Annotated in this window: 102 protein-coding genes and 4 pseudogenes (2 of these 106 only partly in view); 56 read left to right on the forward strand and 50 right to left on the reverse strand. The window is 70.4% G+C overall.

The genetic code is table 11. The features are described from left to right. Positions 1 to 2,557 carry the 3' portion of an N-6 DNA methylase gene (locus tag ACIQBL_RS14120; protein ID WP_401940857.1) on the forward strand. 56 nt of this gene lie to the left of the window's left edge, so only the last 2,557 of its 2,613 coding nucleotides appear in the window; the start codon falls outside the window, past its left edge; it ends in the stop codon at positions 2,555 to 2,557. Then, positions 2,547 to 3,710: a hypothetical protein gene (locus tag ACIQBL_RS14125; protein WP_401940860.1), complete on the forward strand. Its 1,164-nt coding sequence runs from the start codon at positions 2,547 to 2,549 to the stop codon at positions 3,708 to 3,710. The genes ACIQBL_RS14120 and ACIQBL_RS14125 overlap by 11 nt, the downstream gene beginning before the upstream one ends. A gap of 62 nt (positions 3,711 to 3,772) precedes the next feature. On the opposite strand, the gene ACIQBL_RS14130 is transcribed toward ACIQBL_RS14125, so the two are convergent. Both ACIQBL_RS14130 and ACIQBL_RS14135 read right to left on the reverse strand, forming a co-directional pair. Further along, on the reverse strand, positions 3,773 to 3,997 hold the full coding sequence (locus ACIQBL_RS14130; RefSeq protein WP_401940861.1) for a DUF397 domain-containing protein: 225 nt from the start codon (positions 3,995 to 3,997) through the stop codon (positions 3,773 to 3,775). Continuing rightward, positions 3,990 to 4,784, reverse strand: coding sequence for a Scr1 family TA system antitoxin-like transcriptional regulator (locus tag ACIQBL_RS14135; RefSeq protein WP_401940863.1), 795 nt, complete (start codon positions 4,782 to 4,784; stop codon positions 3,990 to 3,992). The genes ACIQBL_RS14130 and ACIQBL_RS14135 overlap by 8 nt, the downstream gene beginning before the upstream one ends. A gap of 163 nt (positions 4,785 to 4,947) precedes the next feature. Here ACIQBL_RS14135 and ACIQBL_RS14140 point away from each other — a divergent pair, with 163 nt between their 5' ends. Further along, positions 4,948 to 5,265 carry a hypothetical protein gene (locus ACIQBL_RS14140; RefSeq protein WP_401940866.1) on the forward strand — a complete coding sequence of 106 codons (318 nt, stop codon included), beginning with the start codon at positions 4,948 to 4,950 and terminating at the stop codon, positions 5,263 to 5,265. Beyond that, positions 5,262 to 5,615 (forward strand): hypothetical protein, encoded by a 354-nt coding sequence (locus tag ACIQBL_RS14145; protein ID WP_401940869.1) that lies wholly within the window; start codon positions 5,262 to 5,264, stop codon positions 5,613 to 5,615. Before ACIQBL_RS14140 ends, ACIQBL_RS14145 begins: the two co-directional genes overlap by 4 nt. Positions 5,616 to 5,907: 292 nt before the next feature. Here the strand turns inward: ACIQBL_RS14145 and ACIQBL_RS14150 are convergent, their stop codons facing one another. Beyond that, positions 5,908 to 6,075 (reverse strand): hypothetical protein, encoded by a 168-nt coding sequence (locus tag ACIQBL_RS14150; protein ID WP_401940872.1) that lies wholly within the window; start codon positions 6,073 to 6,075, stop codon positions 5,908 to 5,910. Positions 6,076 to 6,085: 10 nt separating this feature from the next. Next, positions 6,086 to 6,340, reverse strand: coding sequence for a hypothetical protein (locus ACIQBL_RS14155; RefSeq protein ID WP_401940874.1), 255 nt, complete (start codon positions 6,338 to 6,340; stop codon positions 6,086 to 6,088). Positions 6,341 to 6,518: 178 nt separating this feature from the next. Between ACIQBL_RS14155 and ACIQBL_RS14160 the strand changes: the two genes are divergently transcribed. The 6 genes from ACIQBL_RS14160 to ACIQBL_RS14185 all read left to right on the forward strand — a co-directional run bounded on the left by ACIQBL_RS14160 (position 6,519) and on the right by ACIQBL_RS14185 (position 17,310). Further along, a complete protein-coding gene (locus ACIQBL_RS14160; RefSeq protein ID WP_401940876.1) occupies positions 6,519 to 10,079 on the forward strand; it encodes a type I restriction endonuclease subunit R in 3,561 nt (1,186 codons plus the stop codon). A 5-nt stretch (positions 10,080 to 10,084) separates the two neighbouring features. Beyond that, entirely contained in the window at positions 10,085 to 10,867 is a 783-nt protein-coding gene (locus ACIQBL_RS14165; protein WP_401940878.1) for a M48 family metallopeptidase, read from the forward strand. A 122-nt stretch (positions 10,868 to 10,989) separates the two neighbouring features. Continuing rightward, on the forward strand, positions 10,990 to 11,835 hold the full coding sequence (locus tag ACIQBL_RS14170; protein ID WP_401940881.1) for a serine hydrolase: 846 nt from the start codon (positions 10,990 to 10,992) through the stop codon (positions 11,833 to 11,835). Positions 11,836 to 11,881: 46 nt separating this feature from the next. Then, positions 11,882 to 12,958: an esterase-like activity of phytase family protein gene (locus ACIQBL_RS14175; protein ID WP_401940884.1), complete on the forward strand. Its 1,077-nt coding sequence runs from the start codon at positions 11,882 to 11,884 to the stop codon at positions 12,956 to 12,958. Between the two features lie 152 nt (positions 12,959 to 13,110). Next, positions 13,111 to 16,845 (forward strand): ABC transporter ATP-binding protein, encoded by a 3,735-nt coding sequence (locus tag ACIQBL_RS14180; RefSeq protein WP_401940887.1) that lies wholly within the window; start codon positions 13,111 to 13,113, stop codon positions 16,843 to 16,845. 72 nt (positions 16,846 to 16,917) lie between these two features. After that, positions 16,918 to 17,310 (forward strand): hypothetical protein, encoded by a 393-nt coding sequence (locus tag ACIQBL_RS14185; RefSeq protein ID WP_401940888.1) that lies wholly within the window; start codon positions 16,918 to 16,920, stop codon positions 17,308 to 17,310. A 112-nt stretch (positions 17,311 to 17,422) separates the two neighbouring features. Here ACIQBL_RS14185 and ACIQBL_RS14190 read toward each other — a convergent pair whose 3' ends face one another. Then, positions 17,423 to 18,052 carry a hypothetical protein gene (locus ACIQBL_RS14190; RefSeq protein ID WP_401940889.1) on the reverse strand — a complete coding sequence of 210 codons (630 nt, stop codon included), beginning with the start codon at positions 18,050 to 18,052 and terminating at the stop codon, positions 17,423 to 17,425. Positions 18,053 to 18,164: 112 nt separating this feature from the next. Further along, positions 18,165 to 19,949, reverse strand: coding sequence for a glycoside hydrolase family 3 protein (locus tag ACIQBL_RS14195; protein ID WP_401940891.1), 1,785 nt, complete (start codon positions 19,947 to 19,949; stop codon positions 18,165 to 18,167). A gap of 437 nt (positions 19,950 to 20,386) precedes the next feature. Here ACIQBL_RS14195 and aroA point away from each other — a divergent pair, with 437 nt between their 5' ends. After that, positions 20,387 to 21,628: a 3-phosphoshikimate 1-carboxyvinyltransferase gene (gene aroA / locus ACIQBL_RS14200; protein WP_401940893.1), complete on the forward strand. Its 1,242-nt coding sequence runs from the start codon at positions 20,387 to 20,389 to the stop codon at positions 21,626 to 21,628. Positions 21,629 to 21,639: 11 nt separating this feature from the next. After that, complete coding sequence (locus tag ACIQBL_RS14205; RefSeq protein ID WP_401940896.1) at positions 21,640 to 22,281, forward strand: GNAT family N-acetyltransferase; 642 nt, start codon at positions 21,640 to 21,642, stop codon at positions 22,279 to 22,281. Here the strand turns inward: ACIQBL_RS14205 and ACIQBL_RS14210 are convergent. Beyond that, a complete protein-coding gene (locus tag ACIQBL_RS14210; RefSeq protein ID WP_401940898.1) occupies positions 22,188 to 23,180 on the reverse strand; it encodes a LysR family transcriptional regulator in 993 nt (330 codons plus the stop codon). The two genes, ACIQBL_RS14205 and ACIQBL_RS14210, sit on opposite strands and share 94 nt — an antisense overlap. Before the next feature lie 51 nt (positions 23,181 to 23,231). Here ACIQBL_RS14210 and ACIQBL_RS14215 point away from each other — a divergent pair, with 51 nt between their 5' ends. Continuing rightward, the gene (locus tag ACIQBL_RS14215) at positions 23,232 to 23,804 is read left to right on the forward strand and encodes an RBBP9/YdeN family alpha/beta hydrolase (protein ID WP_401940900.1); all 573 of its coding nucleotides are present in this window, start codon (positions 23,232 to 23,234) and stop codon (positions 23,802 to 23,804) included. A 66-nt stretch (positions 23,805 to 23,870) separates the two neighbouring features. Here the strand turns inward: ACIQBL_RS14215 and ACIQBL_RS14220 are convergent. From ACIQBL_RS14220 to ACIQBL_RS14250, 7 genes and pseudogenes are all read right to left on the reverse strand, one after another. After that, positions 23,871 to 24,503, reverse strand: a pseudogene (locus tag ACIQBL_RS14220) (MFS transporter); the annotation flags it as partial. Continuing rightward, positions 24,397 to 24,783, reverse strand: a complete 387-nt coding sequence (locus ACIQBL_RS14225) for a hypothetical protein (RefSeq protein WP_401940902.1) — start codon at positions 24,781 to 24,783, stop codon at positions 24,397 to 24,399. The gene ACIQBL_RS14225 and the pseudogene ACIQBL_RS14220, both read right to left, overlap by 107 nt. Further along, positions 24,780 to 25,043, reverse strand: coding sequence for a hypothetical protein (locus ACIQBL_RS14230; protein WP_401940904.1), 264 nt, complete (start codon positions 25,041 to 25,043; stop codon positions 24,780 to 24,782). The genes ACIQBL_RS14225 and ACIQBL_RS14230 overlap by 4 nt, the downstream gene beginning before the upstream one ends. A 70-nt stretch (positions 25,044 to 25,113) precedes the next feature. Continuing rightward, positions 25,114 to 25,914, reverse strand: coding sequence for a sugar phosphate isomerase/epimerase family protein (locus ACIQBL_RS14235; RefSeq protein WP_401940906.1), 801 nt, complete (start codon positions 25,912 to 25,914; stop codon positions 25,114 to 25,116). A 17-nt stretch (positions 25,915 to 25,931) separates the two neighbouring features. Beyond that, positions 25,932 to 26,867 carry a GNAT family N-acetyltransferase gene (locus tag ACIQBL_RS14240; protein WP_401940908.1) on the reverse strand — a complete coding sequence of 312 codons (936 nt, stop codon included), beginning with the start codon at positions 26,865 to 26,867 and terminating at the stop codon, positions 25,932 to 25,934. A 99-nt stretch (positions 26,868 to 26,966) separates the two neighbouring features. Beyond that, entirely contained in the window at positions 26,967 to 27,458 is a 492-nt protein-coding gene (locus tag ACIQBL_RS14245) for a hypothetical protein (RefSeq protein WP_401940911.1), read from the reverse strand. 58 nt (positions 27,459 to 27,516) lie between these two features. Beyond that, a complete protein-coding gene (locus ACIQBL_RS14250) occupies positions 27,517 to 28,563 on the reverse strand; it encodes a LacI family DNA-binding transcriptional regulator (RefSeq protein ID WP_401940912.1) in 1,047 nt (348 codons plus the stop codon). A 248-nt stretch (positions 28,564 to 28,811) separates the two neighbouring features. On the opposite strand from ACIQBL_RS14250, the gene ACIQBL_RS14255 reads away from it, so the two are divergent. From ACIQBL_RS14255 to ACIQBL_RS14275, 5 genes are all read left to right on the forward strand, one after another. Continuing rightward, on the forward strand, positions 28,812 to 29,969 hold the full coding sequence (locus ACIQBL_RS14255; protein ID WP_401940915.1) for a Gfo/Idh/MocA family protein: 1,158 nt from the start codon (positions 28,812 to 28,814) through the stop codon (positions 29,967 to 29,969). Beyond that, positions 29,966 to 31,117, forward strand: coding sequence for a dihydrodipicolinate synthase family protein (locus tag ACIQBL_RS14260; protein ID WP_401940918.1), 1,152 nt, complete (start codon positions 29,966 to 29,968; stop codon positions 31,115 to 31,117). The genes ACIQBL_RS14255 and ACIQBL_RS14260 overlap by 4 nt, the downstream gene beginning before the upstream one ends. 35 nt (positions 31,118 to 31,152) lie before the next feature. Further along, complete coding sequence (locus ACIQBL_RS14265) at positions 31,153 to 31,953, forward strand: sugar phosphate isomerase/epimerase family protein (protein WP_401942493.1); 801 nt, start codon at positions 31,153 to 31,155, stop codon at positions 31,951 to 31,953. Between the two features lie 91 nt (positions 31,954 to 32,044). Further along, positions 32,045 to 33,457 (forward strand): AAA family ATPase, encoded by a 1,413-nt coding sequence (locus ACIQBL_RS14270; protein ID WP_401940921.1) that lies wholly within the window; start codon positions 32,045 to 32,047, stop codon positions 33,455 to 33,457. Then, entirely contained in the window at positions 33,454 to 34,215 is a 762-nt protein-coding gene (locus ACIQBL_RS14275; protein WP_401940923.1) for an HNH endonuclease, read from the forward strand. The genes ACIQBL_RS14270 and ACIQBL_RS14275 overlap by 4 nt, the downstream gene beginning before the upstream one ends. Here ACIQBL_RS14275 and ACIQBL_RS14280 read toward each other — a convergent pair. Beyond that, a complete protein-coding gene (locus tag ACIQBL_RS14280; protein WP_401940925.1) occupies positions 34,205 to 34,447 on the reverse strand; it encodes a DUF397 domain-containing protein in 243 nt (80 codons plus the stop codon). The genes ACIQBL_RS14275 and ACIQBL_RS14280 overlap by 11 nt on opposite strands. Before the next feature lie 253 nt (positions 34,448 to 34,700). Between ACIQBL_RS14280 and ACIQBL_RS14285 the strand changes: the two genes are divergently transcribed. Further along, positions 34,701 to 35,057, forward strand: coding sequence for a hypothetical protein (locus ACIQBL_RS14285; RefSeq protein WP_401940927.1), 357 nt, complete (start codon positions 34,701 to 34,703; stop codon positions 35,055 to 35,057). Positions 35,058 to 35,155: 98 nt separating this feature from the next. Here ACIQBL_RS14285 and ACIQBL_RS14290 read toward each other — a convergent pair whose 3' ends face one another. From ACIQBL_RS14290 to ACIQBL_RS14315, 6 genes are all read right to left on the reverse strand, one after another. Then, the gene (locus tag ACIQBL_RS14290) at positions 35,156 to 35,533 is read right to left on the reverse strand and encodes a DUF937 domain-containing protein (RefSeq protein WP_401940929.1); all 378 of its coding nucleotides are present in this window, start codon (positions 35,531 to 35,533) and stop codon (positions 35,156 to 35,158) included. 267 nt (positions 35,534 to 35,800) lie between these two features. Then, a complete protein-coding gene (gene rbsD / locus ACIQBL_RS14295) occupies positions 35,801 to 36,190 on the reverse strand; it encodes a D-ribose pyranase (protein WP_401940932.1) in 390 nt (129 codons plus the stop codon). Then, positions 36,187 to 37,089 (reverse strand): ribokinase, encoded by a 903-nt coding sequence (locus tag ACIQBL_RS14300; RefSeq protein ID WP_401940934.1) that lies wholly within the window; start codon positions 37,087 to 37,089, stop codon positions 36,187 to 36,189. Before ACIQBL_RS14300 ends, rbsD begins: the two co-directional genes overlap by 4 nt. Positions 37,090 to 37,139: 50 nt before the next feature. Further along, positions 37,140 to 39,098, reverse strand: coding sequence for a substrate-binding domain-containing protein (locus ACIQBL_RS14305; protein ID WP_401940936.1), 1,959 nt, complete (start codon positions 39,096 to 39,098; stop codon positions 37,140 to 37,142). Beyond that, a complete protein-coding gene (locus ACIQBL_RS14310) occupies positions 39,088 to 40,641 on the reverse strand; it encodes a sugar ABC transporter ATP-binding protein (RefSeq protein WP_401940939.1) in 1,554 nt (517 codons plus the stop codon). The genes ACIQBL_RS14305 and ACIQBL_RS14310 overlap by 11 nt, the downstream gene beginning before the upstream one ends. Beyond that, on the reverse strand, positions 40,638 to 41,744 hold the full coding sequence (locus tag ACIQBL_RS14315; protein ID WP_401940941.1) for a LacI family DNA-binding transcriptional regulator: 1,107 nt from the start codon (positions 41,742 to 41,744) through the stop codon (positions 40,638 to 40,640). The genes ACIQBL_RS14310 and ACIQBL_RS14315 overlap by 4 nt, the downstream gene beginning before the upstream one ends. Positions 41,745 to 41,950: 206 nt before the next feature. On the opposite strand from ACIQBL_RS14315, the gene ACIQBL_RS14320 reads away from it, so the two are divergent. Beyond that, a complete protein-coding gene (locus tag ACIQBL_RS14320) occupies positions 41,951 to 42,094 on the forward strand; it encodes a hypothetical protein (protein WP_401940943.1) in 144 nt (47 codons plus the stop codon). Between the two features lie 420 nt (positions 42,095 to 42,514). Here ACIQBL_RS14320 and ACIQBL_RS14325 read toward each other — a convergent pair whose 3' ends face one another. After that, positions 42,515 to 42,928 carry an ATP-binding protein gene (locus ACIQBL_RS14325; RefSeq protein WP_401940946.1) on the reverse strand — a complete coding sequence of 138 codons (414 nt, stop codon included), beginning with the start codon at positions 42,926 to 42,928 and terminating at the stop codon, positions 42,515 to 42,517. A 232-nt stretch (positions 42,929 to 43,160) separates the two neighbouring features. On the opposite strand from ACIQBL_RS14325, the gene ACIQBL_RS14330 reads away from it, so the two are divergent. The 4 genes from ACIQBL_RS14330 to ACIQBL_RS14345 all read left to right on the forward strand — a co-directional run bounded on the left by ACIQBL_RS14330 (position 43,161) and on the right by ACIQBL_RS14345 (position 47,981). Further along, positions 43,161 to 43,991: a helix-turn-helix domain-containing protein gene (locus tag ACIQBL_RS14330; protein ID WP_401940949.1), complete on the forward strand. Its 831-nt coding sequence runs from the start codon at positions 43,161 to 43,163 to the stop codon at positions 43,989 to 43,991. A gap of 8 nt (positions 43,992 to 43,999) precedes the next feature. Next, positions 44,000 to 44,185, forward strand: coding sequence for a DUF397 domain-containing protein (locus ACIQBL_RS14335; RefSeq protein ID WP_401940952.1), 186 nt, complete (start codon positions 44,000 to 44,002; stop codon positions 44,183 to 44,185). A 40-nt stretch (positions 44,186 to 44,225) separates the two neighbouring features. Then, positions 44,226 to 46,511 (forward strand): ATP-dependent RecD-like DNA helicase, encoded by a 2,286-nt coding sequence (locus tag ACIQBL_RS14340; RefSeq protein WP_401940955.1) that lies wholly within the window; start codon positions 44,226 to 44,228, stop codon positions 46,509 to 46,511. A 180-nt stretch (positions 46,512 to 46,691) separates the two neighbouring features. After that, positions 46,692 to 47,981, forward strand: coding sequence for a citrate synthase (locus ACIQBL_RS14345; RefSeq protein ID WP_401940958.1), 1,290 nt, complete (start codon positions 46,692 to 46,694; stop codon positions 47,979 to 47,981). Positions 47,982 to 48,681: 700 nt separating this feature from the next. Here the strand turns inward: ACIQBL_RS14345 and ACIQBL_RS14350 are convergent. The 3 genes from ACIQBL_RS14350 to ACIQBL_RS14360 form a co-directional block, all read right to left on the reverse strand. After that, positions 48,682 to 50,943: a heavy metal translocating P-type ATPase gene (locus ACIQBL_RS14350; protein WP_401940961.1), complete on the reverse strand. Its 2,262-nt coding sequence runs from the start codon at positions 50,941 to 50,943 to the stop codon at positions 48,682 to 48,684. Between the two features lie 95 nt (positions 50,944 to 51,038). After that, positions 51,039 to 51,278 carry a heavy-metal-associated domain-containing protein gene (locus tag ACIQBL_RS14355; protein WP_019056516.1) on the reverse strand — a complete coding sequence of 80 codons (240 nt, stop codon included), beginning with the start codon at positions 51,276 to 51,278 and terminating at the stop codon, positions 51,039 to 51,041. A gap of 83 nt (positions 51,279 to 51,361) precedes the next feature. Continuing rightward, positions 51,362 to 52,312: a PrsW family intramembrane metalloprotease gene (locus ACIQBL_RS14360; protein WP_401940963.1), complete on the reverse strand. Its 951-nt coding sequence runs from the start codon at positions 52,310 to 52,312 to the stop codon at positions 51,362 to 51,364. A 61-nt stretch (positions 52,313 to 52,373) separates the two neighbouring features. Between ACIQBL_RS14360 and ACIQBL_RS14365 the strand changes: the two are divergent. Together ACIQBL_RS14365 and ACIQBL_RS14370 are read left to right on the forward strand one after the other, a co-directional pair. Then, positions 52,374 to 52,732, forward strand: a pseudogene (locus ACIQBL_RS14365) (cation:proton antiporter); the annotation flags it as partial. A 126-nt stretch (positions 52,733 to 52,858) separates the two neighbouring features. Beyond that, entirely contained in the window at positions 52,859 to 53,902 is a 1,044-nt protein-coding gene (locus tag ACIQBL_RS14370) for a zinc-dependent alcohol dehydrogenase family protein (RefSeq protein ID WP_401940965.1), read from the forward strand. 26 nt (positions 53,903 to 53,928) lie between these two features. On the opposite strand, the gene ACIQBL_RS14375 is transcribed toward ACIQBL_RS14370, so the two are convergent. Then, positions 53,929 to 55,239, reverse strand: a complete 1,311-nt coding sequence (locus ACIQBL_RS14375) for a salicylate synthase (RefSeq protein ID WP_401940967.1) — start codon at positions 55,237 to 55,239, stop codon at positions 53,929 to 53,931. After that, positions 55,236 to 56,042 (reverse strand): class I SAM-dependent methyltransferase, encoded by an 807-nt coding sequence (locus tag ACIQBL_RS14380; RefSeq protein ID WP_401940970.1) that lies wholly within the window; start codon positions 56,040 to 56,042, stop codon positions 55,236 to 55,238. The genes ACIQBL_RS14375 and ACIQBL_RS14380 overlap by 4 nt, the downstream gene beginning before the upstream one ends. Positions 56,043 to 56,290: 248 nt before the next feature. Between ACIQBL_RS14380 and ACIQBL_RS14385 the strand changes: the two genes are divergently transcribed. From ACIQBL_RS14385 to ACIQBL_RS14405, 5 genes are read left to right on the forward strand one after another with little or no spacing between them, the layout of a single operon-like run. Next, a complete protein-coding gene (locus ACIQBL_RS14385; protein ID WP_401940972.1) occupies positions 56,291 to 57,820 on the forward strand; it encodes an aminotransferase class V-fold PLP-dependent enzyme in 1,530 nt (509 codons plus the stop codon). Next, entirely contained in the window at positions 57,817 to 58,944 is a 1,128-nt protein-coding gene (locus tag ACIQBL_RS14390) for an NAD(P)-dependent alcohol dehydrogenase (protein WP_401940975.1), read from the forward strand. Before ACIQBL_RS14385 ends, ACIQBL_RS14390 begins: the two co-directional genes overlap by 4 nt. After that, on the forward strand, positions 58,941 to 60,911 hold the full coding sequence (locus ACIQBL_RS14395; RefSeq protein WP_401940977.1) for a benzoate-CoA ligase family protein: 1,971 nt from the start codon (positions 58,941 to 58,943) through the stop codon (positions 60,909 to 60,911). The genes ACIQBL_RS14390 and ACIQBL_RS14395 overlap by 4 nt, the downstream gene beginning before the upstream one ends. Next, complete coding sequence (locus tag ACIQBL_RS14400; protein WP_401940979.1) at positions 60,908 to 62,194, forward strand: wax ester/triacylglycerol synthase domain-containing protein; 1,287 nt, start codon at positions 60,908 to 60,910, stop codon at positions 62,192 to 62,194. The genes ACIQBL_RS14395 and ACIQBL_RS14400 overlap by 4 nt, the downstream gene beginning before the upstream one ends. After that, complete coding sequence (locus tag ACIQBL_RS14405; RefSeq protein ID WP_401940981.1) at positions 62,191 to 62,994, forward strand: SDR family oxidoreductase; 804 nt, start codon at positions 62,191 to 62,193, stop codon at positions 62,992 to 62,994. The genes ACIQBL_RS14400 and ACIQBL_RS14405 overlap by 4 nt, the downstream gene beginning before the upstream one ends. Before the next feature lie 91 nt (positions 62,995 to 63,085). Here the strand turns inward: ACIQBL_RS14405 and ACIQBL_RS14410 are convergent, their stop codons facing one another. Both ACIQBL_RS14410 and ACIQBL_RS14415 read right to left on the reverse strand, forming a co-directional pair. Continuing rightward, a complete protein-coding gene (locus tag ACIQBL_RS14410; RefSeq protein WP_200691293.1) occupies positions 63,086 to 63,286 on the reverse strand; it encodes an AlpA family transcriptional regulator in 201 nt (66 codons plus the stop codon). Between the two features lie 441 nt (positions 63,287 to 63,727). Continuing rightward, the gene (locus ACIQBL_RS14415) at positions 63,728 to 64,561 is read right to left on the reverse strand and encodes a helix-turn-helix domain-containing protein (RefSeq protein ID WP_401942494.1); all 834 of its coding nucleotides are present in this window, start codon (positions 64,559 to 64,561) and stop codon (positions 63,728 to 63,730) included. A gap of 349 nt (positions 64,562 to 64,910) precedes the next feature. On the opposite strand from ACIQBL_RS14415, the gene iolC reads away from it, so the two are divergent. The 10 genes and pseudogenes from iolC (at position 64,911) to ACIQBL_RS14465 (ending at position 79,948) form a co-directional block, all read left to right on the forward strand. Beyond that, positions 64,911 to 65,861 carry a 5-dehydro-2-deoxygluconokinase gene (gene iolC, locus ACIQBL_RS14420; protein ID WP_401942497.1) on the forward strand — a complete coding sequence of 317 codons (951 nt, stop codon included), beginning with the start codon at positions 64,911 to 64,913 and terminating at the stop codon, positions 65,859 to 65,861. A 260-nt stretch (positions 65,862 to 66,121) separates the two neighbouring features. After that, positions 66,122 to 66,991 (forward strand): deoxyribose-phosphate aldolase, encoded by an 870-nt coding sequence (locus ACIQBL_RS14425; protein WP_401942500.1) that lies wholly within the window; start codon positions 66,122 to 66,124, stop codon positions 66,989 to 66,991. Positions 66,992 to 67,019: 28 nt separating this feature from the next. After that, positions 67,020 to 67,211: pseudogene (locus ACIQBL_RS14430) on the forward strand (5-deoxy-glucuronate isomerase); the annotation flags it as partial. A 146-nt stretch (positions 67,212 to 67,357) separates the two neighbouring features. Further along, complete coding sequence (iolD, locus tag ACIQBL_RS14435; RefSeq protein WP_401940984.1) at positions 67,358 to 69,244, forward strand: 3D-(3,5/4)-trihydroxycyclohexane-1,2-dione acylhydrolase (decyclizing); 1,887 nt, start codon at positions 67,358 to 67,360, stop codon at positions 69,242 to 69,244. Between the two features lie 14 nt (positions 69,245 to 69,258). Further along, positions 69,259 to 70,761: a CoA-acylating methylmalonate-semialdehyde dehydrogenase gene (gene mmsA / locus ACIQBL_RS14440; protein ID WP_401940987.1), complete on the forward strand. Its 1,503-nt coding sequence runs from the start codon at positions 69,259 to 69,261 to the stop codon at positions 70,759 to 70,761. 197 nt (positions 70,762 to 70,958) lie between these two features. Beyond that, the gene (locus tag ACIQBL_RS14445) at positions 70,959 to 72,422 is read left to right on the forward strand and encodes an APC family permease (RefSeq protein ID WP_401940990.1); all 1,464 of its coding nucleotides are present in this window, start codon (positions 70,959 to 70,961) and stop codon (positions 72,420 to 72,422) included. A 107-nt stretch (positions 72,423 to 72,529) separates the two neighbouring features. Next, on the forward strand, positions 72,530 to 75,334 hold the full coding sequence (locus ACIQBL_RS14450) for an alpha/beta fold hydrolase (RefSeq protein WP_401940993.1): 2,805 nt from the start codon (positions 72,530 to 72,532) through the stop codon (positions 75,332 to 75,334). Continuing rightward, positions 75,331 to 76,194, forward strand: a complete 864-nt coding sequence (locus ACIQBL_RS14455) for an ABC transporter permease (protein WP_401940996.1) — start codon at positions 75,331 to 75,333, stop codon at positions 76,192 to 76,194. Before ACIQBL_RS14450 ends, ACIQBL_RS14455 begins: the two co-directional genes overlap by 4 nt. Before the next feature lie 148 nt (positions 76,195 to 76,342). After that, the gene (locus ACIQBL_RS14460) at positions 76,343 to 77,923 is read left to right on the forward strand and encodes a von Willebrand factor type A domain-containing protein (protein ID WP_401940998.1); all 1,581 of its coding nucleotides are present in this window, start codon (positions 76,343 to 76,345) and stop codon (positions 77,921 to 77,923) included. A 96-nt stretch (positions 77,924 to 78,019) separates the two neighbouring features. Beyond that, positions 78,020 to 79,948, forward strand: coding sequence for an AMP-dependent synthetase/ligase (locus ACIQBL_RS14465; protein ID WP_401941001.1), 1,929 nt, complete (start codon positions 78,020 to 78,022; stop codon positions 79,946 to 79,948). Between the two features lie 100 nt (positions 79,949 to 80,048). Here ACIQBL_RS14465 and ACIQBL_RS14470 read toward each other — a convergent pair whose 3' ends face one another. The 3 genes from ACIQBL_RS14470 to ACIQBL_RS14480 form a co-directional block, all read right to left on the reverse strand. Then, a complete protein-coding gene (locus tag ACIQBL_RS14470) occupies positions 80,049 to 80,459 on the reverse strand; it encodes a rodlin (protein ID WP_401941004.1) in 411 nt (136 codons plus the stop codon). Positions 80,460 to 80,589: 130 nt separating this feature from the next. Next, the gene (locus tag ACIQBL_RS14475) at positions 80,590 to 80,778 is read right to left on the reverse strand and encodes a hypothetical protein (RefSeq protein ID WP_401941005.1); all 189 of its coding nucleotides are present in this window, start codon (positions 80,776 to 80,778) and stop codon (positions 80,590 to 80,592) included. A gap of 209 nt (positions 80,779 to 80,987) precedes the next feature. After that, positions 80,988 to 81,401: a rodlin gene (locus ACIQBL_RS14480; protein ID WP_401941008.1), complete on the reverse strand. Its 414-nt coding sequence runs from the start codon at positions 81,399 to 81,401 to the stop codon at positions 80,988 to 80,990. 190 nt (positions 81,402 to 81,591) lie between these two features. On the opposite strand from ACIQBL_RS14480, the gene ACIQBL_RS14485 reads away from it, so the two are divergent. The 3 genes from ACIQBL_RS14485 (at position 81,592) to ACIQBL_RS14495 (ending at position 83,725) form a co-directional block, all read left to right on the forward strand. Beyond that, positions 81,592 to 82,008 carry a rodlin gene (locus tag ACIQBL_RS14485; protein ID WP_401941010.1) on the forward strand — a complete coding sequence of 139 codons (417 nt, stop codon included), beginning with the start codon at positions 81,592 to 81,594 and terminating at the stop codon, positions 82,006 to 82,008. Between the two features lie 316 nt (positions 82,009 to 82,324). Further along, positions 82,325 to 82,552, forward strand: a complete 228-nt coding sequence (gene chpD / locus ACIQBL_RS14490; RefSeq protein WP_026178071.1) for a chaplin ChpD — start codon at positions 82,325 to 82,327, stop codon at positions 82,550 to 82,552. 108 nt (positions 82,553 to 82,660) lie between these two features. Further along, entirely contained in the window at positions 82,661 to 83,725 is a 1,065-nt protein-coding gene (locus ACIQBL_RS14495) for a chaplin family protein (protein WP_401941013.1), read from the forward strand. A gap of 50 nt (positions 83,726 to 83,775) precedes the next feature. On the opposite strand, the gene ACIQBL_RS14500 is transcribed toward ACIQBL_RS14495, so the two are convergent. Then, positions 83,776 to 85,032: an NAD(P)-binding domain-containing protein gene (locus ACIQBL_RS14500; protein WP_401941016.1), complete on the reverse strand. Its 1,257-nt coding sequence runs from the start codon at positions 85,030 to 85,032 to the stop codon at positions 83,776 to 83,778. After that, on the reverse strand, positions 85,032 to 86,330 hold the full coding sequence (locus ACIQBL_RS14505) for an ATP-grasp domain-containing protein (RefSeq protein WP_401941018.1): 1,299 nt from the start codon (positions 86,328 to 86,330) through the stop codon (positions 85,032 to 85,034). The genes ACIQBL_RS14500 and ACIQBL_RS14505 overlap by 1 nt, the downstream gene beginning before the upstream one ends. Positions 86,331 to 86,483: 153 nt before the next feature. On the opposite strand from ACIQBL_RS14505, the gene ACIQBL_RS14510 reads away from it, so the two are divergent. Then, entirely contained in the window at positions 86,484 to 87,806 is a 1,323-nt protein-coding gene (locus ACIQBL_RS14510; protein ID WP_401941020.1) for a glycoside hydrolase family 26 protein, read from the forward strand. 22 nt (positions 87,807 to 87,828) lie between these two features. On the opposite strand, the gene ACIQBL_RS14515 is transcribed toward ACIQBL_RS14510, so the two are convergent. From ACIQBL_RS14515 to ACIQBL_RS14555, 9 genes are read right to left on the reverse strand one after another with little or no spacing between them, the layout of a single operon-like run. Further along, positions 87,829 to 88,932, reverse strand: coding sequence for a GNAT family N-acetyltransferase (locus ACIQBL_RS14515; RefSeq protein WP_401941023.1), 1,104 nt, complete (start codon positions 88,930 to 88,932; stop codon positions 87,829 to 87,831). Continuing rightward, positions 88,929 to 89,561 carry a lipopolysaccharide biosynthesis protein gene (locus ACIQBL_RS14520; protein ID WP_401941025.1) on the reverse strand — a complete coding sequence of 211 codons (633 nt, stop codon included), beginning with the start codon at positions 89,559 to 89,561 and terminating at the stop codon, positions 88,929 to 88,931. Before ACIQBL_RS14520 ends, ACIQBL_RS14515 begins: the two co-directional genes overlap by 4 nt. Further along, entirely contained in the window at positions 89,558 to 90,712 is a 1,155-nt protein-coding gene (locus tag ACIQBL_RS14525; RefSeq protein WP_401941028.1) for a glycosyltransferase, read from the reverse strand. Before ACIQBL_RS14525 ends, ACIQBL_RS14520 begins: the two co-directional genes overlap by 4 nt. Then, positions 90,709 to 91,467 (reverse strand): polysaccharide deacetylase family protein, encoded by a 759-nt coding sequence (locus ACIQBL_RS14530; RefSeq protein ID WP_401941030.1) that lies wholly within the window; start codon positions 91,465 to 91,467, stop codon positions 90,709 to 90,711. The genes ACIQBL_RS14525 and ACIQBL_RS14530 overlap by 4 nt, the downstream gene beginning before the upstream one ends. Then, positions 91,451 to 93,163, reverse strand: a complete 1,713-nt coding sequence (gene murJ / locus ACIQBL_RS14535) for a murein biosynthesis integral membrane protein MurJ (protein ID WP_401941033.1) — start codon at positions 93,161 to 93,163, stop codon at positions 91,451 to 91,453. Before murJ ends, ACIQBL_RS14530 begins: the two co-directional genes overlap by 17 nt. Next, on the reverse strand, positions 93,160 to 94,497 hold the full coding sequence (locus ACIQBL_RS14540) for an O-antigen ligase family protein (RefSeq protein ID WP_401941036.1): 1,338 nt from the start codon (positions 94,495 to 94,497) through the stop codon (positions 93,160 to 93,162). Before ACIQBL_RS14540 ends, murJ begins: the two co-directional genes overlap by 4 nt. Positions 94,498 to 94,500: 3 nt before the next feature. Continuing rightward, positions 94,501 to 95,922 (reverse strand): exopolysaccharide biosynthesis polyprenyl glycosylphosphotransferase, encoded by a 1,422-nt coding sequence (locus ACIQBL_RS14545; RefSeq protein ID WP_401941038.1) that lies wholly within the window; start codon positions 95,920 to 95,922, stop codon positions 94,501 to 94,503. Next, positions 95,919 to 97,094: a glycosyltransferase gene (locus ACIQBL_RS14550; protein WP_401941041.1), complete on the reverse strand. Its 1,176-nt coding sequence runs from the start codon at positions 97,092 to 97,094 to the stop codon at positions 95,919 to 95,921. The genes ACIQBL_RS14545 and ACIQBL_RS14550 overlap by 4 nt, the downstream gene beginning before the upstream one ends. 54 nt (positions 97,095 to 97,148) lie before the next feature. After that, the gene (locus tag ACIQBL_RS14555) at positions 97,149 to 98,237 is read right to left on the reverse strand and encodes a DUF3344 domain-containing protein (RefSeq protein ID WP_401941045.1); all 1,089 of its coding nucleotides are present in this window, start codon (positions 98,235 to 98,237) and stop codon (positions 97,149 to 97,151) included. Between the two features lie 255 nt (positions 98,238 to 98,492). Here ACIQBL_RS14555 and chpG point away from each other — a divergent pair, with 255 nt between their 5' ends. The 7 genes from chpG to ACIQBL_RS14590 all read left to right on the forward strand — a co-directional run bounded on the left by chpG (position 98,493) and on the right by ACIQBL_RS14590 (position 103,049). Beyond that, entirely contained in the window at positions 98,493 to 98,732 is a 240-nt protein-coding gene (gene chpG, locus ACIQBL_RS14560; protein WP_401941047.1) for a chaplin ChpG, read from the forward strand. Positions 98,733 to 99,003: 271 nt separating this feature from the next. After that, positions 99,004 to 99,783 (forward strand): hypothetical protein, encoded by a 780-nt coding sequence (locus tag ACIQBL_RS14565; RefSeq protein WP_401941049.1) that lies wholly within the window; start codon positions 99,004 to 99,006, stop codon positions 99,781 to 99,783. 215 nt (positions 99,784 to 99,998) lie between these two features. Then, positions 99,999 to 100,289 (forward strand): hypothetical protein, encoded by a 291-nt coding sequence (locus ACIQBL_RS14570; RefSeq protein WP_401941051.1) that lies wholly within the window; start codon positions 99,999 to 100,001, stop codon positions 100,287 to 100,289. Between the two features lie 127 nt (positions 100,290 to 100,416). Then, a complete protein-coding gene (locus tag ACIQBL_RS14575; RefSeq protein ID WP_401941053.1) occupies positions 100,417 to 100,914 on the forward strand; it encodes a DUF5949 family protein in 498 nt (165 codons plus the stop codon). Between the two features lie 178 nt (positions 100,915 to 101,092). Next, on the forward strand, positions 101,093 to 101,605 hold the full coding sequence (locus ACIQBL_RS14580; RefSeq protein ID WP_401941056.1) for a hypothetical protein: 513 nt from the start codon (positions 101,093 to 101,095) through the stop codon (positions 101,603 to 101,605). A gap of 141 nt (positions 101,606 to 101,746) precedes the next feature. After that, positions 101,747 to 102,199: a tyrosinase family oxidase copper chaperone gene (locus ACIQBL_RS14585; RefSeq protein ID WP_401941059.1), complete on the forward strand. Its 453-nt coding sequence runs from the start codon at positions 101,747 to 101,749 to the stop codon at positions 102,197 to 102,199. Continuing rightward, on the forward strand, positions 102,183 to 103,049 hold the full coding sequence (locus ACIQBL_RS14590) for a tyrosinase family protein (protein WP_401941062.1): 867 nt from the start codon (positions 102,183 to 102,185) through the stop codon (positions 103,047 to 103,049). Before ACIQBL_RS14585 ends, ACIQBL_RS14590 begins: the two co-directional genes overlap by 17 nt. Positions 103,050 to 103,151: 102 nt before the next feature. On the opposite strand, the gene ACIQBL_RS14595 is transcribed toward ACIQBL_RS14590, so the two are convergent. Beyond that, a complete protein-coding gene (locus ACIQBL_RS14595) occupies positions 103,152 to 103,454 on the reverse strand; it encodes a chaplin (protein ID WP_401941065.1) in 303 nt (100 codons plus the stop codon). A gap of 195 nt (positions 103,455 to 103,649) precedes the next feature. Here ACIQBL_RS14595 and ACIQBL_RS14600 point away from each other — a divergent pair, with 195 nt between their 5' ends. Then, a complete protein-coding gene (locus tag ACIQBL_RS14600; RefSeq protein WP_401941068.1) occupies positions 103,650 to 104,189 on the forward strand; it encodes a DUF2087 domain-containing protein in 540 nt (179 codons plus the stop codon). Position 104,190: 1 nt separating this feature from the next. Here the strand turns inward: ACIQBL_RS14600 and ACIQBL_RS14605 are convergent, their stop codons facing one another. The 4 genes and pseudogenes from ACIQBL_RS14605 to ACIQBL_RS14620 form a co-directional block, all read right to left on the reverse strand. Further along, positions 104,191 to 105,150 carry a D-2-hydroxyacid dehydrogenase family protein gene (locus ACIQBL_RS14605; RefSeq protein WP_401941071.1) on the reverse strand — a complete coding sequence of 320 codons (960 nt, stop codon included), beginning with the start codon at positions 105,148 to 105,150 and terminating at the stop codon, positions 104,191 to 104,193. Positions 105,151 to 105,210: 60 nt separating this feature from the next. Continuing rightward, positions 105,211 to 106,743 (reverse strand): APC family permease, encoded by a 1,533-nt coding sequence (locus ACIQBL_RS14610; protein WP_401941073.1) that lies wholly within the window; start codon positions 106,741 to 106,743, stop codon positions 105,211 to 105,213. A gap of 117 nt (positions 106,744 to 106,860) precedes the next feature. Then, a pseudogene (locus ACIQBL_RS14615) lies at positions 106,861 to 107,169 on the reverse strand (dTDP-glucose 4,6-dehydratase); the annotation flags it as partial. Positions 107,170 to 107,754: 585 nt separating this feature from the next. After that, complete coding sequence (locus ACIQBL_RS14620) at positions 107,755 to 109,467, reverse strand: hypothetical protein (protein ID WP_401941076.1); 1,713 nt, start codon at positions 109,465 to 109,467, stop codon at positions 107,755 to 107,757. A 669-nt stretch (positions 109,468 to 110,136) separates the two neighbouring features. Between ACIQBL_RS14620 and ACIQBL_RS14625 the strand changes: the two genes are divergently transcribed. Beyond that, complete coding sequence (locus ACIQBL_RS14625) at positions 110,137 to 111,534, forward strand: tyrosine-type recombinase/integrase (RefSeq protein ID WP_401941078.1); 1,398 nt, start codon at positions 110,137 to 110,139, stop codon at positions 111,532 to 111,534. 42 nt (positions 111,535 to 111,576) lie between these two features. On the opposite strand, the gene ACIQBL_RS14630 is transcribed toward ACIQBL_RS14625, so the two are convergent. Then, a complete protein-coding gene (locus ACIQBL_RS14630; protein ID WP_401941080.1) occupies positions 111,577 to 112,719 on the reverse strand; it encodes a Fic family protein in 1,143 nt (380 codons plus the stop codon). A gap of 204 nt (positions 112,720 to 112,923) precedes the next feature. Between ACIQBL_RS14630 and ACIQBL_RS14635 the strand changes: the two genes are divergently transcribed. Both ACIQBL_RS14635 and ACIQBL_RS14640 read left to right on the forward strand, forming a co-directional pair. Beyond that, the gene (locus ACIQBL_RS14635; RefSeq protein WP_401941083.1) at positions 112,924 to 113,307 is read left to right on the forward strand and encodes a hypothetical protein; all 384 of its coding nucleotides are present in this window, start codon (positions 112,924 to 112,926) and stop codon (positions 113,305 to 113,307) included. A gap of 58 nt (positions 113,308 to 113,365) precedes the next feature. Then, positions 113,366 to 114,073: a hypothetical protein gene (locus ACIQBL_RS14640; protein ID WP_401941084.1), complete on the forward strand. Its 708-nt coding sequence runs from the start codon at positions 113,366 to 113,368 to the stop codon at positions 114,071 to 114,073. 31 nt (positions 114,074 to 114,104) lie between these two features. Here ACIQBL_RS14640 and ACIQBL_RS14645 read toward each other — a convergent pair whose 3' ends face one another. Then, positions 114,105 to 114,175, reverse strand: partial view of a DUF397 domain-containing protein gene (locus ACIQBL_RS14645; RefSeq protein ID WP_401941086.1) — the end only. 154 nt of this gene lie beyond the right edge of the window; 71 of the gene's 225 nt are visible here — the last part of the coding sequence; its start codon lies off the right edge, out of view; its stop codon occupies positions 114,105 to 114,107.

Consider the following 114,175-nt stretch of genomic DNA (forward strand, 5'->3'; position numbering starts at 1 on the left):
CCTCCGCGGGACGATGGACGCCTCCGAGTACAAGGATTACATCTTCGGTCTGCTCTTCCTGAAGCGGGCCAACGACGAGTTCGAGGCAGCGCGTGAGGAGATCAGGGACTACGCGGTCAGGGAACTGGGTCTGACCGACGAGATGCTGCCCGGGTTCCTTGAGCAGGAGTCCGAGTACAGCGAGCGAGATGTGCTCTTCGTACCGAAGAACGCCCGCTGGAAGTGGATCTCGTCGGCCACGCACAACATCACCGAGGACCGGCTGCGTCCGGCGCTCCAGGCGTTGGAGGGCCAGAACACCAAGCTCAAGGGTCTCTTCGACCACCTCGACTTCAACCGCATCGGCGGGTCCGGTGCAGCTGCGGGCGCGGCCAAACTCGCCGACCAGCGGCTAAAGTTGCTCATCGCGCACTTCGGCCGCATCCGGCTGCGTACGGACGACTTCGAGTTCCCCGACCTGATCGGTGCCGCCTACGAGTACCTGATCAAGGAGTTCGCGGACTCGGCAGGCCGTAAGGGCGGCGAGTTCTACACCCCGCGTGCGGTGGTCCGCATGATGGTCGAACTCCTCGGCCCCAGGCAGGGGATGAGGATCTACGACCCGTGCGTCGGCTCGGGCGGCATGCTCATCCATGCCAAGGAGTACGTCGAGGAACACGGCGGCGACACGTCGGACATGTTTTTCGCGGGCCAGGACGCCAACAGCGGCTCCTGGATCATGTCGACGATGAACATGGTCCTGCACGGGGTGCGCCGCTTCGACCTGCACACCGGCGACACGCTCGCCGAGCCGGCGCATGTGCCGAAGTCGGACGCGGACCGCTTCGACGGGGTGCTCAGCAACCCACCGTTCTCCATGGACTACGTGCTCAGCGACCTGGCGTACGGGGCGCAGCGCACGACGTACGGGGCGACGAGCGAGCGAGGCAAGGCCGACCTGATGTTCCTCCAGCACATGCTGTGGGAGACCAAGCGGGAGGGCCGCGGCGGCATGGTCATCACCGTCATGCCGCACGGGGTGCTGTTCCGCGGGGGCGGAGAGCAGGCGATCCGTACGAAGCTGCTCGACGAGGACGCGGTCGAGGCGGTCATCGGCCTCGCGCCGAACATCTTCTACGGCACCGGTATCCCGGCCTGCATCCTGGTGCTGCGCCCGCCGGGGAAGAAGGATCCGGCGCGGGCGGGCAAGGTGCTGTTCGTCAACGCGGACCGCGAGTTCCATTCGGAGCGGGCGCAGAACGTGCTGCTGCCCGAGCACGCCGAGAAGATCACGTCCGCGTTCCACGAGTACGCGGAGGTGCCCGGCTTCTCGCGTGTCGTCAGCCGTGAGGAACTGCGGGACAACGACGACAACCTCAACATCCGTCGTTACGTGGACAACACGCCGCCGCCCGAACCGCAGGATGTGCGGGCGCACTTGGTGGGTGGAGTATCGCGTGCGGAGATCGAGGCGAAGAAGGAACTGCTCGACTCGTACGGGATCGTGCTGACGGACCTGTTCGCGGAGCGGGATCCGGTCGACGAGAAGTACGTGGACTTCCTGCCGGAGGGGAGGCGGCCGGATGCTGCCCGGCTGGCGGAGCTGGCGCGTCCCCGTGAGGACGCTCTCCGGGCGGCCTTCGACACGTGGTGGGCGGCGGAGGCACGGCAGTTGGAGGCGGTCGCGGCGACGCCGGAACGTCTTGCGGACCTGGAGCCTTCGGAGCGCAAGGCCGCGCTGATGGCGGTGCGTGGTTCGTTGATGGAGTCGTTCGTGGAGCAGTTGCGCGGGGTCGGGCTGCTGGACCGGTATGCGCTGGCGGGTGCGGTGGCCGGCTGGTGGTACGAGGCCAAGTACGACTTGCTGGCGCTGTCGGAGAACGGGTTCGGGGGTGTCGTCGACGGTTGGGTCGAGAACGTCGAGACGATGCTCGCGCCTGAACAGGACCCGAAGACACGGAAGTTGAGGAAACGGTCGGCTGCGGAGCGGCGGCAGGCGTACGACCACAAGGTCGTTGCCGCGATCGCGCCCGACTTCTTGGAAGAGTTGGCGGCGGCGGATGCGCGGAAGGCGGAGCTGGATGCGCGCTGGAAGGAGCTGAACGCTGAGCCGGAGTCGTCGGAAGACGGTGAGGGTGAGGGTGACGAAGGTGACGAGGACGCTGTCACACCCGAGGCCGTGGCGCTGAGTGTCGAGCAGTTGGCGGAGCTTGCCCAGGTGAAGAGGGATCGGGCGAAGGTGGGGGCGCGGATCAAGCGGCTTGAAGGGGACTTCTGGTTCGAGCGGGCCGCTGCTTCTGCGGGGCAGTCCCAACTGGGCGAGGAGGAGCCGCGGTTGTTCCGGGCGCGGGCTGCGTTGGATGTGCAGGGTGAGCGGCGGGTTGTGCTGGATCTGCTGCGGGGTGACCTTGTGGGGAAGCTGGATGGGCATGTGGTGCGGCGGCGGCGGGAGCTGCTCGATGCGTATGGGGCATGGGTGGGCCAATATGCGGTTTCGTTGGGGGAGATCCGGGCCGAGCGGGAGCGGGCAGTGGCGACGATGGACGGGGTCCTGAAGGAGCTTGGCTATGCGCTCTGAAATTAAGGATTGGGTGTCTGCCCCGTTGGGTGATTACCTTTCACGTATCGAGGCAGGTCGAAGCCCAGATTTGCCTGATATTCCCACCTCGCCTGGAGGCTGGGGCGTTCTAAAAGTTAGCGCAGTACATGCGACCGGCTATCGGCCAAGTGAGAACAAAGTTGTAGTCGACCTTGGTTCTGTTGATCCCCGCTACGAGGTTTTCCCCGGAGACCTACTGTTCTCCCGCGCGAACACGCCAGATCTGGTTGGTTCGGCATGTATGGCCACAGCATCTAAAGAACGCCTTCTTCTGTCAGATAAGACGCTACGTTTGACTGTCAATCCGACCCTTGCTGATTCTCGGTATGTCTGCATCTGTTTGTCTAGTCATCGCGTTCGCCAACAGATCGTGAATGCGGCTTCGGGTAGCAGTATGAGCATGCAGAACATTAGCCAAGGTGCCATTGAGAGGCTTATCCTGTGGTGGCCGCCTTTGGGTGAGCAGCGGTCGATCGTTGAGGCTTTCGATTCGGTTGATAGCGTGATCTCACTATCGGATCGATTCTTGGAAAAAGAGCTGCTCATCGAGGAAGGTCTACTGAGGTACTTCCTGGAGCCGTCGCCAGAAGATGCGGTAGAGGATTGGGTTGATGGTCGTTTCGTCGAATTCGCCCACCTGCAGCGAGGGTTCGATATTACGGTCGCAGAGCAGCGTCAAGGATTGGTCCCTGTAGTATCTTCTTCGGGAATTTCGAGCTTTCATGACGTGGCTAAGGTTGGTGGTCCAGGAGTCGTCACGGGGCGAAAGGGTAAGCTTGGGAGTGTCTACTATTTGGAATCGGATTACTGGCCTCATGACACCAGTCTTTGGGTCAACGATTTTAAGGGAAACGATCCGCTCTTTGTGGCGCTCTATATGAGGGCCATGCGTCTTGAGCGATTCGACGCAGCTACTTCCGTTCCTACACTTAACAGGAACGTTGTGCATCGAGTTCCAGTGACTTTCCCCCGAATTTCGCGGCAGCGTGAAATTGTTGCTCGCGTCGAGTGTCAAGCTGCCAAGGTGTCGGCATTGAAAGACGAAATTGCCAAGCTGAGAAATCTAAAAATCGGCCTCGTAGATGATTTGTTGACCGGTAAGGTTCGAACGATGGTCGGGCGTTCAGATTGATGAAATAGCAGCCGCTGGCGTGAGGGGACGGTCCTACCTTATTCGGAATGTTGCAGGACGAGTCAGTTAGGGACTACTCCGCCCTTTACTGCGCTGATGAACGATGCCCAGTGTGTCGTCGAAAATACCAATGCGGGACCGTACGGCACCTTGGAGTCGCGGACGGGGACGCCTGACGGGTAGCCGCCGTCCAGGACTTCGACGCAGCTGCCACCCTCGTTGCCGCTGTAGGAGGACTTGCGCCAGCCAGTCAGCGCGGCGGTGTTGGGGATGGTGTGTTCAGTCACGGTGTCCGTAGTCCTTTGCTGTCGCCCTCATGAGGGCAAGTGACTCCCTCAGCGGCATCGCGTCGCCTAGCGCGAAATCGTAGATGCCTTCGAGTCGATCGACCATGGCGGGTGTGTCGTGGATCTTGCCCATGTGCAGCCCCTCGCTGTACGCCACCGGCGGCTGGTCGTCGAACTTCATCAACGTCAGCATGCTCTGCATGAGCGGGTGGACGCCGAGTTCGAAGGGCAGTACATAGACCCGTACCCGACCCCGCTCGGCAAGACGAACCAGGTGCATGATCTGTTCCGCCATGATCTCCCGGCTGCCCACGGCCCGCCGTAGCACCGCCTCGTCGAGCAGCGCCCAGACTACTGGCGTCATCGGATCGTCCAGGATCTTCGCGCGGCCGAGGCGTGTGACGAGGAGCTTGTCACGTTCCGCTTCACTCACGGGAGGGAACGGCGTGCTCAGGACCGCACGTGCGTACCTCTCCGTCTGGAGGATGCCGGGGACGAATGACAGGGCGAACTCCCGGATCATCACGGCCTGTTGTTCGAGTAGGAGAGCCGCCTCGAAGTAGTCGGCGACCGCTGCGTCGTCCTGCGGCAGGAAGCTGCTCAGCACATTCCCCGTGTTCAGGGCCTTGTCCAGCCGCCGGGCGTCCTCCTTCGAAGGCATCCGCCGCCCCGCCTCGATGTGGGCGATGTGTGAGCGGGTCATGAACGCCAGGTCGGCCAGCTGCTGTTGTGTCAGGCCTGCCGCCTCGCGTTGCTGCCTGAGCCAGTCACCGTATGTGTTGGTCATGGCCAACTCCCTTGCGACAAAAGCCTGGTCACACTCCACCCTCTGGCGAGCCTAGCCCGGCCCGTCTCACTCTGTGTGTGGATCGTTACAGAACGCGATACCCCCGCGACCGAGCGACCGGTCCGGGGGCGTGGCCATCAACAAACCCAACGGAGTTGACGACGTGAGTCACCGTATCGCCCGCCTCTTCGAACCGCTGCTGCGGTTCCTGCTTCCCGGGCCGGGGAGCCGCCGCCGCGTAGTGGCCGCACCGGCGCGCCAACGTCCCACCCCTGCGTACGCAGATGGGCACACCGCCCGACGCGCCGGCTCCCGCCCCCTGCGTGGAGAGGACCACGCGATGGTCCGCCCCTATCTCGTCGCTCATGAGCAGCGTGCGGAAGCGAAGCGGCGACGGGCCCGGCGGCGCGCCCTGTGGGTCGCCGTGCACGGTGTCGACATCGGGTCGCGGGCCGTCCACGGTGTCGAGGTGACCGCGTGATCGGCGGCCGGGCACAAGTAGCCAGGCTGCTCCCGTGGGCCGGTGCGGGAGGCAAGCCCTGTTATCTCATCGGTGACGGGACCGGGTATCTGTCCCGGGTCGCCGATGACGTCGAGTCCGTGCAGCTCGGCATGGCGGGCGAACTCCTCGACCATGCCGCCGACATACTGGCCGACCGTAAGGCGACGTCCGCCCAACTCCACTTCCTGGCGGCCCGGTTGGTCGAGGCACTGCGCGACGTTCACCGCATCGCGGTGAGCCGGGGTGTCCGTCTTGGCGTACCCGCGTGTGACGACCCTGACGAGATCGACGTTCCCGACGGTGACGACAGCCCCGTACCGGGAGACTGACCCGTCCCGCCCCCCGACCCGGCACCCACCCCGCGAAAGTGTGACACTCTGCGCGAAAGTGTCACACTTTTTGCAGACAGGTACCCTCCGGACGGGTCCTGCCGGAGAGCCGCACACGGTTAGACGTCGAAGACCCTGAGTGCCCCGCCCCGCCCCGCCCCGTCCTGCCCGAGCCGACCGGGGGCGTACCTCGCGTAGCCCCATACGCCCCCGGCCAGTCGCATTCCGTGAGGAGAGACGGACACCTGACACCTCCGGGAACCCGGGCGGTGCCCGCTGCTCGCCTCGGCTGTCAGCGGGTGAGGTCGAGAACGGGCACCCCGCGCCCCTCGTAGGCCTTGGGTGTGACCGTGGCGACCAGTGCGTCCGCACCCCACTCCGGGAGATGCCGTACGGCGTGGACTGTGGCTGCGATCCCGGGCGGAACCCCGTATCTGCGCAACTGGGCGACGGTGGGCATCGCCGGATAGTCAAGGTCGCTGGCCTGAGGAGGCGGCACGCAGCCGGTGGCCCATCGCCGCGCTCTCCTCGTCCGTGACCTCGACTCCGAAGTGCTCGGTCAGGTAGGCGCGCGTCCTCTCCGCCCGCTCACGCCGCTCCTCATCGGTGAGTGTGCTGTCGGCGAACTCCTGGACCAGGGAGCGAATCGACATACCACGGGACTCGGCGATGACCGCGAGGCGGTCCCGCACCTCGGCAGACACACGGATCATGGCGTCAGACACGAAACGGAGAATACGTCCGCGTATGCGCGGACGCGGCGCATTCGCCGGAATCCTCCAGGAGCCCTCGCCCCGCCTTATCGCCTCATCCGGCCGGATCCCTCCCCCCAGCCCCGCCCAAGGCGCAGAATGGATCACCTGAGCGGGCAGGCAGGCGACGGTGGGCGGAAGGCGCGGGCGCATGGCGGTACAGGTCGAGCGGGACGAGGTGGAAAAGCCGTTCGTCGAGCAGCTCACCGCCATGGGCTGGACGCACGTCGCCGGTACGGAGGTCGGCACGCTCGACGTCGGCGCGCCGCTGCTCGTCGACGAGCTGAAAGCCGCCCTGCGGCGTATCAACCTCCGCGCGACGGACCGTAAGCCCTGGATGGACGACACCGATGTCGCCCGATCCGTCGTGGAGTTGGCCTCCGTCCCGCTCGGCAGGGGCATCGCCCAGGCCAACTTCGACGCCACCGACCTGCTGCTCAGCGGATTCGTCCTCACCGGACCCTCCGCCGCCCACGGCGGCGCCTCCGCCACCGTCCAGTACGTCGAGTGGCACCCGGACCGCGTCGCGCTCAACACGTTCACCGTCGTCGACCAGCTCCGCGTCAAGAACCGTTCCGGGGACGTGTCGATACTCGACATCGTCCTCTTCGTGAACGGCATCCCCCTCGTCGCCGTCGAGTGCAAGAGCCCCGACCTCGCCGAGCCCGTCCGCAGCGCCGTACTCGACCTGCGGCACTACGCCGGCGACCCGATCGACGACGACGAACGCGCCGGGACCGACCTGCCACTTCCCGGTGGCGTACCGGAACTGTTCCGGACCGTGCAGCTGCTGGTCGCGGCGACCGGCGAGACCGCTCACCTCGGCACCGTCACCTCCACACCCGACCACTACCAGCCGTGGCGCAGCGTGGCCCCGGAGAGTGAAAGCACTCTCAAGGCTGAACTGCCCCGCGACATCGGCAAGTTGACCGAGCAGCACAAACTCGTCGGCGTCGTCCTGCGGCCCGCGGCCCTCCTCAACTTCGTGCGCCACTACGTCATCCCGCTGCCCGTCGAGACCGACTCCGGTGCGGTACGGACCGTGAAGGTGGTGGCCCGGCACCAGCAGTACCGGGCCGCGGAGAAGGCCGTACGGAAACTGCTCAACGGCCGCCCGCGCGGCGGCCCGGTCCTCGACGACGAGCGCGGCGGCGTCATCTGGCACACGCAGGGCTCCGGCAAGAGCCTGACCATGACCTTCCTGGTGCGCCGGGTGCATCTGCATCCGAAACTCAGCGAGTTCACGGTCGTCATCGTCACCGACCGTACGCAGTTGCAGGACCAGCTCTCCGAGACTCTGAAGTTGAGCGAGTCCGACGTCGAGACGGCCGAGACCCGTACGCAGATGGAAGGGCTGCTGCGGGACGGCGGACGCCGGGTCGTCTTCGCGATGATCCAGAAGTACGGGGGCGGGTTCACCTTCGCCGCGGAAGCCGAAGGCGACGGTGACGACCGGGACCTCGCGGGCGAGTACCAGGCCGCCGAGCAGGCCAGGAAAAGCAAGCGGCGCAAGAGTCCGCCTCCCGTTCCGAACTTCCCCGAGTGCAACACCTCGCCTGACATCCTTGTTCTCGTCGACGAGGCGCACCGCTCGCACACCGGCGTCATGCACGCCGCCCTGCGCAAGGCGATCCCGAACGCCGCGAAGATCGGGTTCACCGGCACGCCGATCATGACAGGCGAGGAGGTCGAGACCCGCCGGATCTTCAGCGGCGGCCCGGACCGGGGCTTCCTCGACACCTACCGGATGGAGGACGCGGAGCGTGACGGCGTCGTCGTGCGTATCCGCTACGAAGGGCGCACCGGCGAAGGCAGGGTCCAGGACAAGGACGGCCTGGACCGCGACTTCGAGGACCTGATCCGCGACCGCAGCGACGACGAGCGGGCCACCCTCCTCAAACGCTGGCCCACCGAACGCGATGTCGCCGAGTCCTGGCCGATGATCTGCAAGAAGGCCGAGGACATGCTGGAGCACTGGGTGTGCTGGGTGCTGCCCGGTGGCGGGTTCAAGGCTCAGGTCGCCGCCGTCAGCCGGAAGGCCGCGGTCGAGTACCACCACGCGCTGCGCCGGGCCCGTGACCAACTCCTGGCGGAACTGGTCGAGTTCAAGCCGGAATCGGTTCACGGGATCCCGGTCAAGGAGCTTCCGCGACACCTTCGCTATCTGTACCAGGCTTACGAGTACCGGGCACTGCTCCGACGCGTCGACTTCGTCCCGATCATCTCCCCGGGCGCGGAGCGCAAGCGCCGCAAGTGGCTGCACTGGACCGACCCGAACCGGCAGAGGGCGTACATCGAACGCTTCCACGAGGCGTTCCCGCAGCTGCCGCCCGAGCCCGACTGGGTCGCCGCGACACCCTTCAACGTTCCGGAGCCGGACATTCCCGCGAACGGCCTCGGGGCCGACACCCCTTGGTCCGACATACCGACGGGGGAGCCGGAACCGGCCGTAGAGCCCTCGAAGATCGCCGTCCCCGACCCCGTGCACCCGGAAAGCCCCATCGCTTTCCTGATCGTGAAGTCGATGCTGCTCACCGGATTCGACGCCCCGCGTGAACAGGTGCTGTATCTCGACCGGCCCATCCGTGATGCCGAGCTGCTTCAGGCCGTCGCCCGGGTCAACCGGCCCGCGCCGGGCAAGCAGGTCGGCTATGTCGTGGACTACTACGGCGTGTTCGAGCATCTCTCCAACGCACTCGCCGACTACCGGAAGGCCGACGTCGACGACACCATGCGCAGCCTGTCCGAAGAGGTCCGGGACCTGGCGCCGGCCGCCGAGCGGGTGCGGACCTTCCTGAGCGGCCTCGGAGTCGCGGACGCGGACCTCGCCGACCTTGCGCGGCTGCGCGGCGCCGTGCTGGCCTTCGAGGACGAGACGGTGCGTCTCGGTTTCGACGAGGTGCTCCACGATTTCCTCGCCGTACTGGAACGGGTGCTGCCGCACGAGGACGCGCTGGACCACCTTCCCGACGCGCGCCGTTGGGGGATGCTGCAGAAACGCGTCCGGCGTCTGTACCGGGACGACACAGGTGGGACGTTCACTCTGCGCCGGTACGGACGCAAGGTACGGGCCATGATCGCCGACCACTTGGAAGGACCGGAGATCGAGCAGGTCATCCCGCCCGTCTCGCTCACCTCGCCCGCCTTCGACGACATGGTGCGCGAGCTGCCTCCGCGCGAGGCCGCGGCGGAGATGGGCCATGCCCTTCGGTTCCATCTGGAGGAGCGGGTCAAGCGGGAGGACCCGGAGAAGTACGACAGGCTCTCCAAGCGGCTGGAGGAGATCCTGAAGCAGATGCCCGGTCGCTTCGAGGAGCAGGTCGAGGAGTTCGAGACGCTCATCGAGCAGGCCAGGCACGAGGACGAGGAGGATCCCGCGCTTGCCGGGCTCAGCCCCCTGGAGCAGCGCGTCCACCGGCTCCTGGAGCAGCTCCTGGAGGACACTCCGGGCATCGAGGGCGGTGGACAGGACACGCGGCCGTTGGTCGTCGCCGTCTGCGACACCGCGGCGAGCATCATGTCCAAGGCGTCCTACCAGGGACAGCACCAGGACATCAACCGGCTCGCGAACGGCATCCAGAAACAGCTGACCCGTGGTGGGCTCAGGCCGGCGAGCGTCGACTGGGGCCCGCTCTCCGGCGTCTCCCAGCGACTCGCGGCGTACGCGGAGAACAACCGGCAGCAGTTTCTGAGTCGCGCCAGGGGAGACTAGGGCGTGTGACCGCGCTCGCAGAGAACCGCCAGGCCGAGACACCCCTCGACGGTGGCTCGGTCACTGTCGACGGCCTCTCCCTCCGCGTGCGTACGAGTGCCCGCAGGAAACGGTTCGCGCTCACCGTGGAACCCGACGCGACCCTGACCCTGCACGTTCCCGAAGGGCGCCCCACGGCGGAGGCGGAGGACTTCGTACGGGCGCACCGGGAGTGGGTGTCCGCGAAACTCGGCCAGCGGGAGCGGACCCGCCCGCTCAATCCCGCCAAGCGGCTGGCCGATGGCGAGGTCTTCCGCTACCTGGGGCGGACGTACCGTCTCGCTGTGTCGGACAGCACACCGGGCGACGGCAGGGTCCGGCTGGTCGCCGGGCGGCTGGTCATCGCCCGGAAACAGGCCGAGGACGTGACTGAGGGGCGTACGGCACTGGTCGACTGGTACTGCCGGGCAGGCCGTACCTGGGTGGCCGACCGGCTCCAGCCCTGGGCGGCACGTATGGCGGTGGGCGAGCCCGACCTGGACGTGCGGGACCTGGGGCAGAAGTGGGGCGCGTACCAGCCCGGGGACGGGACGAGTGGGCGGGGCCGGATGAGCCTGGGGTGGCCGCTCTTCCAACTGCCCATGCACCTTGTCGACTACGTCGTCGCGCATGAACTGGCCCACGTGAAGGTGGCGGGGCACGGTGCGGACTTCTGGCGGCTGGTGCGGTTGGCGCTGCCGGAGTACGAGGAACGCCGCGCGGAACTCGACGAGTTGGGGCGTCGTATGTGGATGGGGGAGATCCGCTGAGACGGCGCGGATAGATGTTCGTCCCCAGAACGTGTGTACAACTTTCGGTCATGTCGACGAGTCATGAGGGGTGAGTGCGCCAGGGTGCGCTCACCGACACGTAAGGGGACGGAAAAACCTCTATGACTCACCACATATCCCGGCGTGGCCGTGTGCTCGGAGTGGGCCTGGCCGCCGGGATCCTCATACCCTGCGTGGCCGCCGCGACCCCCGCTGCCGCCGCCACCCCGACGGTCAGCTGTACGTCCGCCAAGGCCGGCCTCGCCGACAAGCTGAAGAAGGACATCACCGCGGCCCTCGCGTCCCGCAAGGGAACCGTCGCCGTCGGCCTCTACGACCGCACGACCAGCACCACCTGCACCCTGCGGGCGACGACCGCCTACGACTCGGCCAGCACCGTCAAGGTGACCGTGCTCGCCACGCTGCTGTGGGACGCGAAGAAGCACAACCGCACGCTGACGACGCGGGAGTCGACGCTCGCCAAGGCCATGATCACCAAGTCGGACAACAGCGCGACCTCCACGCTGTGGAAGCAGCTGGGCCTGACGAAGATCAAGGGCTTCCTCACGGCGGCCGGCATGACCCAGACCAAGCCCGGCGCGAACAACTACTGGGGCCTGACCCAGGAGACGGTGACCGACGAGCAGAAGCTCCTCAAGCTGGTCACCGCCAAGAACACGGTGCTGAGCGACAACTCCCGTGCGTACATCCTGAAGTTGATGAACCAGGTCATCGCCGGCCAGCGTTGGGGCACGCCGTACGGCGCCCCGTCGACCGTCACCGTGCACGTCAAGAACGGCTGGCTGCAACGGTCCACGCACGGCTGGCGCGTGCACAGCCTGGGCACCTTCAACGGCGGCGGTCACGACTACATGATGAGCGTGCTCACCCAGGACAACAGCACGATGAGCTACGGCATCACGACGATCCAGGGTGTCGCGAAGGCGATCCACAAGGACCTGGCTTAACCGACGGGTCTCCCGCGCGTTACCCACCCGTCCTACGGTGGCGCCCATGCGCCTGAGAACCGTACTCGCGACCGCGACCGCCGGCCTGGCGGCGGCCACCTGCCTCACCGCCGCCGGGCCCGCGACCGCCAACGTCAACTCCGTTACAAATAACGCCTGTTCGCCCTCCGTCTCGATCGACCGCTTCTCCGACGCGCTCGACAAGACGACGTACGACGGCACCTTCGTCGGCAACTTCTCCGCGCTCGCGCTGGACAAGGACGGTTCGCTGGCCGCCCTGGAGGACCGGTCCTCGCTGTTCGGCCTGGACGCGAAGACCCTCCAGCCGAAGAGTGTCGTCCCGCTCGCCGACGAGAACGGCGCCGCCCTCGACTCCGAGGGCCTGGTCATCGACCTCCCCCACGCTCGAACAGACTCGCGCGGGGGGACCCCCATCGGCACCCTCCTCATCACCTCCGAGACCGAGCCGTCGATCCGCCGCTACTCCCGCGACGGCAAGATCCTGGACCGCCTCCCGGTCCCGTCCTCGCTGCTGGTCGCCCCGGCCGGGCGGGCCGTCTCCAACCAGACCTTCGAGGGCCTGACCCTGCTGCCCGGCGGCCACACCCTCCTCGCGTCGATGGAGTACCCGATCGCCGGCGACACCTCGGGCGCCGTCCGCTTCCAGACCTGGACCCGGACCAAGGGCGACCACTTCAGGCTCGCCGCGCAGTACGCGTACAAGACCGACGCCGCCTTCCTCGGCGTCCCCGAGGTGCAGGCCCTCCCCGACGGCCGCCTCCTCGTCCTGGAACGCGGCTACACCAGCGGCGTCGGCAACACCGTCCGCCTCTACCTGGCCGACCCCCGCCACGCGACGGACACCAGCAAGATCGACACCCTTACGGGCCAGCCCGGAGTCCGCCTCATCAAGAAGACCCTGCTCGCGGACATCGCCGACTGCCCGACCCTCGGCGCCACAGCGAAGCAGCCCCAGCCGAACCCCCTCCTCGACAACATCGAGGGCATGGTGATCACGGGGAGGGAGAAGGGCGCCTACAAAGTGCTGCTGGTGAGCGACGACAATCAGAACGCGGTTCAGACGACCCGCTTCTACTATCTCCGGGTACGCACAACCCCCTAGGGGCGCGGGGAACTGCGCGACCAGCCACGACGGACCCGCAGTCGAATGGCGACCTCCGCAGAGCCTTTTGTTGCGGAGGGATGAAATCCGTTCCTTTCCGCGTTGGTGCCTTCCGTAAGACCAGCTGATCAGGGGCGAACGGAAGGCACCGCGTGGCAGCGAAACAGGGGGAAACGCAGAGCTGGGCGAGGAGGCTGGCCGGATACGCCTGGCGCTACCCCAAGGACGTAGTCCTGGCCCTCGGCGCCTCCCTCGCCGGCATGGCGGTCATGGCACTGGTCCCCCTGGTCACCAAGGTGATCATCGACGACGTGATCACCGGCCACACCCGCTCCATGGCCCCCTGGGCCGTCGCCCTGATCGTCGCCGCGCTCCTCGTCTACGTCTCCACCTACATCCGGCGCTACTACGGCGGCCGGCTCGCCCTCGACGTCCAGCACGACCTCCGCACCGAGATGTACGGAACGATCACCCGGCTCGACGGCCGCCGGCAGGACGAGCTGTCCACCGGCCAGGTCGTCGGCCGCGCGACCAGTGACCTCCAGCTGATCCAGGGCCTGCTCTTCATGCTCCCGATGACCATCGGGAACGTCCTGCTCTTCGTGATCTCCCTCGCGATCATGGCCTCGCTGTCCCTGCCCCTGACCCTGATAGCCCTGGCCGTCGCCCCCGCCCTCGGCTTCATCGCCAAGCGCAGCCGCAGCAAACTGCACCCTTCCACCTGGTACGCGCAGGCCCAGGCCGCCGCCGTCGCGGGAGTCGTCGACGGCGCCGTCAGCGGCGTACGCGTGGTGAAGGGCTTCGGCCAGGAGGACCAGGAGACCGGAAAGCTGCGCGAGGTCGGCCGCCGGCTGTACGCGGGCCGCCTGCGCACGATCCGGCAGAACGCCCGCTACACCCCCGCCCTCCAGGCCGTCCCCACCCTCGGCCAGGTCGCGATGCTCGCCCTCGGCGGCTGGCTCGCGGTGCGCGGTCACATCACGCTCGGCACGTTCGTCGCCTTCTCCACCTATCTCGCCCAACTCGTCGGCCCGGTCCGCATGTTGGCCGTGGTCCTCACGGTCGGCCAGCAGGCCCGCGCGGGCACCGAACGCGTCCTGGAACTGATCGACACCCAGCCCTCGATGACGGACGGCACCAAGGAACTCCCCGCCGACGCCCCGGCGACCGTCGAGTTCGACGACGTGTCCTTCGGCTACGACCACGAGCGCCCCGTCCTCAACGGCCTCAGCTTCGAGATCCGCCCCGGCGAGACCCTCGCCGTCGTCGGCTCCTCCGGCTCCGGCAAGTCCACGGTCTCGCTCCTCCTCCCGCGCTTCTACGACGTCACCCACGGTGCCGTCCTCATCGGCGGCCACGACGTCCGCGAACTCACCCTCGACTCCCTCCGGGCCGCGATCGGCCTGGTCCCCGAGGACTCCTTCCTCTTCTCCGACACGGTCCGCAACAACATCGCCTACGGCCGCCCCGACGCGACCGACGAGGAGATCCTCACCGCGTCCCGGGCCGCGCAGGCCGACCGGTTCATCGCGGAACTCCCCGAGGGCTACGACACGAAGGTCGGCGAGCACGGCCTCACCCTCTCCGGCGGCCAGCGCCAGCGCGTCGCCCTCGCCCGCGCGATCCTCACCGACCCGCGCCTGCTGGTCCTGGACGACGCGACCTCGGCGGTGGACGCGCGCGTCGAGCACGAGATCCACGAGGCCCTCAAACAGGTCATGGAGGGCCGGACCACCCTGCTGATCGCCCACCGGCGCTCCACCCTCAACCTCGCCGACCGCATCGCCGTCCTCGACGCCGGACGCCTCGCCGACATCGGCACCCACGACGAACTCCAGGAGCGCTCACCGCTCTACCGCCGCCTGCTCACCGACCCCGACGAACTCGGCGGCGTCTCGCCGGGCCACGTCCTGCCCGCCGTCGAACCGGCCGAAGACACCTCCGTACGCGCGGAGTTGGACGCGGAGTTCGACGCCGAGCGCGGGGTCACGCCCCGGCTGTGGACCGGTGACCGCGAGCCCAAGGACACCGCGCTGTCCGGGATGCCCGCGACACCCGAACTCCTCGCCCAGGTCGACGCGTTGCCCCCGGCGACCGACACCCCCGACATCGACGAGGCGCGGGCGGTCCGTGCCGAGGACTCGTACGGTCTGCGCCGGCTGCTGCGCGGTTTCGGCACCCCGCTGCTGATCAGCCTCGGCCTGGTCGCCGTGGACGCGGGCATGAGCCTGCTCCTGCCGATCATGATCCGGCACGGCATCGACCAGGGCGTCACCAAGATGGCGATCGGCGCGATCTGGTCGGCCTCGGCCCTGGCCCTGATCGCCGTGGTCGTGCAGTGGGCGGCACAGCGCGGCGAGACCCGCATGACGGGCCGTACCGGCGAACGCGTCCTCTACACCCTCCGCCTCAAGATCTTCGCCCAGCTCCAGCGCCTCGGACTCGACTACTACGAGCGGGAGTTGACCGGCCGGATCATGACGAGGATGACGACGGACGTGGACGCGCTGTCCTCGTTCCTGCAGACCGGGCTGGTCACGGCCTTCGTCTCGGTCGTCACCTTCTTCGGCATCATGGTCGCCCTGCTGGTGATCGACGTACAGCTCGCGCTGGTCGTGTTCGCGACGCTGCCCCCGCTCGTCATCGCCACGTTCTTCTTCCGCCGGGCGAGCGTGAAGGCGTACGAACTCGCCCGTGAGCGCGTGTCGTTGGTCAACGCCGACCTCCAGGAGTCGGTGTCGGGGCTGCGGATCGTGCAGGCGTTCCGGCGCGAGCGCGATGGCGGCCGACGGTTCGCCGAGCGCAGCGGCAGCTACCGCGAGGCGCGCACCCGGGGCCAGTGGCTGATCTCGGTCTACTTCCCCTTCGTGCAGTTCCTGTCGTCGGTGGCGGCGGCGTCGGTGCTGATCGCTGGCGCGGGAAGGGTGGACGACGCGACGCTGACGACAGGCGCGCTGGTCGCATACCTGCTCTACATCGACCTGTTCTTCGCCCCGGTCCAGCAGCTCTCCCAGGTCTTCGACGGCTACCAGCAGGCCACGGTCTCCCTGGGCCGCATCCAGGAGCTGCTCCAGGAACCGACGTCCACGCGAGCGGCCGACGAACCACTCGAAGTCCTCTCCCTGCGCGGCGACATAGCCTTCGAGGACGTGCACTTCGCGTACGGCGATGACGAAGAGGCCATCGGGGGCGTCGAGTTGAGCATCCCGGCCGGCCAGACGGTCGCCTTCGTCGGCGAGACGGGCGCGGGCAAGTCGACGCTCGTGAAACTGGTGGCCCGCTTCTACGACCCGACGGCCGGCCGGGTCACGGTGGACGGCACGGACCTCCGCTCGCTCGACATCACGTCGTACCGCCACCACCTGGGCGTCGTCCCCCAGGAGGCGTACCTCTTCCAGGGCACCGTCCGCGACGCCATCGCCTACGGCCGCCCCGACGCCACGGACGCCGAGGTGGAGGCGGCGGCCCGCGCGGTCGGCGCGCACGAGATGATCGCCACGCTGGACGGCGGCTACCTCCACGAGGTCGCCGAGCGGGGCCGCAACCTCTCGGCGGGCCAGCGCCAGCTGATCGCCCTGGCCCGAGCGGAACTGGTTGACCCCGACATCCTCTTGCTGGACGAGGCGACAGCAGCCCTCGACCTCGCCACAGAAGCCCAGGTCAACCAGGCCACCGACCGCCTCGCCGGCCGCCGCACCACCCTCGTGGTCGCCCACCGCCTCACGACGGCGGCCCGCGCGGACCGCGTCGTGGTGATGGATCACGGGCAGGTCGTGGAGGACGGCACGCACGACGAACTCCTCCAACTGGGCGGAACGTACGCCGAGTTGTGGCGCACATTCGTCGGTGCGCCCGAGTCCGAGGAGCCCGTCGTCGCCCCTCGATGACATTCAGGCAACCGTCCGACATACGTCGTGCGTCCGTACATCAGTACGCTGTCCGACTGCTGTGCGGGAGGGATGACTGTGGACATGGGTGCGCTACGACGACGGGTGGCACTCGGTATGGCCGTGCTCACCGCGTCCGGACTGCTCGCGCTCGCGGCCCCCGGCACGGCCGAGGCGGAGGCGGTCTGTCCGGGGCGGGAGGTGGCGACGCTGCCCTTTTCGACCGGCACCGTCCACGTCTTCCGGCGGGGTGACTACGTCTGCGCGTACACCGTCCCCGAGAGCCCCGGCACCAAGCGCCCGATGTCGGTCAGCGTCCAGGCCCGCGGCAACCGCCCGGTCGTCGACAAGGGCCGGTACACCCGCAGAGCCGGACCGGTCACCGTGCACGCCGGGCACCGGTGCGTACGGATCAAGGGCTCGGTCGACGGCGGCTCGGTCAGCTCGGGCTGGATTCTCTGCTGAACCACCGCACAGTGCCCTGAGTGAACAACCTCCTCCGGTGTGAAGGGAGTTGTTCCGGATAGCTTCCGGTTCACAACTGCCTTACTGCGCCCGGCTTTTGATAGTCACCCGACTACACCGGCCGGGCGCAGCCCACCGGTTGGGCGCCGCCGAGCTGGACGTACAGGGCGGTCGACGCGGGGCAACTCGCGCGCTTCAGCACCGCCTTGACCACCTTGTACTGCGGCTTCCTCTGCCCCGAGCCGTCGCACGCGGTCTCGCGGACCTGGCCGGTGCCCGAGCCGTAGACGCAGTCGCCGACGATCGTGCGGGGGCCGCCTCCGCCGCCCGGGTCGCCGGGGTGCGGCGGTTCGAGGTTGCGCATACAGGCGTAGCCCTTCGGTACGGCGTCGTCGCCGCCCGCTTCCGACGGTCCCTGTGCGCTGATGTGCAGCACGAAGTCGGTGGTCGCCGGGCAGGCGGGACCGTCGCTCACCTCGCCGTCGTAGCGGGCGACGACCCGCGCGGCGGCCCGCTCGCTGGTGCAGGGCACCTCGGTGAAACTGGTCGTGCCGAAGGAGCTGCACTCGTCGATACCGAGGAACACCGCGCCGTATCCGGTGGGTTGGGTGATCGTCGGGGACACCGAGGCCTTGCCGCCGAGCGGGCCGTCGCCCGTGTCGGAGCCGCTCGCGGAAGAACAGCCGGTCGTCAGGGCGGCGAGCAGTGCGCACACCGCCCCCGCGCTCCATCTCCCACGCATCGATCCCCCCGACTGCCCCCGCCCAGCGTGACCCGCGGTGGCGGGCGCACGCCAGCCGTGCGGGGTGCTTTGGGCCAGTTGGCGGGGGTGGGACGGGTGGGGAACGTACCCTCTAGTACGACAGTCCGTGCCCGATCGGATACAGCACCTGCGCCGGATCGTCCGCACGCCGGACGGCCACCGGAAGCTTCCCGCGCGGTGACACCCGGCCCGCGATCACCTGTGCCGCCGCCCGGAGTTCGACGTCGGTCCAGGAGTAGGACGCCAAGTAGGCGGGGACCGAGGGAAGTTGAGCGACATCGTACGGGTTGCGGACGGCGACGGCGACGACCGGCTTCCCGGTGGCGACCAGTTGCTCGACGAGGCCCTTCTGCGAACCGCCCGCCGTGACGTTGTAGGTCGCCACGACCACCGCATCCGCCTCCCGCGCCGCTGCCACCGCCCCGGCGACGGTCGCGGCGGAGGGATCCGTACCGGTGGACCGCGCGGTCGCCGTGAAGCCCAGCTTGCCGAGCGCCGCCGCGAGGACGCCGGTGGGCGGCCCCGTAGTACCTGTGGGGGATGCCGGATCGGCCCCTACCACCAGGACCCGCCCGTGTGTGCGGCGGGACAGCGGCAGCAGCCCCGCCTTGTTGACCAGCAAGGTGGTCGTCCGCTCGGCGATGCGGTCGGCGGCGGCGCGGTGTGCCGCGGTGCCGACCGTGCGATCGACGCCCGCCCGGCTGACGTACGGCTCGTCGAGCAGCCCGAGCCGGGTCTTCAGCCGGAGCACCCGCAGGATCGACTCGTCGAGCCGTGCCTCCGTCAACTCCCCGCCCCGCACGGCCTTGAGGACGGCGTTCCAGGCGATGTCCAGGGACGGCGGGTCGAGCAGCTGGTCCACGCCGGCCTTCAGCGCGAGCACCGGCACCCGGTCGTCCCCGTACTTCTGGCGTACGCCCTCCATGCCCAGCGAGTCGGTGATCACGACCCCGTCGTAGCCGAGTTCGCCGCGCAGGATGCCGGTGACGATCGGGTGGGAGAGGGTGGCCGGGTCGCCGGAGTCGTCGAGGGCCGGGACCATGATGTGCGCGGTCATGATCGAGTCGATACCCGCGCCGATGGCCGCCCGGAAGGGGACGGCGTCCAGCTTCCCCCACAGCTCGCGGCTGTGCGTGATGACGGGGAACCCGAAGTGGCTGTCCACGGCCGTGTCGCCGTGCCCCGGGAAGTGCTTGGCGGTCGCCGCCACCCGGCTGCCCTGATACCCCTTGACCTCGGCGGCGACCAGACCGGCCACCGCGTCCGGGTCGGCGCCGAAGGACCGTACGCCGATGACAGGGTTGGCCGGGTTGACGTTCACGTCGGCGTCGGGGGAGTAGTCCTGGTTGACGCCCATCGCGCGCAGTTCGGCACCGGAGATCCGGCCGAGGGTGCGGGCGTCGGCACGGGAACCGCCGGCGCCGATCGCCATCGCGCCCGGGAAGAGGGTGGCGGGCGCGCCGATACGGCACACGGCGCCGTGCTCCTGGTCGGTGGCGATCAGCACGGGCAGCCCGCGCGGCTGGGCGAGGGACGCCTTCTGGATGCCGTTGGAGAGGCCGGCGATCTGGTGCGGGTCGCGGGTGTTGTGCGCCCAGGTGAAGTAGATGATCCCGCCGACCCGGTACTTGGCGATCAGCTCGGCGGCGGTTCGCACACCGATCTCGCTCAGGTTGGCATCGATGTCGGCCTGGTCGGGCGCGGTGGCGGAGTGGCCGTAGACCCGCATCACGAACAGCTGGCCGACCTTCTCCGGCAACGTCATACGGGAGATCAGCGAGCGGAGTCCCTTGTCGTCGGCGTGTGCGGTGCCGCCGACCGCGAGGGACGCGGTGACGCCCATGGTCGCGGCGAGAACGGTACGTCTGGAGGGCACGTGCGCTCCTTCCGGAGGTGTTCCACTTCGGATCCTCGGATCCGCTGAAGGAAACTTCCAAGAGTTCACGAATATCCGGGAAGTTTCTGCCAGTCAAGGGAACGCACAGTACCCAGCCGAGGGGCCGTCATCGGCGCAGTTGGAGGGGGGCGCGCCGATGACGGCTTGCCGCCGGCCGCGGTACGGAGGAGAGGGTTTGTCAGCGTTCGCAGCCAGCGGCGAGGCCGACGCCGTACCGCGGAGACTCATCCGGCAGCATGGGGATTGGACGGGGCGCAAGGGGTCCGGGTTCCCGCTTCGGCCCGATTCCCGGAAGTTGGTGAACCGGTGCACAACGGGACGGATGCGACCACTCACAGGGTCGTAGGAGCGAACGGCGGTGGTCCATCCCGTGGACGTCCCGGCGAGCCGGACGACCGCCGCCCGATCATGAGGGCATGCCCGTAGTCGACATCCCCGGTTCCAAGTCCATCACCGCCCGCGCGCTCTTCCTGGCGGCGGCGGCCGACGGTGTCACCACCCTCCGGCGCCCCCTCCGCTCGGACGACACCGAGGGTTTCGCCGAGGGACTGGCCCGGCTCGGCTACCGCGTGGGACGGACCCCGGACGCCTGGCAGATCGACGGCCGCCCGCAGGGTCCGGCGGTCGCGGAGGCGGACGTGTACTGCCGGGACGGCGCGACGACGGCCCGCTTCCTCCCCACCCTCGCGGCGGCCGGCCGCGGCAGCTTCCGCTTCGACGCGTCCCCGCAGATGCGCCGCCGCCCGCTGCTCCCCCTGACCCGTGCCCTGCGCGACCTGGGCGTGGACCTGCGCCACGAGGAGGCCGACGGCCACCACCCGCTGCGCATCGAGGCGTCCGGCGTCGAGGGCGGCGAGGTGGTGCTCGACGCCGGCCAGTCCTCCCAGTACCTGACCGCCCTGCTCCTCCTCGGCCCCCTGACCAGGAAGGGCCTGACCATCAGGGTCACCGACCTGGTCTCCGCGCCGTACGTCGAGATCACGCTCGCGATGATGCGGGCGTTCGGGGCGGAGGTACACAGGGAGGGCACGGTCTACGTGGTCCCGCCGGGCGGCTACCGGGCCACCGCCTACGGGATCGAACCCGACGCGTCCACCGCCAGCTACTTCTTCGCGGCGGCGGCCGTCACCGGCGGCGAGGTCACCGTCCCGGGGCTCGGCACCGGCGCGCTCCAGGGCGACCTGGGCTTCGTCGACGTACTGCGCCGCATGGGCGCGGAGGTGGAGACCGGCGCGCACGGCACCCGGGTGCGCGGTACGGGCGAGCTGCGCGGCCTCACGGTCACCATGCGGGACATCTCCGACACCATGCCGACCCTGGCCGCACTCGCCCCCTTCGCCTCCGGCCCGGTCCGCATCGAGGACGTCGGCAACACCCGCGTGAAGGAGTGCGACCGCCTGGAGGCCTGCGCGGAGAACCTCCGGCGGCTGGGCGTGGAGGTCGCGACCGGCCCGGACTGGATCGAGATCCGCCCGGGAGCGATCCCCGTCACAGGTGCGGAGATCAAGTCCTACGGCGACCACCGCATCGTCATGTCCTTCGCGGTGACCGGGCTCAGGGTGCCGGGTATCTCGTTCGACGACCCGGGGTGCGTACGGAAGACTTTCCCGGGTTTCCACGAGGCGTTCGGGGCGCTGCGGGAGCAGTTGCCGGGGTGAGGAGTCAACGGATGGGTTTCGAATTGCGGGCTCCGGTCCTGAGCGGCGCGTTGGTGCGCCTGGAGCCGCTCGGTCACCGGCACGCGGCCGATCTGGCGGTGGCGGCGGAGGAGAACCGGGGTTCGTACGCGTTCACCTGGGTGCCGAGGGCGGACGAGGTGGAGGCCTATATCGACGCCCAGTTGGCCCGCGCGGCTACCGGCATGCTCGCACCGTACGCCCAGGTGTCGACGGCGACCGGGAGGGCGGTCGGCGCCACGGCCTACTGGGAGCCGCGTTCCTGGCTGACGGACGACCAACTCGACGCCGTCGAGGTCGGGTTCACCTGGCTGGCCGGTTCGGCGCAGGGTACGGGTATCAATGCCGAGGCCAAACTCCTGCTGTTCCGGCACGCGTTCGAGGAGTGGCACGTGTCCCGCGTCGACCTCAAGACGGACGCCCGCAACGACCGCTCCCGCGCCGCGATCCAGAGCGTCGGCGCCCGCTTCGAGGGCGTCCTGCGCAACTGGTCCCGGTCCTGGGCACCGGGCGAGGACGGCCGGTTGCGGGACTCCGCGATCTACTCGGTCACGGCGGCGGAGTGGGCGGCGTGCAGGGCGGGGCTGGAGGCGCGGGTGGGTCGGTACAACTCGCGCGCGGACAGCTTGAGTTGATCGCATACCGCACCCAGCACCGGATCGCCCTCCGCACCCGCCCGCACGGCCGCGAAGACGTTGCGTGCGGGCGCCGTACCCTCGGTCGCCAGGAGCGCCAACTGCCGGTGCGCGTACAGCGGTTGGACCAGCCGGGGGATCAACGCGACGCCCTGGCCCGCCTCGACCAGCGCCGCCAGCGCACCCCAGTCGTTCACCGCGTGCCGGATGTCCGGGGTGAAACCGGCCGCCGCGCACACCGACCGGGCCACCGCGCCGCAGCAGCTCCGGGCGTCCCCGATGATCCAGGCGTCGGTGGCCAGTTCGCGCAGGGACACCCGGGAGCGGCCGGCGAGCGGGTGGTCGGGCGGTACGGCCAGGTCCAGGACGTCCGTCAGCAGGTCGGTCCGGCGGTAGCGGGTGTCCGTGTGGGGCGGCGCCGCCGCGAAGTCCACCGCCACCGCGAGATCCAGCTGCCCGCCGTCCAACGCCGTGAACAGATCCGGCGGTTCCGCCTCGACGACGTCCACGCGGACGTGCGGGAGACGCTCGGCCAGCGCCCGCAGCGCACCCGGGAGCAGACCCAGGATGCCGCTGGAGAAACAGCCGATCCGCACCGCACCCCGGCCGCCCTCCCCGTACGCCGCCAAGTCGGCGCGGGCCCGCTCCAGTTGGGCGGCGATGACATCGGCGTGGGCGAGCAGCACCCGCGCCTGACCGGTCAGCCGTACGCCCCGCCCCTCGCGCTCGGTCAGCGGGACCCCCGCCTCCCGGGCCAGCGCCGCGATCTGCTGCGACACCGCCGAGGGCGTCAGATGCAGGGCCTCCGCCGTCCGCGCCAGGCTGCCCCGGCGCTGGAGTTCGCGCAGGACGGCGAGGCGACGCAGGTCGACTGTGAAGGTCTCGCTTACCTGTTCCACAGGGAAAGATTAACTGGACCGACAGATCCAGGAGCGGCGAGTATCACCCTCATGACCGCCTACCTCATCCTCCACGGCTGGCAGAACCACCGCCCGCGAGGCCACTGGCAGCACTGGCTCGCCGACCGGCTCCGCGCCCTGGGCCACGAGGTCGCCTACCCCCAGCTGCCGGACCCCGACGACCCCGACCTGGAGGTGTGGCTCACGGAACTGCGCCACTACCTGGATCCTGATGTGTCGCGGGTCGTCGTCGCGCACAGCGCCTCCGTGCTGCTGTGGCTGCACGCCGTCGCCCGCGGGGTGGTCCGGGACGGTGACGCGGACCGGGTGCTGCTGGTCGCACCGCCGTCCGCCTCCGTCGTCGTACGCCATCCGGAGATCGCCGAATTCGCGCCGCCCGCCCCGGAGTTGACGCTCCCCGGGAGCACCCGGCTGGTCGCCGGCGACGACGACCCGTACTGCCCGGAAGGCGCCAGGACCGTCTTCGGCGAACCGTTCGGCATCCCCACCGAGATCATCCCGGGGGCGGGCCACCTCGACCTGGACGCGGGTTACGGTTCCTGGCCGGCGGTGCTGGAGTGGTGCCTGGACGGGACGGCGGGGCTCACGGCTCGTCCGGTGTGACGGCCGTTCCCGTGCGCCGTTCGGGAACACCCGTTCCGGCGCGCAGTTCGGGCGTGCTCGCGCCCACGCCCGCCACCGCGAGCACGCACAGCAGACCCCGGTGAACAGGGCCGTCGCGCCGGAGGTCCAGCCGGCGGCCAGGCCGCCGCGGAGGTTGCCGAGGTTGGGGCCGGCCCGGCCGACGATCTGTTCGGCGGCCGAGACGCGGCCCAGGAGGGCGTCCGGGGTGTGGGTCTGGATGATCGTGCTGCGGGATACCACCGAGCAGGCGTCGGCCGCACCGGCCAGGGCGAGGCACCCGAATCCCGCCCACGGGCTCGTCATCAGGCCGAAGGCCGCCGGCGCGGCACCCCACGTACCCGCGCCGAGCGGCATCACCGGACCGGGGCGGCCCAGCCGGGTGACGGCGCCGGGGAAGACGGACGCGGTGATCCCGCCGACCGAGACCGCCGAGAGGAACAGGCCCAGGGTGCGCGGATCGCCGCCGAAGCGCTCGGCGTTGATCAGCGGGAAGAGGCTGACCGGCATCGCCAGGACCATGGCGGCCAGGTCGGTGAGCAGTGCGCCGCGTACACAGGCCGATCTGCCGCGCCTAACGGTTGAGGTCGAGCACGGGCAGACCTCGGCCTTCGTACGCCTTCGGGGCGACGGTGGCGAGCAGTGCGTCCGCGCCCCACGCGGGAAGATGCCGGACAGCATGGATGGCGGCGGCGATCCCCGGCGGAACACCATCGCGGCGCAGCTGGGTGACGGCCAGCATCGCCGGGTAGTCGAGGTCGAGGGTGTGGATGACGTCGAGCCGGCCGATGTGCTCGGCGATCCCCAGGTGCTCGGCGTCTGCTTCGAGAATCGACAGGACGGGGGCCCAGAGGCGGGTCTCGGGCTCGAAGTGCGCCCGGTGGATCAGCGCGGACACCTGACGATTGCCGGACAGCGCGAGGATCGTGGGCGTGTCCAGTACGAGGTGGTGCTGGATCACGCGACCATGCCCTGCTCGCGGGAGAGGGCGTCACGCAGTTTGCGGCCCATCGCCGCGCTCTCCTCCTCCGTCACCTCGACCCCGAAGTGCTCGGCCAGGTAGGCGCGCGTCCGCTCGGCCCGTTCACGCCGCTCCTCATCCGTGAGCGTGGTCTCCGCGAACTCCTGGACAAGGGAGCGGATCGACGTACCCCGGGACTCGGCGATGACAGCAAGGCGGTCCCGTACCTCAGCAGGCACGCGAATCATGGCATCAGACATGAGGGTGAGTATACGTTGGCGTATACGCGCAGGCAGGTGCTGTGCCGAGATCCCAGGCCGGGGAGTGGCGTCACGCCGAGTCGTTGAGCAGCCGCGCAAGATGACGCCGACCGGCGCCCAGCAGCTCGGACAGCGGGGCCGCGGCCTCGTACCACCGCTTCTCGTACTCCCAGCACAGCCAGCCGTCCCACCCGTGCCGGGACAGCACCTCGACGCACTCGGCGAGCGGGAGGACACCGGCCCCGAGCGGCAGCGGCGTGGTGTCCTCGGTCGACGCGATGTCCTTGACCTGGACGTATCCGAGATACGGCCCGAGCGCGGCGAACGTCTCCGACGGCTGCTCCCCGCCCAGCCAGGTGTGCATCACGTCCCACAGGGCCCCCACCTGCCGGTGCCCGACCGGCCCGAGCACGCGCAGCGCGTCCGCCCCGGTCCGATGCGAGTCGTGCGTCTCCAGCAGGACCCGTACGCCGAGATCCGCACCCCACTCCGCCGCGGTACCCAGCCGCCGCGCGGCGATCGCGTCGGCCTCCCCGACGGGCTGCTCGGTGCCGCCGCCGGGGAAGACCCGCACGAAGGGCGCGCCCAAGTCCCGTGCCAGCTCCAGGAGTTCACGGATCTCCGCGAGTACGACGTCGTCGTCGCCCGGCGCGGCCACGCGCGGGTACCCGGCGAGGCCCAGGACTTCGACGCCGGCCGCCTTGAACTCGGCGGCCACGTCGGCCCGTTGGGCGGCGTCGATGCCGGGGTGCACGGGCTCCTCGGGATGCGCGCGCAACTCCACGCCGTGGTAGCCGTGCGTGACGGCGAGGTGCAGCACGTCGGCGACGGGGAGCCCGGGGACACCGAGGGTGGAGAAGGCGAACTTCATGGACGCGACCCTACTCGTCACTCACCGCTTCCGTGCAGGTCGAGACGCCAGTCCTGGCCGACGAGATCCTGGCCGAAGGAGCGGTGCGGCTTCTCGGCGACGAGGACGAACCCGTGCCGCTGGTAGATACGGCGGGCGGCGCCGAGCACGTCGTTCGTCCACAGCACGAGGTCGCGATAACCGACACCGCGCGCGAACTCGACGACCGCCGACACCAGCCGGTCCCCGATCCGCAGCCCCCGCGCGTCGGGCTCGACGAGCAGCAGCCGCAGCCGCGCGGTCCCCGGCGCCTCGTCCCGCACACACATCACACACCCCACCGCCCGCCCGTCCAGCTCGGCGATCCACACCCGCTCCAGATGCGGATCGTGGTCCTCGGCGAAATCGGCGACGATCCGCGCCACGAGCCCTTCGTAGTCGGCGTTGAAGTCGTACTCGGCGGCGTACAGCGCCGCGTTCCGCTGCACGATCCACCCGAGGTCACCGGCCCCCGGCTCCCGCAGCACGACATCCTCGGGCCGGGTGTGCGGGGGCCCGTCCGACAGGATGGTCCGTACGGTGTGCAGCGCCTCGGAGAGCCGTAGCCGGTCGGCGTCCGGCACGGTCGCGAGCAGCGCCCCGACGGATTCGTCCGCCCGCTCGGCCAACAGGTCGGCGGTCTCCCGCCCGCGCACGGTCAGCGTGACCTGCCGCCGCCGCGGATCCCGCTCCGAGGGCGCCCGCTCGATCAGCCCGTCCTGCTCGAACCGGTTCAGGATCCGGCTCAAGTACCCGGCGTCCAGCGACAGTTCGGACCGGAGGTCGGCCGCGTCCGTACGAGGGGAGTGCGCGAGTTCGTACAGCACGCGCGACTCGGTCAGGGTGAAGGGGGCGTAGAGGTGGCGGCTGTAGTCGAGGGCGCCGATGACGTTCGTGTAGAAGCGGTTGAAGGCACGGATGTCCTGGACGGTCATGATCGATCCCCGGTGCTCGCTCAGGGTAGTTGACTCAGTCAGAGGTATTGCGGTTCTGACGGTAGGCCCTCCGGGGTGTCCAAGGCAACGGTCGGTCACTCAACCTCGCCGAGAGGCGCCCTCGGGCCACACGACATCCACGGGTACACCCGCCGCTCGCGCTTCGAGGACGGTGTCGGCGGTGCCGCCGCCCTTTCCGGTGGGGGGTTCGCCGTTCCACACGGCGACGAGGCGGTCGGCGCGTTGGACGAGCACGCTGTTGGCCGCCTCGTAGGCCCGGCGGTCGGCCGTTGCGCGGGGGAGGACGAGGACTTCCCCGGCGGCTTCGACGAGGTGGTCGAAGAGGGCGGCGTGATCGGGCCCGACCTTGTTCCGCCGGTAGTCCCGGGAGGGGATGACGACGGCCAGGCGCCCGCCGGCGGCGAGGACGGCTTCCGCGAAGAGGGAGTCGGCCCCCTCGGCGATACAGGAGACACCCACGAGCCCGCCGTCCTCGGCGTACCGCGTGAGCAGGTCGTCCAGGGCGGCGCGGACCAGAGGGACACTGTCCTCGGTCAGGTCCAGGTGCCCGGTCACCGCGAGGGTCGTCACGGTCTCCTCCTTCTCCTTGAAACTCGGCCCACCTCAACACCCCCGGACCCGCCCGCAGTTACTTCCGCGGCACCCCCGAAGACCCCCGGACCATCAACTCCCCCCGAACCGTGGCGATCCCACCCGGCGGCGGCTCCTCCCGCCCCATCGCGATCCGCCCCGCCCGGGCCCCCGCCTCCGACAACGGCAACCGCACCGTCGTAAGAGAAGGCACCGCGTCCACGCTGAACGGCAGATCGTCGAACCCGGCGACCGAGACGTCCTCCGGGATCCGCAGCCCCGACTCCCGCAGCGCGGCGCACGCGCCCACCGCGACGGAGTCGTTCGCCGCGACCACGGCGGTCAGCGACGGATCGCGCCGCAGCAGCTCCAGCGTGGCCTCGTAGCCCGACCGCCGGTCGTACCGCCCGTGCACGGTCCACCGGGGATCCTCGTCGATCCCGTGCGCGGCCAGCGCCTCGCGGTGGCCCTCCAGCCGGTGCCGGGTGGTCGTGCGTTCCTCCGGGCCCGCGATGTAGCCGAGCCGGCGGTGGCCGAGGCCGATCAGGTGCTCGGTCAGCTCCCGGCCGCCCCCGCGGTTGTCGAACGTCAGCGCGAACGCCCCCGTGTCCGGCGCCGGCGGCCGTCCGCACAGGACCACCCGTGTCCCCGCCTCCCCGAGCTTCCGCAGCTTCGCCGCCACGGCGGCCGCGTGCGGGGCGTTCTCCATGGCCCCGCCGGTCAGGACGACGGCCGCCGCCCGCTGCCGTTGCAGCAGGGTCAGGTACGTCAGCTCACGCTCCGGGGAGCCCCCCGTGTTGCACACCACGGCGAGCCGTTCGCCACCCGCGCGCCCGCCCGGCCCCCCGATCTCGGCCTGGATCGCGCTCGCCATGATCCCGAAGAAGGGGTCGGCGATGTCGTTCACCAGGATGCCGACGAGGTCGGAGGTCGCCGCCGCGAGCGCGCTCGCGGGGCCGTTGAGGACGTAGTCGAGCTCGTCGACCGCCCGCAGCACCCGCTCCCGTGTGGTCGCCGCGACCGGGTAGTTGCCGTTCAGTACGCGCGACACCGTCGCGGGGGAGACCTGGGCGCGGGCCGCCACGTCCGCCAGGGTCACCGTCATGTCGTTCGTCCTCCGGTCGCGCATCTTGTCGTACGACGTTGTACATAGGCTGCATAGGCTGCTCAAAGGAAGCCCCCGTCCGAGCAGACGATAAGGCCATCTACCCCAGCCGTTCGCCCCCTCGAACAACTCGACCCCATCACGGTCTTGTACAGACCAGTGGGCAAAGGCTAGCTTCTGCATATATAGAAAGCGCTTGCTGCAATCGTGGGACATGCGCGGAGACGCATGCGGACGAAGGGAAACACGTGACACGCAAGACAGTGCGTATCGCCATGAACGGCGTGACGGGGCGCATGGGATACCGACAGCACCTCGTCCGCTCGATCCTCGCACTGCGCGAGCAGGGTGGTCTAGACCTCGGCGACGGAACCGTGCTGTGGCCGGAACCGATCCTCGTCGGCCGCCGCGAGCACGCGCTGAAGGCGCTCGCCGAGCAGCACGGGCTGGACCCGGCGAACGTCTCCACGGACGTCGACGCGGTCCTCGCCGACCCGACCGTCGAGATCTACTTCGACGCCCAGGTCACCTCGGCCCGCGAGGAGGCGCTCAAGAAGGCGATCGCGGCGGGCAAGCACATCTACACCGAGAAGCCGACCGCGACCGGACTCGACGGCGCCCTGGAACTGGCCCGTCTCGCCGACGCGGCCGGCATCAAGCACGGCGTCGTCCAGGACAAGCTGTTCCTCCCCGGCCTGCTCAAGCTCAAGCGGCTCATCGACGGCGGCTTCTTCGGCCGGATCCTGTCCATCCGCGGCGAGTTCGGCTACTGGGTCTTCGAGGGCGACTGGCAGAGTGCCCAGCGCCCGTCGTGGAACTACCGCGCGGAGGACGGCGGCGGCATCGTCGTCGACATGTTCCCGCACTGGGAGTACGTCCTCCACGAGCTGTTCGGCCGCGTCAAGTCCGTCCAGGCCATCGCCACCACCCACATCCCGCAGCGCTGGGACGAGAACGGCAAGCCCTACGACGCCACCGCCGACGACTCCGCCTATGGCATCTTCGAGCTGGACAGCGGCGCCATCGCCCAGATCAACTCCTCCTGGGCCGTCCGCGTCAACCGCGACGAACTCGTCGAGTTCCAGGTGGACGGGACAGAAGGCTCCGCCGTCGCCGGTCTGCGCAACTGCCGTGCCCAGCACCGCAGTTCCACCCCCAAGCCGGTCTGGAACCCCGACATCCCCGTCACCGAGGTCTTCCGCGACCAGTGGCAGGAGGTCCCCGACAACGCCGAGTTCGACAACGGCTTCAAGGCGCAGTGGGAGCTGTTCCTGCGCCACGTCTACGCCGGCGCCCCCTACCACTGGGACCTCCTGGCCGGCGCCCGCGGCGTCCAGCTCGCCGAGCTGGGCCTGAAGTCGTCCGCCGAGGGCCGCCGCCTCGACGTCCCGGAGATCGCGCTGTGACCATCCAACTCCCCGACTCCAAGGGCGGGTTGCGGGCCTACGAACCCCGCCCCGAACCCTTCGCCGTCACCTCCGGCACCCCCTTCACCTCGCGTACGGTGTTCTCGGCGGCCCATGTCGTCGCCGACCCGTTCGCCGACACGAGCCCCGACTCGCCCGCCGCCGTCGACTGGGACGCCACCCTCGCCTTCCGCCGCCACCTGTGGTCGCACGGGCTCGGTGTCGCCGAGGCGATGGACACCGCGCAGCGCGGGATGGGCCTGGACTGGGCGGGCGCGGCCGAGCTGATCCGCCGAAGTGCCGCCGAGGCCAAGGCCGTTGGCGGCCGGATCGCCTGCGGTGTCGGCACCGACCAGATCACCGGCGGCACCCTGGCCGACGTGCGGGCCGCGTACGAGGAGCAGTTGGCCCTCGTCGAGGAGTCCGGCGCGCAGGCCATCCTGATGGCGTCCCGCGCGCTCGCGGCCGTCGCGAAGGGGCCCGAGGACTACCTGGAGGTCTACGGCCACCTCCTGCGCCAGTCCGCCGAACCCGTCGTCCTGCACTGGCTCGGCCCGATGTTCGACCCGGCCCTGGAGGGCTACTGGGGCTCGTCCGACCTGGACGCGGCCACCGACACGTTCCTCGAAGTCATCGCGGCCCACCCCGACAAGGTGGACGGCATCAAGGTGTCGCTCCTGGAGGCTCAGCGGGAGATCGACATCCGGCGCCGGCTGCCGAAGGGCGTCCGCTGCTACACCGGCGACGACTTCAACTACCCCGAGCTGATCGCGGGCGACGACCAGGGCTTCAGCCACGCCCTGCTCGGCATCTTCGACCCGCTGGGCCCGCTGGCGGCCGAGGCGGTCCGCGTCCTGGACACCGGGAACACGGCCGGATTCCGTGAACTCCTCGACCCCACCGTCGAGTTGTCCCGCCACCTCTTCCAGACCCCCACCCGCTTCTACAAGACGGGCGTGGTCCTCCTGGCCTGGCTGGCCGGCCACCAGTCCCACTTCACCATGGTCGGCGGCCTTCAATCGGCCCGCTCCCTCCCGCACTTCGCCCGCGCCTACGAACTCGCCGACGGCCTGGGCCTGTTCCCCGGCCCGAAGCTCGCGGAGGAACGGATGAAGAACCTGCTCGCCCTGTACGGAGTGACCCAGTGAGCGATCCCGGCCTGTCCCGCTTCTCCATCAACCAGATGACGGTGAAGCAGCTGAGCATGCCCGAACTGGTCGACGCCTGCCTGGAGTTGGGTGTCCCCGGGGTGGGCCTGTGGCGCGAGCCCGTCCAGTCGTACGGCCTGGAGGAGACCGCGAAGCTGGTCCGCGACGCGGGCCTCACGGTGACAACGTTGTGCAGGGGCGGCTTCTTCACGGCGATCGACCCGGACGAACGCGTCCGTGCCCTGGACGACAACCGCCGGGCCGTCGACGAGGCGGCCACCCTCGGCACGGACACCCTCGTGCTCGTGTCGGGCGGTCTGCCGGCCGGCTCCAGGGACCTGCACGGCGCACGGGAGCGGATCGCCGACGCGCTGGGCGAGCTGGGGCCCTACGCCGAGGAGCGGGGCGTACGGCTGGCCATCGAGCCCTTGCACCCCATGTACGCCTCCGACCGCTGCGTGGTCTCCACGCTCGCCCAGGCCCTCGACCTGGCCGAGCGCTTCCCCGCGCAGCAGGTCGGCGTGACGGTGGACACGTACCACATCTGGTGGGACGACCGGGCGCCCGAGCAGATCTCTCGGGCGGGCGCGGGCGGCCGTATCCACACCTTCCAGCTCGCCGACTGGACCACCCCGCTGCCGGAGGGCGTGCTCAACGGCCGCGGGCAGATCGGGGACGGCTCGATCGACATGCGGGAGTGGAAGGCGTACGTCGAGGCCGCCGGATACACCGGCCCCATCGAGGTCGAGCTGTTCAACGACGCGCTGTGGGCACGGGACGGGCGCGAGGTGCTGGCGGAGACGGCGGCGCGGTTCGTGGAACACGTGACCCGGTAGCGGGTCCGTGGCCTGCCTGCTTCCTGCACAGACGGGCAGGCCACGGCCCTAAGATCGGGTGCCACACCCGAACGAACGGACGCCATCGCCCATGTACGTCAGCCGGATCATCGTGAGGGACATCAAGTTCTTCCACGGTCCACGCGAGGTCGACCTCACCCTGACCCGCCCCGACGGCAGTCACGCCGGGTGGACGGTGCTCGCCGGGCGCAACGGATCGGGCAAGACGACGCTGCTGCGGGCCATGGCGCTGGCGCTCAGCGGGCCGGGGGTGGCCCGCAGTCTGGTGCCGCAGTTCGAGAACTGGGTGACGGAAGAGCATACGGCGGGCCAGGTCGAGGTCCAGATCCACCGGGACGCGCAGCACGACCGGTTCTCGCAGGGCCGCCCGCCCGCTGGTGACTTCTGGGCCGGGCTTCGCTGGAAGACGCCCCGCGACGGCGCGGCAGGCAGGGTTCCGGTCCGCCGGGGTGTGCAGCCCGGGCTCGACGAGATCCCGTACACCAAGGCGAAGACGGGTATCGCCCGCCGTGGTCCGTGGGCGGACAACCCGGCGGGATGGTTCTCTGCGGCCTACGGGCCGTTCCGTCGGATGGCCGGTGGCTCGGGCGAGGTGCAGCGGCTGATGCTGGCGTCAGGGCCTGTGGCCAGGCACACGAGTCTGTTCCACGAGGATGCCTCACTTGCCGAAGGCGTCGCCTGGCTGATCGAGCAGCATCTGCGCGCACTGGAAGGCAGAGGGGGCGCCCAGGGGCTGAAGGCCTTCGCGCTGGCGCTGCTCAGAGACGGACTGTTGCCGGACGAGTACCGGATCGACGACGTCGACTCCGAGGGCCTGTGGGTCGAGCGGCACGACAGCCGCTTCCCCCTGCGGGAGATGAGCGACGGGTTCCGTACGGTGGTGGCGCTCGTCGTCGACATCCTCAAGCAGCTGCACGACGTGTTCGGCGACGACCTGTGGGAGTCCGGTCCCTGGGAGGCCAAAGGCGAGTCGATCGCGCTGATGACACCCGGAGTAGTCATCATCGACGAGATCGACGCCCATCTGCACGTCTCCTGGCAGCGTCGGATCGGCCCCTGGCTGACCGCTCATTTCCCCCGCATCCAGTTCATCGTCACGACGCACAGCCCGTACATCTGCCAGGCCGCCGACCCCGGCGGCCTGATCCGGCTGCCGGGCGTGGACGAGGCGCGCCCGCCCGAGGTCATCGATCCGGACCTGTACGACCGGGTGGTGTACGGAAGCGGTGACGACGCCGTACTTTCCGACCTCTTCGGTCTCGACACGCCCTACTCCGAGCGGGCCGAGCAGGTGAGGGCCGAGTTCGTGGGGCTGGAGGCGGAGGTCTACGACGGGGCCTCGTCGCGGGAGTTGCTCGCCCGCTACCGGGAGCTCAAGGAACTGCTTGCGAGTTCGCCGTCGGCCCGGCTGGACGAGATGAGTGCGCACCTCCACCGGATCGCGGAGGAGATCACCGAGGACCCGAAGGGCGAAGCGGAGTGATCCGGCTTCGGCGTGCTGTCCTGGCGCCGGGTACGACGGAGCTGCTGAGGAGCTACACCGACGACATCCGGCAGCGGGCTACGCACGAGGAACGCAAGGCCAGGGCGAAGGCACTTTGGGAGAATCGCCGACAGGTCCGCCCCGCACTCCTCGCGGGGCTTGCGGAGATGGCTCCCGGCCACGAACGCTGCATGTACTGCGGTGACAGCCAGGGCACCGACATCGATCACTTCGAGCCGAAGAGCCTCGCTCCGCTGCTTACCTTCGACTGGCTCAACCATCTGCTTGCCTGCTCGTCCTGCAACAGCATTCAGAAGGGGAACCGCTTTCCCCTCGCGGCGGACGGCAGCCCCCTGCTCGTGGACCCGACCGCGGAGGATCCCCTGGATCACCTCCGACTGGTGCTCCCGGTCGGAACGTACCGAGGCCTGACCGACCGGGGACAGGCCTGTATCGAGGTGTTCGGTCTCAACACCAGGTCGGTCCTGGTCAAGGGACGCATGGATGCCTACCTGATGGCCCAGGGTTCGATCGAGCTGTGGCGCACAGCCATGGACAGGGGGCAACGTGACAAGGCGACGGAGATCGTCCGGGTCGCCTGGAACCACCCGCTCATCGATGTACTGGTCGCGATGTTCCACCAGTCCGGCCATCCGGCGGCCGATGCCCTGTTCGTGGGGGAGGAGGAGACCCTTGACCTCCTCCGCGATTCCGAATTGCGGACTGCGTTCCTGCACTACCGGGGCCTCAGTTACTGACACGCCCGTCCCGCACGGCCTCGACGAACGCGGCCCGGCCGCCCGTGGAGAAGACCAGCGCCGGGCCGGTGACGGCCTTGCTGTCGCGGACGGGCACATCACCCGGTGAGGACGGAAGAGTCGAGGATGGTGTGCTCGGCGGACGTCTCCCCCATTTCCGGTGGAAACCGGCCGCAAGTCGCCGCAGCCTCAACTCCTCGCCCACACGGAAGTCCTCCTCGCGGAGAGCCACCTTCACACAGCTCCTTTATATACATGCAGATCACGGCCCGCGCGGTGCGCGCAATTCCTGTGACCGACCTGTTGATTCATCTTTTCCGGGGCCTTCCGGAACCGTGTCTCCGCAGGTCGTGTCTATAGGATCGTGCTCGCCGCGGGGCCGGGGAAAAGCCCGGAAGCGCGGCCTTCCGGGCTTTTTCTCGTATGAGAGAAGCCTGAGAGACGCATAAGAGAAGTAATTCGAGAAACACAACAAGGAGCTCTCTGTGAACGTGCGTATTGCCGCCGTCTCCGTCGTTTCCGCGGCCCTCGTCGCCGTCGGCGCCACCTCCGCCGTCGCCGCGCCCGCCGCGCCGCCGACCCTCACCCTCAAGGCCAACCACACCACCGTGAAGCCCGGCGACGTGGTCACCTTCACCGGCAGGACCGCCGGTCTGAAGGAGGGCAGCAAGGTGACGCTCCAGGTCAAGAGCGGCAGGACCTGGAAGTCCCTGCCCGTGACCGCCAAGGTCGGCCACAGTGCCTACAAGCTGACCGACAAGTTCCAGAAGAAGGGCGTCGAGGTCCTGCGCGTCAAGGACGGCGCCACCGTGTCCAAGCCGGTCTCGGTCACCGTCCGCTGACGCCGGCCGGCCACCGTTCGGCACACCCCTGAGCCCTGCCCCACCCCGTTCGATCCGGGGTGGGGCAGGAGGTCAGGAGTATGCCGTACCGATCCGTCCTACTTTTTCGCCGCCCGCTTCGTCAGCACCGTCAGCACCACCGGGATCAGCATCTCGACGACCCGCGCGACGGTGGCCGGCGGCAGCCCCGTCTTCTTGGCCACCGCGTTCGCCACCGGCTTGGCCGCCTTGGCCAGCACTCCGGCCATGAGTCCGCCGGTCGCGAAACCGCCCAGCGTGACCACGCCCTGGAGGGGAGCCTCCTGAGGCGTCTCGACGGTCGCCGCCTCGCCGGACAGTGCCGAGACCGTCGTACCGACGACCTCTCTGGCGCCCGCCTCGTCCGTCCCCAGCAGGCCCGCGATCTCCTGGACCCTGGCGTCGCCCAGTTCGTCGAGAACGTCGCCCTGGAGGGTCGTAGCAGAGTCTTCGCTCATGCCTGAAACGCTACGTCTGCCCCGTTTTATCGGCACCTGGAAGCCGGCCGGCGGCCGTCCGGAAGCTGTTCTGAAAAATTCTCAAGACGGCGTACAACCCTCCCCGCGGCCCGCGGGTCCTACTTGGCATCGGGACTCTTGGAGGGGGATCTGGGGGGATCTTGAGGGGTCCTGATGTTGGAGGGGAATAGCCGAGGGGGCTTGGTCGACGGACCGGGCCCCCTCGAATGTGAGAATGTGACACATGCCCCCCCGAGTGTCACATTTCTAGAAGAACACCCCGCAGCGCAGCAGCACATTCGCGTACGGCCGCGCCTCCCCGGTGCGTACGACCAGCCGCGCCCCCGCCGACAGCTCCTTGAGCCGCTCGTGGGAGACGAGGTCGAGGTCGGGGAAGCGGGCGTCGAGCAGGGCGGTGGCCGCGCGATTGGCGCCGCGCACCTCGCTCGCCGCCGTCGCCCCCTCCACCACCAGCTCGGCCAGCAGCCCGTCCAGCACCTCCGCGAACGACGGCACCCCGGCCCGGAACGCCAGGTCCACCACGCGGGGACCGGCCGGGATCGGCATACCGGCGTCGCACACCAGCACCCCGTCCCCGTGCCCCAACTCGGCCAGCGCGCCGGAGAGATGACGGTTGAGAATCCCTGCCTTCTTCACAGCGCGGCGACCTCATCGGCCGTGGGGAAGGACTCCTGGGCACCCTTCCGGGTGACGGCCACCGCCCCGACCCGCGCCGCGTAGGCCGCCGCCTCGGCCAGGCCGGAGCCCGTGCCCAACTTCCAGGCCAGCGCGGCGGTGAAGGCATCGCCCGCACCCGTCGTGTCCACGGCATCCACCTTCACGGACGGCACCCGGGTGACCCCCTCCCGCGAGGCCACCAGCGCACCCTCCGCGCCCAGCGTCACGACCACCGAACGCGGCCCCTTCGCCAGCAGGATCCGCGCCCAGTCCTCGGGCCGCTCGCTCACACACGCGTCCCCGAGGATCACCCGCGCCTCGTGCTCGTTGACGATCAACGGGTCGCAGGCCGCCAGCACCTCCGACGGCAGCGGCCGGGGCGGCGACGGGTTCAGCACGAACCGGCTGTCGGGCGCCAGACTCCGTACCACCTCCACGACCGTCTCCAGCGGGATCTCCAGCTGTACGGAGACCACCCGGGAGGCGTGGAAGAGACACGCGGCGGCCTGGATGTCGACGGGGAACAGCTGTCCGTTGGCCCCCGGCGACACCACGATGCTGTTGTCGCCGGACGGGTCCACCGTGATCAGCGCGACCCCGGTCGGGGCACCGCCGACCAGCACGCCCACCGTGTCGACACCGGCGGCCCGCTGCGAGTCCAGCAGCAGCCGGCCGTACGCGTCGTCGCCGACCCGCGCCAGCAGGACCGTACGGGCACCGAGCCGGGCGGCGGCGACCGCCTGGTTGGCGCCCTTGCCGCCGGGGTGGACGGCCAGGTCGGAACCGAGGACCGTCTCGCCGGCGCCCGGCCGCCGCTCGACGCCGATCACGAGGTCGGCGTTGGCCGATCCCACGACCAGGAGGTCGTAGTCATACATCAATTGACTCCCCGTAGTGGTGACTTGGAGTGGTGATCCGGTCGTCGTGGTCAGCCGGTGAAGCCGGCCACGTTGTTCTTGGTGACCACCTTCACCGGCACCTTCACCGTCGTCTCCACCTTCTTGCCCTGAGCCGCGCGCAGCGCGTTGTCCACGGCGATCTTGCCCAACTGGCTCGGCTGCTGTGCCACGGACGCGTACAGCGTGCCCTGCTTGACCGCGGTCAGCCCGTCGGGCGTTCCGTCGAAGCCTACGACCGAGACCGACGTGCCCGCCTTGGAACCGAGCGCCTTGATGGCGCCGAGGGCCATCTCGTCGTTGGCGGCGATGACGCCCTGGACGTCGGGGTGGGCCTGGAGCAGGTTCGCCATCACGTCGAGGCCCTTGGTGCGGTCGAAGTCGGCGGGCTGCTGGGCGAGGACCTGGATGCCGGGGTAGGCCTTCAGCCCCTTGGCGAAGCCCTCCGCGCGCTCGCGCGCCGCCGAAGTACCCGCCTGGCCCTGGAGGATGACGATCTTGCCGGTGCCGCCGAGCTTCTCCGCGACGGTCTTGGCGGCGAGTTCACCACCGGCGATGTTGTCGGAGGCGACGAGTGTGTCCACGGCCGCCTTGTTGACGCCCCGGTCGACGGCGATGACCGGGATCTTCGCCTTGTCGGCGGCCTTCACGGAGTTGCTCGCCGCGTCGGAGTCCACCGGGTTGACGATGATCGCGCCGTACTGGGAACTGGTGAAGTTCTGAAGCTGGTTGGCCTGCTGCGAGGCGTCGTTCTGCGCGTCGGTGACGGTCAGGTCCAGGCCCAGCTTCTTCGCCTCGGCCTGCGCGCCGGCCCGGATCTGCACGAAGAACGGGTTGTTGAGCGTGGAGAGGGACAGACCGAGCTTGGGCTTCGCGCTCGAAGACGATCCGTTGTGCAGGAAGGAGGTCGCGCCCACGACCGCGATGGTGACGACGGCCGCGAGGGCGTACGTCGTCGCCTGCTTGCCCTTGCCGCCACCGCCACCGCCAACACCCGCACCGGTGACGGGAGTCGCGCCCGCCTTGCGCCGCACGGTGTCGAGCAGCACCGCCAGCGCGATGACGACACCGATGACGACCTGCTGCCAAAAGGCGGACACGGAAAGGAGGTTGAGGCCGTTGCGCAGCACCGCCAGGATCAGCGCGCCGATCAGCGTGCCGGACGCCTTGCCGGTGCCGCCCGCGAGGGAGGCGCCGCCGATGACGACCGCGGCGATCGCGTCGAGTTCGTAACCGTCGGCGGCCTGCGGCTGCGCGGAGGAGAGCCGGGAGGCGAGGACGATGCCCGCGGCGGCGGCGAAGACACCGGACAGGGCGTAGATCGCGAGCTTCTGCTGGGAGACGCGCAACCCCGAGAGGCGCGCGGCCTCTTCGTTGCCGCCGATCGCGTACATGGACCGGCCGATGTACGTCCGGCCGAGGACGAAGGCGGCGATGAGCCCCATCACGATCATCACGAGGACCGGCACCGGCAGCCAGCCGCCGAGCGTGTCACCGAGGTGCGAGACCGAGTCGGGGAAGGCGATCGGGGAGCCCTGCGAGATCACCAGCGACAGCCCGCGCGCCACCGACAGCATCGCCAACGTCGCGATGAACGGCGGGAGTTTGCCGTAGGCGATGAGGAAACCGTTGACGAGACCGGCCGCGATACCTGTCGCGATCGCGAGGAGCACGGCGAGGACGACCGGGACGCCGTGCTGGGTGGCGCTCCAGGCGAGCACGGTGGCCGACAGGGCCGCCACCGAACCGACCGACAGGTCGATGCCCGCCGAGACGATCACGAAGGTCACGCCGAAGGCGAGGATGGCGGTCACGGCCGCCTGGACACCGACGTTGAGGAGGTTGTCGGTGGTCAGGAAGTCACCGGACAGCGCCGACATGGCGATGACGAGAACGATGAGCGCGGTCAACGCGCCGTTGTCGAGCAGGAGTCGGCGGAGTCCCGAGGCGCCACTCGCGCCCGTAGTGCTCTTGAGCGTGTCAGTGGCCACGGTGGCCCTCCACAGCGGTAGTTGCTTGAGCGGTAGTCGCTTGGGTCGGTGTGCTGGGTGTGCTGACGGCGAGTGCCATCACGGAGTCCTGCGTGGCCTGTTCGGCGGAGAGTTCGCCCGCGATGCGCCCCTGGGCCATGACGAGCACCCGGTCGCTCATGCCGAGGACCTCGGGCAGATCGCTGGAGATCATGAGCACGGCGGCACCGGCGGCGGTGAGTTCGTTGATCAGCTGATAGATCTCGACCTTGGCGCCGACGTCGATCCCGCGCGTCGGCTCGTCGAGGATCAGCACCTTGGTGTCGGCGAGGAGCCACTTGCCGATGACGACCTTCTGCTGGTTGCCACCGGACAGGGTCCGCACCTGCTGCCCAAGTCCCGCCATCCGTACGCCCAGTTGCTCGGCGATCCGCGCGGCGGCGGCCCGTTGCCCCTTGAGGTCGACGAGCCCACCGCGGGTCGCGGCCCGCATGGTGACGAGCCCGAGGTTCTCCTCCACCGACTGGTCGAGGACGAGCCCCTGCCCCTTGCGGTCCTCGGGCACGAGCCCGATCCCGGCGCCCATGGCCGCGTTGACGTCGTGCCCGCGCAACGCGGAGCCGCCGACCTTCACGGTCCCCTGGTCGTACGGGTCCGCCCCGAAGACAGCCCGTACGACTTCGGTACGACCCGCCCCGACGAGCCCGGCGATACCGACGACCTCACCGGCCCGTACCTCGAAGCTGATGTCGTGGAAGACACCGTCCCGGGTGAGCCCCTCGACGGAGAGCAACGCGGCCCCGGTGTCGGCCCGTTCACGCGGGTACTGCTGCTCGATGGACCGCCCGACCATGAGCCGTACGAGCTCGTCCTCGGGCGTGGAGGCAGGCACCTGGCCGACGGACCGACCGTCTCTGATCACGGTGACGCGGTCGCCAAGGGCGGCGATTTCCTCAAGGTGATGGGTGATGAAGACGATCCCGACGCCGTCGGCGCGCAGTTGGCGCACGATGGCGAAGAGCTTCTCGACCTCTTCGGAGGTGAGGACGGCGGTCGGCTCATCCATGATCAGCACCCGCGCGTCGAGACTCAGCGCCTTGGCGATCTCGACCATCTGGAGCCGCGCGATACCGAGTTCACGCACCCGGGCGCGCGGCGACACCTGCACACCCACCCGCTCCAGCAGAACGGCGGCGTCGGCCTCCATCCGCTTCCGGTCGATCATCCCCAGCCGGCGCGGCTGCCGCCCCAGGAAGATGTTCTCGGCGACCGTCAGATCGGGAACGAGGTTGAACTCCTGGTAGATGGTGGCGATCCCGAGCCGCGCGGAGTCCTGCGCACTGTGGATGCGCACCTCCTCACCACCGGCCAGGATGCGACCGCCGTCGGGGCGGTAGGCGCCGGAGAGCATCTTGATGAGCGTGCTCTTGCCCGCGCCGTTCTCACCGAGCAGCACATGGACCTCGCCCCGGCGCAGATCGAAGTCGACGCCGTCCAGCGCGACGACACCGGGGAAGGTCTTGCGGAGGCCCTCGATGCGCAGCAACTCGTCCTGGTTGCTCACGACTTGCTCCTTCGGACGGTTTGAACAGGTGGAACAGGCGGTTGCGCGGGATCCGGCTGCACGCGGGGTGGACCGGTGTCGTGCCCCGGCGGAACAGGGGACCGCCCGGTATGCGGCTCACCGCACGAGCGGCGCACGACCAGCCGCGCGGGCAGAGTGACGGACTGCGGAGCCCGCCCCTCGATCTGATCGACCAGCGCGCGCACGGCCGCCCGCCCCAACTCGCCCGTGGGCTGGGCGATCGCGGTGATCGGCGGATCGGTGTGCACGAACCAGCGGATGTCGTCGAACGCGGCCAGCGCGAGGTCCTCGGGAACACGAAGCCCACGCGCGCGTACGGCGTCCAGGGCACCCAGGGCCATCAGGTTGTCGGCGGCGAACACCACCTCGGGCGGCTCCGGCAGATCGAGGAACCCCTCGGTGACCCGCCGCCCGCTCTCGGCCTGGAAGTCGCCCTGCCCGATGTACTCGTCGGGAAGAGGAATCCCGTACGCGGCGAGCGCGTCCCGGAAGGCGGCGACGCGCTCACTGCCGGTCGTGGTGGCGGCAGGGCCCGCGATGATGGCGAGCCTGCGATGCCCGAGCCCGTGCAGATGCGCGACGAGATCCCGGATCGCGGCCCGCCCGTCGGCCCGCACGACGGGCACGTCCACGCCCGGGATCCACCGGTCCACGAACACCATCGGCGTGCCGGCGCGCGCGGTGTCCAGCATCCCGGCGGAGCCGCCGTCGGTGGGGGAGAGCAGAAGGCCGTCGATACGGCGGTCCAGCAGGGTCCGTACGTGGTGGTCCTGCAGTTCGGGCCGCTCGTCGGCGTTGCCGATGATCACGCTGTAACCCAGCGCGCGGGCCTCCTCCTCCACGGAGCGGGCCAGCTCGGTGAAGTACGGGTTGAGCACGTCGCTGATGACCAGACCGAGGGTGCGGGTCTGATCGGTGCGCAGTGACCGGGCGACGGCGTTCGGACGGTAGCCCAGCGCCTCTACGGCGGCCAGCACCCGCGTGCGTGCGTCGTCACTGACCGACGGATGGTCGTTCAGCACCCGCGACACCGTGGCCACGGAGACCCCGGCCTCGGCAGCGACGTCCTTGATGCTCGCCATCGCCGCTCCACCTCCTCGTGGAATCGATTACATGGAGGATTGGAATCGATTACATGCGAGTTGACAAGACCTTGAGACCGGATCGTGATGGAGGGGCTCGGGTGAGTGCTGTTCACCGTGATCGAGGGCGTCATGGCCGCCGTGATGGCGGCCGGCGTGGTCCCGTCGCGGGGGATGGCCCTCGCCACGGCCGTGCGCCGCACCCGGTGCGGTTCGGCGGGCTCTTCATCGCCGGGCACATCAGCAAGTCCCTGCTGCTGGCGGCGGTCACAGCCGGTGTCCTGGTCACCGCCGCGACGGCCGTCGGCCTGAAATCCCTGCACTGGTGGCAGGCCCCGGTCCCCGCCTGAAGGGTGTTGCACACGGCCGTGATCCCATCGGGGCACAACCTCTCACAGTGAACTCGGCCCTCCACGTCAGGGCTGATGCGAATTGCCGGCGCCCGCCAGAGGGGACCCGCCCCGCGCAAATGTGACACTTCGGCGCCGAGTGTCACATTTCCGCGCCTTACCCCTTACCCCTTGCCCCTTCCCCCTGGTGGCACCGAGCGTTCCGCGTCCGACCCGTCTCCCCTGCAAACGGCGTCATGGCTCGGGGAGCGGCCGGCCGGGTTCGCACCCGGGTTCCGGTCCGAAGCGCAGGGCGACGCCACTCACCTGACCCGACGGGTGCGCCCGTCGTATCTGTCGCCGGCCCTGGTGATGTGCTCCCCGAACCGTGCGAAGTCCGAACTGGCCTGCCCCGCACGGTAGTTCCAGCGGAACGCCATCTCAAGCCGCGGCAAGCTCGCACCACACGAGCTTCCCCCGGCTGCCGTTCCGGGACAGCGGCTGCCAGCCCCACTGGTCGGCGCAGGCCCGGACCAGCGCGAGGCCGCGGCCGTCCTCGGAGTCGCCGAGTTCCTCCAACGACCTTGGCGGGTCCGGCGGTTCGGGATCGGCGTCCCAGGCTCCGAGCCGTAGGACGCCGTCGGACCAGCGGACTCGCAGGGCGGCAGGCCCCTTCGTGTGCCGTACGGCGTTGGCGACCAGCTCCGTGGCGAGCAACTCGGCGGTGTCCGCCAGCCGGATCAGACCGTGCACCGTGAGGATCAGCCGGAGGGTGCGGCGGCTGACGGTGACGGCACGGAGGTCGTTCGGGACGTAGAGGCAGTACTCCCAGGGCACGGGTGGGTTTTCGGACATGCGTCAACTCCGGTTCGGTGGTGGCAGGTTGGAGATTGCCGACGGTGGCTCTGCCGCGGCCGTCATAGCAGGACGGGGCGGTGCGCTTCCGGGGTCCGGCATTTCCGCACAGTATGCGTCGCATCACTGACGGTAGATCTAAATGTAGAGATACAGCAAGCCGTTCGCGTAGTCTGACCCCCGAACGAGGAGCGCCCGCAGGCGCGTTGAACCGAGGAGCGGGTCGAGAGCTTTGAGGCGCGAACCAACTGCCCGCCAGCTGCGTCTGGCAACCGAACTACGCAGGCTCCGCGAAGCCGCAGGCCTCAGCTCCCGTGAGGCGGCGGCGCTGCTCGGAGTGAGCCCGGCTCAGATCACGCACATCGAGTCCGCTCTCGCGGGAGTGAGCGAGCAGAGGCTTCGGCGCCTCGCATCCCACTACGCCTGCACGGACGCGGAGTTCGTCGACGCTCTGGTCGCGATGGCCACCGATCGGACACGCGGCTGGTGGGAGGAGTACCGAGGCCTGCTGCCCACGTCGTTCCTGGATCTCGCCGAGTTGGAACATCACGCCGCGTTCCTGCGCGACGTGGCGATCCTGTACGTACCGGGACGACTGCAGACGGAGGACTACGCCCGCGCCGTCTTCGGGTCCAGGCTGCCCGAACTCACCTACGAAGAGCTTGACTTGCGTGTCTCTCACCGCGCGGCACGCCAGCAGATCGTCATCCCGCACGAGGTTGTCATTCACGAGGCGGCGCTCCGTATCAGGGTCGGTGACCGCGCCACCGCAAAGGCTCAACTCCGCCGACTGCTTGAGCTTTCCGAAGCGGATCACGTCACCCTGCGTGTCGTTCCCTTTGACCTGGACGGCTTCGCCAAAGCCTCAAGCACGATGACATATGCGGGCGGCCCGTTGCCGAAGCTGGACACAGTGGTCCGTGATGCGCCCCATGGCTCGGTCCTCATCGACTCCGAGGCTCAACTCAATACCTACCGAACAAGTTTCCGTAGAGTGGAGGCCGCGTCGCTCGACCCCGAACGGTCGCGCGGATTCATCCACAAGCTGGAGAAAGAGCTGTGAGGCAACACATGGACAACTGGCGGAAGTCGTCCTACTCCGGCGAGGGCGACGGCAACAGTTGCGTGGAGATCGCGAACACCCCCGCCCACGTATTCGTCCGCGACACGAAAACCCCCTCCAGGGCCACCCTCACCTTCCCCGCCCCCGCCTTCACCCCCTTCATCGAAGCCCTGAAGCAGCACCCCCACCCCTGACCCCCCACCCCCTGTCACACCCGCCCGGTACCGTCGAACCATGTCCAACCAGACGGCGAATCCGGGGAACCCGACAGGCGAGCGGCATCTCGCCGTCCTCGAAGGTGTCCTGGAGCGGATCACCTACGCCAACGAGGAGAACGGCTACACGGTCGCCCGTGTCGACACCGGCCGCGGCGGCGGAGACCTGCTGACCGTCGTCGGCGCGCTGCTCGGCGCCCAGGCCGGTGAGTCCCTCCGGATGGAGGGCCGCTGGGGCTCGCACCCCCAGTACGGCAAGCAGTTCACCGTGGAGAACTACACGACGGTCCTCCCGGCCACCATCCAGGGCATTCGCCGCTACCTCGGCTCAGGCCTCGTCAAGGGCATCGGACCCGTCTTCGCCGACCGCATCACCCAGCACTTCGGCATGGACACCCTCCAGATCATCGAGGAGGAGCCCAAGCGCCTCATCGAGGTCCCGGGGCTCGGCCCCAAGCGCACCAAGAAGATCTCCGACGCCTGGGAGGAACAGAAGGCGATCAAGGAGGTCATGCTCTTCCTCCAGACCGTCGAGGTGTCCACGTCGATCGCGGTGCGCATCTACAAGAAGTACGGCGACGCGTCCATCTCTGTCGTCAAGAACCAGCCGTACCGCCTCGCCTCCGACGTCTGGGGCATCGGCTTCCTCACCGCCGACAAGATCGCCCAGTCCGTCGGCATCCCGCACGACAGCCCGGAGCGCGTCAAGGCGGGCCTCCAGTACGCCCTTTCGCAGGCCACCGACCAGGGCAACTGCTATCTCCCCGAGGAACGCCTGATCGCCGACGCGGTCAAGCTGTTGCAGGTCGACACCGGCCTTGTCATCGAGTGCCTCGCCGAACTCGCCCTCCCGGACGAGGAGTCGGGCGACCCCGGTGTCGTACGGGAGAAGGTCCCCGGCCCCGACGGCAGCCCCGACCCCGTCACCGCCGTCTACCTCGTCCCCTTCCACCGCGCCGAACTCTCCCTCGCCGCCCAGCTCCGCCGCCTGCTGCGCACGGAGGCGGACCGTATGCCCGGCTTCCACGACGTGGCCTGGGACAAGGCGCTGGCCTGGCTGAAGGGGAAGACGGGCGTGGAGCTCGCGCCCGAGCAAGAGGCCGCCGTCCGGCTGGCGTTGACGAAGAAGGTGGCCGTTCTCACCGGCGGCCCGGGGTGCGGCAAGTCGTTCACCGTGCGCTCGATCGTGGAGCTGGCCCGCGCGAAGAAGGCCAAGGTCGTCCTCGCCGCCCCCACCGGCCGCGCCGCCAAGCGCCTCGCCGAACTCACCGGCGCGGAAGCCTCAACTGTCCACCGCCTCCTGGAACTCAAGCCCGGCGGCGACGCGGCCTACGACAAGGACCGTCCCCTGGACGCCGACCTGGTCGTGGTCGACGAGGCCTCCATGCTCGACCTCCTCCTCGCCAACAAGCTGGCCAAGGCCGTCCCCCCAGGAGCCCACCTCCTCTTCGTCGGTGACGTGGACCAGCTCCCCAGCGTCGGCGCCGGCGAGGTGCTGCGCGATCTGCTGGCCGACGGCGGTCCCATCCCCGCCGTACGCCTCACGCGCGTGTTCCGGCAGGCGCAGCAGTCCGGCGTGGTCACCAACGCGCACCGGATCAACTCCGGGCAGCACCCGCTCACCGACGGCATGAAGGACTTCTTCCTCTTCGTCGAGGACGACACCGAGGAGGTGGGCCGGCTCACCGTGGACGTGGCGGCGCGGCGGATTCCGGCCAAGTTCGGGCTCGACCCGCGCCGGGACGTCCAGGTGCTCGCGCCCATGCACCGGGGACCGGCGGGCGCGGGCAACCTCAATGGACTGCTGCAACAGGCGATCACGCCCGGCCGCCCCGACCTCGCGGAGAAGCGGTTCGGCGGCCGGGTCTTCCGGGTCGGCGACAAGGTCACCCAGGTCCGCAACAACTACGAGAAGGGCGAGAACGGCGTCTTCAACGGCACGGTCGGCGTCGTCACCTCACTCGACCAGGTCGACCAGCGCCTCACGGTGCTGACGGACGAGGACGAGGAGGTGCCGTACGACTTCGACGAACTGGACGAGCTGGCGCACGCCTACGCGGTGACCATCCACCGCTCCCAGGGCAGCGAGTATCCGGCCGTGGTGATCCCGGTCACCACGGGCGCGTGGATGATGCTTCAGCGGAACCTGCTGTATACGGCCGTGACCCGGGCCAAGCAACTCGTCGTGCTGGTCGGATCCCGCAAGGCGATCGGCCAGGCGGTGCGCACGGTCTCGGCGGGCCGACGCTGCACGGCACTGGACTTCAGACTGACCGTAAAAAATGATCGATCAAATGAGTCATGAAGGTCACACAGCACTTCCAGATGCCGGGGTGGAGGGGGCAGGATGAGCAGGTTGGCGGCACTGAGTGCCGCCAATAGGCCCAATGGTCGACCCCGAGTGCACTCTCCTGCGCCAAATGGGGGATGGTAGAGACAGTCAGGGCAACCTCGAAGAAGAGGCACAACGTCGGTGAGGGATGACGTGAGCGACAACTCTGTAGTACTGCGGTACGGCGACGGCGAGTACACCTACCCGGTGATCGACAGCACCGTCGGCGACAAGGGCTTCGACATCGGGAAGCTCCGCGCCCAGACCGGTCTGGTGACACTGGACAGCGGTTATGGAAACACCGCCGCCTATAAATCCGCCATCACCTACCTCGACGGTGAGCAGGGCATCCTCCGGTACCGCGGCTACCCGATCGAGCAGCTGGCCGAGCGCTCCACCTTCGTGGAGGTCGCCTACCTGCTGATCAACGGCGAGCTGCCGACCGTCGACGAGCTCACCGTGTTCAAGAACGACATCACGCAGCACACCCTGCTGCACGAGGACGTCAAGAACTTCTACAAGGGCTTCCCGCGCGACGCCCACCCGATGGCGATGCTGTCGTCGGTCGTCTCGGCGCTGTCCACCTTCTACCAGGACAGCCACAACCCGTTCGACGAGAACCAGCGCAACCTCTCCACGATCCGGCTGCTCGCGAAGCTTCCGACGATCGCGGCGTATGCGTACAAGAAGTCGATCGGCCACCCGTTCGTCTACCCGCGCAACGACCTCGGCTACGTCGAGAACTTCCTGCGCATGACCTTCTCGGTCCCGGCGCAGGAGTACGACCTCGACCCGGTCGTCGTCTCCGCGCTCGACAAGCTGCTGATCCTGCACGCGGACCACGAGCAGAACTGTTCGACCTCCACGGTCCGCCTGGTCGGCTCCTCGCAGGCCAACATGTTCGCCTCGATCTCGGCCGGTATCAACGCGCTGTGGGGCCCGCTGCACGGCGGCGCCAACCAGTCCGTCCTGGAGATGCTGGAAGGCATCCAGGCCAACGGCGGCGATGTCGACTCCTTCATCCGCAAGGTGAAGAACAAGGAGGACGGCGTCCGCCTGATGGGCTTCGGCCACCGGGTCTACAAGTCCTTCGACCCGCGCGCCAAGATCATCAAGTCCGCCGCGCACGACGTCCTCTCGGCCCTCGGCAAGTCCGACGAGCTGCTGGACATCGCGCTGAAGCTCGAAGAGCACGCGCTGTCCGACGACTACTTCGTCTCGCGCAACCTCTACCCGAACGTCGACTTCTACACCGGCCTGATCTACCGGGCGATGGGCTTCCCGACCGAGATGTTCACGGTCCTGTTCGCCCTGGGCCGCCTGCCGGGCTGGATCGCGCAGTGGCACGAGATGATCAAGGAGCCCGGCTCCCGCATCGGGCGCCCGCGCCAGATCTACACGGGTGTCGTCGAGCGCGACTTCGTGCCGGTGGAAGGTCGCTGACCGCTCCGCCGGGGTCCGCGGTTCGTTTGCTGCGGGCCCGGTGGGGGCTGGTCGGGCCCGCGCGGCGGAGCCGCACATGTCACAGCCCCGCGCCCCTAACGGGGCGCCGCACTGCACCGGTACTCAAAGAAGAAGGCGCCCTGCCGACGGTCCCCCCACGGGCCGGCGTACAGGGCGCCTTCCCATGTCCCGGTGCGGATTCCCCCCACGGGATCCGGCCGGGCGCCTTTGAGAAACCAGCGCCTGAATCGCTGTCGTACCAAAGCTCGATGGATCTGAGCTTCGTTGAGCAGAACGAGCAAAACTCCTCGTACTACTGGGTGGAGCCAGTGATGTGTGCGGTTGGCCGGGACATCGCACGTCGAGAGGGCCGCTCAAAGCTCCCCGGTGTACGTGTCCCGGCAACGCAACTCTGAGGAAGTCCCCCAAGACATCCTCAGATGCCAGTTCGCGCCCCCCAAGACGCTTGCTGACATCGTCAACTTAGACCTTCGAACCCCTTCGATGGTTACGTTCACATCACTGTGATCTGCGTCTCTTGCATATGTCCGTTAGGTGCGCAAGAGCCCCGATGTCGTGGTCGGGGCCCCAGCGTAAGGATGATGCGCGAGCCTTGTGAAGAGCTTATGTGAGGCCGTCGTCGGTCTCTAGAGGGACTCTTACTTCGGGCCCCCGTAACTCCCGGTAACTTTGCGGAACTTCAGCGAAATGTCCGGAGTCGCAGGCTGTTGGAGACCACGAACACCGAGGAGAAGGCCATCGCGGCCCCCGCGATCATGGGGTTCAGCATGCCCGCGGCGGCCAGCGGGAGCGCCGCCACGTTGTATCCGAAAGCCCACACGAGATTGCCCTTGATGGTGCCGAGCGTCCTCCGGGACAGCCGGATCGCGTCCGCGGCCACCCGCAGGTCCCCGCGCACCAGCGTCAGATCGCTCGCCTCGATCGCCGCGTCCGTCCCGGTGCCCATCGCGAGCCCCAGGTCGGCCGCGGCGAGCGCGGCGGCGTCGTTGACCCCGTCGCCCACCATGGCGACGGTCCGTCCCTCGCCCTGCAACCGTCGGACGACGGCGACCTTGTCCTCGGGCAGCACTTCGGCGATGACATCCCCGGGGGCGATCCCGACGGCGGCGGCCACCGCTTCCGCGACCGCGCGGTTGTCGCCGGTCAGCAGCACCGGGGTGAGTCCGAGGGCGCGCAGTGCGCGTACGGCCTCGGCGCTGGTCTCCTTGACCGCGTCGGCGACCGCGACGACCCCGCGCGCCTCCCCGTCCCAGCCGACCACCACGGCCGTACGTCCGCCGCTCTCGGCCTCGGAGCGGGCGCGGGCCAACTCCTCCGGAACGGCGTCGAAGAGGCGCCCCACGGCCACCTCACGGCCCTCCACGCGCCCGCGCACGCCACGCCCCGGCACGTTCTCGAAGTGCTCGGCCGACGGCAGCGGTCCCACCCGCTCCTCCGCGCCCGCCGCCACGGCCCGCGCGACGGGGTGCTCGGAGGCGTGCTCCAGGGCCCCCGCGAGCCGCAGCAACTGCCGCTCGTCGGTGCCCTCGGCGACGTAGACCTCCTGGAGGGTCATGCGGCCGGTGGTGATCGTGCCCGTCTTGTCGAGGACGACCGTGTCGACGCGGCGGGTGGACTCCAGGACCTCGGGGCCCTTGATCAGGATGCCGAGCTGGGCGCCGCGGCCGGTGCCGACCATGAGGGCGGTCGGGGTGGCCAGGCCCAGCGCGCACGGGCAGGCGATGATCAGTACGGCGACGGCGGCGGTGAACGCGGCGGCCGTGTCGCCGGTGACAGCGAGCCACGCCGCGAACGTGCCGACCGCGATCAGCAGCACCACCGGCACGAAGATCCCGGAGACCCGGTCCGCGAGCCGCTGCACCTCGGCCTTGCCGTTCTGCGCGTCCTCCACCAGCCGCGCCATCCGCGCGAGTTGGGTGTCCGCCCCGACCCGGCTCGCTTCTACGACGAGCCGCCCGCCGGCGTTCACGGTCGCACCGGTGACCGTGTCACCCGGTGCCACGTCCACCGGCACCGACTCGCCGGTCAGCATCGACGCGTCGACCGCCGAGGCGCCCTCGACGACGGTGCCGTCGGTCGCGATCTTCTCCCCGGGCCGTACGACGAAACGGTCACCGACCGCCAACTCGGTCACCGGGACCCGCACTTCACGCCCGTCGCGCAGAACTGCCACGTCCTTGGCGCCCAGTTCGAACAGCGCGCGCAGGGCCGCTCCCGCGCGGCGCTTGGAGCGGGCCTCCAGATAGCGGCCCAGCAGGATCAACGCGACGACTCCGGCGGCGACTTCGAGGTAGATCGTCGAGGCGCCGTCCGTGCGCGAGACGGTGAGGCGGAACTCGTCGTGCATGCCGGCCATGCCCGCGTCGCCCCAGAACAGCGCCCACAGCGACCAGCCGAACGCGGCCAGCGTGCCGACGGAGACGAGGGTGTCCATGGTGGCGGCGCCGTGCCGCGCGTTGGTGAACGCGGCCTGGTGGAACGGGAGTCCGCCCCAGACGACGACCGGCGCGGCGAGGGTGAGCGCGAGCCACTGCCAGTTGTCGAACTGCAGGGCCGGGACCATCGAGAGCAGCACGACGGGCAGCGCGAGGAGGGCGGAGACGGTCAACCGCCCGCGCAGCGAGGCGAGTTCGGGATCGGCCTCAGGAGCGGACGGTGTCTCCGGCTCCGGCGGTGCGGGTTCCTCGGCGGTGTACCCGGTCTTCACCACGGTCGCGATGAGATCGGCGACCCGGATGCCCGCCGGATAGCTGACCTTCGCCTTCTCGGTCGCGTAGTTGACCGTGGCGGTGACGCCGTCCATGCGGTTGAGCTTCTTCTCGACGCGGGCCGCGCAGGAGGCGCAGGTCATCCCGCCGATGAGCAGCTCGACCTCGGCGGCTTCGGGGGCCGCGGCTATCGGTGTGTCTGCGGTGGTACCGATCGTGGTGGTGCTTGTCATGTCCGGACTCCAGACATCGGACCGGACCGCACGGAGCCAGTATCAGCTGGTCGGCACGGCCCGGTCGGAGAACAGAAGTGTGACGCGGGTGCCGATCAGGCCTGGCCGACGAGCTCGAAGCCCGCCTCGTCGACGGCCGCGCGGACGGCCTCGTCGTCGAGCGGGGCGGCGGATACGACGGTGACCTCGCCGGTCGACGCGACGGCCTTCACCGAGCTGACACCGGGCAGCCCGGAGATCTCGCCGGAGACGGAGCCCTCGCAGTGTCCGCAGCTCATCCCGCTCACCTTGTAGACGGTGGTGACGGAACCCTGGGTGTCGGTCTGGGCGGTCATGTCGTTCTCCTCGTGGAGGCGTGTGGAGGCGATGGGGGTCGGAGTGGCCCACGGTGGCTCGCTCTGTCCCCGACACTATACCCCTAGGGGGTATTTCTCCAAGAGGGGTCGAGGCGGGCCAGTGACCGCACCCAGGCGATGCCGAGCAGTGCCACGAGGGCCATGCCGCCCACCGAGAACATCGTGAAGAGATGCTCCTGCTGGTCGGTCGGCGTCGGGATGTACCCCTGGGCGAACAGCTGCCTGTCCAGGCCCGCGCCCGAGAGCCGGGCCACCAGCCAGATCGCGATGCCGTGCGTCGAGTCCCACAGGGCGTGCAGCAGCGAGACGCCGAGATACGTGGCGACGGCCGGGCCGGTGAAACGGAAGCGCCCGTTCAGCTGCCGGTAGGAGAGCAGGACGGCACCCGCGACCGCCGTCCACAGGCCGTGCCCGAAGGGGGCGAGGACCCCGCGCAGGATCTCGGTCTCCAGGAGGGCCCGCAGATCGATGCCCTTGGTGGAGACGGCCGCGTTGAAGGCGTACCCGGCGCTCTCCAGGGCCGCGAAGCCGAAGCCGACCGTCGCGCCGAGCACCAGACCGGCGCGGATCCCGTGCAGCCGGGGCTGCCGGCGCAGCACGAACATCAGCGCCCCGAGCTTCACGGCCTCCTCGATGAGACCGACGCCGACGAACATCCACAAGGAGGGGTGCAGCAGGTAGTACTCCATCACCGAGGCGCCCAGCACCCCGAGCGTGCCGCCGGTCAGGAAGCAGCCGAGGATCACGCTGACGCCCAGGTCGCGCCCGTGCCGCTCGTAGGCCCACAGGACGAAGGTGACCGGCACCAGGAAGCTGCCGAGCAGGATCAGTGTCGGCAGCAGTGTGGTGTTCTTCGTCGCGTACGTGACCAGCGCCGTCAGCACCCACAGCGCAAGACCGCCGCCCAGGCAGTGCTTCCACAGGCCGGTACGGATCTGGGGGTACGTCGGCGGCGGCTGCTGAGGCCCGGGGATACGGGCCCGGGGCGCGCCGGGCGGCGGAGAGTAGGTCACGGCAAATCCCCTCGTACTCCTACAGGGCAGATTTACCGGCACTTTATGGTAGATACGCCTCATGTCGCAGTCCGGGACGCTCGTCCTGATCATGGCCATCGCCGTACTGGCGCCCCTGCCGGCCTACGGCATCGGCCGGTGGCTCCCGGTCCCGCTGGTCATCTTCGAGATCCTGCCGGGCATTCTCGTAGGCCCGGACGTACTCGGCTGGGCGGGCGACGGACAGGTGACCGACACCCTGTCCCACCTCGGTCCGACGTCTACGTCGGTACGGCCCTCACCAGCACCGCCCTCGGCACGGCCCTGCCGGTGCTGCGCGACGCCGGGGACCTGCACTCGCGGTTCGGGTCCGTGATGCTGGCGTTCGGCGCGGTGGGGGAGTTCGCGCACCGGGTTGGTTGCGGAAAGCGCATGACCGGTTCGGTTTGAGCGAGGGCGGCGGTGAGCGCCCCTTCAGGGGCGCGGGGCTGCATCAATGTGCGGCTCCGCCGCGGGGCGCGACCCGCCACGATGTACCCGCAGACCACAACGGCGATGGGAGCCCAAATGAAAGCGGTGGTGTTCGAGCAATACGGTGACCCCGCCGAGGTACGGGACGTACCCGACCCCCACCCCGCAGCCCACGGAGTGACCGTGAGGGTCGAAGCCACCGGCCTCTGCCGCAGCGACTGGCACGGCTGGCAGGGCCACGACCCCGACATCACACTCCCGCATGTACCGGGCCACGAACTCGCCGGTGTCGTAGAGGAAGTCGGCACCCGGGTGACCAACTGGCACCCCGGCGACCGCGTCACCGTCCCGTTCGTGTGCGCCTGCGGAACCTGCGGAGCCTGCGCGGCAGGCGACCAGCAGGTGTGCGAGCGGCAGACCCAGCCGGGCTTCACGCACTGGGGTTCCTTCGCCCAGTACGTGGCGCTGGACCACGCCGACGTGAACCTGGTCGCGATGCCGGACGAGATGTCCTTCGCGACGGCGGCCTCGCTCGGCTGCCGGTTCGCCACGGCGTTCCGCGCGGTGGTGCAGCAGGGGCGGGTCGCGGCGGGGGAGTGGGTCGCGGTGCACGGCTGCGGCGGAGTCGGCCTGTCGGCGGTGATGATCGCGGCGGCGTCGGGCGCCCGTGTCGTCGCCGTCGACGTCTCGCCCCAAGCGCTGGACCTGGCACGGAAGTTCGGGGCGGCGGAGTGCGTGGACGGCACGCGGACCCCGGACACGGCACAGGCGGTACGCGACCTGACGGGCGGCGGCGCCCATCTCTCCCTGGACGCCCTGGGCTCACCGACGACCTGCGCCGCGTCGGTGAACGGCCTGCGCCGCCGGGGCCGCCACATCCAGGTGGGCCTCCTCCCGTCTCCCTCCGGTACGACCCCGGTCCCCATGGCCAGGGCGATCGCCCTGGAACTCCAACTCCTCGGCAGCCACGGCATGGCCGCCCACACCTACCCGCCCATGCTGGAGTTGGTCAGGACAGGAGCACTGCGCCCCGACCTCCTGGCCACCTCCACGATCACCCTGTCCGAAGCACCCGCCGCCCTGGCCGCGATGGGCACGGCACCGGGGGCGGGGGTGACGGTCATCGAACCGTGGAGCTGACCTCCGGACGGCAACCGCATGGGCCGTCACCGATCCTGCGCAGGAACCAGATGCCCCGCGACGCTCCGCAGCTTCTCGCAGGTCTCCTCGTGTTCGCGGGGTGGGCGTGACTGCGGGACGATTCCGGCGCCGGCCTGGAGCCAGCAGTGGCCGTCCTGTTGGAAGACGCTGCGCAGGACGAGCGCGGCGTCGAGGGCGCCGGAGGAGTCGTAGGTGAGGACGGCGCCGGCGTAGAGGCCGCGGGGTTGCTCCTCCAGGGTGCGGATCAGGTCGTAGGCGGGTGTCTTGGGGATGCCGGTGGCGGTGACGGCCGGGAAGAGCGCGGCGAAGGCCTGCCAGGGGGTGCGGTCGGCGCGGAGGTGGCCGACGACGGTGGAGGCGAGGTGCTGGACGGTGCCGCGTTCCGCGACGGTCATGTACTCGGTGGTGCGGGTGTCGTCGCAGACGAGGGCGAGGTCCTCCAGCGCGAGTCTCACGGAGATGGCGTGTTCGTGGATCTCCTTCGGGTCGCTGAGGAGGTCGGCGCGCAGTCGGGCGTCCTCGTCCGGTGCGCCGCTACGGGCCCGGGTGCCGGCCAGCGGGCGGCTCACCACCCGTCGGTCGGCGGTGACTTCGGCGACGGTCTCCGGGCTGAAGCCGGCCGCGCCGATCCCGCCGAGTTCCAACAGGAAGGACCGTGCGGGGGTGTTGGCCCGCCGCCCCGCGACATAGGTGGCGGTCAGATCCAGCGGCACGGGCACCGCGACCCGCCGCGACAGGATCACCTTCGTCAACGGGCCCGGCCCGCGCAGGTCGTTCAGGGCGCAGGCGACGGCCTCGCGATAACCGCCGCCGTCCTCCAACGGCACACTGACCCGCTCGGTGGACTCGGGGTCACCCGACTCCCCCCGGTCACGGACGAGCCCGACCAGCCGGTCCAGCTCGCCGGGTTCCGTCGCGCGCAGCAGCACCCGGTCGCCCTTCACCCGCACCTCGACGGCCGGCACGACCAGATACAGCAGGTCTTCCCCGCCGTGGACGTCACTCGGGCGCGCCCCCGCCAGCGCCGCCCCCAACTCGAAGGCCGCCCAGCCGTAGACCCGCCACCGGGTCATCGGCAGCGCTGCCAGCCACTCGTCGACGGCCGACAGATCCCGCGCGCCTTCCGCACGGCAGATCTCGCGGCCCAGCCGGAACGTGGCGAGCACGCCGCCGGCGTACGACCATTCCGGGCCGTTCTCGTACACCGCGTACTGGTCGTACAGGCCGCCGCGGGCGAGCCGGGCCATGAGGGTGAGGGGATCCTCCGTCAACGGCTCATAGGTCTCGCGGTAGTTGACAAGCTGGTCGGTGGTCATCGCGCGGTCTCCTCTCCCGGGCGGCGGCCCAGCGCGCTGATCAGGGGGTAGGAGTTGACGACGAAGCGCGGGTCGGCCAGCAGGGCGAGAAAGGCGTCCACCTCGTCGGCCGTGACACCCAACTCCGTGAGGCCGTGGGCGACTTGCTCGGTGTTGGCGTGGTGCAGGGCGATCCCGTCACCGCCGCCGGGCCACGCCTCCGCGTATGTCGTCGCCGTGACCTCCGTCAGTCCCGCCCGCAGCATCGCCCGCACCACGTGCCGGCCCCAGAGCGGTTCGGCACCGGCCTTCTCCAGCAGGGTCATCAAGGCGCCGTGCACGCGCTCGAAGAGCAGCGCCGCGCTGTCGTCGGGCGCGGCGAGCACAGGAGTCCAGCCGCAGTCGAACTCCTCGACGACCAGCCAGCCGCCCGGCCGCAGCGCCCCGGCCAGCAGCTCCAACACCCGTAGCCGTTCCGGCAGATGGAGCAGCACCAGCCTCGCGTGCACCAGGTCGAAACCGTCGCCGGGCAGCGGATCGCGGGTGATGTCGTGCCGCAGCAGCCGTACGTGCGCCGCCCATGGCCGGGACGCGGCGCGGGCAGGCTCGATGTCCGTGACCGTCACCGCGCCCTCCGGCCCGACCCGTTCACCCAGCCAGTCGCCCAACGAGCCACCGCCACCGCCGATTTCCAGGCATCTCCACCCGGGGCCGATCCCGGTCCGCTCCAGCGCATTTCTGGACGCGATGTCATAGCGGGATTCGAGTACGGAAAAACGTCCGGCCGTCTGGGTGGCCGCGTTGTCGAACGCATAGGGGGACATGCGCGCCTCTCGGGTCGCGGGAATACGGCACGAGAAATGGTCACATCCCGAAAGGCGGCGATACAGGGGGTGGCCGAGGGAAGCGGAATCACACCGACAATAAGTGGATTGTCGTATGACTACGCGTGCGCTCCCGTGGCCGCGCTACGCGCTGATCAGCACATGTGCGCCCTTTCGGTACCCGGATTCATCCGCTGCACTGAACATCGTACGACCGGTGAAAAGCGGTATTTAAGGGGGTGTTTCGCATGGGTGAAGAATGCGTTTCCGGTGACTTCACGTCCTGTGTTCGGCGGGAGTTTCCCGCCCTCGCCCACAATGTCTATCTCGACAGTGCGTGCATCGGAGTCGCGCCTTTGCGGGCCGTTCGGGCCGTGACGGATCTGGTCCAGGGAATGCAGTACTGCCCCGCCGAATCGGGCACCGACATGCACGGCCGGCTCAATGAATCGCGGGCGGCGGCACGCCCGTTGGCCGCGCGGCTCATCGGTGCGGAACCGGGCGACATCGCCCTGATGGAGAGCGCGACCCACGGACTGAAGACCGCCGTGGAGTCGCTGCCGCTGAACGCGGGGGACCATGTCCTCATCCCCGACCTGGAGTTCATCCAGATGGGCGTCCTGTGGCGGCAGCTCAAGGACCGGGGCATCACGGTACGGACGGTGCCGCACGACCCGGACGGGTGCGTCGGCGTGGACGCCGTACGCGCGCAACTGACCCCGGACGTCAAGGTGTTGGCCCTGAGTTCGGTCCAGTGGACCAACGGGTTCCGGGCCGATGTCGGCGTCCTGTCCGAGCTGTGCCGCGCGCGAGGTGTCTGGCTGGTCGTGGACGCGGCGCAGCATCTGGGCGCGCTGCCGTTCCATGTGCGGCGGACCCCCGTGGACATCCTCGTGTGCGGCGGGCACAAGTGGCTGTGTTCGCCGTTCGGCGCCGGATTCATGTACCTGGACCCCGCCGTCCGGTCACGGCTGCGCCGGCCCCTCGCCGGCTTCTTCGCGGCCCGGCCGCCCGCCCGCACCTGGGGCGAAGCGTTCCTGCGCACCGACATCACCCCGCTGCGCGACTACGAGTTCACCGAGGACGCGTACGCCTGGGAGACCGGCGGCACCGGCAACTACCCCGGGGCGGTGGGCCTTTCGGCGGCGCTCTCGCTCTTCCTCGAACTGCGCCCGCAGCGCGTCGAGGCCCATCTGCGCACCCTCACCGACTACTTGGCCGAGGGTCTCGACCGGCTCGGACTCACCGTCGTCAGCCCCCGCGAGGCCCGCCACCGCTCCGGCATCCTCACCTTCGGCACCGGTGGCTCCGGCACCGACCTGTCGCTGCTGCGGTGGCTGCTCGCCGCCGGGATCGCCGTCAGCGTCCGCTACACGTCCGGGGTGGGCGGTGTCCGCGTCAGCTGCCATGTCTACAACACGCTCAGGGACATCGACGCGCTCCTCGAAGCCGCCGAGGACTGGCAGCGGCGCCCCCACCGTCCCCGGCGGGCGACCCGGCCGGCCACGGAACACCCCGCCGACGCCCCGCGTTCCGCCGCCGCCCAGATCGTCCGGCAGCGCGCGCTGATCGACGCCCTCGACGACGACCTGATCGGTCTGATCACCGCCCGCGACGGGGTCAGCCGGGGCATCCGCCGCTCCCGCGTCGAAGGGGCCATGTCCCGCACCGACCTGGCGCGCGAACGCGAGATCGTCGAGCGCTTCCACCACCGCCTCGGCCAGGACGGCACCCGGCTGGCCCTGGAACTCCTGCGCATGTGCAAGGGCGACACATGAAACCCGGCGGCAGGACGGTCACCGCGGCCGTCGCCGTGGCGGCCCACCGCCCCTTCTCCGTCCGGGACGTGGAGCTCGAACAGCCGCGCCACGACGAGGTGTTGGTACGGATGGCGGGCACCGGTATCTGCCACACCGACCTCATCTGCCGCGACCAGTGGTTCCCGGTACCGCTCCCGGCCGTGCTGGGCCACGAGGGCGCGGGCGTCGTCGAGGAGACCGGTACCGGGGTCCACGACCTCGACCCCGGCGACCGCGTGGTCCTGAGCTTCAACTCCTGCGGCGGCTGCCGCGCCTGCGCCTCGGGCCGCCCGGCCTACTGCGCCGGCTTCCTCGCCCACAACTTCGCCGGCACCCGCCCCGACGGCTCGACCCCGCTGCGTGAGGGCCAACTCCCCGTCCACGGCGCCTTCTTCGGCCAGTCGTCCTTCGCCGGCCACGCGGTCGTCGCCCGCCGGTCCGTGGTGAAGGTGGACACGCACCTCCCCCTCGAACTCCTCGGCCCGCTCGGCTGCGGCCTGCAGACCGGCGCCGGAGCGGTCCTCAACTCCCTGCGCTGCGAACCCGGCAGCAGCATCGCGGTGTTCGGGGCGGGCGCGGTCGGCTGCGGTGCCGTGATGGCGGCCGTGGCCGCCGGGTGCGCGACCGTCGCGGTCGTCGGCCGCAACGCGTCCCGGCTGTCCCGGGCGAAGTCCGTCGGCGCGACCCACACGATCGACGCCACGGACACCGACCCCGTCGCCGAACTCCGCGCCCTCACCGGCGGTTTGGGCGTCGACTACAGCGTCGAGGCCACCGGCGCACCGCAGATGCTGCGCCGGGCCGTCGACTGCCTTGCACAGGAAGGGATTTGCGGACTCCTCGGCGCGGCGGCCCCGGGCACCGAGGTGGCCCTGGACATGTCCGGTCTGCTCTTCGGACGCCAGGTGCGCGGCATCGTCGAGGGCGACAGCACGCCCTCCGTGTTCATCCCGGCCCTGCTCGACCTGTACCGCAGGGGCCGCTTCCCCTTCGACCGGCTGATCTCGCTCTATCCGCTCGGCCAGATCAACAGGGCCGTCGCCGACATGCGCGACGGACACGTCGTCAAGCCCGTCCTCACCTTCCTCGGAGGCCCCGCGTGAACGTCCCCTTCAACGCCGCCACCTACCTCCTGGACCGCCAGATCGCCCGCGGCCTCGCCGACCGCCCCGCCCTCGTCGGCCCCCGCTCGACCCTCACCTACGGCGACCTCGCCGCCCGCGTCGCCACCGCGAGCGCCGGCTGGCGGGCGCTCGGGGTACGCCCCGAGGAACGCGTCCTGATCCACGCGGCCGACGGCCCCGAGACGGTCGTAGCGCTGCTGTCGCTCATGCGGGCGGGCGCCGTGCCGGTCCCCGTGTCCACGATGAGCACACCGGCCGAACTCACCGCGCTCGTCGCCGACTCGCGCTGCCGGCACGTGCTCGCCGGAGCCGAGTTCGGCGAGCGGACGCGGGCGGCGCTGCGGGACACCGCGGCCGTGCCCGACCTGGTCGGCGTGGTCGTCCTCGACGACGCGCTCGCCCAGCCGCCGCCCCCCGTCCAGCGGATCCGCTGGGAACACCTGCTCGCGGCGGGCGAGTCGGCCGCCCCCGCCGACCGCTCGGCGGACCGCACCACCGAGGAGTCGCCCGCCCTGTGGCTCTACACCTCCGGCACCACCGGCACCCCCAAGGCCGCCGTGCACCGCCACGCCTCCATCCGCTTCGTCGCCGAGCACTACGGCCGGCAGGTGCTCGGCCTGCGCCCCGAGGACCGCTGCTACTCCGTCGCCAAGCTCTTCTTCGCCTACGGCATCGGGAACTCCTGCTTCTTCCCCCTCGCCGCCGGAGCCGCCGCCGTACTCGACCCCGCCCCGCCCACCCCCGAGACCATCGCCCGCCGCCTGGCCGAGGACGCGCCGACCGTCTTCTACGGCGTCCCCACCTCCTACGCGGCGCTGCTGCGCGCCGAGTCCGTGCCCGACGACGCCTTCCGGGGCGTACGGGTGGCGGTCTCGGCCGGAGAGCCGCTGCCGCCGGAGCTGCAGCACCGGTTCCGGGCGCGCTTCGGGATCGACCTGGTGAACGCGATGGGCTCGACCGAGGCCCTGCACGTCTTCCTCTCCAACCGCCCCGGCGACTGCCGTCCGGGCACCCTCGGCACCCCCGTGCCCGGCTACGAACTGCGCATCGACGCCCCGCCCGGTGAACCCGGCGTCCTGAAAGTGCGCGCCCCCTCGGCGGCCGGCGGCTACTGGTGCCGCAGCGCCGCGACCCGCACGGTCTTCCGGGGGGAGTGGATCGACACCGGGGACCTCTTCACCCAGGACGCCGACGGCCACTACGTCTGCCACGGCCGCGCCGGCGACATGATCAAGAGCGGCGGCATCTGGGTCACCCCGACGGAGGTCGAGAACCGGCTCCTGGAACACCCCGACGTGGCCGCCGCCTGCGTGGTCGCGGCCCCGGACGCGGACGGTCTCGACCGACCGGTGGCCTGTGTGGTGCCGGCGACGGAGCACCCCCTCGACGAGGCCGCCCTGATCGCCTTCTGCCGCGAGACCCTCGCCTCGCACAAATGCCCCCGCCACGTCCGCACCGTCACCTCCCTCCCCACCACCGGCACCGGAAAGGTCGACAGACGCCGGGTGGGCCGGGAGACCCGCGCCCGCCTGTCCCTGGAGAGAGACGGTCGGCGGACTCCGGACCAGCCCGCGACTCCACGCGTCCCGGGACAGGCGGCGGCCTCGCGGGTTCCTGAGCAGACCGCGGTCCCGCGCGTTCCGGGACAGGCCGCGTCCCCACGGGTTCTGGACCAGTCCGTGGTCCCGCGTGTCCCGGAGCACGCCGCGTCCCCGAGCGCCCGCGACCAGGCCGAGTCCCTGCGGGTTCCGGGACAGGCCCTGGCCCCCCGTGTCCCGGACCAGACCGAGTCCCCGCGTGCCCGGGACCACGCCGCGTCCCCGCGCGTCCCGGACCAGTCCGCGCCCCCGCCCGACAGCTCACCCGCCCCCGCCCCTGCTTCCGCTCCCACCCCCACGTCCGCCTCCGCCCCCGCCCGAACCACCCCCAGGAGCCGACTCGCATGACCGTCCTCACCTCCGTCATCGCGCCCCCCGCCCCCAACCCCGTGGACCTGCTCTTCCACACCGCCGGCAGGCTCGCCTCGCACCAGGAGGCCGTGCCCAACGTGGGTGTCGTCCTGCATCTGACCGGCGACGCCCCGGACCTCACGCCGCTGCGCGAACGCGTTGCCCGCCGGCTGCACCGCCTGCCCTGTCTCACCCACGTCCTGACGGCCGCCGACGGACCGCCCCGCTGGGTACCCCGCGCACCCGACCTGACGGAATACGTCACCGAACGCCGCGTGACGGCCGGTCCCGGCTGCCTGGACGACACGGTCCGCGAGCTGCTGCACAGCCCCCTGCCCACCGACACCCCGGCCTGGCGGTTGGTCGTCCTCTCAGGGCACGCCACCGGCACCTACTGCCTCGCCCTGATCACCCACCACGCCGTCCAGGACGCCGCGAACCTCGTCACCGTCGTAGAGGTCCTCCTCGGTCCCGACGACGACACCCCCGGCACGTCCGCCGCCGCCCCCGACACCGGACGACTCCCGGCGTCCGAACCGCGCCGGCTGCTCGACGCGGCGGCCTTCATCTGGCGCAACACCCGCCCGCACGGCCTGTGGAACGACCCCGAACGGCCCCTGTCCGCCCGCCGGCACGTCCTGTGGCAGGAGGTGCCGACCAGCCTGCTGCGGGACACCGGCCGCGCCTACGGCGGCACCGCCAACGACGTCCACCTGGCCGCCGTCACCCACGCGGTCGGCCGCTGGGCCGCCGAACACCGCCCGGACGCCGACCGCGACCCGCTGCCGGTGATGCTCCCGGTCAACCTCCGCACCCCCGCCGAAGCGGGCCTGCCCGGCAACCGTTTCCACCTCGCCCGCCTCGACCTGCCCGGCGGCCCCATGACCCCCACCCGCCGACTGCGCCGTACCCTCCCCGCCACCGAACCCCTCAAGGACCCGTCGTACCGGCGGGAGTTGCACCGCATGACCACCCAGGACCCGCAGTCCTACGGCCAGTTGATCGCCGCGAGCGCGGCCCCCGACCGATTGACCGTCGTCGGCTCGATCTTCCGCATCGACACCCGGTTCGCGTACGAGGGCGACCCGGTCGACCGCGTCGTACCGATCATCTGCTGCCCCGAAGGCTTCCCCCTCACCGTCGGACTCTTCCTCTACGGCGGGACGTCCACCGCCTCCTTCCAGATCGACCGGTCCCTGCCCGGCGCCGAGGAGATCCCCCGGCTGTGGCGCCGGGCCGTCGACGACATGGCCTCGTGCGCACCCGGAGGCGACCGGTGACGGCCCCCGCGTTCGAGGACCGGGCGGCCCTGGTGGTCTCGGCGAGCCGTGGCGTGGGGTACGCCATCGCGGCCGAACTCGCCCGCCAGGGCGCGTCGGTGGCGCTCACCGCCCGCACCGAGGAGCCGCTGCGCGAGGCGGCCCGCACGATCCGCGAGGAGACCGGACGGCGCGTGCTGCCGATCACCGCGCACAGCCGGGAGGAGAAGGACAGGCGGGCCGCCGTCGAGGCGGTGATGGACACCTTCGGACGGCTCGACCTGCTGGTCTACACGACGGGTATCAACCCCGCCCTCGACACCCCGGCGATCGACCTCGACCTCGACTGTCTGCGCAGGATGTTCGAGACGAACGTGCTGGGGGCGCTCCACTTCACCCAACTCGCCTGGCATGCCTGGATGAAGGACAACGGCGGCTCCGTGCTGATGATGAACACGGTCGCCGCCGACGCGGTGTTCCGGATGCCGGCGTACAGCGCGACCAAGGCAGGACTGCTCCGCCTCACGGAGGACCTCGCCGACCAACTCGCCCCGCGGGTACGGGTCAACGCCATCGCCCCGGCCTTCGTACGGACTCCCTTCATGGACTCGATCACCACACTCCCGCCGGAGACCATCGCGGCCGGCTACCCGCTCGGCCGCATCGGCGAGACCGAGGACATCGCCCACGCGGCGGCCTTCCTGCTCTCGCCCCGCGCCTCCTGGATCACCGGTGTCACCCTGCGGGTCGACGGCGGCAAGTCGATCGCCGCCGTGACCCACGACCGCCCGCACCCCGCCCCGGGCCGGCCCGTCCACTGACGCGACCGACCCGCCCGGACCCGGGACCGGCCCAGTCGCCCTTACGGCCCCGGGACCGGCTCAGTCGTCCTAAGGCCCCAGGACGACCGGCTCAGTCGTCCCTACGGCCCCGGTTCCCGGGCCGGGAGGCGACCCAGGCGCGGACCGTGTCCGCGTACCAGAACGGCTTGCCGCTCTCCACATGGTCGGGCGGGGGCAGCAGGCCGTGCTTGCGGTAGGAGCGGACGGTGTCCGGCTGGACCCGGATGTGGGCCGCGATTTCCTTGTACGACCAGAGCCGTCGGTCGGTCATGGGTGCACCTCCCTGCGCGCGCCGCGGCGGCGGCCGGGGGCGGCCGTCGGGGGAGCCGTGCGCTGCGCTGGCGATCACAAAGCCTGTGTCCGGTCAACGACACAGAGTGAGGAAGGGGCAGTGCCTGTGGGCCGGGTGTGACGCAAGACCCGCGTACACGCGACATGTGTGACACGAGGGGTGCTTTTGTGACAGAGGTGACGCAAAGGCGCACGCTGGCGCATGGGCGCGGCGCGTTGACTGTCACCGCCAAAGGCGACTACCACCGGCAATGGTGACTGTCGGCCGTGAAGAGGGGCGCGGCAAGGTAGGCCGAACCCGCTGCGCCGGGCCCGGCCCACCAGCTTCCCCGCATCCCCCGTTCCCCCGTCCCCCGTGCCCGACGACCCACTGGAGGCCTGCGCATCCCCAGGAGTCAACCGGCCAGGTGATCAGCCTGCATCAGCTCGCCCGGCCGGTCTTGGAGAAATCCGCACTACGGCCCGGAGCGAGCAGCAGACTCGTCGCCTCGCCCGGCATCCGGTCCCCGGCCGGCAGCCCGGCCCGCCCCGCGGGCGGACTCACCCGGGCCACCGTGAACTGGCCCGGCGTGCACCCCGTCATCGCCCTGAACTCGCCGCTCAGATGCGCCTGGTCGTAGAAACCGCAGACCGCCGCGGTCTCCGCCTGGCTGCGGCCGGACGCGAGGAGCCGCCGGGCGCGCTGCAACCGCAGTACGCGGGCCGCCGCCTTGGGGCCGAGTCCGATCTGTTCCCGGAAACGGTTCTCCAACTGCCGTACGCTCCAGCCCACTTCGTCGGCGAGGTGGGGCACCGGCACCGCGCCCCAGGTCCGCACCAGCTCCGACCAGGCCCGCACGACCCGCGCCGAACTCGGCGTACCGGCCGCCGACCAGCGGGTGAACACGTCGTCCAGCAGCCCGAATCGGGCGTCCCAGGTCGGCAACGCGGCGAGCGCGGCGGCCAGTTCGCCGACACTCGCCCAGCGGGAGCCGAGGTCGTGGGGCAGTTCGTCGGGATCGACCACCCGGTCGGCGAGTTCGTGCTGAGCCGTCCCGAACAGCGTGAACGCGGCCCACGGCGTCAGCAGCACCTCGACCCCCGCGAGCCGCCCACTGTGCTCACCGAGCGCGGCGGTGGTCGTGGGCCCACAGAACACGGACGCCAGCTCCGCCGTCTCCCGCCCGGCCCGAGAGATCCGCACGGCTCCTTCGAACCCGAGGAGCAGGGTCGCGGCCCCGATGGGTGCCTCAAGCCGGGCCCGGGGCCGGGACAGAGCGAGCCGTATCCCGCGATAACTGATCACCCCGGGCCGAAGCCGAGGATGGGGCACCCCGAGCACGGTCTCCCAGGACCCATCGGGCCCATGCCCGGCACGAATGCGCACAACAGCAACAGACATCCACTGATAGTCCTACGGGACTACGGCGCCGGTAAGGGGCGCGGGGACCTGCGCGACAAGCCACAGCGGACCCGCACCCGAAAAGCGACCCATCATGGCCGTCAGTGTGCAAGCCCTTACTGTCAACCCGTCCACGTCTCGTCCGAATGTCTGGACAAAACATTGACAGGGCTCAGGTCACGGGACTACAAACCGTGGAGAGCCGAAACGAATGGGGAAGTCGATGGCGTACGACCTGATCACCATGGGGCGGATAGGAGTGGACCTCTATCCGCTGCAGACGGGCGTGCCGCTGCCCCAGGTGACGACCTTCGGGAAGTTCCTCGGCGGCTCGGCGACGAACGTCGCGGTGGCCGCGGCCCGCCTCGGCCGCGCCACGGCCGTGATCACGCGCACCGGCGACGACCCCTTCGGCACCTACCTGCACGAGGCGCTGCGCGACTTCGGCGTCGACGACCGCTGGGTCACCCCGGTCCCCGGACTGCCGACCCCGGTCACCTTCTGCGAGGTCTTCCCGCCGGACGACTTCCCGCTGTACTTCTACCGGCAGCCCAAGGCCCCGGATCTTGAGATCGACGCCCACGATCTGGACCTGGACGCGATCCACGAGGCCCGCATCTTCTGGATCACCGGCACGGGTCTGAGCGAGGAGCCCAGCCGTACGGCCACGCTCGCGGCCCTCGCCCACCGCGCCAAGTCCGGTACGACGGTCTTCGACCTCGACTGGCGGCCCATGTTCTGGAAGGACCCGAGCGAGGCTCGCCCCTTCTACGAGGAGGCCCTCCGGCACACCACCGTCGCCGTCGGCAACCTCGACGAGGTGGAGGTGGCCACCGGCGTACGCGAGCCGCACGCCGCCGCCCGCGCGCTCCTGGACGCCGGTGTCGAACTCGCCGTCGTCAAGCAGGGCCCCAAGGGCGTCATCGCGGTCAACCAAGCCGGCGAGTCCGCCGAGGTGCCCCCGCTGCCCGTGACCGTCCTCAACGGACTCGGCGCCGGTGACGCCTTCGGCGGCTCCCTGTGCCACGGCCTGCTGGCCGGCTGGGACCTGGAGAAGATCATGCGGCACGCCAACGCGGCCGGCGCGATCGTCGCCTCGCGCCTGGAGTGCTCGTCCGCGATGCCCACGGCTCCCGAGGTCGAGGCCGCGATCGCCGCCGGAGCGGTGCTGTGAGGGCCGGCCGCGTGGCGGGCGCCGAGCACGAACGTGAGGGCGGCGACGGAAACAGGGACGGGGACGGCGTGACGCACGCGCACGGGGACCACGGGGGCGGTGACGGCCTCTCCGGTCACGAAGGCGGCTCCGGCAACCCCGGTCCCGCAGACAACTTCGCCCCCACCAGTCCCACCGGCAACTCCGTCCCCACCAGTCGCGAGGACAGCTCCGGCCCCTCCGGTCACGACAGCGGCACCGGCGGAGGCCCCCGCGTCGACATCTCCGAACTCGTCCGCGTCCGCACCCGCCACCCCGAGGCGATCGCCGAGGCCGCCGCCCGCCGCGTCCGCCGGCCCCTCCTCAACGACGCCGGCCGGCTGATGATCGTCGCTGCCGACCACCCGGCCCGGGGCGCGCTCGGCGTCGGCGACCACAAGTTCGCCATGGCCAACCGCGCCGACCTCCTCGAACGCCTCTGCCTCGCTCTGTCCCGGCCCGGCGTCGACGGCGTCCTCGCGACCGCCGACATCCTCGACGACCTGCTCCTCCTCGGCGCCCTCGACGGCAAGGTCGTCATGGGCTCGATGAACCGCGGCGGCCTCCAGGGCGCCGGCTTCGAACTCGACGACCGCTTCACCGGCCACCGCGCCCAGGACATCGAGCGCCTCCGTTTCGACGCGGGCAAGCTGCTCCTGCGCATCGACTACGACGACCCGGGCTCCCTCACCACCCTGGAGTCCACCGCCCGCGCCATCGACGACATGGCCGCGCGCCGACTCCCGCTGTTCGTCGAGCCGTTCATCAGCCGCCGCACCGACGAGGGCAAGCTGAAGAACGACCTGTCCGCCGAGGCCGTCACCAAGTCCATCGCCATCTCCTCGGGCCTGGGCGGCACTTCGGCCTACACCTGGCTCAAACTCCCGGTCACCGAGAACCCGGACGACATGGCCCAGGTCATGGAGACCTCCACGCTCCCCGCGGTCCTCCTTGGCGGCGAGGTCGGCGACGACCAGGACGGCGCCTACGAGAAGTGGCGCGGCGCCCTCCAACTCCCCACCGTCCGCGGCCTGGTGGTCGGCCGCTCGCTGCTGTACCCGCCGGACGGGGACGTCTCCGCCGCCGTGGACACCGCCGTAGGACTGCTGTGAGGGCCGCCCTGTGACGATCATCCGGCACAGTGAGCGGACCGTGCTCCTGCTCAGTGGTGGATGTACCGTGCGAATTACGGACGAAGAGTTCCAACTCCTGGGCAGCGAAAGCGTGTTCGCCCAGGCCAAGATCGCCTCCGGCGCGGGAGGCCGCTTCGCCCTGGCAGGAGCGAAGTGCGAGCGACGACTCCCCGCTCGCTACGGCCCCGCGCCGGAGGTCTCCCACACGCCCGACGACCCTGCGTGTCGGAACGTGCGCACTGAGGTTCCCGGTGCCGGGCATCGAGTCGTAGTGGGTCGCGGAGCCGTACCGCAGTGGCAGATCTGGTTCCACCCGGCCCACGTAGAAAGCACAGAGGTTTTCCGATGACCTCAACGACGAGGCTCACGGTCGCGCAGGCGCTCGTACGCTTCCTGTCCGCCCAGTACACCGAACGCGACGGCGTACGACGGCGGTTGATCGGCGCGACCTGGGGCATCTTCGGCCACGGCAACGTGGCCGGCCTCGGCCAGGCCCTCATCGAGTACGCCGACGACATGCCGTACCACCAGGGCCGCAACGAACAGTCCATGGTTCATGCGGCAGTTGGCTACGCCCGCCAGTCCAACCGCCTGTCCGCCCACGCCGTGACGACGTCCATCGGCCCCGGCGCCACCAACCTCGTCACCGGCGCCGCCCTCGCCACGGTCAACCACCTCCCGGTGCTGCTCCTCCCCGGCGACACCTTCGCCACCCGCGCCGCCGACCCGGTGCTCCAGCAGCTCGAAGTCCCGTACGCGGGCGATGTGTCGGTCAACGACTGCCTGCGCCCGGTGTCGAAGTACTTCGACCGGATCACCCGCCCGGAAGCGCTGATCCCCGCGGCCCTCAACGCCATGCGCGTACTCGCCGACCCGGTGGAGACGGGCGCCGTAACTCTCGCGCTCCCGCAGGACGTTCAGGCCGAGGCCCACGACTGGCCGGACGACTTCTTCGCCGAACGCACCTGGTACGTGAGGCGCCCGGCCGCCGACCCGACTGAACTGGCCGAGGCGGTAAGGGCAGTTCGGGAAGCCAAGAGGCCGCTCGTCGTCGCGGGCGGCGGAGTCCACCACAGCCGTGCCGAGTCCGTCCTCGCCGAGTTCGCGTCGGCCACCGGCATCCCGGTCGCGTCCACGCAGGCCGGCAAGGGTTCCCTGAACCACGACCACCCCCAGGACGTCGGCGGTATCGGCCACACCGGCACCGCGACCGCCGACGAACTCGCCCGGCTGGCCGACCTGGTGATCGGAATCGGCACCCGCTACACCGACTTCACCACCGCCTCCGGCACCCTCTTCGAACGCCCCGGCGTCCGCTTCCTCAACCTGAACATCGCCGCCTACGACGGCCACAAGCTCGCCGGACAGCCGCTGATCGCGGACGCCCGCAGCGGACTGGCCGCGCTGGCAGGGGAGTTGGGCCCGGACGGCTACCGGGTCGCGCCCTCGTACATCGCCGAGTACCGCGAGGACAAGGAGCGTTGGGAACAGCGCGTCGACGCCTGCTACGAGGCCGAGGAACCCGACGTACGCCCCACACAGCCCCAAGTGCTGGGCGCGCTGGACGAGATCGTCGACGCGTCGGACATCCTGATCAACGCGGCCGGTTCGCTCCCCGGAGATCTGCACAAGCTGTGGCGGACGCGGTCGTTCGACCAGTACCACGTGGAGTACGGCTACTCCTGCATGGGCTACGAGATCCCGGCCGCGATCGGCGTGAAGCTGGCTGCCCCGGACCGGCAGGTGTGGGCGCTGGTCGGCGACGGCACGTATCTGATGATGCCGACGGAGATCGTGACCGCCGTACAAGAAGGCATCGCGATCAAGGTGCTGCTGATACAGAACCACGGGTACGCGTCGATAGGCGGCCTGTCGGAGTCGGTGGGCGCCGAGCGGTTCGGCACGGCGTACCGCCACCGTTCGCCTGCCGACGGTTCCTACACGGGCGCCCCGCTGCCCGTCGACCTCGCCGCCAACGCGGCCAGCCTCGGCATGCGCGTGCTGCGCGCGAAGACCGTCAGCGACCTGCGCGAGGCGCTCGCCGCGGCGCGGGCCGCCGACACTCCCACATGTGTCTACGTGGAGACCGAAACCGCAGACACAGTGTCGGGCGCGCCTCCCGCGCAGGCCTGGTGGGATGTACCTGTGGCCGCGACCGCGACCCGGTCGTCCGCGGTCAAGGCACGTGAGCTGTACGAACGGCACGTCTCCACCCGACGCCGCCATCTGTGAAGGAGTATCTGGGCATGACGAAGATCGTCAACCACTGGATCGGCGGCAAGACCGTCGAAGGCGCGTCGGGCACGTACGGGCCGGTCACCGACCCGGCGACCGGCGCGGTCACCACGAAGGTCGCCTTCGCGACCGTCGACGAGGTCGACGCGGCCGTGGCCGCCGCCAAGGACGCCTACGCCACCTGGGGCACCTCGTCCCTCGCCAAGCGGACCACGATCCTGTTCAGGTTCCGGGCGCTGCTGGAGGCCAACCGGGACGCCATCGCCGAGCTGATCACCGCCGAGCACGGCAAGGTGCACAGCGACGCGCTGGGCGAGGTCGCGCGCGGCCTGGAGATCGTCGACCTGGCGTGCGGGATCACCGTGCAGCTGAAGGGCGAGCTGTCGACGGAGGTCGCCAGCCGCGTCGACGTCTCCTCGATCCGCCAGCCGCTCGGTGTCGTAGCGGGCATCACGCCGTTCAACTTCCCGGCGATGGTGCCGATGTGGATGTTCCCGATCGCCATCGCGACCGGCAACACCTTCGTGCTCAAGCCGTCCGAGAAGGACCCGTCGGCGTCCCTGAAGATCGCCGAACTGCTGGCGGAGGCAGGCCTCCCGGACGGCGTCTTCAACGTCGTCCACGGCGACAAGGTGGCGGTCGACCGCCTCCTGGAGCACCCGGACGTGAAGGCGGTCTCCTTCGTCGGCTCGACCCCCATCGCCCGCTACATCCACACCACGGCCGCGGCGAACCACAAGCGCGTCCAGGCGCTGGGCGGCGCCAAGAACCACATGCTGGTCCTCCCGGACGCCGACCTGGACGCGGCGGCGGACGCGGCCGTGAGCGCGGCCTACGGCTCGGCCGGCGAGCGCTGCATGGCCATCTCGGCCGTGGTCGCGGTCGGTTCGATCGGCGACGAGCTGGTCGAGAAGATCCGCGAGCGCGCCGAGAAGATCAAGATCGGCCCCGGCAACGACCCCACCTCCGAGATGGGCCCGCTCATCACGAAGGTCCACCGCGACAAGGTGGCGTCCTACGTCACCGGCGCGGCGGCCGAAGGCGCGGAGGTCGTCCTCGACGGCACCGGCTACACGGTCGAGGGCTTCGAGGACGGCCACTGGATCGGCATCTCCCTGCTCGACAAGGTGCCGACCACGGCGAAGGCGTACCAGGACGAGATCTTCGGCCCGGTCCTGTGCGTCCTGCGCGTCGACACGTACGACGAGGGCGTGGCGCTGATCAACGCCTCCCCCTTCGGCAACGGCACCGCGATCTTCACCCGCGACGGCGGCGCCGCCCGCCGCTTCCAGCTGGAGATCGAGGCCGGCATGGTCGGCGTGAACGTCCCGATCCCGGTCCCCGTCGGCTACCACAGCTTCGGCGGCTGGAAGGACTCCCTCTTCGGAGACCACCACATCTACGGCAACGACGGCACCCACTTCTACACCCGCGGCAAGGTGGTCACCACCCGCTGGCCCGACCCGGCGGACGGCCCCTCGGGCGTGGACCTGGGCTTCCCGCGCAACCACTGACCACCACCGAGTGGGGCCGTCCGTATCGCGGACGGCCCCTTCTTTTTGCCTACGACGGCTACGGTTCCCGTAGCAACCCGAACCGGGGCCGACACTGCCCCAGGCGGCCGATTACGGAACCCTGAGCGGACTGGATCAACGGATTCCGTAGGTGAACACCCATTGACGTGACGGTTTCGTCAATGTTCCATCAGCGCGTGACCGACACCCTCCGCACCGCCGAAGCCGCCGTTTCCAAGGCGCCGTCGGACGGCTCCCAGAGCCCCCGGCAGCTCAAGCGCTCCATCGGCATCGTAGGAGGCACCCTCCTCACGCTCTCCTGTGTGACACCGGCCTCCACGCTCTTCGTGGTCGTCCCCGACCTGTTCGGCTCGCTCGGCACCGCGACCGCCCTCACGATCGCGATCGGCTCGGTGCTCTGCATCGCCGTGGCGTTCTGCTACTCGGAGCTGGGCACCCTCATCCCCAGCGCGGGCGGCGAGTACGCGATGGTGTCGACGCTGGCGGGCCGCCTGGCAGGCTGGCTGGTCTTCGTCCTCTCGCTCCTGGTGGTGATGATCGTCCCGCCGGTGATAGCGATGGGCACGGCGGACTACTTGACCCCGATAGTCCACCTGAACCCGTCGATGACCGGCGCCGGCGTCATGCTGCTGGCCACCCTCGCGGGCCTGTTGGACCTGCGGGCCAACGCGTGGATCACGGGCGTCTTCCTGGTCCTGGAGGTCATAGCGGCAGGAGTCGTGGCCCTCCTGGGCTTCACGCACAGCCAACGAGGCCTCGGCAGCCTGACGTCGATGCAGGTGGCGGGCACCGGCGGCCACACGGACACGGTGACCGCGATGCTGGTGGTCTCGGGCCTGGCGATCGCCCTCTTCGTCACGCAAGGCTTTTCCACGGCGGTCTACCTCTCCGAGGAACTGGAGAACCCGCGCCGCAACGTCGCCCGCACGGTCCTCGCCACCCTCGCGATCTCCACGGTGATCATCCTGGTCCCGGTGGTGGCGATCACGATGGGCGCATCGGACCTCTCGACGCTGACGGGCGGCGACATCAGCACCATGGTGACGGCCTGGTCCAACTCGGCCGTCGGCACCTTCGTCAGCCTCTGCGTAGCCCTCGCGATCATCAACGCCGGCATCGTCATGGTCATCCAGAACTCCCGCGTCCTGTTCGCCTCCGCCCGCGACAAGGCCTGGCCCGCCCCGGTCAACACGGTCTTCGCCAAACTCGGCCGCTTCGGCTCCCCTTGGGTGGCCACCCTCGCCGTAGGCATCCCCGGCGCGATCCTCTGCTTCGTCAATCTCGACACCCTGTACGGCGTGACAGGCGTCTCGGTGACCGGCATGTACCTGCTGGTGGCGGTGGCCGCCCTGCTCTCCCGACGCGGATCACACAGGCACACGCACGCGTGGCGCATGCCGCTGTGGCCCACGATGCCGATCCTCCTGATAGCGGTACTGGCCTACATCCTGACCCAGCAGGAGACGACCTACCTGCTGTGGACGGGCGGAACAGTGGCGGTGGCAACGCTGTACTGGGCCCTGTACCTACGCCCCCGCAGGGAGACCCGCTGGCTGATCTCACTCCCGGATGACCAGGAGTCTTTTAGGGGCGCGGGGAACTGCGCGACCAGCCACGACGTACCCGCACCCGGCCACTGACCGAACCACCCGAGCTATTGGCCGTACACCAAGCGCGGTACACACTCAGCCCCGGTTCACCCCAGGGTCTGCCCCAACTGTCAGAGACGCCCCGTACCGTTGAACGCATGGATCTTCGACTGCCCGGGCTGCAAGGCCTACGACGACTACGACGCCCCCGGCGCTGGCTGGCCGCCACCGCAGCCGTCGCCGTGCTCGCCGCCGCCGGCACCTGGACGGCCGCAGCCTCGGACGGCGCACCCCCGGTACACCGGACAGACCGGGTGATGGCCATCGACGGCGTCAGCCTGGACACCTCGTACTTCACCGCCGGCGGAACCGCCCGCCGCCCCGCCGTCCTCCTGGCCCACGGCTTCGGCGGCAACAAGGACGACGTACGCAAAGAGGCCGAAGACCTGGCCCGGGACGGCTACGCGGTACTGACCTGGTCGGCACGCGGCTTCGGCAGGTCGACCGGCAAGATCGGCCTGAACGACCCGAAGGGCGAGGTCAAGGACGTATCGAAGCTGATCGACTGGCTCGCGAAGCAGCCGGACGTCCAGCTCGACAAACCCGGTGACCCGCGCGTGGGCATGGCGGGCGGTTCCTACGGCGGAGCCATCTCGCTCCTGGCCGCCGGCTACGACGACCGGGTGGACGCCATCGCCCCGGCGATCACGTACTGGAACCTCGCCGACGCCCTGTTCCCGAACGGCGTCTTCAAGAAGCTCTGGGCCGGCATCTTCATCAACTCCGGTGGCGGCTGCGCCAAGTTCGAGCCCACGCTGTGCCAGATGTACGACAGGGTGGCCGAGTCCGGCAAGCCGGACGCCGCGGCCCGCGCCCTCCTCGAAGCCCGCTCACCCTCCGCCGTGGCCACGCACATCAACGTCCCGACCCTCCTCCTCCAGGGCCAGACCGACTCCCTCTTCCCGCTCGGCCAGTCCGACGCCGCCGCGAAGGCGATCCGCGCGAACGGCGCCCCGGTGGACGTCGACTGGATCGCGGGCGGCCACGACGGCGGCGACATGGAGACGAGCCGCGTCCAGGCGCGCGTGACGTCCTGGTTCGACCGCTACCTCAAGGACGACAAGAACACCGACACCGGCCCCGCCTTCCGCGTCACCCGCACCGGAGGCGTCGACTCCACGGACGGCGCCGCCCTGTTGCGCGGCGCGAGCGGCAGCGTCTACCCGGGCCTGGAGAGCGACCCGCGCACGATCGCCCTCACCGGCCGCCGCGAGCAGAGCTTCAGCAACCCGGCCGGCGCCAGCCCGCCCGCGATCTCCGCCCTCCCCGGACTCGGCGGCACCGGCGGCCTCTCGCAACTGTCCTCCCTGGGCGTCGGGATCTCCCTCGACTTCCCCGGCCAGTACGCGGCCTTCGACTCCGCACCTCTCACCAGCGGCCTCCGCATCACCGGCTCGCCCACGGTCACCGTCCACGTCCAGTCGACGAGCGACGACACGGTCCTCTTCGGCAAGGTCTACGACGTCGGCCCCGGCGGCACCCAACAGGTGCTCCCCTCCCAGCTGGTGACCCCCCTCAGGGTCGAGGGCACCAAGTCCGGCAAGGACGTCACGATCACCCTCCCGGCCATCGACTACGACGTCCAGAGCGGTCACCACCTGCGCCTGGTCCTCGCCTCGACGGACCTCGGCTACGCCTCCCCGGCCGCCCCGGCGACGTACATCGTCACCCTGAAGAGCGACCTCAAGGTGCCGACGGCCCCCGGCGTCACCACCGCGGCGGCGACGCTCCCGTCCTGGGTCTGGTGGCTCCCGCCGGCCGGCGCGGCCGTCGCGCTGGCCCTGCTGCTGACCGGACGCCGACGCACCGCCACGGCACCCCCCGCCCCCGAACTGTCCGAAGTCCCGCTCCAGATCACCGACTTGAGCAAGCGGTACGCGAAGTCGGCGGACCGGTACGCGGTACGGGACCTGTCCTTCCGTGTCGAGAAGGGCCAGGTGCTCGGCCTCCTGGGCCCGAACGGCGCGGGCAAGACGACCACCCTGCGCATGCTGATGGGCCTGATCAAACCGGACGCCGGCGAGATCAGGGTCTTCGGCCACGCGATCCGCCCGGGCGCCCCGGTGCTGTCCCGGGTGGGCGCCTTCGTCGAGGGCGCGGGCTTCCTCCCGCACCTCTCCGGCCGCGAGAACCTGGAGCTGTACTGGCAGGCCACGGGACGGCCCCCGGAGGACGCCCACCTGGAGGAGGCCCTGGAGATCGCGGGCCTCGGCGACGCGCTCGCCCGCGCGGTCCGCACCTACTCCCAGGGCATGCGCCAGCGCCTCGCCATCGCCCAGGCCATGCTCGGCCTTCCCGACCTCCTCATCCTCGACGAGCCGACCAACGGCCTCGACCCGCCCCAGATCCGCGAGATGCGCGAGGTACTGATCCGGTACGCGGCGGCCGGCCGCACGGTCATCGTCTCCAGCCACCTCCTCGCGGAGGTCGAACAGTCCTGCACCCACCTCGTGGTCATGGACCGGGGCCGCCTCGTCCAGGCGGGCCCGGTCGGCGAAATCATCGGCGCGGAGGACACCCTCCTGGTAGGCCTCGCAACAGACATCCCGGACCCCTTGGTGGAGAAAGTGGCAACCCTGCCCGGGGTCGAGTCGGCAACACGAACAGACGGCGCCCTGCTGGTCCGCCTGGCGGCAACGCCCCAAAGGGGCGCGAGGCTGCATCCATCAGCGGCTCCGCCGCGGAGCGCGACCAGCCCCAACGGCGCAGCAGACGAACAACTACAAACCGCCGCACACCCAGGCACCCTCGCAACCGCCACCGGCGAAACCGACGGTACTGAACCACTCACCGCCGCCCGCCTCCTCGTGGAGCTGGTGCGCCTAGAAGTCCCGGTCTCCTCCCTCGGCCCCCACCGCCGCCTCGAAGACGCCTTCCTCACCCTGATCGGAGGTTCCGCATGAGCACGCTCGCCGAGCCCGTAGAGGTGGCCTCCGGCTACCGAGCGGGCCGCACATTGCCCCTCCGGGTCGAGCTGGTCCGGCAGTTGAAGCGGCGCCGCACACTGATCATGGGCGGCATCCTCGCCGCGCTGCCCTTCATCCTGGTGGCCGCGTTCGCGATCGGCGGCACCCCGGGCGAGCGCAACGGCCAGGTGACCCTGATGGACACGGCCACCGCGTCCGGCGCCAACTTCGCCGCGGTGAACCTGTTCGTGTCGGCGGGCTTCCTGCTGGTCGTCCCCGTCGCCCTGTTCTGCGGGGACACGGTCGCCTCGGAGGCCAGCTGGTCCTCCCTGCGCTATCTGCTCGCGGCACCCGTGCCGAGGGCCCGCCTCCTGTGGTCCAAGCTGGTCGTCGGCCTCGGCCTCAGCCTCGCCGCGATGATCCTGCTCCCGCTCGTCGCCCTGGCCGTCGGCACCGCCGCCTACGGCTGGGGCGCGCTGGAGCTGCCCACCGGCGGCGCGATCGGCGCGGGCACGGCGGCCCAACGCCTGTTGGTGGTGGTGGCGTACATCTTCGTGTCCCAACTGGTCACCGCAGGGCTCGCGTTCTGGCTCTCGACGAAGACCGACGCACCCCTGGGCGCGGTCGGCGGCGCGGTCGGCCTGACCATCGTCGGCAATGTCCTGGACGCCGTCACGGCCCTCGGCCACTGGCGCGACTTCCTGCCCGCGCACTGGCAGTTCGCCTGGGCGGACGCCGTACAGCCCCATCCGGAGTGGTCCGGCATGATCCAGGGCACGGCGGTCTCCGTTACGTACGCCATCGTGCTGTTCGCGCTGGCCTTCCGGGGTTTCGCCCGCAAGGACATCGTGTCGTAGGTCAACGGAGCATCACCCACCGGTCACGACGGGCCATGATCGCGACCCCTTCGAGACTCTTCCGCAACTCCCCGTAGCGCACATTCCCGCCCCCTCCACCGTCACAGTCGCAAGAAGCCGACGTCAACGGACCGAGGGGGCACGGGAGATGGAGACCAACCGGACACGACCGAAGCGGTGGCGGCAACAACCGTACGCACACCACCGCACCCGGCCACTGCGCGCCACCCTGCTCGCCCTCACCGCGGCGGGCGGCCTGCTGCTCACCGGCTGCGGCGCGGGCGAAGGCAGCCACTCCAGCAACTCGGACGCGGCGAACCGCACCGGCTTCCCGGCCCCGGCCCCCGCCGTCACCTCCGGCGGCGACAACAGCAGCCAACAGGACGGCGAGCAGACCGGCACCCCCACCGACAAGATCGCCCCGTCCCCCGACTACCTCTCCACCTTCGCCCTCGACGTCGACACGGCCTCCTACGGCTACGCCCGCCGCGTCCTCGCCGACGGCCAACTCCCGGACCCCTCCACGATCCGCCCCGAGGAGTTCGTCAACAGCTTCCAGCAGGACTACGACCGCCCCGACGGCAACGGCTTCACGGTCACCGTCGACGGCGCCCGCACCGACAGGACCAACTGGTCCCTCGTCCGCGTCGGCCTCGCCACCCGCACCGCCGACGACAGCGCCGAACGCCCGCCCGCCGCCCTGACGTTCGTCATCGACGTCTCCGGCTCCATGAGCGAGACGGGCCGCCTGGACCTCGCCAAGAAGTCCCTCGACGAGATGACGGACCGACTGCGCGACGACGACTCGGTCGCGCTGGTCACCTTCAGCGACGAGGCCGAGACCGTCCTCCCGATGACCCGCCTCGACGGCCACCGCGGCCAAGTCCACGACGCCATCGACGCGTTGGAGACCCAGTCCGCCACCAACCTCGGCGCGGGCGTCGAGACCGGCTACGCCACCGCCACCGAGGGCCTCCGCGAGGGCGCCACCAACCGCGTCGTCCTCATCTCCGACGGTCTCGCCAACACCGGCGACACGAACGCCGACTCGATCCTCGAACGCGTCGCGAACGAACGCCGCGACCACGGCATCACCCTCTTCGGCGTCGGCGTCGGCAGCGACTACGGCGACGCCCTCATGGAGAAACTCGCCGACAAGGGCGACGGCCACACCGCGTACGTCTCGAACGACGACGACGCCCGCAAGGTCTTCGTCGACCAACTCCCGCAGAACATCGACCTGACCGCACGCGACGCGAAGGCCCAGGTCGCCTTCGACCCCGAGACGGTCGCGCAGTTCCGCCTCATCGGCTACGAGGACCGCAAGGTCGCCGACGGCGACTTCCGCAACGACAACGTCGACGGCGGCGAGATCGGCCCCGGCCACACCGTGACCGCCCTCTACGCCGTCCGCACCAGGCCCGGCGCCGACGGCCACCTGGCCACGGCGAGCGTCCGCTGGCTCGACCCCGACACCCGCGCCCCGCACGAGGAATCGGGCCAACTGGAGACCGACACCCTGCACGACTCCCTGAGCAGCGCGTCCCCCCGCTTCCAAGTCACCGCCGTGGCCGCCTATTTCGCCGAATCCCTCCGCTCGGCCGAGCTGCCGGGCAACCCCGGCCTCGACGAACTCGCCACCCGAGCCCACGCGTTGGCGACGAAGACAGAGGACAAGGACGTACAGCAACTCGCCGAGGCGATCGACGAGGCAAGCCGACTGAACTGAACCCACTCCCACTCGCCCGGCCCCATTGACCTTCTCCTACTTGCGAGTAAGTTGACGCCCCAGCCACCGTCTCACCGTCGACCGGGAGCAGCCGTCATGGGCGTACGCAAGGATCTGAAGCGGGCGAAACGCACCGACCTGGCGGCCCGCACCCGGGTCGAACTCACCAGGGACGAGCGGGGTGTCGTACGAGAGGCGAGCACGTTGCCGCTCGCCCCGCGCCCGACGGCCGGCAGCACCGCCGACCTCCCGTTCACCAACGCGGCGGAGGCCCCCGACACCGTGGTCCTCCGCCGCGAACAGGACGGCACCTGGCAGCCCGTGACCGCAGCCGCCTTCGCCCGCGAAGTCACCGCCACCGCGAAGGGGTTGATCGCCGCGGGCCTCGAACCCGGCGGCCGGGTCGCGGTCATGTCCCGCACCCGCTACGAGTGGACGGTCCTCGACTTCGCGATCTGGGCGGCCGGCGGCCAGACGGTACCGATCTACGCCACCTCTTCGGCAGACCAAGTGGAGTGGATCGTAAGGGACTCGGGAGCCCGTCTCGTCGTCACGGAGACCGCCGAGAACACCGACACGGTCACCGAGGGCACGGCCCGCCACTCCCAACTCCCGCGCGTCTGGCAGCTGGACGCCGACGCCATGGCCGAACTCGCCTCCCTGGGCGGGGAGATACCCGACGACGAGGTCGCCAAGCGACGCGCCTCCCTCACCCCCGACACGATCGCGACGATCTGCTACACCTCCGGCACCACCGGCCGCCCCAAGGGCTGTGTCCTCACCCACGCCAACCTGCACGCCGAGGCCGCCAACACGGTCGAGTTGCTGCACCCCCTCTTCACGGAGGTCACCGGCCAGGTCGCCTCGACCCTGCTCTTCCTCCCGCTCGCGCACATCATGGGCCGCACCCTCCAGATCGCCTGCCTGATGGCCCGCATCGAGATCGGCCACTGCCCGAGCATCAAGCCCGACGAACTCCGCCCGGCACTACGGGAGTTCAGGCCCACGTTCCTGGTCGGCGTGCCGTACCTCTTCGAGAAGATCCACGATGCCGGCCGCGCGACCGCCGAGAAGATGGGCCGCGCCGCCTCCTTCGACCGCGCCGACCGCATCGCCGTCCGCTTCGGCGAGGCGTACCTGAACAGGTTCCTGGGCACCGGCAAGGGCCCCGGCCCCGGCCTCTACGCCGCGTGGGCCCTCTACGACCTGCTGGTGTACCGCCGTATCCGAAAGGAACTCGGCGGCCGGCTCCGGTACGCCATCAGCGGCGGCTCCCCGCTCGACCGCGACCTCAACCTCTTCTTCTCCGCCGCCGGAATCATCGTCTACGAGGGCTACGGCCTCACCGAGACGACGGCCGCCGCCACCATCGTCCCGCCCCTGCGGCCCCGCCCCGGCACGGTCGGCCTCCCGGTGCCCGGCACCACGATCCGCATCGCCGACGACGGCGAGGTGCTCGTCAAGGGCGGGGTGGTCTTCGGCGCGTACTGGAACAACCCGGCGGCCACCGACGCCGTCCTGACGGACGAGTGGTTCGCGACCGGCGACCTCGGCGCGCTCGACGACGACGGCTATCTCACCATCACCGGCCGCAAGAAGGACATCCTCGTCACCAACGGCGGCAAGAACGTCTCCCCGGCCGTCCTGGAGGACCGGCTCCGCAGCCGCGCCCCGGTCGGCCAGTGCCTGGTCGTCGGCGACAACCGCCCCTTCGTCGCCGCCCTGATCACCCTCGACCCCGAGGCCCTCGCCCACTGGCTCTCGGTCCGCAGGCTCCCCGCGGACACCCCGCTCGCCGACCTCGTCCAGGACCCCCGCCTGCGCGCCGACGTCCAAAAAGCCGTCGACTACGCCAACCAGGCCGTCTCCCGCGCCGAGTCCATCCGCGCCTTCGCCCTGGTCGAGGGTGAGTTCACCGAGGACAACGGCCTCCTCACCCCGTCCCTCAAACTCAAGCGCCACGTGGTGACTGCGGCCTACGCGGACGACATCGAGGCCCTGTACGCGAAGCCGAAAGAGACATAAGCCGAAAGAGACCTAAGCCGAAACACGCACAAGCCGACGGACACAACAAGAAGCGGGCCGCCGATGTGCTCGGCGGCCCGCTCTCGTGGTGCTGGTGGGGTCAGCTGCCCACGGCGCCGTTGCCCGACAGGACCGGGATGTTGTCCAGGATGTGCGACAGCGGCTCGTCGCCCTTGGCCTGGGTGGAGTTCTCGGTGCACTGCTGGTTCTGCGGGGCCGACAGGATCGGCACGTCCTGCAGAACGGTGACCGGCACGACGCCGACGATCGAGGCGAGGTTCGCCTTGACCGGCAGGCCGACACAGGGCTTGTTCAGGCTGCCCTGGACGAGGGAGAGCTGGGGGCTCATGTCGCCCTTGGTCTCCTGGTTGCCGTACTTCTGCTCGGCGCCGTTGCCATTGGTGGTGGTGACACCGTCGTCGTTGCCGATCGCCATCGCCGGGGTGGCGACGGCAGCCGAGACACCGGCGATGGAGGCGGCAACAGCCGCGGTCGCCCACAGCTTCTTCATGTTCAATCCCTTTCGGAGGACGGACTCCCGTTGCGGAGCCGCGCGATGATCAACTGGGTGATGGCTGGTTTGGTTGCGCCCTTTGCCCCGAATGGAGCAATAAGTCAGCTTGCGCGCAGGCGAGTGGGCTTCACCGGATGGGGCCGTAGTGGGTGACGCGGGGCGCGTCGCTCGGCAGGGGCCGCTGCCCGCGGGGGACCGGCACGGTGGTGAACTCCGTGGACAACAGGGGTACTTGGCCCAGCGTGGACGCCAACCGCAGCAAGTCATAAGCATTGTTGAGTTTCGACGCGTGCGCCGGACGCCCCCGCTCGGACATCTCGTCACGATGGGCGGGAACGCGTGCGTACGAATCCCTCGGCAGGCCGACGACACCCATCCGGTCCTGAATTGCCGAGCACCGAACCGGCGGACAGTAGTACGGCACCCGAAATCACCAAGTGGCGAAGCCATTTCTTCTTGGTCGCGCGGAGAAGACAAACCAGCGGGCCGCCGAGAATTCGGCGGCCCGCTGTGCGCGTCCGCGAATCAGCTGCCTGCGGCGCCGTTGCCCGACAGGACCGGGATGTTGTCCAGGATGTGCGACAGGGGCTCGTCGCCCTTGGCCTGGGTGGAGTTCTCGGTGCACTGCTGGTTCTGCGGCGCGGAGAGGATCGGCACGTCCTGCGCGACGGTGACCGGCACGAGGCCGACCAGCGAGGCCAGGTTCGCCTTGGCGGGCAGGCCGATGCAGGGCTTGTTCAGCGAGCCCTGGATGAGCGCCATCTGGGGGCTCATGTTGCCGTACGTGGCCTGGTTGCCGTAGACCTGCTCGGAACCGTTGCCGTTCGCCGTGGTGACGCCGTTGTCGTTTCCGATCGCCATCGCCGGGGCGGCGACGGCAGCCGAGGCTCCGACGACGGAAGCGGCGACAGCCGCAGCAGCCATAACCTTCTTGATCACTTCATGATCCCTTCTGGAGTAACCCCGTCCACCGGAGCGACCTGAACAACTGGTGCCGGGCCGCATGGTTGCTCCGATTCACTCCAATGGCCCAGATGAATCCAACCGGGTGAAGCCGCGCAACCAATCCGGCCGACCCCGGTTGATGGGGGAGCAGGAATTGTGTCTCTGCCAGGAAAGGACCGCAGAAATGCTCAAGAAGGCAATGGCTGCGACGGCTGTCGCGGCTTCCGTCGTCGGCGTCTCGGCGACGGCCGCCCCGCAGGCGCTGGCCATCGGCAACGACCACGGCGTCACCACCACCGACGGGAACGGTGCCCAGCAGATCTACGGCAACTCCAAGTCGGCCGGCGACATGAGCCCCCAGCTCTCGCTCGCCCAGGGCGACCTGAACAAGCTCTGCCTCGGTGTGCCGGTCAAGGCCAACGCCGCCTCGATCGTGGGCGTGCTGGTGCCGGTCACCGTCCTCCAGGACGTGCCCGTCCTGTCGGCCCCGCAGAACCAGCAGTGCGCCGAGAACTCCACCCAGGCCAAGGGTGACGAGCCGCTGTCGCACATCGCGGACAACATCCCGGTGCTGTCGGGCAACGGCGCCATCGGCAGCTGAAGCTGACCGTCCGTCAACAAAGCGGCCGGGGCGGCCCGTCGGAAATTTCCGTACGGGCCGCCCCGGCCGCTTCGTATGGCTGCCCGTCGGCTGTCCTTCCTTGACTCCCCTTGGAGAGAAGCGTTTCTGCGTCGATGCGGCCATCGCGTCAATTAGGTGCGGACGATCGAGTGAATTGTCAGGTGACACGCGTTCTTCAGTTTCTTCCTGTGTCTATCCCTCGTTTTACAGGCTGCAGGTCATGGTGCGAGCCGCCCAAGCTGTGCTCGCTCGGTTTCGGCCGTCATAGGGCATGACCGCAGAGAAGGGAACGTTCATGAAGAAGAGCGCTGCTGTTGTCGCTGGTGCGATCATGGCTCTCGGTATGGCCGCCCCGGCCTTCGCCGACGCCGGTGCCGAGGGCGCCGCCATCGGTTCGCCGGGTGTCCTCTCGGGCAACGTGGTCCAGGTTCCCGTGCACATCCCCGTCAACGTGTGCGGCAACTCGATCGACGTGATCGGCCTGCTGAACCCGGCGTTCGGCAACACCTGCGTCAACGACTGACGACGTAGCGCACCAGCCGTTCCGGCTGTGTCACGGCCGGCCTTGGACACGTTTCCGTTTCCAAGGCCGGCTTTTTTTCCCACTTCTTCAAGCAGGAAGACAACGAGATTGCGACAGACCCTGGGTAAGGGAATGGTCGCGGCCGCCGCCGCGACAAGCATTCTGTCCCTGTGCGGCAGCCCCGCCCTGGCCGACTCCTACGCCGGCGGCGCAGCCAAGGATTCGCCGGGCGTCCTGTCCGGCAACAGCATCGAGGTCCCGGTCGACGCACCGGTCAACGCGTGTGGCAACTCCGTCGACGTGGCCTCCGGGTTCAACCCGACGTTCGGCAACTCCTGTTCCGGCGGCAAGGAATCGCACCGGCACGGCGAGCACACCGGACACCACCGGTGGGCCGAGCAGTCGTACGGCGACTCCGACGACGACTCGGGCTACGGCTACGGCGGCTACTCGGGCCATGGCTACGGCGACGACTCGGGTTACGGCTCGGGTGACTCGGGTCATGGCTACGGGGACTCGGGCCACGGCTCCGGTCATCCGGGCCACGGCACCGAGGACTGCGAGGAGACGCCGCCGCCTCCGACCGGCGGCGACCACACCCCGCCTCCGCCTACGGGTGGGGACCACACGCCTCCGCCTCCCACTGGTGGGGACCACACTCCGCCTCCGCCTCCCACGGGCGGGGACCACACACCCCCTCCGCCTACCGGTGGGGACCACACACCCCCTCCGCCCACTGGAGGGGACCACACCCCGCCGCCCCCCACAGGTGGTGACCACACACCTCCGCCTCCGACCGGTGGGGACCACACCCCGCCGCCCCCTCCCACGGGTGGAGACCACACGCCCCCGCCTCCGCCCCCTACGGGTGGAGACCACACCCCGCCGCCTCCCACGGGCGGGGACCACACACCCCCTCCGCCCACTGGTGGGAACCACACCCCGCCTCCCGGCGGTGGGAACCACACCCCGCCTCCCGGCGGTGGGAACCACACCCCGCCTCCCACGGGCGGCAACCACACGCCCCCGCCCACCGGTGGAGGCCACACCCCGCCGCCCGTCCTGGCGCACACCGGCAGTGAGGCCATGCTGGCCACCTCGGCCGTCAGTGCCGCGCTGATCGCGGGTGGCACGATTCTCTACCGGCGAGGCCGAGCCGCGTCCCGTAGGTGATGCACGGGGTGCCGGACGTCACCGCCCGGCACCCCGCACCGTACGTACTGTCAGCGGCGCACGAAATCGAGTGCGCCCCGTCGGGCCGGCGCCGGGATCATGCCGCCGCGCGGCTCCGAGTGCAGCCGGCGCCGGACCCCCCGCACCAGCGCGCCCGCCGTGAACGTGGCGCCGTGCACGAAGCGCATCGCCGGGCCGAAGCCCGAGGCCGTCACCAGGCCCGCCATGAAGAGGCCGGGGTGCGAGGACTCGAAGTCGCGGCCGACTTCAGGGGAACCGTCGCCCACCGTGGCCAGCGATCCCCTCAACTCGCCGGAGAGCAGCCCGAGCCGGCCGGTCGTCGCCTTGAACCCCGTTGCCGCGATGACGTGTTCGGTCTCCAGGGAGCGTGTTCCGCCCGCCCGGCCCACCGTCTCCAGGCGTACCCCGCCCGGCACCGCGTCGGCCGCCGCGACCTCGTGGCCGAGCAGCACCTCCACCACCGGTTCGACCCGGTCCCGCACCCACCAGGCACCCGCCGGACCAAGGGCGTTGGCCGCGATCCGGGCCCGGGTCGCCTCCGGGAGACGGTGGAAGAGGCCGGGGCGCTCGGAGTAGAACCAGTTGCGCCAGCCGGGACCCAGGCCGCTGTGCGGGGAACGGGCCTCCTGCCACCACGGGCGCTCCCACGCCGGCGGCACGTCGTTCCAGTACAGCTCGTCGGCCCGCGCCAACACCCGTACCCGCGTGCCCTGTTCGGCGAGCAGCGCCGCCGTCTCCAGCGCCGCCTGGCCGCCGCCGATCACCGTGACGTCCTTGCCGCGGAAGTCGTCCAGCGTGCTGTGGTGGCTGCTGTGCGAGACGAGCGTGCGGTCCAACCCCCTCAGCGCGGACGGGATTTCGACGAACGGCATGACACCGACCGCGAGGGCGACGGTACGGGCGTGGAACGCCGTGCCGTCGTCCGTCACCGCCTCGAAGCCACCCGGCACCGGCGCGATCCGCGTCACCGTCCGCTCGTCCACCGCGGGCACGGCGTTGCGCGCGAACCACAGGCCGTACGAGGCGAACATCTCGACCGGGATCGGCTCCCCGTGCCGGGACTCCACACCCTGGCCCGCGCAGTACACGTCGAGCGGCCAACGGCCCTCGGGGTCCGACAGGTTGGAGGCCCAGGGCTCCGACTTGAGGAACATGCCCCGGGGCATGTGGTCGCGCCAGGACGCCATCGGCCGGCCGAAGACGCGCAGGTTCAGCCCGGCGGTCGCGGCGTGGGACGCGATGGACAGGCCGTACGGGCCCGCGCCCACCACCAGCAGGTCGTACATCAGCAACTGCTCGCTTTCTCGTCGTCGGTCATTTCGGTCAACTCGGCCGGTTCGGCCGGTTGTTGGGCCAGGGTGCTCTCGCCCGCCTGCCGCACCACCCGCGCGGAGGTCCGTACCGGTACGGACCCGCCCAGCCGCTCGCGCAGCTTGCGCAGCACATGCCGGGCCCACAGTCCCCACATCGCGCGGCCCGGCGCCCGGTCGTCCGGCGCGTACCAGGCCAGCTCGCGTCCGCTCGGTGCCGGGCGCAGCGCGCTGAGCGGCGCGTAGTTCTCCACCACGAACGACCGCCCAGGCCGAGGCGCCCCGTCCGGCAGCGGACGGTGGGTCAGGTCCAGGTGCAGCGCGCGGACGACGTCCAGGCCCGCGCTGTCGGCGAAGAGCCGGAACTGGGCGCCGGGCCGCGGGTTGAAGTCGAGCAGGTGATAGCTGCCGGTCGTGCCGCAGCGGCGGAAGTCCAGGTCGAAGATGCCGCGGTAGCCGAGCTCGGCGGTGAGGCGTTCGGCGAGCGCCTGCACCTGCGGGTTGGGCGTCCAGCGGCCCACCGCCGTCAGGCCCGCCCCGCGCGGCCAGGCGCGCTGCTTGCGGCCCGGACCGCCGCCGCGCACGGCGCCGGACCGGTCGGCGTACCCGTGGAAGAACCAGTCGCGGTCGGGCCCCGAGGGCAGGAACGCCTGCAACAGCAGTCGGCTGCCCGCCTCCTCGGCGCGCAGAAACAGTTCGCGCGCCTCCTGTGCGTTGCGCACTACCACTGTGCTGCGCAGCCCGGTGCCGGCCGGCACCAGCCAGGGCCGGCTCCACTTCGCCACCACCGGCAGCCCCAACTGCCAGGCGGCGCTCGCGGCCTGCGCCGGGCTCTCCGGGATCAGCGTCACCGGGTGCGGGATGCCCGCGCTCGCGCACACGGCGGCCAGTTCCGCCTTGTCGGCGACCCGTTCGGGCAGCGCGCCGGGCTGCTGCGGCAGCAGATAGGAGGGCGCGAGTTCCTCGCCCAGCCGGCCGACCGCGATGGCGCTCGCGTCGTCCATCGGGATCAGTACGGCCGGACGCGCGATCCGTGCCGCCACCCGCCGGAGCGTGACGGCGATGTCCGCGGGAGACGCGCCGGGCGGTGGCGGGGGATGCATCTGGCAGACAAAACGGGAACTGCGTACGGGACTTCCGGCGGAATCGGCGACGACATGCACCTCCACTCCCGCCCTGCCGAGCGAACGCACGGCCCCCAGCGTTCCGTGGTGAAAGGGATTCCGGTCGATCCGCAGCAGAACTGCGGGGACACGGATGTCGAGCAGCGACACGGACTGTTTCCTTCGGTTCGGTTCACCCGTGCGGGCGAGGGAGGAACTCGGAAGCCGTAACGGCGGTGGCGTAATTCATATTCATATGACTGAGTGTCAGTAGAAGGAAAAGCACAGTCTGAACGGAGTACGAGAGTGGAGAGAGGAGCAGGCATGGCCCCACAGCAACGACGGTCCCGGACCGCCCGGCTGGCCCTCGTCGCGGCTACGGTCGCCGCGTCGGCGGCTTTCGCGTCGGGTCCCGGGTTCGCGGCGGGAGCGGAGGTGGCGCGAGCCACTGATCCGCCTGCTCCCGTGACCACCGCACCGACGACCACCGTGCCCACGACCACCGCACCCACGACCACCGCGCCCGTGACCCCAGCCGTCGTCGTACCGGTGAAGACACCCGAGCCGGTGAAGACGCCCGCCCCCGCCTTCGGCGCCTTCCTCGACTCCGGTGCCCGTGGCGTGGCCCGCATGGCCGCGCTGAGCAGCTGGCTGGGCGGCGCCGAACTGCGCGTCGGCCACACCTACCTGCCCGGCAACCACTGGAGCGACATCGAGGGCGCCCCCGGTCTCCTCGACGTATGGGCGGACTGGCGCACCGAGAAGACCGACCGGATGCTCGTCCTCAACGTGCCCATGCAGGAGCACAACGAGGACGGAGTGTCCGACTGGCAGGTGCGGCGGCTGCTCCAGCAGGGCGCGGCCGGACAGTTCGATCAGCACTTCAAGGCCCTCGCCGAACGGCTGGTCGACCTGAAGGTGCCGGACACGGTGATCGTGCTCGGCTGGGAGATGAACGGCACCACGTACACCTCTCGTTGCGGGCCGGACCCGGAGGCCTGGAAGAAGTACTGGAACAGGATCGTCACCACGATGCGCTCGGTGCCGGGCCAGAAATTCCGGTTCGACTTCACTCCGAGCCGCGGCCGGGACGCCGTTCCCTGGACGCAGTGCTATCCGGGGGACGACACGGTCGACATCGTCGGAATGGATTCGTACGACCAGCCTTCCGGGCTGACGTTCGACGAGCAGGTGAAAGAGCCCTACGGTCTTCAGGAACACGTGGACTTCGCCAAAACCCACGGCAAGCCCATTTCCTATCCTGAATGGGGACTCTTCCGTAACGGCGACAACGCGGAGTACATGAAGCGCATGCTCGCCTGGATGGACGAGCACAAGCCGCTGTACAACACGGTGACCGACTACTGCCCGCACGGTGTGTGGCAGTGCTCGCAGAACCCGAAGTCGTCCAAGATCTACCGCTCGGTCCTGTTCGGCCGCACCGAGGAGCCGACCCCGGTCACTCCGCTGCCGACCACACCCACGACACCCACGACCCCGGTCACCCCGGAGCCGCCCAAGCCGACCACGCCTCCCACCCCGACGCACCCGGCCAACTGCTCGCCGGTGGAGCTGGGCGACTGGGTGGAGTACTGGCTCGGCGGGAAGCTGTGCGTGAAGTTCGACTGGTGGCAGCGCGACCGCTGAACCAGAGGTGGCGGCGGGCCGCTCACGGTCCGTCGCCACCGCGCTCCCTCCACTTCCGCAGTATCGCCTTGCCCCGCCGGCGCGCGGCCACGTCGCAGACGACCGCCGCCATCAGCGGGGCAGTGCGCTTCCGGGCCAGCAACAGCCGTTGGTTGACGACCGGTTCGGGCCGCCAGTGGTGCTTGTACGGCTCGTTCCCGCGCAGCAGGCTGAGCGTCCCGGGCCCGTCGGTGCCGGTGTGCTCGGCACACGCGTCGAGCAGCATCACCGCCACATCCGCCTTCCGCTCCCGCAACCGCGGATGGGCGCCGTACAGATACCCGCCCGCCAGCCGCCGCGACAACAGCGTCAGATCCACGGCGACGACGTCCTCGTCGAGCCGGAACTCGGTGACGACGGCGTCCCCGGAGCGGACCATCGGCCCGACCGAGCGCACCAGGTGCTCGCAGAACCGGGTCTGGAGATGCTCGGACGTCACCTTCCGCCCCTGCCACTGGAGTTGATGCAGCTCCAGCAGCCGGTGCAGCGCCGAGTCCACCCCGTCCGGCTGTACGACGTGCCGCTCCACGCCGAGCGCGGTCAGCTTGCGGAGCTTGGCGCGGACCCGCTGGGCCTTGGAGGAGGGGAGACGGGCGACCAGTTCGTCCATCGGTACGGCGGGCAGCTCCAGGCACAGCGAGTCGTGCACGCGGCGGCGCGGGCCGCGCCAGCGGTCGTAGACGCGCTCGACCGCGCCGCCGGGCCGTACCTCGCGGAAGTCGATCAGCGCGGTGCGGGCGGCGGACGCGAGGCCCTCGGTGAGCGCGGCGACCGCCGGGTCCCCGTGGCCGTCGTCCAGCAGGACGTCCCCGTAGTCGGAGATCGCCCCGCCGAGCGGGACCAGCGCGGGCACCGGACGCCGTACGAGCATCAGGGGCGCGGCGGCGACGAGTTCGCGGCCGTCGCGCACAACGAGCAGGCGCAGTCGGCCCGTTCGGCCGTACGACAGCCACCAGGAGTGCAGCCAGGCGTGGGACTGGAACGGGGTCGCCGCGCCGCACCTCCGGTACAACCGGCCCCAGGCCGGGGCCAGTTCGGCGAAGGCCTGGGCGTCGGTGACGAGTTCGGTGGAGTACACCGGTGTCACAGGACGTCGGCCGCGGTGGCCGGGCTGGGCACCGACGCGGGGCGGCCGGTCTCGTCGGGGGTCCGGCGCGGCCGGACGAGCAGCAGCAGGCCGCCGAGGAGACCGCCCGCGCTCGCGCCGACCAGACCGGTCACCGCGGCCGGGGCCGAGGAGGGCCCGGCCGGCTTGATGGCGCGGGCGAAGCTCTGGAGTTCGACGTGGGTGGAGTCCTTGGAGTCGTTCGCGTGCACGGTCAGCGAGCGGGACACCGCGTTGGCCATGTCGGCGGCGAGGTCGGCGCGCGAGGAGGTGGCCGTGACGGCGACCATCGGCGCGTCCGGCGAGGTCGCCGTCTGCACGCTCGACTGGAGCGTCTTCACCGGGACCCCGGCCCACACCTGCGCGTCCCCGAGCACCGCGAGCTGGGTGGCGACCCGGCCGTAGGCCTGCGCGAAGCCGAGGGCGGTCGAGGAGTCGGCCTTGTCGGTCGGGACGGCGATGACGTAGCTGGTGGCCGTGTACGTCGGTGTCTTGGCGATGCCGTACACCCCGCCGAGCAGTCCGCCCGTGACGGCGCCGGCCGCGAGGAGGGACCAGGCCGGGAGGGCCGTGGCGCGGGCGAGGGGGCGGTGCTGTCGGTTCTCGGTCATGAGGAACTGGCTCCCTGGGGTGCGGGGGACGGCGACGAGGTGGAGACCGCGGCCGCGTACACGTCCATGAGTTGGGCGGCGCTGCGGGTGATGCAGTAGTGGTGGGCGGCGTCCGGGGCGGTGCGCGGACGCGGACCCCGCGCGCGGGCCGCCGCCAGCGCGCGGGCGAAGACGTCGGGGCCGCCCTGGACGCGCCGGGCCGCGGACGCCGCCTGCGGCGGGAGGTCCTCGATGGCGGGGCAGGAGGCGTAGAGCACGGGCAGCCCGGCCGCCAGTCCTTCCACGACCGCCAGGCCGAAGGCCTCCTCGGGTGACGGTGAGGCGAGGAGGTCCATGGCGGCGGTGAGGGAGGGCAGGTCGGGGCCCGGGGTGCCGTCCGGTGCGTAGGGGCGTTCGCCGGTGAACAGCACCCGGTCGGCCACCCCGCAGTCGTGGGCCGTACGGCGCAGGAGGTTCTCCTCGGGGCCGCCGCCGACCAGCAACAGCCAGTAGTCGGCGGGGAGTTGGGCGAGGGCGCGGATCAGGACGTCGAAGCGTTTGCCGGCGGCCAGGCGACCGATGCCGCCCACGACGTACGCGCCCTCCGGCAGGCCGAGGCGTTGGCGGGTGCGCAGTCGCTGGACGGGGTCGAAGCGGAAGCGGGCCAGGTCGATGCCGTTCGGGACCACCTCGATGCGCGGACCCGGCACGCCCCAGCGCTTCAGGCGCTCGGCGACCGTGGGGGAGACGGCGACCGTGGAGCGGCCCAGGCGCTCGCTGGCGAGATACAGGGCGCGGACCCCGGCGCCGAGCCTGCGGCCCTCCATCTGCGAGTCGCCCAGGGAGTGTTCGGTGGCGACGACCGCCTTCACGCCCGCGATCCGGGCGGCGAGACGGCCGTAGACGCAGGCGCGGTAGAGGTGGGTGTGGACGAGGTCGTAGCCGCCCGTGCGGATGATCCGGACCAGGCGGGGGAGGGCGGCCAGGTCGCGGTTGCCGGTCATGCCGAGGTGGCGGACGCGCACCCCGTCGGCCGTGAGACCGTCGGCGACCGCGCCCGGGTTGGTGAGCGTCACGACCTCGCAGTCGACCGGCAAGTGGCGGATCAGCAGCCGCAGTTGCTGCTCGGCGCCGCCCACGCCGAGCCCGGTGATGATGTGCAGCGCCCTCATGCGAGCCCCTCCACCGGGCGGCGGCGCAGCCCGTGCAGCCGGTACTTGAGGAAGAGGCGTACGGCGGTGTCGTTCTGGCCGATGTGGACGCGGGGGAGGGCGTGCACGCCGTTGAGGTCGCCGGGGTCGATGGCGCAGGCGTAGGTGTAACCGGCTTCGCGTACGGCGTCGACGGCGCGGGTGTCGATCGTGCCGTAGGGATAACAGAAGCCGTCGACAGGGGAGTCGAGGAGTTCCTGGAGTTGCGAACGGCTTTCGGTGACCTCGGCCCTCAGCGTGGCGTCGTCCGCCTCGGTGAGGTCGACGTGGGTCAGGCCGTGGGAGCCGATCTCCACGCCCTCGGCGGCGGCGCGGCGGATGCCGTCCGCGGTGAGGAGGGGCTTGCGCGGGCCCAGCGGGTCCCAGGCGTTGTCGCCGCCGAGCCTGCCGGGGAGGACGAAGAGGGTGGCGCCGAAGCCCCAACGGGCCAGCAGGGGAAGGGCGTTGTCCACGAAGTCGGCGTAGCCGTCGTCGAAGGTGAGACCGACCAGGCCCTGGCCCTCGCCCCGGGCGCGGGCGGCGAGCAGGTCGGCCATGGAGACACCCCGCAGACCGCGCCGGCGCAGCCAACTCAGCTGCTGTTCAAGGCGGTCGGGCGTGACCGTGACGCGGTAGGGGTCGTCGGAGCAGTCGCCCACGGAGTGGTACATCGCCACCCACGGGACCGGGCCCGTGACGCGACTGCCGGTGGTCGGGGAATCAACGGGAGCGGCCATGGTTGAGCCTTCGTGTGACGGAGCGGACGGATTCCAGTGCGGGTGCGAAACCCTGGGCGCCCAGGGCCCAGCCGAGCAGGGCGAAGACGACGGTGACGGTCGCGCAGCCGGCCGCGAGACCGAGCAGCGGTGCGGGCATCGCGCGGGCGGCGAACGCCCCGGCGACCGTCGCCACCGCCGCCGCGCGCACCGGGCGGCTCAGCTCGACCAGGACGTGCCGGGTGCGGATCGGGACACTGCGCGGGCCCGATCCGCAGAGCAGGAGTACGGCGGTGGTGGTGATGCCGGTGGCGTTGGCGATCGCGATGCCGGTGACGCCCCAGGGGCCGACCGTCCAGGCGCCGATCCAGGAGGTCACGACGATGCCGGCGGCCATCGCGCCGACCGGGTACCAGGTGGGACGGCCCGCCGAGAAGTAGGAGCGCACCAGGACGCCGACCAGGGTCTGGCCGAGCAGTCCGAGGGCGTACACGCGCATGACGCCGGCCGTGGCCGCGGTGTCGTGGGCGGTGAACGCGCCCCGCTGGAAGAGGAGTTCGATGATCTGCGGGGCGCAGGCGATCACCGTGGCGGCGCCCAGCAGTACGAGGCAGGCGGCGAGCGCGAGATCCCGCTCCACGCGGTTGCGGGCCTTCTCCGTGTCGCCCTCGGCGAGCGCCCGCGCTACCACCGGGAAGGTGACCGTGCACAGCATCAGCGAGAGCACCATCGGCATCTGGGCGACCTTCTGCGCGTAGTTCAGATGCGAGATGGCGCCGGCCGGGAGGTGGGAGGCGAGGAAGCGCTCGATCAGGACCTGCGACTGGCGGCAGAGGGCGAACAGCAGCACGGTGGCCATCAACGCGAAGTTCATCGGGCGGGCGGGCTCGGTGGTCTCCGTGTCGGGTGACGCCGGTTTGTGACTCCTCAACTGACGTACCAGTGCGGGGAGTTGGGTCAGCACCATCAGACAGCCGCCCGCCGCCACACCGAGCGCCGCCGACCGTACGCCCCAGTGCGCGCCGAAGGCGTACATCCCCGCGATGATGCCGATGTTGTACGCCACGTAGATCGCCGCCGGTGCCACGAAGCGGCGGTGGGCGCGCAGGGCCGCGCTGCAGTAGCCGGCGAGGCCGAAGCTCAGGACGCAGGTCGCGGTGATGCGGGTGCAGCTGACCGCCAGCGCGGGGTTGGGCAGGCCGGGGGCGAGGGCCTCGACCAGGTAGGGGGCTGCTGCGATGAACAGTGCCGATACCGCGGTGAATGCCAGGGTGAGGCGGGGGAGGGTGGCTTTTACCAGGGTGCGGACCGGGTCGCCGGGGGCGCCTTGCGCTCTGCGGGCCAGGGCCATGCTGAACGCCGGGATCAGGGCGAAGGCGAGGCCGTCCTCGATCAGGAGGGTGGCTGCGAACTCCGGGATCGTCCAGGCGACGAGGAAGGCGTCGGTTTCGCTGCCGGCGCCGAAGAGACGGGCCAGGGCCTGGTCTCTGGCGAGGCCGAGCAGGGAGCCGGTGATCGAGAGGACGGCGGTGATCAGTGCGGCTTTGGCTAGGAAGCGGCGGGATTCGGGGGCGGTGTTTTGTGGTGAGGGGGGTGGGATCAGGGGTGGTTCGGTTTGTTGTGGGGTGCTGCGCCGTTGGGGCTGGGCGCGCCCCGCGGCGGAGCCGCTGATCGATACAGCCCCGCGCCCCTTTGGGGCGCTGCCCGTCACTGTCATTGGGCCATGGCCCCTTCGGCGCTTGCGCGCACCGGAACCGTCGCCGTCGGCCGGTTCTCGGGCGTCGTCGCTCCCACCAGCGACCACCACGCCGCCACCCCGAAGACCACCGCCGTCAGGACCGTGGACGGGCCGCCGATGTCCGCGTACATGAAGTCGATCAGTTGCCAGATCAGAAGGCCGCTGGAGACCAACGCGCAGTCCAGGCCCGGGAGTCCGGCGCGGTGGGTGTGGAAGAGACCGCGCAGCGCGCACACCAGCAGGGCCAGCCAGCTGCCGGTCAGGGTGAGGAGGCCGATCAGGCCCTGTTCGCTGAGGACCAGGAGGTACATGTTGTGCGGGGAGAGGAGGGGCTGTTTGAGGAAGGCCGCGCCCGCGCCCTCCGTGTCGCTGCCCGAGGACAGGGCCAACGAGGCGTTGCCGTCGCGGTGTTCGGGGAAGCCCTTCAACCCGACGCCGGTCAGCGGGTGTTCGCGCCACATCGCGGTGGCCGCCGCCCACATCGTGTAGCGGTCGGTCACCGACTGGTCCGGCGCGTCGGTGACTTGGGTGATGCTGCTGATCCGCTCCTGGAGCATCGCCGAACCGACTCCGAAGCCGCCGACCAGGACAACGCCTGCTGCTGTGACGGCCGCGGCCACCTTGAGGGCGCGTCGCAGTCCCGCCAGTGCCAGTTGCAGCGCGCAGGTCGCCGCCGTCGCGATCCAGGCGCCGCGGCTGAAGGACAGGGCGAGGGGGATGAGGAGGGCGAAGGCGCACGCGGCGGCAACTGCCCTTTGCCGGGCGTCGTTTCGGCCCAGGGCGAGGGCGAGCGCGCAGATCAGGCCGAAGGACACGACCGTCGCCATGCCCATCACGTCGGTCGGTCCGAAGGTGCCGACGGCGCGGATCTCCTCGCCCTGGTAGGAGGCGCCGGTCCCGGTGACGTACTGCTTGATGCCGATCGCCCCCTGCCACAGGGCGAGTCCGACGAACGACCAGGCGAGTACGCGGAAGTCGCGCCGGTCGCGGACCAACAGCACGACCGCCGCCGGGACGAGGACGAAGATCTGGAGATAGCGGCCCAGGCCGCTGAGACCCGCCCCCGGCGAGGACGCGCCCATCGCGGCGATCGACAGGCCCAGTACCGGAAGTCCCATGACCGCTACGGCCGTTGGGGTCAGGGGCCGTAGCCGGTCGCGCAGCAGCCGGACACCGCAGTACAGCACCACCAGCCCGGAGACCGCGTCGGCCGGGCCCGCGCCGCCCGCGCCCGGGGCGAGCGGCAGGCCGAGCAGGGCGATCACGGCGATGACCGGCAGGACCGGGGCGAACGTGCGCAGGCGGTGGTTCACGGCTCAGCTCCCCGTCGGACGTACGAGCGCGGCGGCGGTGCGGGCCAGGATGCAGATGTCCTGCCACAGCGACCAGTTGTCGATGTACGCGTTGTCGAAGCGGCAGCGGTCCTCGATCGAGGTGTCGCCGCGCAGGCCGTTGATCTGGGCGAGGCCGGTGATGCCGGTCTGCATCCGGTGCCGGGCCGCGTAGCCGGGGTAGGTCTGGCTGAACTTCGCGACGAAATAAGGGCGTTCGGGTCGCGGGCCGACCAGGCTCATGTCGCCCCGGAAGACGTTCCACAGCTGGAGCAGCTCGTCCAGCGAGGTCTGGCGCAGGAAGCGGCAGAAGCGGCTCATCTCCAGCTCGCCCGCGACGCTCCAGCGGGTCGCCGCCTCGTGCTCGTCGACCGGGCGGTGGGTGCGGAACTTGAGGAGTGTGAAGGGGCGGCCGTCCTTGCCGATGCGTTCCTGGCGGAAGACGACGCCGGGTCCGTCGGTGAGGCGGAGGACCGCGGCACACATCAGCAGCAGGGGGCTGGCCAGGAGGAGCAGGGTCCCGGACGCCAGTACGTCCAGTGCCCGCTTGCCGAAGGTGCCCGGCCGTCGCGACCCCAACTCCAGCCGCCTGCACGCGAATCCGGCGAGCTGGTCGCGCATCTCGTACGCGGGCGACTCGGCGTCGACCTCCCACACCACGCAGCCCGACTCCGCCAACGCCCGCAGCAGCGGCCCGCGTTCGGACCGTACGGAGGGATGCACGGTGAGGACGGCCCGTACGCCGTTCTGGATGAGGGCGCGCTCGACCTCCTCGCCGGTGGTCAGCACGGGCAGGCCCTCGGTGCCGTCCGGGTGGTCGGCGACGATCCCGATCGGCTCGACCCCGCACCCCGGGTGCCGGAGCACGGCCGCCGCCACGCGCTGGGCGGTGGTCGCCGGGCCGATCACCAGGGCGGTGCGGGGGTGGCTGAGCAGGGCCTTGCGGCGGCGCCGGTGGACCGTGCCGCGTGCCACGCAGCCGGCCGCCGTCTGGAGGGCGAAGCCGAGGAGCAGGGTGCGTGCGGACAGCGCGCGGTCGGGGTCGTAGGCCGCCGTGAGGGTGCCGAGCGCGAGCCACGCGACCGCGATCCGGCCGCAGACGGCGGGCAGTTCGTCGAGGACGCGCGGGACGGCCCGGGGCAGGTGCGGGCGCAGCAGCATCGACCCGGCGACCAGCAGCGCCACCAGGAGCGGCCTGCGCTGGCCGCCGGTCAGCGCGAGCGCGCCCAGCAGGGCGGCGGCGAGGTCCGCGCCGAGCAGCGGCAGCGGTGAGGCCGGTCGCGCGGGCGGTCTGCGGACCGGGAACCGGAAACCGCCGCCGGTGCGGCGGGGGATGACCGAGACGTTCGAGAACCCGTGGTCCCGTGGCTGTCCGCCGGGGGAGGGGACGGTGCTTTCCGCAGTCACGAGTGGATGGACTCCCTGCACTCGGTGGGCACGACGGGTTTGCCGCCGAGCAGTTCGCGATAGACCCCCGCGACCGCTTCGGCGGTGTGCCGCACGTCGTGCGTGGACAGGACGTACCGGCGCCCCTGGTGGCCGAGGGACTCGCGCAGCAGCGGGTCGAGCAGCAGCTCGGCGACGGCACCGGACAGCACCGCCGGGTTGTCGGGCGGGACGAGGCAGCGGGGTGCGTGACCGGGCGGCAGGCTCTCGCGGGCGCCGGCCACATCCGTGACGACGACGGGCCGCCCGCAGGCCATCGCCTCCAGCGGCGCGAGCGCCATGCCCTCCCAGCGCGAGGGCAGGACCACCAGATCGGCGGCCTGGTACCAGGGCACGGGATCGGTGACGGCCCCCGCGAACAGCACGGATTCCGGGGCGAGTTGACGCAGCGCGTCCCGGTCGGGCCCGTCGCCGACGAGCACCAGCCGCGCCTTCGGCACCCGCCGGAGGACCGCGTCCCACGCCGTCAGCAGGACGTCCTGGCCCTTCTGCCGGCACAGCCGCCCCACGCACACCACCAGCGGCGCCGCCGGATCGACCCCGGCGAGCCGCTCGATCCCGGCCCGTACGGTGTCCACGGCGGCCGGGTGGAAGCGCTCGGCGTCGATCCCGTTGGGGATCACGCTCCAGCGGCCCCGGACACCGGCCCGCAGCCCGGTCGTCCGCTCCGCCTCGCTCACGCACACCGTCCGCGTGGCCCACCGCGCGCCCCACCGCTCCCAGCCGGTCGCGAGCGCGGCGGTGACCCCGCCGACCGCCTCGAACGACCAGGCGTGCGGCTGGAACACGGTCGGGATCCGCCCCCGCACGGCGAGCCGCCCGGCAAGACCGGCCTTCGCGCTGTGCGCGTGCACGAGACCGGGCCGCACCTCCTCGACCAACCGGGCGAGCCGCCGCACCTCGGAGACGAGCGCAGGACCCGGCGACCGGGTCGCCTCCCACCGTCGTACGTCGGCGCCGAGCGCCCGCACTCCGTCCGCGAGGGCGCCGCCGTCGGGGCAGGCGACCGTGACGGCCAGGCCGGACGCGAGCTGGGCCCGCGTCAGATCCGTGACGACACGGGCGACCCCGCCGTCCACGGGCTGGGCGAGGTGCAGGACCCGTGGCCGATGGTCGGTTGCTGGCTGGTGCATTGCGCGGTTTCCTCGCTCACGGGTGGCGCTCGGGACTGCGGGCGGGAACGCGCGTCACTGCTGGGCGTCGACAGCGACGAAGAGCGCCCCGAACCACGCCGCGTCCCGCTGGGAAACGAGCCGGAAGGCCAGCTGGTCACCGCCCGACCGCAGCGCCTTGTCGAGATCGAACACATCGGAGTCGTAGCCGAGGGTGTTCGCATACGCGGGCGCACGCTCCGAAGGCGCCGCCCCCGGGTCGCTGATCGTGGAATTCAGTACGTCGTCACGGGGATTGGCGCCGTCGCCGAGCGCGGTGGCGTTCGTACGACCGGTCGAGAGTGTGAGCGAATCTCCGGTGCGTCCGCGATCCCCGTTGTACGCCACCACGCCCGCGCGTCCCCCGGCGTGCGCGGGCGTGCGCAGCCCGCGCAACCGGATCTCCGCGCCGGTACGGGAGTCCAGCGCGTCGAAGCCGTCCCACAACTCCAGCCGCCGCAACGGCTCCTGCGGCTTCTCGTACGCCACGACGAGCGTCCAGCCGCCCCACGCCCCGGCCGCGGACCTGCCCATCGCGGTGTTGACCTGGGCCACGGTGTAGAGACCCGAACCACTCTCCTGGACCAGCCCGGTGACGTCGGCCGAGGCCTGGAACGCGTCCGCGCCGCCCGCCACCCGGTGCCCGACGACCGTGTCCGCGAGCACTTCCTTGTAGTCGCCGCCGGGCTCCGCGATCAGCACCCGCCCGTTGTCCGCGGGCGGCTTCTGCTCGCCCACCCGGAGGTTCCCGCCCCAGTACAGCCGCGCGTACGTGGCCCGGGCGCCCTCGGGCAACCGGACCTCCGCGCGGGAGGAGTTGTAGGTGTTGGGATCGCGGTCGACGTCGACGTAGAACATGTCGAAGTCGCCGTTCGCGGCGTTCTCGTTCCGCCCCTCCCGTACGGCCGGGCAGGCGTCCGAGTCCGCGCGGCAGCTGATGGAGGTGTTGGCCGCGCGGACCATGCCGCCGTGCTGGAGCGCGTGATAGCGCTGGGCGAGGGGGACGCGCTCCGCCTCGGCGGCGGACGGGGCGGACGCTCCGGAGGCGGCCGGGGCCCAGATCGTGGCGAGGGCCAGGGCGCCCGTCGACGCCCGGCGCAGCAGCGGACCCAGGGAATTGCGCATGACCGGAGGTGCCCTTTCGAGAAGTACGGCCCCTATATGCGATTTGCTGGCTATAGGGGTACTTCGGGAGGTGCGCAACTCTAGTGGCTATCCGTATTAATCCGGCGAAACGTGACAAGTGTGTCGGAATGGTGAAGTTCGGCCCTGTGGCACATCACTCAATTGGCGGCACAACCCCCGTGGGTGTCACGCGTTGACACAGCGCCGGGCATCCCCGCCCGGATGTTTGTTTCAACCCCCAAGGAGCACCTCTCCATGTCGCGTATCGCGAAGGGCCTGGTCCTGACCTCCGTTGCCGCCGCCGCCATGGCGGGCACCGCCGGCATCGCCGCCGCCGACAGCGACGCGCACGGCGCCGCCGCCCAGTCCCCGGGCGTGCTGTCGGGCAACGTCGTCCAGGTTCCGGTTCACATCCCGGTCAACGTCTGCGGCAACACCGTCAACGTCATCGGCCTGCTGAACCCCGCGTTCGGCAACGAGTGCGTCAACGGCTGACGTCCGCGCACATCCCTTCGGCCGGCCGTTTCCCCGTGGTGCTTCCACGGGGGGACGGCCGGTTGGCGTGGGGGCGGCGGTGCAGGGCGTTGCCCCGAATGGGCGGTAGGGGCCTCGGTCCGGCGGTCCCGTCTTGACATGGCCCTCACCAGGCACGACGTCGACCGCGCGGCTGACGGAGGGTCACCCGGCGCGATCGACCGGTTGCAGATGGTGGTGAGCGCTTTCACGGTGGGCTCAAGATCCGAAGCACCACCGAAAGGAACACCCCATGCGTGGTCTGCCCGCACGGCGCATCGCGTCCTCCGTGCTCTGTGCCACCGTCCTGATCGGAATCGCCGGCCCCGCGGCCGTCGCGGCCGACAACGACTCGGCGCGGAAGCACGTCCACGCCGCGTCGAGCGTGCCGGTCCCTGGAGCCGACGGGCTGCTCGCCCAGGTCAAGGGCCTCGGCGATGTCGGCAGCGTGCTCACCCCGGTCACCGACCTGCTGAACCAGGTGCTCAAGGCCGACAACGGCCAGCTCTCCGCCGACCAGGCGCAGAAGCTCGTCGACACGGTCAACGAGGCCGTCGCCAAGATCACCGCGGCGGCTCCGGCCGCTCCGGCCGTTCCCGCGGCGCCCGCTGTCCCGGCCGTTCCGGCTGTCCCGGCGACGCCCGCGCTGCCTGCGACGCCCGCCTTGCCCGCGACACCCGCCCTGCCCGCGACGCCGGCCCTGCCCGCCCTGCCTTCGCTCAAGAGCGGCGACGACTCCAAGGGCAAGGCGCCCGCCGACCTGGCCGGTGACGCCCTCGCCTCCCTCCAGAAGGCGGTCGCCTCGCTGCTCACCGCCGTCACCTCCGGCAATGTCGGCGGGGTCGTCCCGGCGGTCACCGGTGTGGTGACGGGACTCGTCAACGTGGTCGCGGCCACGCTGCTGGGCGGCGGTCTGCCGGCGCCGAGCCTGGCCGGTCTCCCGGCGCTGCCCGCGCTGCCGTCCACGTCCTCCCTCCCCGCGGTGCCCGCCGCACCGGCCCTGCCGGCGGTGCCCGCGGTTCCGGGAGTGTGACGCGAGCAGTCGTAGAAAGGCCGTTGGGTCGATCCTTTCCGGGACCGGCCCAACGGCCTTTTCATATGAGGATGGGAAACGCCGATGAGACACACGCCGCATTCGGGTGGGGAGCAGAAAGTTTCTGCGCACGGGGTTTCCGGCGCGGCCGGAAATCGTTGGACACGGCGAAAGAATTCCCTCTGGTGACATGAGTTGCCGAAGAAAGGAACACGATGAAGTCCCTGAAGGCTGCCGCTGTCGTTGCCGGGTCCGTCGCCCTCGCCGGTGCCGCCGCGCCCGCGTTCGCCTACAGCCCCGCCGACGTGACGCCCACCAGCCTCACCGGCGCCGTCAACACCCTCACCAGTGGTCAGCTCCAGCCCGCCGACGTGATGCCGTTGCAGCACCAGTCGGACGCGCTCGACACCGAGAACAAGCAGTCCCCGCTCAGCACCGTCAAGGGTGCGGCCAGTGCGCTGAACCAGCACAACCCCCTCCTCGGCGGTCTGCCGCTGCAGAGCTGAGTCTCTCCGGTGGTGTTCGAGGGGCGTCGAGAGGCGTCCCTCGTTCGTGTGGCGGGGCGGCCGTGCCATCGGCCGGACGGGTGAGAACGCGGCCGGTGGCCTTCCGGCCCGTCGATAAGGTCGCGCGGTGACCTCAACCTCAAGCGAAACGCGCCCCTTCCGCGTCGCCGACCTCGGCACCCTCGTCGTCCTGGCCTGGAGCGGCGAGGCCCCCGACGGGGACATGCCCTACCTCCTCGCCTACACCCTGGGGGACGCCGCGGACGGCCCCGAGGCCGCCACCGCCGCCGTGGAACGCCTGCTGACCGACAACGGACTCCCGGTCGGCGGCAACGTCGTCGACGGCTCCACCCGGCCCAGCCTGCCGGTCACCATGCTCGTCGAGTCCGGGCAGGCCGTCCTCAACATGCCGCAGCTCAACGCCCAGTGCGTGCCGCCGCCCGAGTGGCTCGCGGCGGTCGAGGAACGCGGCTTCGCCTACCTCGTGTTCACCACCCGCCCCTGGCCCGAGGCCGAGCCCGGCAAGCCCGTCACCCCCGAGGCGCTGGCCGCGTTCGCCGGCTCCGAGGAGACCCTGAACGCCGCCGCGCACATCATCCTGCCCGCCCGCAGCCTGCGCGGCTGATCACCGGACAGCGGGCGGGAACACCGATTCCGGCCCGCTGATGGGAATTCGGGAAAAGCTGACTACTGCGGCACTCGGGGGAATCTTGAACTGATGTCCTTCCCGGCATCGTTACCCGGTCAGCACGAAGAGCCTCAGCACGCAGACCCTCCGAATTCCGAAAGGGACCGTACTCACGATGAAGTCGACCACCCGAGGAACCATCGCCGCCGTCATCACGGCCGTGGCCGCCGCGGCCGGCGCCGCGACCCCCGCCGCCGCGCTCGGCACGGTCCCGGTGCCCGTGCCGCTGGAGGGAGCGGAGAGCGCCCTCGGCATGGAACTGCCCCACCTGGGCGGAGAGGTGCCGGTGCCCATGCCGGGCACGCCCGAGGGCCCGCGGTACGTCGAGGGCCGGCTCATCCCGGAGCGGGCGCTGCCCCAACTCCCCGTCCACGGCGGCCTGCCCGGCCTCGGCCTGCGCGCCCCGCTGCCGCACGTCCTCGGCGACGGCTTCGACCACGTCGGCGTCAGCACCCCCGCCTCCGACCTGCGCACGCTGGCCCCGGGCCTGGCCCTGGACGTCCCGCTGACCCCGCCGAACCCCGACAACTTCGGCCTCCCGGACCTGAAGGCGCCCCAGGTGGGCGTGCTGGCACCGGTACTGCAGACCGTGCCGGGCGCGGACCTGGTCACGGGGGCCGGCCTCTAGGCCGTGGCACAGCGGTGGACATGGGCCCGGGTGGTGCGACCCGGGCCCTTCCGCTTGCCCTGAGCCTTTCGGACGGTGACCGTGCGGGGTGTCGGACGGTTAGCCCCTCGGACGAAGCGGAACGGACGAGGGAGTTGGGCCATGAGCGTGAGCGTCGGCGGAGTACCGGTGGGCGGGGAGGCGTTGAGCCCGGTGAGAGCGGGGCCGGTGCGCAGGACGCGGCGGGACGCGTTGCGCGGGGTGTTCGGTGCCGCGCTCGCCGTGGCCCTCGTGCCCGTGGTCGCGGCCTCGCGGCCCACGCGCTCCGGTGCGGATCCCGGGGACACCGCCTTCGACGAGACGTACCGGGGCCGTCGTATCCGCGGTGTGCTGAAGGGCGGTTGGGAGGTCACGGTGGACGGCCGGCCGCTGCATCTGATGCGGCGCGCCGACGGCACCTGGCTGAGCATGGTCGACCACTACCGCTCGTATCCCACCGCGCTGGAGGCGACCCGCGCGGCCGTCGACGAGCTGAGTCCGGGCCGGGAGCTGCGCGAGGCGGACGGTCCGATGCGGCAGATGCACATGGGGGGAGACCATGGCGTACACGCGTAAGGACGTCAGCACGCTCACCGCCGCCGAGAAGCGGCGGTTCGTGGCGGCGCTGTTGGAGATCAAACGGCGGGGCGAGTACGACGAGTTCGTGCGCACGCACATCGAGTTCTTCGTGCCCGACGGGGAGTACGGACTGCGCTCGGCGCACATGGCGCCCTCCTTCCTGCCCTGGCACCGGCAGTTCCTGCTGGACCTGGAGCGGGCGCTGCGCCGCGTCGACTCCTCGGTGACGGTGCCCTACTGGGACTGGACGCGGGACCGCTCCGCGACCGCCCTGCCCTGGACGAAGGACCTGCTGGGCGGCACCGGGCGGCGCTCCGACCACCAGGTGACGACCGGGCCGTTCGCCTACGCGGCGGGCAACTGGACGATCAAGGAGGGGATCACCGACGAGCCGTACCTCACCCGGGACCTCGGCCACGCCGCCGCGCCGATCGCGCTGCCGACGAAGAGCGACCTGGACGGGGCGCTCGCCGACCCCGTCTACGACACGGAGCCCTGGGACTCGACCTCCCGCACGGGGTTCCGCAACCGGCTCGAAGGGTGGGGCACCGGGTCGGGCAGCGCGTCCTGGCGCAACCACAACCGGGTCCACAAGTGGGTCGGCGGTGTGATGCTCGGCGGCGCCTCCGTCAACGACCCCGTCTTCTGGCTGCACCACGCCTTCATCGACCTCCAGTGGTCGCGCTGGCAGAGCAGGCACCGCGGCGCCCGCTATCTGCCGGCGAGGCCGCCGGGACCGGGCGACGAGCAGGAGGGGCGGGTCGTGGCACGGCAGGAGCGGATGCCGCCGTGGGACGTGACGCCGGAGCAGCTGGAGGACGTCGGCGGTATCTACCGGTACGCGTGACGCGATGGTCCGCCGCGGCTGACCGGCCGCGGACACGGGGAGAGCCCCGGCGCCTGAGGTGCCGGGGCTCTTCGCGTACGTCCGTCCGCGCGTGCGGTCGGATCAGTGGCCGTAGCCGTTGTCGCCGTAGCCGCCCGGGCCGGGGTGACCGCTCTTGCCGTGGTCGCTGACGTTGGCGCAGGTGTTGCCGAAGGCCGGGTTCAGCAGGCCGATCACGCTGATGGTGTTGCCGCAGACGTTGACCGGGATGTGGACCGGGACCTGCACGACGTTGCCCGACAGGACGCCGGGCGAACCGACGGCCGCACCCTGCGCGCCCGCGTCCGCCATGGCCAGGCCGGCGCCGCCGAGCGCCACAGCACCCGTGCCGAGGGCGACTACGGCCGCCTTCGCGATGCGAGACATCACGTTCTCCTTTGATTCGGTGACTGCGACGGCAGGACTCGCCACCGCACTCCGAGTTCAACGCGGCGGTCCATGCCTGGTAACGGCGACGGCGCGGGGATCACCTTTTTGAACAGGACTTCGAGCGCCGGGAGTGGCTGTTCGACGGCCGGAAATTCGGTGCCTTCGGCGGTGGGTGTCCACTAATCTCCCGGCATGGCAACCGACCAACTGCTCCGTCTGTTCGCCGAGCAGAACCGAGTACGCGCCTTCGCCGCGGTGGCCCTGGGCGCGGAGACCACCGAGCAGGTCGCCGAGGTGGCCGGCCTGACCCCGAAGGGGACGGCCGTCGCGCTGCTCAAGCTGCGCGAACAGGGCGTGGTGAAGACCATGGACGACGGCGAACTGCGCGTCGACTACGACCTGTTCAAGAACCTCGCGAGGCAAGGCGAGGAGCCCGCCGACGAGGGCCCGCTCACCGGCGACGAACACACCGACATGATCCTGCGGACCTTCGTCCGCGGCGGCCGGCTGATCCGCCTCCCCGCCCAGTGGTCCCGCAAGCAGGTGGTGCTCCAGCACATCGCCGAGCAGACCTTCACCCCGGGCGTCGAGTACCCCGAGCGGATCGTCAACGAGAAGCTGCGCGCGTGGTGCGAGGACGGCGAGGTCGACCATGTGACGCTCCGCCGCTATCTGGTGGATCTCCATCATCTGCGGCGGGGCGACGGCATCTACCGCCGCGCCAAGGCGTGACCTACGGCAGCTGCCGTACCGGCGAACCCGCGAGGTAGGCCCGGATGTTCTCGACGGCCTGGCCGTAGTACGTCGTGTAGTTGGCCCGCGACACATAGCCGAGGTGGGGTGTCGCGAGGAGGCGCGGTGCCGTGCGGACCGGGTGGTCGGCGGGGAGGGGTTCGACGTCGAAGACGTCGATTCCGGCGCCGGCGATACGGCCCGCGTGCAGGGCGGTGAGCAGGGCGTCCTGGTCGACGATCGCCGCGCGGGAGGTGTTGACCAGGTACGCGGTCGGTTTGAGGAGGGCGAGTTCGGCGGGGCCGAGGAGACCCCGGGTGCGGTCGCCGAGGGCCAGGTGCACCGAGACGAAGTCGCTGCTCGCGAGCAACTCCTCCTTGGACACGGCGAGTTGTACGCCCACCTCGTCCGCACGCTCCTTGGTGAGGTGCTCGCTCCACGCCGTGACCCGCATACCGAAGGCCAGGCCTACGTGGGCGACCCGGCTGCCGATCTTCCCGAGGCCGAGCAGTCCGAGGGTACGGCCGTGCAGGTCGGCGCCGACCGTCTGCTGCCAAGGGCCGCCGTCGCGCAGGGAGTTGCTCTCCTCGACGATCCCGCGGGCCAGGCCGAGCAGCAGGGCCCAGGTCAGTTCGACGGGCGGGGTCGAGGAGCTGGCCGTACCGCACACGGTGACGCCGTGCGCCTCGGCGGCGGCGTAGTCGATGACCGAGTTGCGCATGCCGGAGGCGACGATCAGCTTCAGGCGGGGGAGCCGGGCGATCAGCGAAGCGGGGAAGGGGACGCGTTCGCGCAGGGTGACGACGATGTCGGCGGTGGCGAGGGCGGCGGCCAACTCGTCCTCGCCGCCCAGGTGTTCGCGCAGGCTCACGACCTCCACGGTGTCCTCGACGAGCGACCAGTCGGCGAGTTCGGTCGCGACGTTCTGATAGTCGTCGAGGACAACACAGCGCAGGCGCACGGCGGTTGGGTTCCTTCTGTCGGGTCCCGGGTACCGGTTCCCCGGTGATCGACCGGAACGCTACTCCTCGGTGATCGGGAGCGCCGCGCGGGTGGGCTTGCCCAGGGCCCAGAAGAGGACGCCGAGGAGCATGAACCCGATGAGCGGTACGGCCTCCGTCAGCAGGTACTTCCCGCGCTCGGCGTGGGTCCAGCCGTCCGGCCTGAAGTCGCTGCCGAACCAGTGGTCGCCGGCCCCGGGGGCGACCAGCTGCACGCTGGCGAACAGGATGAGCGCGGTGAGGACGACGCTGATGAGGACGGGGAACGGCGCCTTGTAGGGGCGGGGGACGTCCGGGGCCTTGTGGCGGAGTACCGCGAGGGCCGGGAAGATGCCCAGGTAGCTGACGAGGGTGGTGGAGACGGCGAGGCCGAGGACGGCACCGAAGAGCTTGGCCGCGCTGCCGTTCGTCAGCTGGTGGGCCAGGACCAGGACGACGGTGGAGACCAGGCCGCTGAGCAGGTTGACCCGTACCGGTGTGCCGAACCGGCTGGAGATGACGCCGAGGAAGCGGGGCGCGGCGCCGTCGTAGCCGGAGACGGCGAGGGCGCGGTCGGAACCCATCACCCAGGTGACGCCGGAGGACAGCACCGTGAGGATGAACATGATCGCGGCGAGGTCCCCGAGCACGGTGCCGGCGCCGCTGAGCGTGGCGGTGCCGTCGGACGAGACCTGGCCGCCGTACACGGTGAAGACCTGGCGCATCGCGTCGAGGAAGCCGCCGAGGCCGGTGATGGCCTTGACCGGCAGGACGAGCAGGATGCCGAGGATCGGCAGGGCGTAGAGGACTACGGCGAGGGCGGCGCTGCGGAAGATGGCGTAGGGCACGTCCTTCTGGGCGTCGGTCATCTCGTCGCCGGCCGTGTTGGGCAGCTCGAAGCCGACGAAGTTGAACATCAGGAGGGGTACCAGGACGACGAAGCCCGCGTAGGTGGGCGAGAAGTCGCTGAGGCCGAATCCGTGCATGCCGTGCTTGATGGCGTAGACGACGACCGTGAGGGTGAACAGGCCGAGGAGGACGAAACGGCTCCAGGCGCCGATGGTGGGGATCCACTTGCCGACGTCGAAGGAGAGGATCGCGGCGAGCACGCCCACCCAGATGAACACGAGGGCGAAGACGTAGAAGGCCGGGGTGCTCAGGTCCTTGCCGTCGTTGAAGAAGGTGGTGAAGGCCGTGACGGCGGAGACGGCGAGGGTGCCGCCGAGCCACACCGGGTTGGTGATCCAGTACAGGAAGTTGTTGACGGCGCCCGCGAGGCGGCCGAAGGCCCGGCTGGTCCAGATGTAGGGGCCGCCCTCCTCCGGGAACGCGGCGCCGAGTTCGGCGGTCAGCAGCGCGGAGGGGATGAAGAACACCGCGGCCAGCACGATGAGCCAGGTGAACGCCTCGGCGCCCTTCTTGGAGATGCTGCCGATCGTGTCCACGCCGACGATGGTGCAGAGGAGGAAGAAGAGGATGTCGAAACGGCCGAAGTGCTTGCGCAGCTTCTGCCGCTCCGTCTGGGCTGCGGCCGGCCCACCGGCCGGCTCGGAGATTGTCTGACCAGCGGCCACGGAGGGCTCCTGCGGGGGTGCGGAGGGGCGGGATCCGGCCAATGATCAGGCGTCCTTGTGATGTCCCACAAGCATTCGGGTGCGATTCTTGACCATTACGTATCCACCCGGATGTAACGGAAACCGTGCCGAAACGTGGTGGCCGCTTTGCTGCGTCGCTTTGGTGTCGACGCTGGTCTCCCAGTCGGGGCCGCACGCCTTCGCCGAGGAATACGGTGAGTTGGGCCGCAGCGGGTGCGCCTCGGGCCAGGAGCCCTCGTCGGTGGAGATGTGCACGAAGGTCTTGATGCCCGCGTGGTGAGCGTCGATCGGGGTGTGGGTGCCGACCGGCTCGGATTCGCAGATGTCGCCCTGCGCGAAGGCGAAGGCGGGGTGCTCGCGCACCTCGTCGAGGTTGGCCGGGTTACCCGCGTACGTCAGCTTGTCGCGCGGGAGTGACCTGGACGTCGCGGCCGATGAGGGACACCTCGACCCGCCGTACGCCGGCGATGGAGGAGTCGCGCAGGACGACGGAGTACTCGACCTCGCCGGCAACCCGCAGAAGGTCACCGACACCACGGCCACCGGCGCCGGGGGCAACGACTACGTCTACCCCGGCTACTCCGCCGACCGGTCGACGTACACCCCCGGCCAGATGACGTCGCGGACAGTGAAGGGGGGACGAGCACCACGCCGATCTGGAACGAGTCGGGGCAGCTCGTCCAGACCACGGGCGCCTCGGCCACGTTCTACGCCTACGACGCGGACGGCAACATGCTGCTCCGGGCACGCGCCGACCGCCCTCGACTCGGAGGGCCCGCGTCCGCGTCCGCGACGCCTCTGCGGCGTTCTGGGAGATGCCGGCTGCTGCTGCGGACCTACCGCCACCTGGAGACCGCTTCCCTGGGCGCGGAGACCGTGCGCGAGAAGACACACCTGCGCACAGCACGTCAGCGGAACCGTGCGCTGGAGACTGACCGCCGGTGGCGCGGAGAACGCTCCCTGCCGCGCGGTACGGCAGGACGTCGCCGCCTACCCCTTCGGTACGCGGATGTCGACGCTGCTCAGCGTCTGCGGCCGGTCCGTGAACACTCTCAGCCGGACCCGCAGACGCTTCCGGTCCGGGAGGGCGTAGCGTCCGCCGGCCGGCACGAGCTCGTAGCGCGCCGACTGGTGCGGACCCAGCACGGCAGGGCCGCTCCGCACGGTCCAGTACGAGGAGGCGCTCTCGCCGGTGCTGGAAGCGAAGTGCGGAGCCAGCGCGGTGTCACCGGAGTTGGTCGCCCGCACGGTGAGCCCGTGGATCCCGCCGCTGTCGCCCCGTACCCCGCTGACCGTCAGCCGGACCGGTGGCCCGCTCGCGGCGGCGACGGCCACGCACACGGCGGCCGGCGCCAGCACCGCCGCCGCCACCGCCGCGCTGACGACCCGTCGCCGGCCGAACGGCAGCCGGGGTTGCCAGGCCGAGGCGAAGTCGGAGCTGGTGGCGGTGGCGGCGGCAGCGACCCACAACGGGGTCATCAGCAGGTAGTAGCCGTCCTGTGAACGCGTGGCCAGGTAGAACGCGCACCACGGCAGCACGGTGGCGGCCGGGCCCAGCCGCCGAACGAAGAGGGCGAACAGGGTGAGCAGTCCGGCGGCGAGCAGCACGCTGGCGTAGGAGTAGAAGTCCAGTCGGCTGCTGCCGTCGGAGAAGTAGTACGACAGGCCCATGATGCCCTGGCCGTGCAGGACCCCGTGTTGCGTGAACGGCAGGGCCAGGCCGGTGATCCAGGCACGGGGGCTCTGCGCGATGAAGTAGGCGTTGGCGGCCAGGGCCACGACCGCGGAGATCGCGGTGAACCGTGCGACCACGCCGAGCGCCGCCCGCGCCGGGAGTTCGCCGCGCCGTACCGCGTAGATGCCGACGAGCAGGAACGGCGTGAGGAACCAGGGCAGTTGGTGGGTCGCGCAGGCGGCTCCGAGGAGTCCGGCGCGCACGAGGTCCGAGCGGCGAAGCCGTCCCCCGGCGCCGATCGAGGGCCAGCGGATCACCACCGGGATGAGCAGCACGAGTGCCGGGATCGCCGGGTAGCCCATGGCCGCGTAGCCCTTGAGCATGGGGAAGCCCAGGCAGACCGCCGTCGCGGCCGACCGCCACGGTGTCGGCAGCAGCCACCACAGCACCGCCGCGCCGACGATCAGCAGGAGGGTCGGGACGAGCGTGGCCGCCTTCGCGCCGATCAGCGCGTACACGGGGGCGTTGAGCAGTACGGCCAGGGGCGGATACGCGAAGGAGTAGTCCGCGCCGCCCGACATCGTCTTCGTCACGCCGATGTGGCTGCGTTCGAAGATCCATGGCCATTCGTGCCCGTACACGGCGTGGCCGTGCACCAACTCGTGCGTGGCCTGGGTCATCAGGACCGTCTCGTCGTTCATCCCGCTGCCGAGGGCGTACGAGCACAGCGCCAGCACGATGCCCAGGAGCAGCACCCCCGCGTCGACCAGTACGAGAGCGCGACGCCTGCGCACGGTGAGGGCCAGGACGCCCAGGATGAGGATCCCGGCGTACCCGAGCATGATCACCGCGCCGACCTTGGGCCGGTTGGCGATCGCCGTCGACCACTCGCCGCGCGTGCCGATGAACAGACTGACGACGGCGAGCAGGGTGATCGCGCGGTGCAGCGGCGCGGGGCCGGCCGCCTGCGGCGGACTCGGGTGGATCAGTGGGGCATGGGTGGCGACACCGCCGACCGTATTGCTCATGTAGGGCACACCTCAAGCAGGCCGATCGTGATCAGCGGAGACTGCTCTTGTAGGAGAAGCCGACCATCCTATCCGTGCCGGTGGCGGAGCTTTCCGAGGCGAAACCGGGCGGAACCCGGCCAGTTGCGGCGAACCGGCGGTGAGGACCGTGCCGTTGGCGAACTCGAAGGGGCCGGCTTGGCGCCCCAGCCGTTGGCGGCGCCGCTCGAATCGGTTTCCGACACGGCGTCCGTCTCCGGTGTACCGGTGGGATCCACCGGGGAGCTGCCGAGAACCCGGACCAGGCCGGCCGTGTGGATGTGCTTGTTGGCGTTGTCGAAGGAGAAGCGCTGCGGGACGCGTCGCGTAGGTCAGAGACTCAATGGCGCCCCCGGCGGGACTCGAACCTGCGGCCAAGCGCTTAGAAGACAAGGAAGGCAGCCGGACGTAGGGGTGGGCAGTCGGGGTTGGTCGGTGGCGGCCGGATGGCTCACTCGAGGTTCATGGTGCCGGTGTGTCTTCGGGAGCGGCGTGTCCTCGCGCGGGGTTCGAGAGGGGAGTGGGGGAAGTAGCGCACGTGTGAGCCCTGCCGTGAGTGCGGGTCGGAGGGGTATCCGTGCCTGCGGGGCCCGGAACGGCGTTGTTGGCGCCTTGATGCGTATGGGCCTCTGGCGGGGGCGCCGGGGAGAGATGATCACGATGGAGATCTCCTACGACGTGCGGGTGTGGCAGATCGAGACCCGGCAGGGCCTGCGGCGGGATTCCTACAGGGGGCGCTGGTCGGTAGCCGGTCGCAGGCGAGGCAGGACGTTCCAGACGTACGCGCTTGCGGACGGGTTCCGCGCGGAGCTGTTGACCGCGACACACCGGGGCGACCCGTTCGATGTATTGACCGGACTGCCCGCAACCCATGGGCCCCGGGCGTCCATGGTCGGCTGGTACGACTTCGCCCTGCAGTTCGTGGACTGCCAGTGGCCTCGCGTATCGGCGAATCATCGCAGGAACACGGCCCGCACGCTCATGATAGTTACCACGGCACTGCTGACCTGGGACCCGCCGGGAGTAGGCCAGCGCAGAGTCCGAATTGCCTTGCAGCAGTGGGCCTTCAACACCGGCCGTCGCGACAGCGCGCCGGATGACGTGGTGGCGGTCCTGGGCTGGGTGCGCCGGCACACGCCGACGATGGAGGTCTGGAACGATCCTGCTGCGGTCGAGGACGTGCTGCTCGTGCTGGGCACCCTATTGGACGGCACCCCGGCTGCGGCTTCCTCGGTGCAGCGGCACCGACGGGTACTCAATCTGGTCATGCGGTATGCGGTCCGTCGTCGTGTCCTACTGGAGAACCCGCTGCCCAGAGGGCGGGGCGGCCAAAGAAAGAGGAGTATCGCAGTCGACCGCCGTTGCCTGCTCAATCCGCGACAGGCGGCGGGACTGCTGGACCGGGTGCGCCGTCGGCCGCGTGGTGGCGCCCGGCTGAATACGTTCTTCACCACGCTCTATTACGCGGGGATGCGACCGGAGGAGGCCGTCGCTCCGAAGGTGCGCGATCTCGTTCTGCCGCAGGCGGAGGAAGATGACCAGTGGGGCGAGGTGACTGTCCACGGCGCGGAGCCCGAGGTGGGGCGGCAGTGGACGCAGACCGGAACCGCCCACGAGCAGCGTGGGCTCAAAGGACGGGATGAGCGGGAGACGCGGTGCGTGCCGTGCCACCCAGCCCTCGCCCATGTGTTGGGAGACTATGTGGCTGCCCGGGCGCTGCGCCCTGAAGACCGTCTGTTCGCGGGGGAGCGGGGCGGCGTCCTCGCAGGTTCCGTCTACCGACGTGCGTGGCGGCAGGCTCGGCAAGAGGTTCTGCCGCCGCACGTGTGCGCGTCGCCGACCGGGAAGCGCATCTACGACCTGCGGCACACCTGTCTGACGACGTGGCTGAACAGTGGGGTACCGCCGGCGCAGGTTGCCGAGTGGGCAGGCACGAGCGTAGCCATGCTCTTCGTGGTGTACGCGCACTGCATCAGCGGTCAGACCAAGGAGCTTCAGCGCCGTATCGAGGCGGTGTGGGACATCGCGTCCCCTGACGCGGCGGCGTGACGATGGGGCCTTCATTCATCGGAGGTGCGTGAGGTGGTGGGCTCAGGACCGAGGGCGGTAGGGATCTGCGTACGGCTCCATGGACTGGCGGACCTCATCCCGGACCGGGTCCATGAGGGGCCCGGGGGCGTAGTAGCGGGCGCGGGCCTTGCCGTGGGGGACGAGCCAGCCGCGGGCGACGAGCTCTCGGATGTCGCGGATGGCCTGTTGGTCGCTCAGGTCCGCGTCCTGCTGGTAGACCGTGCGGCGGACCTTCGCGTCCGAGAAGGCGGGCAGCAGGGCGTAGACGACGCGCTCGTCCAGGCCCGTTGCTTCGACGGCTTCGACCAGACGGGTCCAGGCGCGGGACATCACGTCGAAGCGCCGCTGGGCCTGCTGCGCCTGGCGGTGGTGGGCGGTCAGGCAGAACCGGATCCAGGGGCGGGTGTCCCGTTCGGGGCTCCAGCGCGGGCCGCCCACTTCCTCCAGAATCTGGTAGTAGGCGTAGGTGTTCTGCCCCCGTCCGAGCCACTCCTCGATCGAGGAGAACTCGGGCGGCATCAGGGCTTCGCGGGAGAACACCAAGGTGGACAGGGCACGGGACATGCGTCCGTTGCCGTCCTTCCATGGGTGGATCTTGACGAGGTTGAGGTGGGCCATGGAGGCGCGGACGTGGACAGGGGCGTCGAGGTCGCCCTCGTTGAGCCAGCCGATGAACTCCGACATCAGAGCGGGAACGTCTGCCTGGTCCGGAGCGGTGTAGGCCGGGACCAGAGGGTCGTCGGGGCTGGTGACGTAGACGGGCCCGTCGCGCCAGCGGCCGGGGCGCTTGTCGAGGTGGTGGCCCTGGAGCATGAAGTGAAGGCCGTTGAGCAGGCCGGCGTCGTACCGGAAATCGTCACCGGCATCGGCGAGGGCCTGGATGTAGGTCACGCCGCGCTGGTAGCCCTCCAGCTCGGCACGCGTCTTCTCCCCGGTCTCCAGGGGTTCCTCGCCGGACATGAGGGCTTCTACGTCGTCCACGGTCGCGGCGTATCCCTCGATGGTGTTCGATCCGGCGATCGCGCGGGCGGTGAGGTTGCGGCGTAGCTGGCGGGTCCAGCGAGGGGTGGCGCGGAGCATGTGGCGCAGCGCGCGGCGCATGGCCTCGATCTCGTCGAGGACACGCAGATCGTCGGAGTCCAGGGTGGGAGTCACGTACAGCATGACTCAATGACACGATAATTGTGTCATTGGGTCAAGTCCCCGGGGGGGCGCGCGAGGATGGGCAGGGTGAGCGACCGCTAATCGGGTGTTGCGGCAGCAGCATGGTCAGGGTGGGTGAGCTGATCGGCTGGAGGCCGTCACGAAGTGGTTCGGCACGCGGGGCGTGGGTCTTCATAGATGGCATGACAAGGGGGCGGGGGCACCGTGGACGTATTCAGAGCGCATGAACAGCTCATCGAGGATTACGACGAGTTCACACGTTCGCTGGTCTGGGTGCGCGACCCCGCCATCCGTGCTCATCTCAAAGAGGAGCGCGACTGCAAGACTCGCTGGCCCGACCCCTGGATCTCGCTCAATCCGATGTTCCGCAAAGGCGGCACGGTGGCGGAACTCACCGAGCCGCGTGACGGCGAGCCTCCGGTACTGGCTCCGCTGTGCGCCCAGTACTTCCGGGACAAGCGAGCGGCGGAGGACGTGGACGGCCCGCTACTGGGTCCGGGAAGAACTTATCGACGCTCGTCTGGCGGCAGAGCACCCGTCGTTGCCGGAGACGGAGTGGCCGTACGACTGGCTGATGGGCTGGCGTGATGTGTGCCGGGCGGCGGATGAGCGGACGGTGATTGCTTCGGTGGGGCCGAGGACGGCGGTGGGTCATACGGCCCCGCTGCTCCTGCCTGTTGACCGTACGCTGCCGCTGGAAGGACTGCTGGCCAACCTGTGTGCGTTCGTTCTCGACTTCGCCGCCCGCCAGAAGATCCCGGGGGCTCACCTGACGTATGCCTATCTGGAACAGCTCCCCGTCCTCGGCCCGCACAAGTACGCCGCCCCCACCCCATGGCTCGCAGGTGAACCTCTCGCCGCCTGGATCCGCCCCCGAGTCCTCGAACTCACCTACACCTCCCACGAACTGGCCCCCTTCGCCCGCCATCTCGGCGACGAGGAACCCCCGTTCGTCTGGGACGACGAGCGCCGCTTCCTGATGCGGGCGGAGCTGGACGCCGCGTACTTCCACCTGTACGGGCTGTCCGAGGCGGAGGTCGCGCTCGTGCCGGACAGTTTCCGGGCGTTCCGCAACAAGAAGGCGGAGCTGTTCGCGCGGACCAGGGAGGAGATCCTGACGGTCTACCGTGCGATGGCGAAGGCGGCCGAGTCGGGCGGGCGGTACGCGCACCCGGAGCTGACCCCGGCGCCGGGCCTGGGGCAGCGTCACGAGCCGGGCAGGAGCCCGCTGACCAGGCTGCCCGTCAAGGCGGACGAGGAGGCTGCGGGTGAGCAGCCGCCGCAGTCCGAGGCACCGGAGCCGGGGTCGCCGGAAGGGGAGGACCCGGACGGGCAGTTGGGCTTCTGGGACTGAGAGCTGAGGCGGTGCCGTGATCCGATGGCGGTCACAGCTCGCCGGCGATGATCCCGTCCTGGAAGGCGGACCACTCCGAGGCGGTGAAGCGCAGGGGGGTGT

It is taken from the genome of Streptomyces sp. NPDC088350 (assembly GCF_044753545.1).
In the GTDB taxonomy this organism is placed as follows: Bacteria; Actinomycetota; Actinomycetes; order Streptomycetales; family Streptomycetaceae; genus Streptomyces.

What these genes read in the sequence shown, in the direction of transcription:
- ACIQBL_RS14125 (WP_401940860.1), top strand. Translation starts at nt 2,547, where the DNA reads ATGCGCTCTGAAATTAAGGATTGGGTGTCTGCCCCGTTGGGTGATTAC.
- ACIQBL_RS14135 (WP_401940863.1), bottom strand. Translation starts at nt 4,784, where the DNA reads ATGACCAACACATACGGTGACTGGCTCAGGCAGCAACGCGAGGCGGCA.
- ACIQBL_RS14150 (WP_401940872.1), bottom strand. Translation starts at nt 6,075, where the DNA reads ATGCCCACCGTCGCCCAGTTGCGCAGATACGGGGTTCCGCCCGGGATC.
- ACIQBL_RS14160 (WP_401940876.1), top strand. Translation starts at nt 6,519, where the DNA reads ATGGCGGTACAGGTCGAGCGGGACGAGGTGGAAAAGCCGTTCGTCGAG.
- ACIQBL_RS14170 (WP_401940881.1), top strand. Translation starts at nt 10,990, where the DNA reads ATGACTCACCACATATCCCGGCGTGGCCGTGTGCTCGGAGTGGGCCTG.
- ACIQBL_RS14175 (WP_401940884.1), top strand. Translation starts at nt 11,882, where the DNA reads ATGCGCCTGAGAACCGTACTCGCGACCGCGACCGCCGGCCTGGCGGCG.
- ACIQBL_RS14185 (WP_401940888.1), top strand. Translation starts at nt 16,918, where the DNA reads ATGACTGTGGACATGGGTGCGCTACGACGACGGGTGGCACTCGGTATG.
- ACIQBL_RS14190 (WP_401940889.1), bottom strand. Translation starts at nt 18,052, where the DNA reads ATGCGTGGGAGATGGAGCGCGGGGGCGGTGTGCGCACTGCTCGCCGCC.
- aroA (WP_401940893.1), top strand. Translation starts at nt 20,387, where the DNA reads ATGCCCGTAGTCGACATCCCCGGTTCCAAGTCCATCACCGCCCGCGCG.
- ACIQBL_RS14205 (WP_401940896.1), top strand. Translation starts at nt 21,640, where the DNA reads ATGGGTTTCGAATTGCGGGCTCCGGTCCTGAGCGGCGCGTTGGTGCGC.
- ACIQBL_RS14215 (WP_401940900.1), top strand. Translation starts at nt 23,232, where the DNA reads ATGACCGCCTACCTCATCCTCCACGGCTGGCAGAACCACCGCCCGCGA.
- ACIQBL_RS14230 (WP_401940904.1), bottom strand. Translation starts at nt 25,043, where the DNA reads ATGTCTGATGCCATGATTCGCGTGCCTGCTGAGGTACGGGACCGCCTT.
- ACIQBL_RS14235 (WP_401940906.1), bottom strand. Translation starts at nt 25,914, where the DNA reads ATGAAGTTCGCCTTCTCCACCCTCGGTGTCCCCGGGCTCCCCGTCGCC.
- ACIQBL_RS14240 (WP_401940908.1), bottom strand. Translation starts at nt 26,867, where the DNA reads ATGACCGTCCAGGACATCCGTGCCTTCAACCGCTTCTACACGAACGTC.
- ACIQBL_RS14250 (WP_401940912.1), bottom strand. Translation starts at nt 28,563, where the DNA reads ATGACGGTGACCCTGGCGGACGTGGCGGCCCGCGCCCAGGTCTCCCCC.
- ACIQBL_RS14265 (WP_401942493.1), top strand. Translation starts at nt 31,153, where the DNA reads ATGACGGTGAAGCAGCTGAGCATGCCCGAACTGGTCGACGCCTGCCTG.
- ACIQBL_RS14270 (WP_401940921.1), top strand. Translation starts at nt 32,045, where the DNA reads ATGTACGTCAGCCGGATCATCGTGAGGGACATCAAGTTCTTCCACGGT.
- ACIQBL_RS14290 (WP_401940929.1), bottom strand. Translation starts at nt 35,533, where the DNA reads ATGAGCGAAGACTCTGCTACGACCCTCCAGGGCGACGTTCTCGACGAA.
- ACIQBL_RS14300 (WP_401940934.1), bottom strand. Translation starts at nt 37,089, where the DNA reads ATGTATGACTACGACCTCCTGGTCGTGGGATCGGCCAACGCCGACCTC.
- ACIQBL_RS14315 (WP_401940941.1), bottom strand. Translation starts at nt 41,744, where the DNA reads ATGGCGAGCATCAAGGACGTCGCTGCCGAGGCCGGGGTCTCCGTGGCC.
- ACIQBL_RS14325 (WP_401940946.1), bottom strand. Translation starts at nt 42,928, where the DNA reads ATGTCCGAAAACCCACCCGTGCCCTGGGAGTACTGCCTCTACGTCCCG.
- ACIQBL_RS14335 (WP_401940952.1), top strand. Translation starts at nt 44,000, where the DNA reads ATGGACAACTGGCGGAAGTCGTCCTACTCCGGCGAGGGCGACGGCAAC.
- ACIQBL_RS14340 (WP_401940955.1), top strand. Translation starts at nt 44,226, where the DNA reads ATGTCCAACCAGACGGCGAATCCGGGGAACCCGACAGGCGAGCGGCAT.
- ACIQBL_RS14350 (WP_401940961.1), bottom strand. Translation starts at nt 50,943, where the DNA reads ATGACAAGCACCACCACGATCGGTACCACCGCAGACACACCGATAGCC.
- ACIQBL_RS14355 (WP_019056516.1), bottom strand. Translation starts at nt 51,278, where the DNA reads ATGACCGCCCAGACCGACACCCAGGGTTCCGTCACCACCGTCTACAAG.
- ACIQBL_RS14370 (WP_401940965.1), top strand. Translation starts at nt 52,859, where the DNA reads ATGAAAGCGGTGGTGTTCGAGCAATACGGTGACCCCGCCGAGGTACGG.
- ACIQBL_RS14375 (WP_401940967.1), bottom strand. Translation starts at nt 55,239, where the DNA reads ATGACCACCGACCAGCTTGTCAACTACCGCGAGACCTATGAGCCGTTG.
- ACIQBL_RS14380 (WP_401940970.1), bottom strand. Translation starts at nt 56,042, where the DNA reads ATGTCCCCCTATGCGTTCGACAACGCGGCCACCCAGACGGCCGGACGT.
- ACIQBL_RS14385 (WP_401940972.1), top strand. Translation starts at nt 56,291, where the DNA reads ATGGGTGAAGAATGCGTTTCCGGTGACTTCACGTCCTGTGTTCGGCGG.
- ACIQBL_RS14390 (WP_401940975.1), top strand. Translation starts at nt 57,817, where the DNA reads ATGAAACCCGGCGGCAGGACGGTCACCGCGGCCGTCGCCGTGGCGGCC.
- ACIQBL_RS14400 (WP_401940979.1), top strand. Translation starts at nt 60,908, where the DNA reads ATGACCGTCCTCACCTCCGTCATCGCGCCCCCCGCCCCCAACCCCGTG.
- ACIQBL_RS14410 (WP_200691293.1), bottom strand. Translation starts at nt 63,286, where the DNA reads ATGACCGACCGACGGCTCTGGTCGTACAAGGAAATCGCGGCCCACATC.
- iolC (WP_401942497.1), top strand. Translation starts at nt 64,911, where the DNA reads ATGGCGTACGACCTGATCACCATGGGGCGGATAGGAGTGGACCTCTAT.
- iolD (WP_401940984.1), top strand. Translation starts at nt 67,358, where the DNA reads ATGACCTCAACGACGAGGCTCACGGTCGCGCAGGCGCTCGTACGCTTC.
- mmsA (WP_401940987.1), top strand. Translation starts at nt 69,259, where the DNA reads ATGACGAAGATCGTCAACCACTGGATCGGCGGCAAGACCGTCGAAGGC.
- ACIQBL_RS14450 (WP_401940993.1), top strand. Translation starts at nt 72,530, where the DNA reads ATGGATCTTCGACTGCCCGGGCTGCAAGGCCTACGACGACTACGACGC.
- ACIQBL_RS14455 (WP_401940996.1), top strand. Translation starts at nt 75,331, where the DNA reads ATGAGCACGCTCGCCGAGCCCGTAGAGGTGGCCTCCGGCTACCGAGCG.
- ACIQBL_RS14460 (WP_401940998.1), top strand. Translation starts at nt 76,343, where the DNA reads ATGGAGACCAACCGGACACGACCGAAGCGGTGGCGGCAACAACCGTAC.
- ACIQBL_RS14465 (WP_401941001.1), top strand. Translation starts at nt 78,020, where the DNA reads ATGGGCGTACGCAAGGATCTGAAGCGGGCGAAACGCACCGACCTGGCG.
- ACIQBL_RS14470 (WP_401941004.1), bottom strand. Translation starts at nt 80,459, where the DNA reads ATGAAGAAGCTGTGGGCGACCGCGGCTGTTGCCGCCTCCATCGCCGGT.
- ACIQBL_RS14475 (WP_401941005.1), bottom strand. Translation starts at nt 80,778, where the DNA reads ATGTCCGAGCGGGGGCGTCCGGCGCACGCGTCGAAACTCAACAATGCT.
- ACIQBL_RS14485 (WP_401941010.1), top strand. Translation starts at nt 81,592, where the DNA reads ATGCTCAAGAAGGCAATGGCTGCGACGGCTGTCGCGGCTTCCGTCGTC.
- chpD (WP_026178071.1), top strand. Translation starts at nt 82,325, where the DNA reads ATGAAGAAGAGCGCTGCTGTTGTCGCTGGTGCGATCATGGCTCTCGGT.
- ACIQBL_RS14500 (WP_401941016.1), bottom strand. Translation starts at nt 85,032, where the DNA reads ATGTACGACCTGCTGGTGGTGGGCGCGGGCCCGTACGGCCTGTCCATC.
- ACIQBL_RS14510 (WP_401941020.1), top strand. Translation starts at nt 86,484, where the DNA reads ATGGCCCCACAGCAACGACGGTCCCGGACCGCCCGGCTGGCCCTCGTC.
- ACIQBL_RS14520 (WP_401941025.1), bottom strand. Translation starts at nt 89,561, where the DNA reads ATGACCGAGAACCGACAGCACCGCCCCCTCGCCCGCGCCACGGCCCTC.
- ACIQBL_RS14525 (WP_401941028.1), bottom strand. Translation starts at nt 90,712, where the DNA reads ATGAGGGCGCTGCACATCATCACCGGGCTCGGCGTGGGCGGCGCCGAG.
- ACIQBL_RS14530 (WP_401941030.1), bottom strand. Translation starts at nt 91,467, where the DNA reads ATGGCCGCTCCCGTTGATTCCCCGACCACCGGCAGTCGCGTCACGGGC.
- murJ (WP_401941033.1), bottom strand. Translation starts at nt 93,163, where the DNA reads ATGACAGTGACGGGCAGCGCCCCAAAGGGGCGCGGGGCTGTATCGATC.
- ACIQBL_RS14550 (WP_401941041.1), bottom strand. Translation starts at nt 97,094, where the DNA reads ATGCACCAGCCAGCAACCGACCATCGGCCACGGGTCCTGCACCTCGCC.
- ACIQBL_RS14555 (WP_401941045.1), bottom strand. Translation starts at nt 98,237, where the DNA reads ATGCGCAATTCCCTGGGTCCGCTGCTGCGCCGGGCGTCGACGGGCGCC.
- chpG (WP_401941047.1), top strand. Translation starts at nt 98,493, where the DNA reads ATGTCGCGTATCGCGAAGGGCCTGGTCCTGACCTCCGTTGCCGCCGCC.
- ACIQBL_RS14565 (WP_401941049.1), top strand. Translation starts at nt 99,004, where the DNA reads ATGCGTGGTCTGCCCGCACGGCGCATCGCGTCCTCCGTGCTCTGTGCC.
- ACIQBL_RS14570 (WP_401941051.1), top strand. Translation starts at nt 99,999, where the DNA reads ATGAAGTCCCTGAAGGCTGCCGCTGTCGTTGCCGGGTCCGTCGCCCTC.
- ACIQBL_RS14580 (WP_401941056.1), top strand. Translation starts at nt 101,093, where the DNA reads ATGAAGTCGACCACCCGAGGAACCATCGCCGCCGTCATCACGGCCGTG.
- ACIQBL_RS14585 (WP_401941059.1), top strand. Translation starts at nt 101,747, where the DNA reads ATGAGCGTGAGCGTCGGCGGAGTACCGGTGGGCGGGGAGGCGTTGAGC.
- ACIQBL_RS14590 (WP_401941062.1), top strand. Translation starts at nt 102,183, where the DNA reads ATGGCGTACACGCGTAAGGACGTCAGCACGCTCACCGCCGCCGAGAAG.
- ACIQBL_RS14595 (WP_401941065.1), bottom strand. Translation starts at nt 103,454, where the DNA reads ATGTCTCGCATCGCGAAGGCGGCCGTAGTCGCCCTCGGCACGGGTGCT.
- ACIQBL_RS14600 (WP_401941068.1), top strand. Translation starts at nt 103,650, where the DNA reads ATGGCAACCGACCAACTGCTCCGTCTGTTCGCCGAGCAGAACCGAGTA.
- ACIQBL_RS14620 (WP_401941076.1), bottom strand. Translation starts at nt 109,467, where the DNA reads ATGAGCAATACGGTCGGCGGTGTCGCCACCCATGCCCCACTGATCCAC.
- ACIQBL_RS14625 (WP_401941078.1), top strand. Translation starts at nt 110,137, where the DNA reads ATGATCACGATGGAGATCTCCTACGACGTGCGGGTGTGGCAGATCGAG.
- ACIQBL_RS14630 (WP_401941080.1), bottom strand. Translation starts at nt 112,719, where the DNA reads ATGCTGTACGTGACTCCCACCCTGGACTCCGACGATCTGCGTGTCCTC.